Source organism: Paraburkholderia sp. J11-2 (genome assembly GCF_905220185.1).
Lineage (GTDB): Bacteria > Pseudomonadota > Gammaproteobacteria > Burkholderiales > Burkholderiaceae > Paraburkholderia.
This window is the reverse complement of record NZ_CAJMYY010000010.1, coordinates 57,672-173,014: the sequence shown is the minus strand read 5'-3', so window position 1 is coordinate 173,014 and position 115,343 is coordinate 57,672. Positions and strand designations below refer to the sequence as shown.

General features: G+C 64.7%; 98 protein-coding genes and 3 tRNA genes (1 of these 101 only partly in view). 56 read left to right on the top strand and 45 right to left on the bottom strand.

Annotation, left to right across the window (positions count from 1 at the left end; genetic code table 11):
- Positions 1-185: 185 nt before the first annotated feature.
- Together otsB and otsA are read left to right on the top strand one after the other, a co-directional pair.
- Positions 186-938 carry a trehalose-phosphatase gene (otsB, locus tag U5A57_RS16300; RefSeq protein WP_321912505.1) on the top strand — a complete coding sequence of 251 codons (753 nt, stop codon included), beginning with the start codon at positions 186-188 and terminating at the stop codon, positions 936-938.
- Between the two features lie 103 nt (positions 939-1,041).
- A complete protein-coding gene (otsA, locus tag U5A57_RS16295) occupies positions 1,042-2,472 on the top strand; it encodes an alpha,alpha-trehalose-phosphate synthase (UDP-forming) (RefSeq protein WP_321912503.1) in 1,431 nt (476 codons plus the stop codon).
- Positions 2,473-2,589: 117 nt separating this feature from the next.
- Here the strand turns inward: otsA and U5A57_RS16290 are convergent, their stop codons facing one another.
- Positions 2,590-4,422: an ABC transporter ATP-binding protein gene (locus U5A57_RS16290; protein ID WP_321912501.1), complete on the bottom strand. Its 1,833-nt coding sequence runs from the start codon at positions 4,420-4,422 to the stop codon at positions 2,590-2,592.
- A gap of 784 nt (positions 4,423-5,206) precedes the next feature.
- Between U5A57_RS16290 and U5A57_RS16285 the strand changes: the two genes are divergently transcribed.
- From U5A57_RS16285 to U5A57_RS16275, 3 genes are all read left to right on the top strand, one after another.
- On the top strand, positions 5,207-6,271 hold the full coding sequence (locus U5A57_RS16285) for a glycosyltransferase family 4 protein (RefSeq protein WP_321912499.1): 1,065 nt from the start codon (positions 5,207-5,209) through the stop codon (positions 6,269-6,271).
- Positions 6,272-6,507: 236 nt separating this feature from the next.
- Complete coding sequence (locus tag U5A57_RS16280) at positions 6,508-7,476, top strand: hypothetical protein (protein ID WP_321912497.1); 969 nt, start codon at positions 6,508-6,510, stop codon at positions 7,474-7,476.
- A gap of 95 nt (positions 7,477-7,571) precedes the next feature.
- Positions 7,572-8,036, top strand: coding sequence for a DUF2214 family protein (locus U5A57_RS16275; protein WP_321912495.1), 465 nt, complete (start codon positions 7,572-7,574; stop codon positions 8,034-8,036).
- Between the two features lie 84 nt (positions 8,037-8,120).
- On the opposite strand, the gene U5A57_RS16270 is transcribed toward U5A57_RS16275, so the two are convergent.
- The 8 genes from U5A57_RS16270 to U5A57_RS16235 all read right to left on the bottom strand — a co-directional run bounded on the left by U5A57_RS16270 (position 8,121) and on the right by U5A57_RS16235 (position 17,909).
- Positions 8,121-8,945 (bottom strand): SDR family NAD(P)-dependent oxidoreductase, encoded by an 825-nt coding sequence (locus U5A57_RS16270; protein ID WP_321912493.1) that lies wholly within the window; start codon positions 8,943-8,945, stop codon positions 8,121-8,123.
- Between the two features lie 36 nt (positions 8,946-8,981).
- Positions 8,982-9,395: a MaoC family dehydratase gene (locus U5A57_RS16265; protein WP_321912491.1), complete on the bottom strand. Its 414-nt coding sequence runs from the start codon at positions 9,393-9,395 to the stop codon at positions 8,982-8,984.
- Positions 9,396-9,408: 13 nt separating this feature from the next.
- Positions 9,409-9,849 (bottom strand): MaoC family dehydratase N-terminal domain-containing protein, encoded by a 441-nt coding sequence (locus tag U5A57_RS16260; protein ID WP_321912490.1) that lies wholly within the window; start codon positions 9,847-9,849, stop codon positions 9,409-9,411.
- Positions 9,850-9,883: 34 nt separating this feature from the next.
- A complete protein-coding gene (locus U5A57_RS16255) occupies positions 9,884-11,071 on the bottom strand; it encodes a lipid-transfer protein (protein ID WP_321912488.1) in 1,188 nt (395 codons plus the stop codon).
- Positions 11,072-11,100: 29 nt separating this feature from the next.
- Entirely contained in the window at positions 11,101-12,240 is a 1,140-nt protein-coding gene (locus U5A57_RS16250; RefSeq protein ID WP_321912486.1) for an acyl-CoA dehydrogenase family protein, read from the bottom strand.
- Between the two features lie 57 nt (positions 12,241-12,297).
- The gene (locus tag U5A57_RS16245) at positions 12,298-14,178 is read right to left on the bottom strand and encodes a feruloyl-CoA synthase (RefSeq protein WP_321912485.1); all 1,881 of its coding nucleotides are present in this window, start codon (positions 14,176-14,178) and stop codon (positions 12,298-12,300) included.
- 174 nt (positions 14,179-14,352) lie between these two features.
- Positions 14,353-17,154: a LuxR C-terminal-related transcriptional regulator gene (locus U5A57_RS16240; protein ID WP_321912483.1), complete on the bottom strand. Its 2,802-nt coding sequence runs from the start codon at positions 17,152-17,154 to the stop codon at positions 14,353-14,355.
- A 188-nt stretch (positions 17,155-17,342) separates the two neighbouring features.
- On the bottom strand, positions 17,343-17,909 hold the full coding sequence (locus U5A57_RS16235) for a DUF2889 domain-containing protein (protein WP_321912481.1): 567 nt from the start codon (positions 17,907-17,909) through the stop codon (positions 17,343-17,345).
- 342 nt (positions 17,910-18,251) lie between these two features.
- Between U5A57_RS16235 and U5A57_RS16230 the strand changes: the two genes are divergently transcribed.
- Both U5A57_RS16230 and U5A57_RS16225 read left to right on the top strand, forming a co-directional pair.
- Complete coding sequence (locus tag U5A57_RS16230) at positions 18,252-19,367, top strand: porin (protein WP_321912479.1); 1,116 nt, start codon at positions 18,252-18,254, stop codon at positions 19,365-19,367.
- Positions 19,368-19,457: 90 nt separating this feature from the next.
- Entirely contained in the window at positions 19,458-19,820 is a 363-nt protein-coding gene (locus U5A57_RS16225; protein WP_321912477.1) for a BON domain-containing protein, read from the top strand.
- 134 nt (positions 19,821-19,954) lie between these two features.
- Here the strand turns inward: U5A57_RS16225 and U5A57_RS16220 are convergent, their stop codons facing one another.
- The 7 genes from U5A57_RS16220 to U5A57_RS16190 all read right to left on the bottom strand — a co-directional run bounded on the left by U5A57_RS16220 (position 19,955) and on the right by U5A57_RS16190 (position 26,384).
- Entirely contained in the window at positions 19,955-21,385 is a 1,431-nt protein-coding gene (locus U5A57_RS16220) for an aldehyde dehydrogenase family protein (protein WP_321912476.1), read from the bottom strand.
- A 30-nt stretch (positions 21,386-21,415) separates the two neighbouring features.
- Positions 21,416-22,330, bottom strand: a complete 915-nt coding sequence (locus U5A57_RS16215; protein WP_321912474.1) for a TauD/TfdA dioxygenase family protein — start codon at positions 22,328-22,330, stop codon at positions 21,416-21,418.
- 102 nt (positions 22,331-22,432) lie between these two features.
- Positions 22,433-23,743 carry an MFS transporter gene (locus U5A57_RS16210; RefSeq protein ID WP_321912472.1) on the bottom strand — a complete coding sequence of 437 codons (1,311 nt, stop codon included), beginning with the start codon at positions 23,741-23,743 and terminating at the stop codon, positions 22,433-22,435.
- Positions 23,744-24,136: 393 nt separating this feature from the next.
- Positions 24,137-24,211, bottom strand: a tRNA-Val gene (locus tag U5A57_RS16205).
- A 49-nt stretch (positions 24,212-24,260) separates the two neighbouring features.
- Positions 24,261-25,007 (bottom strand): DNA polymerase III subunit epsilon, encoded by a 747-nt coding sequence (gene dnaQ, locus U5A57_RS16200; RefSeq protein ID WP_321912470.1) that lies wholly within the window; start codon positions 25,005-25,007, stop codon positions 24,261-24,263.
- Between the two features lie 55 nt (positions 25,008-25,062).
- Positions 25,063-25,512 carry a ribonuclease HI gene (gene rnhA, locus U5A57_RS16195; protein WP_321912468.1) on the bottom strand — a complete coding sequence of 150 codons (450 nt, stop codon included), beginning with the start codon at positions 25,510-25,512 and terminating at the stop codon, positions 25,063-25,065.
- Entirely contained in the window at positions 25,509-26,384 is an 876-nt protein-coding gene (locus tag U5A57_RS16190; protein ID WP_321912466.1) for a class I SAM-dependent methyltransferase, read from the bottom strand. Before U5A57_RS16190 ends, rnhA begins: the two co-directional genes overlap by 4 nt.
- A gap of 20 nt (positions 26,385-26,404) precedes the next feature.
- Between U5A57_RS16190 and gloB the strand changes: the two genes are divergently transcribed.
- From gloB to U5A57_RS16160, 6 genes are all read left to right on the top strand, one after another.
- Positions 26,405-27,241 (top strand): hydroxyacylglutathione hydrolase, encoded by an 837-nt coding sequence (gene gloB / locus U5A57_RS16185; protein WP_321912464.1) that lies wholly within the window; start codon positions 26,405-26,407, stop codon positions 27,239-27,241.
- Between the two features lie 154 nt (positions 27,242-27,395).
- A complete protein-coding gene (locus U5A57_RS16180; RefSeq protein ID WP_321912462.1) occupies positions 27,396-29,039 on the top strand; it encodes a transglycosylase SLT domain-containing protein in 1,644 nt (547 codons plus the stop codon).
- A gap of 559 nt (positions 29,040-29,598) precedes the next feature.
- On the top strand, positions 29,599-30,735 hold the full coding sequence (gene carA, locus U5A57_RS16175) for a glutamine-hydrolyzing carbamoyl-phosphate synthase small subunit (RefSeq protein WP_321912460.1): 1,137 nt from the start codon (positions 29,599-29,601) through the stop codon (positions 30,733-30,735).
- Positions 30,736-30,884: 149 nt separating this feature from the next.
- The gene (gene carB / locus U5A57_RS16170) at positions 30,885-34,139 is read left to right on the top strand and encodes a carbamoyl-phosphate synthase large subunit (protein WP_321912458.1); all 3,255 of its coding nucleotides are present in this window, start codon (positions 30,885-30,887) and stop codon (positions 34,137-34,139) included.
- Between the two features lie 219 nt (positions 34,140-34,358).
- Positions 34,359-34,835, top strand: coding sequence for a transcription elongation factor GreA (gene greA, locus U5A57_RS16165; RefSeq protein WP_158758216.1), 477 nt, complete (start codon positions 34,359-34,361; stop codon positions 34,833-34,835).
- A gap of 87 nt (positions 34,836-34,922) precedes the next feature.
- Complete coding sequence (locus U5A57_RS16160) at positions 34,923-35,384, top strand: DUF4149 domain-containing protein (RefSeq protein WP_321912644.1); 462 nt, start codon at positions 34,923-34,925, stop codon at positions 35,382-35,384.
- A 56-nt stretch (positions 35,385-35,440) separates the two neighbouring features.
- Here the strand turns inward: U5A57_RS16160 and U5A57_RS16155 are convergent, their stop codons facing one another.
- On the bottom strand, positions 35,441-35,986 hold the full coding sequence (locus U5A57_RS16155; protein ID WP_321912455.1) for a YhbY family RNA-binding protein: 546 nt from the start codon (positions 35,984-35,986) through the stop codon (positions 35,441-35,443).
- Between the two features lie 273 nt (positions 35,987-36,259).
- Between U5A57_RS16155 and U5A57_RS16150 the strand changes: the two genes are divergently transcribed.
- The 11 genes from U5A57_RS16150 (at position 36,260) to phoR (ending at position 48,809) form a co-directional block, all read left to right on the top strand.
- Positions 36,260-36,922 carry an RlmE family RNA methyltransferase gene (locus tag U5A57_RS16150; protein WP_321912454.1) on the top strand — a complete coding sequence of 221 codons (663 nt, stop codon included), beginning with the start codon at positions 36,260-36,262 and terminating at the stop codon, positions 36,920-36,922.
- A 192-nt stretch (positions 36,923-37,114) separates the two neighbouring features.
- Positions 37,115-39,001, top strand: a complete 1,887-nt coding sequence (gene ftsH / locus U5A57_RS16145) for an ATP-dependent zinc metalloprotease FtsH (RefSeq protein ID WP_321912453.1) — start codon at positions 37,115-37,117, stop codon at positions 38,999-39,001.
- A 119-nt stretch (positions 39,002-39,120) separates the two neighbouring features.
- Positions 39,121-40,011, top strand: a complete 891-nt coding sequence (gene folP / locus U5A57_RS16140; RefSeq protein WP_321912643.1) for a dihydropteroate synthase — start codon at positions 39,121-39,123, stop codon at positions 40,009-40,011.
- A 158-nt stretch (positions 40,012-40,169) separates the two neighbouring features.
- The gene (glmM, locus tag U5A57_RS16135) at positions 40,170-41,522 is read left to right on the top strand and encodes a phosphoglucosamine mutase (RefSeq protein WP_321912451.1); all 1,353 of its coding nucleotides are present in this window, start codon (positions 40,170-40,172) and stop codon (positions 41,520-41,522) included.
- A gap of 383 nt (positions 41,523-41,905) precedes the next feature.
- The gene (gene pstS / locus U5A57_RS16130) at positions 41,906-42,937 is read left to right on the top strand and encodes a phosphate ABC transporter substrate-binding protein PstS (protein WP_321912449.1); all 1,032 of its coding nucleotides are present in this window, start codon (positions 41,906-41,908) and stop codon (positions 42,935-42,937) included.
- Between the two features lie 211 nt (positions 42,938-43,148).
- On the top strand, positions 43,149-44,135 hold the full coding sequence (gene pstC, locus U5A57_RS16125; RefSeq protein WP_158758209.1) for a phosphate ABC transporter permease PstC: 987 nt from the start codon (positions 43,149-43,151) through the stop codon (positions 44,133-44,135).
- Positions 44,132-45,028 (top strand): phosphate ABC transporter permease PstA, encoded by an 897-nt coding sequence (gene pstA, locus U5A57_RS16120; protein WP_321912447.1) that lies wholly within the window; start codon positions 44,132-44,134, stop codon positions 45,026-45,028. The genes pstC and pstA overlap by 4 nt, the downstream gene beginning before the upstream one ends.
- 20 nt (positions 45,029-45,048) lie before the next feature.
- A complete protein-coding gene (gene pstB, locus U5A57_RS16115) occupies positions 45,049-45,903 on the top strand; it encodes a phosphate ABC transporter ATP-binding protein PstB (protein WP_415774635.1) in 855 nt (284 codons plus the stop codon).
- A 19-nt stretch (positions 45,904-45,922) separates the two neighbouring features.
- Complete coding sequence (phoU, locus tag U5A57_RS16110) at positions 45,923-46,627, top strand: phosphate signaling complex protein PhoU (protein WP_321912443.1); 705 nt, start codon at positions 45,923-45,925, stop codon at positions 46,625-46,627.
- 34 nt (positions 46,628-46,661) lie between these two features.
- Positions 46,662-47,363, top strand: coding sequence for a phosphate regulon transcriptional regulator PhoB (gene phoB, locus U5A57_RS16105; RefSeq protein WP_042261377.1), 702 nt, complete (start codon positions 46,662-46,664; stop codon positions 47,361-47,363).
- Between the two features lie 132 nt (positions 47,364-47,495).
- The gene (gene phoR / locus U5A57_RS16100; RefSeq protein WP_321912441.1) at positions 47,496-48,809 is read left to right on the top strand and encodes a phosphate regulon sensor histidine kinase PhoR; all 1,314 of its coding nucleotides are present in this window, start codon (positions 47,496-47,498) and stop codon (positions 48,807-48,809) included.
- Between the two features lie 80 nt (positions 48,810-48,889).
- Here the strand turns inward: phoR and ppk1 are convergent, their stop codons facing one another.
- Positions 48,890-50,953 carry a polyphosphate kinase 1 gene (ppk1, locus tag U5A57_RS16095; RefSeq protein ID WP_321912440.1) on the bottom strand — a complete coding sequence of 688 codons (2,064 nt, stop codon included), beginning with the start codon at positions 50,951-50,953 and terminating at the stop codon, positions 48,890-48,892.
- Positions 50,954-51,167: 214 nt separating this feature from the next.
- On the opposite strand from ppk1, the gene ppx reads away from it, so the two are divergent.
- On the top strand, positions 51,168-52,769 hold the full coding sequence (gene ppx / locus U5A57_RS16090; protein WP_415774031.1) for an exopolyphosphatase: 1,602 nt from the start codon (positions 51,168-51,170) through the stop codon (positions 52,767-52,769).
- Between the two features lie 110 nt (positions 52,770-52,879).
- Here ppx and U5A57_RS16085 read toward each other — a convergent pair whose 3' ends face one another.
- Positions 52,880-53,698, bottom strand: coding sequence for a GNAT family N-acetyltransferase (locus tag U5A57_RS16085; RefSeq protein WP_321912437.1), 819 nt, complete (start codon positions 53,696-53,698; stop codon positions 52,880-52,882).
- Positions 53,699-53,934: 236 nt separating this feature from the next.
- On the bottom strand, positions 53,935-54,399 hold the full coding sequence (gene sixA / locus U5A57_RS16080; RefSeq protein ID WP_321912435.1) for a phosphohistidine phosphatase SixA: 465 nt from the start codon (positions 54,397-54,399) through the stop codon (positions 53,935-53,937).
- 182 nt (positions 54,400-54,581) lie between these two features.
- On the opposite strand from sixA, the gene U5A57_RS16075 reads away from it, so the two are divergent.
- The 5 genes from U5A57_RS16075 to U5A57_RS16055 all read left to right on the top strand — a co-directional run bounded on the left by U5A57_RS16075 (position 54,582) and on the right by U5A57_RS16055 (position 62,626).
- Positions 54,582-54,658: transfer RNA gene (locus U5A57_RS16075), tRNA-Pro, on the top strand.
- 163 nt (positions 54,659-54,821) lie between these two features.
- Complete coding sequence (locus tag U5A57_RS16070) at positions 54,822-56,444, top strand: NAD(P)/FAD-dependent oxidoreductase (RefSeq protein WP_321912434.1); 1,623 nt, start codon at positions 54,822-54,824, stop codon at positions 56,442-56,444.
- A 300-nt stretch (positions 56,445-56,744) separates the two neighbouring features.
- Positions 56,745-57,590 (top strand): translesion DNA synthesis-associated protein ImuA, encoded by an 846-nt coding sequence (imuA, locus tag U5A57_RS16065; RefSeq protein ID WP_321912432.1) that lies wholly within the window; start codon positions 56,745-56,747, stop codon positions 57,588-57,590.
- Positions 57,499-59,097: a DNA polymerase Y family protein gene (locus U5A57_RS16060; RefSeq protein ID WP_321912431.1), complete on the top strand. Its 1,599-nt coding sequence runs from the start codon at positions 57,499-57,501 to the stop codon at positions 59,095-59,097. The genes imuA and U5A57_RS16060 overlap by 92 nt, the downstream gene beginning before the upstream one ends.
- A 34-nt stretch (positions 59,098-59,131) precedes the next feature.
- The gene (locus U5A57_RS16055) at positions 59,132-62,626 is read left to right on the top strand and encodes an error-prone DNA polymerase (protein ID WP_321912429.1); all 3,495 of its coding nucleotides are present in this window, start codon (positions 59,132-59,134) and stop codon (positions 62,624-62,626) included.
- A gap of 76 nt (positions 62,627-62,702) precedes the next feature.
- Here the strand turns inward: U5A57_RS16055 and U5A57_RS16050 are convergent, their stop codons facing one another.
- Positions 62,703-63,614, bottom strand: a complete 912-nt coding sequence (locus tag U5A57_RS16050) for an SDR family oxidoreductase (protein ID WP_321912427.1) — start codon at positions 63,612-63,614, stop codon at positions 62,703-62,705.
- An 11-nt stretch (positions 63,615-63,625) separates the two neighbouring features.
- Positions 63,626-63,832, bottom strand: coding sequence for a heavy-metal-associated domain-containing protein (locus U5A57_RS16045; RefSeq protein ID WP_321912425.1), 207 nt, complete (start codon positions 63,830-63,832; stop codon positions 63,626-63,628).
- A 161-nt stretch (positions 63,833-63,993) separates the two neighbouring features.
- On the opposite strand from U5A57_RS16045, the gene cueR reads away from it, so the two are divergent.
- The 3 genes from cueR to U5A57_RS16030 all read left to right on the top strand — a co-directional run bounded on the left by cueR (position 63,994) and on the right by U5A57_RS16030 (position 65,453).
- A complete protein-coding gene (cueR, locus tag U5A57_RS16040; RefSeq protein WP_321912423.1) occupies positions 63,994-64,419 on the top strand; it encodes a Cu(I)-responsive transcriptional regulator in 426 nt (141 codons plus the stop codon).
- Between the two features lie 297 nt (positions 64,420-64,716).
- On the top strand, positions 64,717-64,866 hold the full coding sequence (locus tag U5A57_RS16035; protein ID WP_321912421.1) for a DUF3563 family protein: 150 nt from the start codon (positions 64,717-64,719) through the stop codon (positions 64,864-64,866).
- A gap of 194 nt (positions 64,867-65,060) precedes the next feature.
- Positions 65,061-65,453 carry a hypothetical protein gene (locus tag U5A57_RS16030; protein ID WP_321912420.1) on the top strand — a complete coding sequence of 131 codons (393 nt, stop codon included), beginning with the start codon at positions 65,061-65,063 and terminating at the stop codon, positions 65,451-65,453.
- A 32-nt stretch (positions 65,454-65,485) separates the two neighbouring features.
- On the opposite strand, the gene U5A57_RS16025 is transcribed toward U5A57_RS16030, so the two are convergent.
- Both U5A57_RS16025 and U5A57_RS16020 read right to left on the bottom strand, forming a co-directional pair.
- Complete coding sequence (locus U5A57_RS16025) at positions 65,486-66,331, bottom strand: 23S rRNA (adenine(2030)-N(6))-methyltransferase RlmJ (protein WP_321912419.1); 846 nt, start codon at positions 66,329-66,331, stop codon at positions 65,486-65,488.
- A 252-nt stretch (positions 66,332-66,583) separates the two neighbouring features.
- On the bottom strand, positions 66,584-67,555 hold the full coding sequence (locus tag U5A57_RS16020) for an aldo/keto reductase (RefSeq protein ID WP_321912417.1): 972 nt from the start codon (positions 67,553-67,555) through the stop codon (positions 66,584-66,586).
- A gap of 271 nt (positions 67,556-67,826) precedes the next feature.
- Here U5A57_RS16020 and U5A57_RS16015 point away from each other — a divergent pair, with 271 nt between their 5' ends.
- Positions 67,827-68,630, top strand: coding sequence for a 3-hydroxybutyrate dehydrogenase (locus tag U5A57_RS16015; RefSeq protein ID WP_233882158.1), 804 nt, complete (start codon positions 67,827-67,829; stop codon positions 68,628-68,630).
- A gap of 29 nt (positions 68,631-68,659) precedes the next feature.
- Positions 68,660-69,937 carry a patatin-like phospholipase family protein gene (locus U5A57_RS16010; protein WP_321912414.1) on the top strand — a complete coding sequence of 426 codons (1,278 nt, stop codon included), beginning with the start codon at positions 68,660-68,662 and terminating at the stop codon, positions 69,935-69,937.
- A gap of 100 nt (positions 69,938-70,037) precedes the next feature.
- Here the strand turns inward: U5A57_RS16010 and U5A57_RS16005 are convergent, their stop codons facing one another.
- Complete coding sequence (locus U5A57_RS16005; RefSeq protein WP_321912412.1) at positions 70,038-71,237, bottom strand: amino acid aminotransferase; 1,200 nt, start codon at positions 71,235-71,237, stop codon at positions 70,038-70,040.
- 337 nt (positions 71,238-71,574) lie between these two features.
- Here U5A57_RS16005 and uvrB point away from each other — a divergent pair, with 337 nt between their 5' ends.
- From uvrB to U5A57_RS15975, 6 genes are all read left to right on the top strand, one after another.
- On the top strand, positions 71,575-73,656 hold the full coding sequence (uvrB, locus tag U5A57_RS16000; protein ID WP_321912410.1) for an excinuclease ABC subunit UvrB: 2,082 nt from the start codon (positions 71,575-71,577) through the stop codon (positions 73,654-73,656).
- 295 nt (positions 73,657-73,951) lie between these two features.
- Positions 73,952-74,500: an iron transporter gene (locus U5A57_RS15995; RefSeq protein WP_158758149.1), complete on the top strand. Its 549-nt coding sequence runs from the start codon at positions 73,952-73,954 to the stop codon at positions 74,498-74,500.
- 91 nt (positions 74,501-74,591) lie between these two features.
- The gene (locus tag U5A57_RS15990) at positions 74,592-74,945 is read left to right on the top strand and encodes a cupredoxin domain-containing protein (RefSeq protein ID WP_321912406.1); all 354 of its coding nucleotides are present in this window, start codon (positions 74,592-74,594) and stop codon (positions 74,943-74,945) included.
- Positions 74,946-75,011: 66 nt separating this feature from the next.
- Complete coding sequence (locus U5A57_RS15985) at positions 75,012-75,857, top strand: FTR1 family iron permease (protein ID WP_321912404.1); 846 nt, start codon at positions 75,012-75,014, stop codon at positions 75,855-75,857.
- Positions 75,854-77,281: a 4Fe-4S binding protein gene (locus U5A57_RS15980; protein WP_321912401.1), complete on the top strand. Its 1,428-nt coding sequence runs from the start codon at positions 75,854-75,856 to the stop codon at positions 77,279-77,281. The genes U5A57_RS15985 and U5A57_RS15980 overlap by 4 nt, the downstream gene beginning before the upstream one ends.
- Before the next feature lie 144 nt (positions 77,282-77,425).
- Positions 77,426-77,833 (top strand): GlcG/HbpS family heme-binding protein, encoded by a 408-nt coding sequence (locus U5A57_RS15975; RefSeq protein WP_321912399.1) that lies wholly within the window; start codon positions 77,426-77,428, stop codon positions 77,831-77,833.
- 339 nt (positions 77,834-78,172) lie between these two features.
- Here U5A57_RS15975 and hemP read toward each other — a convergent pair whose 3' ends face one another.
- From hemP to U5A57_RS15955, 4 genes are all read right to left on the bottom strand, one after another.
- Positions 78,173-78,433 carry a hemin uptake protein HemP gene (gene hemP / locus U5A57_RS15970; RefSeq protein ID WP_321912397.1) on the bottom strand — a complete coding sequence of 87 codons (261 nt, stop codon included), beginning with the start codon at positions 78,431-78,433 and terminating at the stop codon, positions 78,173-78,175.
- A 177-nt stretch (positions 78,434-78,610) separates the two neighbouring features.
- A complete protein-coding gene (locus U5A57_RS15965; RefSeq protein ID WP_321912395.1) occupies positions 78,611-79,096 on the bottom strand; it encodes an SRPBCC family protein in 486 nt (161 codons plus the stop codon).
- Between the two features lie 38 nt (positions 79,097-79,134).
- Positions 79,135-79,533, bottom strand: coding sequence for an OsmC family protein (locus tag U5A57_RS15960; RefSeq protein ID WP_321912394.1), 399 nt, complete (start codon positions 79,531-79,533; stop codon positions 79,135-79,137).
- A gap of 136 nt (positions 79,534-79,669) precedes the next feature.
- Entirely contained in the window at positions 79,670-80,551 is an 882-nt protein-coding gene (locus U5A57_RS15955) for a pirin family protein (protein ID WP_321912392.1), read from the bottom strand.
- A 121-nt stretch (positions 80,552-80,672) separates the two neighbouring features.
- Here U5A57_RS15955 and U5A57_RS15950 point away from each other — a divergent pair, with 121 nt between their 5' ends.
- Complete coding sequence (locus tag U5A57_RS15950) at positions 80,673-81,713, top strand: LysR family transcriptional regulator (protein WP_321912390.1); 1,041 nt, start codon at positions 80,673-80,675, stop codon at positions 81,711-81,713.
- Between the two features lie 429 nt (positions 81,714-82,142).
- Here U5A57_RS15950 and U5A57_RS15945 read toward each other — a convergent pair whose 3' ends face one another.
- From U5A57_RS15945 to U5A57_RS15905, 9 genes are all read right to left on the bottom strand, one after another.
- Complete coding sequence (locus U5A57_RS15945; protein ID WP_133183537.1) at positions 82,143-82,562, bottom strand: ExbD/TolR family protein; 420 nt, start codon at positions 82,560-82,562, stop codon at positions 82,143-82,145.
- A gap of 18 nt (positions 82,563-82,580) precedes the next feature.
- Positions 82,581-83,327: a MotA/TolQ/ExbB proton channel family protein gene (locus U5A57_RS15940; RefSeq protein ID WP_321912387.1), complete on the bottom strand. Its 747-nt coding sequence runs from the start codon at positions 83,325-83,327 to the stop codon at positions 82,581-82,583.
- Positions 83,328-83,374: 47 nt separating this feature from the next.
- Positions 83,375-84,106, bottom strand: coding sequence for an energy transducer TonB (locus tag U5A57_RS15935; protein ID WP_321912386.1), 732 nt, complete (start codon positions 84,104-84,106; stop codon positions 83,375-83,377).
- Between the two features lie 288 nt (positions 84,107-84,394).
- Complete coding sequence (locus U5A57_RS15930) at positions 84,395-84,649, bottom strand: bacterioferritin-associated ferredoxin (protein WP_321912384.1); 255 nt, start codon at positions 84,647-84,649, stop codon at positions 84,395-84,397.
- Positions 84,650-85,012: 363 nt separating this feature from the next.
- On the bottom strand, positions 85,013-85,873 hold the full coding sequence (gene murI, locus U5A57_RS15925) for a glutamate racemase (protein ID WP_321912382.1): 861 nt from the start codon (positions 85,871-85,873) through the stop codon (positions 85,013-85,015).
- Positions 85,874-85,944: 71 nt separating this feature from the next.
- Entirely contained in the window at positions 85,945-86,424 is a 480-nt protein-coding gene (gene bfr, locus U5A57_RS15920; RefSeq protein ID WP_233882110.1) for a bacterioferritin, read from the bottom strand.
- A 203-nt stretch (positions 86,425-86,627) separates the two neighbouring features.
- Positions 86,628-88,151 (bottom strand): fumarate hydratase, encoded by a 1,524-nt coding sequence (locus U5A57_RS15915; RefSeq protein ID WP_321912380.1) that lies wholly within the window; start codon positions 88,149-88,151, stop codon positions 86,628-86,630.
- Positions 88,152-88,203: 52 nt separating this feature from the next.
- Positions 88,204-88,848 (bottom strand): TIGR00645 family protein, encoded by a 645-nt coding sequence (locus U5A57_RS15910; protein WP_321912378.1) that lies wholly within the window; start codon positions 88,846-88,848, stop codon positions 88,204-88,206.
- 176 nt (positions 88,849-89,024) lie between these two features.
- Entirely contained in the window at positions 89,025-89,918 is an 894-nt protein-coding gene (locus U5A57_RS15905; RefSeq protein WP_321912376.1) for a DMT family transporter, read from the bottom strand.
- Positions 89,919-90,274: 356 nt separating this feature from the next.
- On the opposite strand from U5A57_RS15905, the gene acs reads away from it, so the two are divergent.
- The 4 genes from acs (at position 90,275) to U5A57_RS15885 (ending at position 95,864) form a co-directional block, all read left to right on the top strand.
- Positions 90,275-92,257, top strand: coding sequence for an acetate--CoA ligase (acs, locus tag U5A57_RS15900; protein WP_321912374.1), 1,983 nt, complete (start codon positions 90,275-90,277; stop codon positions 92,255-92,257).
- A 100-nt stretch (positions 92,258-92,357) separates the two neighbouring features.
- Positions 92,358-92,723 (top strand): DUF4212 domain-containing protein, encoded by a 366-nt coding sequence (locus tag U5A57_RS15895; RefSeq protein WP_321912372.1) that lies wholly within the window; start codon positions 92,358-92,360, stop codon positions 92,721-92,723.
- On the top strand, positions 92,720-94,738 hold the full coding sequence (locus U5A57_RS15890; RefSeq protein WP_321912371.1) for a VC_2705 family sodium/solute symporter: 2,019 nt from the start codon (positions 92,720-92,722) through the stop codon (positions 94,736-94,738). Before U5A57_RS15895 ends, U5A57_RS15890 begins: the two co-directional genes overlap by 4 nt.
- 271 nt (positions 94,739-95,009) lie before the next feature.
- On the top strand, positions 95,010-95,864 hold the full coding sequence (locus U5A57_RS15885; RefSeq protein ID WP_321912369.1) for a potassium channel family protein: 855 nt from the start codon (positions 95,010-95,012) through the stop codon (positions 95,862-95,864).
- A 235-nt stretch (positions 95,865-96,099) separates the two neighbouring features.
- On the opposite strand, the gene U5A57_RS15880 is transcribed toward U5A57_RS15885, so the two are convergent.
- A tRNA-Ser gene (locus U5A57_RS15880) sits at positions 96,100-96,190 on the bottom strand.
- A gap of 220 nt (positions 96,191-96,410) precedes the next feature.
- On the opposite strand from U5A57_RS15880, the gene U5A57_RS15875 reads away from it, so the two are divergent.
- Positions 96,411-97,616, top strand: coding sequence for a porin (locus U5A57_RS15875; protein ID WP_321912368.1), 1,206 nt, complete (start codon positions 96,411-96,413; stop codon positions 97,614-97,616).
- Positions 97,617-97,702: 86 nt separating this feature from the next.
- Positions 97,703-98,374, top strand: a complete 672-nt coding sequence (locus tag U5A57_RS15870) for a nitroreductase (RefSeq protein ID WP_321912366.1) — start codon at positions 97,703-97,705, stop codon at positions 98,372-98,374.
- A gap of 20 nt (positions 98,375-98,394) precedes the next feature.
- On the opposite strand, the gene U5A57_RS15865 is transcribed toward U5A57_RS15870, so the two are convergent.
- Positions 98,395-98,811, bottom strand: coding sequence for an HIT family protein (locus tag U5A57_RS15865; protein ID WP_321912365.1), 417 nt, complete (start codon positions 98,809-98,811; stop codon positions 98,395-98,397).
- Between the two features lie 235 nt (positions 98,812-99,046).
- Between U5A57_RS15865 and cfa the strand changes: the two genes are divergently transcribed.
- The gene (gene cfa / locus U5A57_RS15860; protein WP_321912363.1) at positions 99,047-100,210 is read left to right on the top strand and encodes a cyclopropane fatty acyl phospholipid synthase; all 1,164 of its coding nucleotides are present in this window, start codon (positions 99,047-99,049) and stop codon (positions 100,208-100,210) included.
- A 67-nt stretch (positions 100,211-100,277) separates the two neighbouring features.
- On the opposite strand, the gene crcB is transcribed toward cfa, so the two are convergent.
- The 5 genes from crcB to U5A57_RS15835 all read right to left on the bottom strand — a co-directional run bounded on the left by crcB (position 100,278) and on the right by U5A57_RS15835 (position 106,191).
- Positions 100,278-100,658, bottom strand: coding sequence for a fluoride efflux transporter CrcB (crcB, locus tag U5A57_RS15855; RefSeq protein WP_321912362.1), 381 nt, complete (start codon positions 100,656-100,658; stop codon positions 100,278-100,280).
- Between the two features lie 168 nt (positions 100,659-100,826).
- Positions 100,827-101,573, bottom strand: a complete 747-nt coding sequence (locus tag U5A57_RS15850; RefSeq protein WP_321912360.1) for an SDR family oxidoreductase — start codon at positions 101,571-101,573, stop codon at positions 100,827-100,829.
- A 120-nt stretch (positions 101,574-101,693) separates the two neighbouring features.
- On the bottom strand, positions 101,694-103,172 hold the full coding sequence (styD, locus tag U5A57_RS15845; protein ID WP_415774029.1) for a phenylacetaldehyde dehydrogenase StyD: 1,479 nt from the start codon (positions 103,170-103,172) through the stop codon (positions 101,694-101,696).
- A 48-nt stretch (positions 103,173-103,220) separates the two neighbouring features.
- The gene (locus tag U5A57_RS15840) at positions 103,221-104,201 is read right to left on the bottom strand and encodes a hypothetical protein (protein ID WP_321912358.1); all 981 of its coding nucleotides are present in this window, start codon (positions 104,199-104,201) and stop codon (positions 103,221-103,223) included.
- Between the two features lie 7 nt (positions 104,202-104,208).
- Positions 104,209-106,191: a primary-amine oxidase gene (locus U5A57_RS15835; RefSeq protein ID WP_321912356.1), complete on the bottom strand. Its 1,983-nt coding sequence runs from the start codon at positions 106,189-106,191 to the stop codon at positions 104,209-104,211.
- A gap of 207 nt (positions 106,192-106,398) precedes the next feature.
- Between U5A57_RS15835 and U5A57_RS15830 the strand changes: the two genes are divergently transcribed.
- The 7 genes from U5A57_RS15830 to U5A57_RS15800 form a co-directional block, all read left to right on the top strand.
- The gene (locus U5A57_RS15830) at positions 106,399-107,406 is read left to right on the top strand and encodes an AraC family transcriptional regulator (RefSeq protein WP_321912354.1); all 1,008 of its coding nucleotides are present in this window, start codon (positions 106,399-106,401) and stop codon (positions 107,404-107,406) included.
- A gap of 289 nt (positions 107,407-107,695) precedes the next feature.
- Complete coding sequence (locus U5A57_RS15825; protein WP_321912352.1) at positions 107,696-109,147, top strand: APC family permease; 1,452 nt, start codon at positions 107,696-107,698, stop codon at positions 109,145-109,147.
- Between the two features lie 157 nt (positions 109,148-109,304).
- Entirely contained in the window at positions 109,305-110,516 is a 1,212-nt protein-coding gene (locus U5A57_RS15820) for a porin (protein ID WP_321912350.1), read from the top strand.
- Positions 110,517-110,636: 120 nt separating this feature from the next.
- Complete coding sequence (locus U5A57_RS15815) at positions 110,637-111,380, top strand: (Fe-S)-binding protein (protein WP_321912347.1); 744 nt, start codon at positions 110,637-110,639, stop codon at positions 111,378-111,380.
- Entirely contained in the window at positions 111,377-112,771 is a 1,395-nt protein-coding gene (locus tag U5A57_RS15810; protein WP_321912346.1) for a lactate utilization protein B, read from the top strand. Before U5A57_RS15815 ends, U5A57_RS15810 begins: the two co-directional genes overlap by 4 nt.
- A complete protein-coding gene (locus U5A57_RS15805) occupies positions 112,758-113,345 on the top strand; it encodes a LutC/YkgG family protein (RefSeq protein ID WP_321912344.1) in 588 nt (195 codons plus the stop codon). Before U5A57_RS15810 ends, U5A57_RS15805 begins: the two co-directional genes overlap by 14 nt.
- A gap of 12 nt (positions 113,346-113,357) precedes the next feature.
- Positions 113,358-115,343 carry the 5' portion of a cation:proton antiporter gene (locus tag U5A57_RS15800; protein ID WP_321912343.1) on the top strand. Its footprint extends 264 nt past the window's final position, so only the first 1,986 of its 2,250 coding nucleotides appear in the window; it begins with the start codon at positions 113,358-113,360; the stop codon falls past the right edge of the window.

The window sequence follows — 115,343 nt, the reverse complement described above, 5'->3', positions numbered from 1 at the left end:
GGGGAGTCCAACTTTCGACAAACCGGACCGCAGGCGAGCCGATTCGACTCCGGCCAGGCCCGCGCAGCCGGTCAGCCCCTTACTTTCTCGATAATCGATCCAAGGCGCGGTAAGATTCGCACACTTTCCCTGGGCGCTGCCCGGGGCCATACCCGGCCAGCAGGCCGATGGGTGAAAAGAACGCAATGCAAGTACTTCCGGCAGTCCTGCCGCCTGACCAGACGGCATTTTTCTTCGATTTCGACGGCACGCTCGTCGATCTCGCGCCCACGCCAGACGGCGTGCTCGTGCGTCCCGACATGCTCGCGCTGCTGCATGAGTTACGCCGCACGACGCACGGCGCCGTGGCGATCGTCTCGGGGCGCGGCATCGAGAGCATCGACGGTTTCCTCGGCATGCCCGATCTGCCCGTGGCGGGTTTGCACGGCGCCGAGCGGCGCGACGCCAACGGCGACACGCAGCGTGTCGGCTTCAACGATGAGCGTTTGCTGCGCATGGAGCAGGTGCTCGCGGAGGTGGTGCGCACGCATCCGCGCATGCTGCTCGAGATCAAGGGCGCGTCGCTCGCACTGCACTACCGCAACGTTCCGGAGCACGAGGGCACCGCGCGCGCCGCGACCGAGCGCCTCGCCGCCGATTACGCCGACGCTTACGTGCTGCAACCCGGCAAGATGGTCTACGAGATCAAGCCGAAGGACGTCGACAAGGGCCGCGCGCTGCGCGCGTTTCTCGACGAGCCGCCGTTCGCGGGCCGCCGTCCGGTGTTCGCCGGCGACGATCTGACCGACGAGAAGGGCTTCGCCGTCGTCAACGCATTGGGCGGGCTGTCGATCAAGGTCGGCGGCGGCGACACCATCGCGCAAACACGCATCGATTCGGTCGACGCGTTGATCGGCTGGCTCGCGTCGCTCGTCGCGGCCATGCCGGGCGCCCGGTGAGCGCGCGCATGCCTCGCTTCACTCCCCACGTTGATTGCGTCACGCGCGGCGATGCCTCGCGTGCGCCTTGCTCTACTGATTTCCAGCACGGACCCCGCCCCTCATGAGCCGATTGATCATCGTATCGAACCGCGTCGCGCCGATTTCCGAAGGCGGTCCGGCCGCGGGCGGCCTCGCGGTGGGCGTGTACGACGCGCTCAAGGAAACCGGCGGCATGTGGTTCGGCTGGAGCGGGGACGTGCTCACCTCCGGCCAGCCGCAGATCGCGCTCGAAGAGCGCGGGCCCGTGACCTTTGCCACCATCGGCCTGCTGCGGCGCGACTACGACCAGTACTACCGCGGTTTCTCGAACGCGACGCTCTGGCCCGCGTTCCACTACCGCGCCGATCTCGTCCAGTACGACCGCCACGAGTACGAGGGCTATAGCCGCGTGAACGCGTGGCTCGCGCAGCAACTCGTGCCGCTTCTGCGCGAAGACGACGTGATCTGGGTCCACGACTATCACCTCATTCCGTTCGCCCAGGCGCTGCGCGCGGCGGGCGTGAAGAACCGCATCGGCTTTTTCCTGCACATTCCGTTTCCGGCCTCGCAGGTTCTGCTGGCGGTGCCGCCGCATCGCGAACTGGTTCAGGCGCTCTGCGCGTTCGACCTGCTCGGCTTCCAGACCAGGCCCGATCTGCGCGCGTTTTGCGACTACATCGTGAACGAGGCGGGCGGCACGACCGCGCTGCAGGCGGACGGCCTCACGCGCATCGAGGCGTTCGGGCAGACGCTCTGCGCGGGCGATTACCCGATCGGCGTCTATCCCGACGAAATCGCGGAGCTTGCCAAAGCGGGCGAACGCGGCAAGCCGGTGCGCACGCTCAAGGCCACGCTGCACGGGCGCAAGGTCATCATGAGCGTGGACCGGCTCGACTACTCGAAGGGGCTCGTGGAGCGCTTTCGCGCGTTCGAGCGCCTGCTCGACCACGCGCCGGCGCAGCGCAACAAGGTCTCGTTCGTGCAGATCGCGCCGCCTACGCGCGCCGACCTGCACGCCTATCAGGACATCCGGCTGCGCCTCGAGGCGGAGTCGGGGCGCATCAACGGCCGCTATGCGGAACTCGACTGGACGCCGATCTGGTACATCCATCGCCAGTACGAACGGGCGGTGCTGGCCGCGTTGTTCCGGGCGTCGAACGTCGGCTACGTCACCCCGCTGCGCGACGGCATGAATCTCGTCGCCAAGGAATATGTCTCGGCGCAGGACCCCGAAGATCCGGGCGTGCTCGTGCTCTCGCGCTTCGCCGGCGCGGCGCAGGAGCTTTCGGGCGCCCTGATCGTCAATCCGCTCGATATCGACGGCATGGCCGACGCGCTCAATGCCGCGCTCGCCATGCCGCTTGCCGAGCGGCTTGCGCGCTATCGGGACATGATGGGCCAGTTGCGGGAGAACAATGTCTCGGTCTGGCGCGACCGCTTCATGCGCGATCTCAGCCAGGTCAGCGTGCGGAAAGGAGTCAGCTTGCCGCCGCTCGAGCCCGCGCGGGGCTGAGCACCCACGCCGAGCCCGCCTCGGCGAGAGCGAAAAAAAGCCGCTTCAGGCGATGCACTGAAGCGGCTTTTTTGCGTTTGGCAGCGCACGGCGGCGGCGCGCCCGCCTGCGCGGTGGTCAGGCTACGTGCTTTTCGTCGGTCTTCTTGCCCAGATGCAGGGTGGAATGCTTGCCGTACTGCTTGGCGAGGAGGTCGCGGTAGAGGCCCGGACGGTTGCGCAGCTCTTCGGGGCTGCCGTCGTCGATCACCTTGCCCGCGCTCATCACGATGATGCGGTCGAAGTTGTTGAGCGTGGAGAGGCGGTGGGCGATCGCGATCACGGTGCGGCCGACCATGAGCCGGTCGAGCGCCTGCTGGATGGCCTCTTCGGACGCGCTGTCGAGCGCGGAGGTGGCTTCGTCGAGCAGCAGGATCGGCGAATTCTTGAGAATGGCGCGCGCGATCGCAATGCGTTGGCGCTGGCCGCCCGACAGCTTCACGCCGCGGTCGCCCACGATCGTGTCGTAGCCCTCGGGCATCGCCTCGATGAATTCGGCGCAGCGCGCCTCGCGAGCCGCGGCGAGCACTTCCTCGCGGCTCGCCTCGGGGCGGCCGTAGGCGATGTTCTCGTAGATCGAGCGGTGCAGCAGCGAAATGTCCTGCGGCACGAGCGCAATGGAATGGCGCAGGCTGTCCTGGGTGACGTGCGCGATGTCCTGGCCGTCGACCTTGATGGCGCCGCCCTGGGTGTCGTAGAAGTGCTGCAGCAGCGCGAGCACCGTAGTCTTGCCTGCCCCCGATTTGCCGATCAGGCCGACGCGCTGACCGGCCTCGATGTGCAGGTCGAAATGATCGAGGATCGGCTTGCGGTGCGGATACGCGAACGTCACGCCCTCGAAGTCGACGCGGCCGCCCTGGGCTACGAGCTCCGTGGCGTCGTCGCGGTCGGGCATGCCGTGCGGCTCCAGCAGCGTTTGCACGGCTTCGGCCAGGCGCGCCACGTGTTGGGTCACATCCACGAGCGCCACGGCGAGGTCGCGCGTGCCGTGCAGGATCGTGAAGCCGAGTGAGCTCACCAGCACGATGTCGCCCGACGTCGCCTTGCCCTGATCCCAGAGCCAGAGCGCCCAGCCGAGCAGCCCGGCGGACAGCATGGCCGTGATCACGGCGTGCAGCAGACGCAGCTTTTCGAGGTAGAGCAGGCTCGAGCGACGCGCGTCGAGTTCGGCCTTGACGGTCGAGCCGAAGCGCTTTTGCTCGCGCAACGTCATGCCGAAGGCGCGCACGAGCGCCATGTTGCCGATCACGTCGACGAGCTCGCCGTCCACGGCGGCCGCTTTGGAGGCGAACGTGTGGTGGCGCGACGAGCCGCGCCCGGCCAGCTTGAAGAGGATCACCGAAAGGATGGCCGAGCAGACGAGCAGGCCCGCCGCCATGAGCGGATTGACGGCGATGATCATGACGATCGCGCCGGCCACGGCGATACAGGGCGGCAGCACGTTCCACGCCGTGGTGTTCTCGGCCGTGTAGACGGCGTTCGACGTCGCGGTGATGCGGCTCGCGAGCGTGCCGGGCTGCTTTTCGGCGTAGTAAGTGGGCGAGTGTCCGCTCAGATACTGGAAGAGGTCACGCCGCAGGTCGCCCGTCACGGTGACGAAGGTGTGCGCGGCGAACCAGCCGCCGACCCGCCAGAGCAGGTTGTCGGCGGCGATCAGGCCGACGAGGATGGCGAACGCGGTCCACAGCGGGCCCGGATGATGGCGTCCTGCTCCGAGCACGTCGATCAGATGCTTGATGGCGTATTGCGACGCAAGCGCGCAGCCCACGGCCGCGAACACGCTGGCGAGCACGACGCTGTGGGCGAACGGATGGCGCTTGATGTAGCGGAAAAGGAACGCGAGCGGACGCCGCGCATAGCTCGCGAGCTTTGCGTTGTGGGCGTTACGCTGGGCGGTGGTCAGATGTTCCAATTGATCGGGTGGTCGGTCTGACGGAATTTCGTCCGTGCAAGTTCAAAGGAAGATAGCTGGCGCTGAGGCGACGAACGGCTCAGGGCGCGCGGCAACGAAGGCGGACTTACCGCATTGTAAACACCCCGTGCGCCTGGCGCACCGCCTGTGCCCGGCGGACGCGCATCATATCGCGACACGATAGCGCGGGATACAGATTGGGGACACGTTGTTGCAGCGGAGGTTCAACAGGAATCGTGGACCGTTTTAGTGATAGATGTTTTAGAGATAGAATTACGGATTGCATTCGGAAAACTGCTGTGCGTGCCTGCAACGCGCAGCCAGCCCATGACGAACCTGAAACCTTACGAGTGGGATCGATCGATGCGGATTCGTGCCGCGACAATCCCCCGCAGTTGTTTTCCGCAGCGCAGCACCCAATCTAGAACTCTCTTGGAAAACAATGGGTTGCGGAGTGTTTCCGGTTTGTAACAACGTAAAGACTTTGAAATGATCTAGCCGGTATTGACCCCTGACCGGGATAATGCCGACTCGGACGGCGTAGGGAATTTGACAGCTTTTATGTCAACGGCCGCGAACCCTGCGCGTTTACCGCCTGAACCGCCGCGTGTGCGCTCTCTTGCCGCTTCACAACTGCGTCGGGTCTGTGTCCGGATTTCCGGCGCGGTTAGCGGTACGGAACGCCTGTAAGGCGCGTGGCGACAAGGAAGCCGCAGCCTGCATAGGTCGATTGTCAAATTTGCAGTCTATTGCCCGATTTATTACGAGGAAGGAGTTCACCACTATGCGAATCGCTCAAATCGCTCCGTTGCACGAGGCGGTTCCTCCCAAGCTGTACGGCGGCACGGAACGGGTGGTCTCCTACCTGACCGAAGCGCTGGTCGAACAGGGTCACGATGTCACGCTGTTCGCCAGCGGCGATTCGATCACCTCGGCAAAGCTCGAAGCGTTCTGGCCGCAGGCACTGCGCCTCGACCCCACGATTCGCGATGTGATGGCTCCGCACATGTTGCTGCTCGAAGAAGTTCGCCGCCGCGCGGAAGAATTCGACGTGCTGCACTTCCACATCGACTACTACCCGTTCTCGCTGTTCGCGCGTCAGCCGGTGCCGTTCGTCACGACCATGCACGGCCGTCTGGACCTGCCGGAACTGCAGCCGGTGTTCAACGCGTTCAACGACGTGCCGGTCGTTTCGATCTCGGACAACCAGCGCAATCCGCTGCAGCAAGCCAACTGGCAGCAGACCGTCTACCACGGCCTGCCGGAAGACGTGCTCACGCCGATTCCGAACGTCGAGCCCGGCTACCTCGCATTCCTCGGCCGCGTTTCGCCGGAGAAGGGCCTTGACCGCGCGATCCGCATCGCCGGGCAGGCGGGCATGAAGCTCAAGGTCGCCGCCAAGATCGACAAGGCCGACCGTGCCTACTACGAAGAAGTCATCAAGCCGCTGATGGCGCTGCCGCACGTCGAGTACATCGGCGAAATCGGCGAGCACGAAAAGCGTGAGTTCCTCGGCAATGCCCATGCGCTGGTGTTCCCGATCGACTGGCCGGAGCCCTTCGGCCTCGTCATGATCGAAGCCATGGCCTGCGGCACGCCGGTTATCGCGTTCAAGCGCGGTTCGGTGCCGGAAGTCATCGAGAACGGCGTGTCGGGCTTCGTCGTCGAAGACGAAATCAGCGCAGTCGCCGCGATCAAACGCCTGTCGACGCTGCCGCGCGAGAAGGTGCGCGCCGCGTTCGAGTCGCGCTTCTCGTCGAAGGTGATGGCGCGCAACTACGTGGCCGTGTACGAAGAACTGCTGCGTCAGAAGCATCGCACGGTGCTGCGCGAAGTCAACGCCGGCTAAGCTGCGCACCGAAACCGGACGCGCTGCGGCGCGCCCGGTTTTCCCGCTTTTCCCCAACGCCCTGGTGCCTGTGCACCGGGGCGTTGTCACATTCGCTGCGCCGGCAAGTGAGGCGCACGCTTAATGTCCCTATAATGGCCGTGCCGTAAAATCCGCGGCGCCCACAAAAGCGTGCTTTGCATGGGACCAGAGTTGCGCGCTGAAGCGCGAACTCTGGTCGACAGAGGAGAAGACCCTTGGCCAGAACCCGACCGACGCCCACGGCAACCGTACCCGGTGCCGGGACGCTTTTCGCGCTGCGCGCGATCGGGCTCGTGATCCTGGCGCGCTGGCTGCACTCCATGGCGCAGATGAATTTTCTCGCCGCGCTCGAAGGCATGGCGTCGTCGCCGGCGGCAAGCCTGAATCTCGTCTTCCTGTTTCTGCTGATCGTCCTGCCGGGCGCGAAGGCGCGCGTCGAGCGGCCGTTTCACCCGCTGCCGCAGTGGCTGCGCCAGGCGCTGCGCTTCTTCGGCGTGCTCGGCTTTCTGTTCGCGATCGGCTCGATCGGCGTGTTTGTCTGGACCGCCGGCTGGCGGCGCACCTTCCACGCCGTGGCCGATACGAATGGCTGGCTCGTCGCCGCCCCCGCGCTCTATGCGGCTGTGGTCTGGATCTGCCGGCCGCGCGCGCTTTGGCGAAGCAACTTCGCGGCGCGGCGTTTCGCGATCGGGCGCTTCGCCGTGTCGATCGATCCGGCCACGCGCACGACGGTCGTCTGGCAGGAAAGCCGCAAGGTCGGGCAGTACGATGCGCGTGAACTGTCGGTGCGCTGGCTTTCGGGGACGCCGCAGGGCGGGGTGGTCATGGCGGAGCCTGCGCGCCTGCCTGCACCCGAGCGCGCTCAGGCGGACGATCCCGCGGTCACGGCAGGCATTGCCGAGCCGGTTGCCAGCGCGGATCCTCCCGATGCCGCCGCTACGCTGGCGGGCGTGCCGCCCGCGGCCACGCGAGAACCCGGTGCCCACAATGCGCCGCGTCAGGCATCGGCGTCGTCATCGTCCAAGCTTGCGGGCAAGCCCGCGCGCCGGCCGAAGATCGAATTGCTCTGGCATTCGCCGGCTGCGGCGGGCCATAACCGCCAGACCGTGTTTCGCGTGTCGCTTGCCTCCGAAGGGGACCGCACGGCCTCGCGCGCTCTCGACTCGGCGCTGAAGCAGACCTGACGCACCCGACATGGCGCGGCTATCGACGCCGCGCCCGCGCTTACGCCCGCTTTTCTGCTGCTTGCCGTTCCTGTCGTCCACTCGAAGGAGTCGCAATGCTCATACGCTGGTTGCTCGCCGCCATTCACCTGCTGGCCTTCGGCTTCGCGCTCGCGTCCATCCTGCGGCGTACACGCGGACTGCGCCGTTGTACCTCCACCGAGGACCTGCCGGTGATCTTCAGCGCCGACAACGGCTGGGGCGGCTCGGCCGTCGTGCTGATCGTCACCGGTGCCATGCGCGCGTTCGGCGGCTTCGAGAAGGGCGCCGGGTACTACCTGCACGAACCGCTCTTTCACGTGAAGATGGGCGCGCTCGTGCTGATCCTCCTGCTCGAGATTGCCCCGATGATGGCGCTGCTGCGCTGGCGCCTCGCCGTGCGCCGAGGCGACGTGCCGGATCTGACCGGCGCGCCGAAATATGCCCGCATCGGCGTGTGGCAGACGGTGCTGGTCATCGTCATGGTGTTCGCGGCGGCGGGCATGGCGCGTGGCATTGGCCTCGATACGGGCGCTGAATAGACCACCCGGCGCTTGATCAGGCCCCGAAAAAGAGAAAACCCGCGCGGCGGCGGGTTTCCGGACTGGACAAGTCGTTGCTTCGCTTTACTGAAGATTGCCCGCTACCGCGACCGTCTGGCCGGTGATGTAGTTCGACTCGGGCGAGCAGAACAGATACACGCCGCCCGCCGCTTCTTCGGGCGTACCGCCCCGGCCGAGCGGATTGCGCTGCGCATGCGTCTTGATCAACTCCGGGTTCAGGCCCACGCGGATCTCGCGGCCTTCGATGCTCACCGTCGCGCCCGCTTTCGCGTCGGCGCTCGTCATGCGCGTGTGGATCAGGCCGAATGCCACCGCATTGACATTGACGTTGAAGCGCCCCCATTCGCGCGCGAGTGCGCGCGTCATGCCGATCACCCCGGCCTTCGCGGACGAGTAGTTCATCTGCCCGGCGTTGCCATTGAGCGCGGACGTGGACGAGATGTTCACGATCTTGCGATACACCTCGCGTCCTTCGGCGACGTCGGCCGCGTGCAGCGCCTTCACATGCGGGTACGCGGCGCGCAGGATGCGGAACGGCGCGGTCATGTGGCAATCGAGAATCGCGTACCACTGTTCGTCGGTCATCTTCTGGATCACGTCGTCCCAGGTGTAGCCGGCGTTGTTCACGATGATGTCGATGCCCTTGTACGTGCTCATCGCCGTGTTGATGAAGCGCTCGGCGAAGTCCGGCGCCGTCACGTTGCCCACGCAGGCCACCGCTTCGGCGCCTGCCTTGCGCAGCGCTTCGACCGTTTCGTGCGCCGGATCGGCGTCGAGGTCGTTCACGACAATGCGCGCGCCTTCGCTAGCGAGCTTTTCCACGATTGCACGGCCGATGCCGCGTCCCGAGCCGGTGACGAGCGCCACCTTGCCGTCGAGCTTACCCATGCTGTTGACTCCTTCTATCGATTGATGCGGGTGGGTTCAGAGCGCGACCACGGCGTCACCCACGACGCGCGGTTCGCCATACTGGTTGGCGGTCTGGATTTCGAGGCGCACGCGACGCTCGCCTTCGGCTTCGAACTTCTCGACCACGCGCCCCGTGCACACGATGCGATGGCCGAGGTGCGTGATGCCGACGAAGCGCACGCCGAACTGGCGCAACTGGCGCTGATCGACCCATTGGGTGAGCAGGCGGCCCAGCCAGGCCATCGAGAGCATGCCGTGCGCGAACACGTCGGGCATGCCCGCGCGCCGCGCATAGTCGATGTCGATATGCACTGCGTTGTGGTCGCCCGAGGCCCCTGCGAAGAGCGCGAGCATCTTGCGGTCCACGCTCGGCAGTTCGAGGGGAGGGAGCGTGTCGCCCACCTGGATCGTGTCGTACTGGATGGTCATGCGAGGTCTCCCTTCAGGCGTTGCGTTGCACGATCACGCTGCGCAGATCGGCCACGTGCTCGCCGCGCGGGTTCGTGACGCGCGTCTCGCGCACGACGAACTCCAGCGCGCCGCCTTTCTTGTCGTAGATGTCGGCGATGCGCGACTCGAACAGCAGCACGTCGCCCGCATACGCGAGCCGGTGATACGTGAAAGACTGTTCGCCGTGCAGGATGCGCGGCAGCTCGATGCCGATCTCGTCGCGCCAGGACCCGTCCGGCTGCTCGAATTCGAGCGAGAACAGGAACGTGGGCGGCAGCGGCAGGCCGGGGTGTCCTGCGTCGCGCGCGGCGGACTCGTCGAAGTAGACGGGATTCGATTCGCCAATCGCCTGTGCGAAGAAGCGCAGCCGGCCCGCTTCGGCTACGGCGCGAAACGCGGGCAGCGTCTTGCCGATGTGTTGCTTGTCGATCATGTGGTTGACTCCCAGTCGTCAGCCGTGCTCACGCTCACGCGCGCTTGTAGACCGTGACGACGCACGCGCCGCCGAGACCCACGTTGTGCGCGAGCGCGACCTTCGCGCCTTCGACCTGGCGCTCGCTCGCCGTGCCGCGCAGTTGCTGTGTGAGTTCGTAGCATTGCGCGAGACCCGTTGCACCGAGCGGATGTCCCTTCGAGAGCAGGCCGCCTGACGGATTGACGACCCATTCGCCGCCGTAGGTGTTGTCACCGTTGTTCACAAGCTTTTCGCCTTCGCCTTCCGCGCACAGGCCGAGCGCCTCGTAGGTCAGCAGTTCGTTCTGCGCGAAGCAGTCGTGCAACTCGATCACGTCGATGTCGCGCGGCCCGATGCCGGCTTGCTCGTAGGCGCTTTTCGCAGCCGAGCGCGTCATGTCGAAGCCGACCACGCGGATCATGTCTCGCGCGTCGTACGTGCTCGGGGTGTCGGTGGTGAGCGCCTGGCCGGCGATCACCACGTCGGTGCGTAGGCCGTGCTTCTTCGCGAACGCCTCGGACACGACGAGCGCCGCCGCCGCGCCGCAGGTGGGCGGGCAGGCCATCAGGCGCGTGAGCACGCCTTCCCAGAGCATGGGCGCGGCCATCACGTCTTCGGTCGAAACCACGTTGCGGAACACGGCGAGCGGATTGCGCGCCGCGTGGCGGCTCGCCTTCGCGCGGATCTTCGCGAAGGTCTCGAGCTTCGTGCCGTATTGCTTCATGTGCGACAGACCCGCGCCCGCGAACTGGCGGATGGCGTTGCTCAAACCCTCATGCTGGCCGACCAGCTCGTCGGTGATGTCGATCGCGCGCTCGAGTGCGCTCTTGCGGTCGTTCCAGATCGACTTGAGTGCGCCGGGCTGCATGAACTCGAAGCCAACCGCGAGCGCGCAGTCGACCGCGCCGCTCTGCACGGCCTGGCGCGCGAGATAGAGCGCGGACGAGCCCGTCGCACAGTTGTTGTTCACGTTGATGACTGGAATGCCCGTCATGCCGACCTGATAAAGGGCCTTCTGGCCGCAGGTCGAGTCGCCGTAGACGTAGCCCGCATAGGCTTGCTGCACATCGCTGTAGTCGATGCCCGCGTCGGCGAGCGCCTGGCGGATCGCGGTGGCGCCCATCACGTCGTAGGTGTCGCTCGCGCCGGGCTTCTTGAACGGAATCATGCCGACGCCGGCGATGTATGCGCTTCGTGTCATATCAGTACTCCTGAGTGAGTTGAATTTTTTTAAAGTTTGCGTGAGATGAGGTCGCGCATCACTTCGCTCGTGCCGCCGTAAATGCGCATCACGCGAGCGTCGGCGAATGCGCGGGCCACCGGATATTCGAGCATGTAGCCGTAGCCGCCGTGCAACTGCACCATTTCGTCGAGCGCCTTGCCGAGCGTTTCGGTCGCGAAGAGCTTCACGACAGCGGCTTCCTCCAGCGTGAGGCGGCGTCGCACGTGTTCAGACAGGTAGTGATCGACCATGAGCCGCACCGCGAGCGCCTGGGCCTTGATGTCGGCGAGCTTGAACTTGGTGTTCTGGAAGTCCCATACGGTCTGATTAAATGCCTTGCGGTCCTTGACGTAGTTCAGCGTGTGCTCGAGGCAGGCTTCGAGCTTGGCAGCCGCGTTCACGGCGATAGAGAGGCGCTCCTGCGGCAGTTCCGTCATCAGGTAGGCGAAGCCTTTGCCTTCCTCGCCAAGCCGGTTCGAGACCGGCACGCGCACGTTGTCGAAGAAGAGTTCCGCGGTGTCCTGCGCATGCTGGCCCACCTTTTCGAGCTTGCGGCCACGGCGAAAGCCTTCGCGGTCGGTTTCGACCACGATCAGGCTCACGCCTTTGGAGCCGGCTGCCGGGTCGGTCTTGCAGACCATGATGATGAGGTCCGCATTCAGGCCGTTGCTGATGAAGGTCTTGCTGCCGTTGATCACGTACTCGTCGCCGTCGCGTACGGCGGTCGTGCGCACGGCCTTCAGGTCGCTGCCCGTACCCGGCTCGGTCATGCCGATGGCGAGGATGTATTCGCCCGAGCAGGCCTTCGGCAGCCAGCGCTGCTTTTGCTCCTCGTTGCCGAGCCGTGCAATGTACGGAGCGATGATGTCCGAGTGAACCCCGAAGCCGAGACCGCTCAGCCCGGCCCGGCTGACTTCCTCGTTGAACACGGCCGCATGGCCGAAGTCGCCGCCGCCGCCGCCGTATTCGGTCGGCAGCGTCAGGCATAGCAGGCCTTCGCGGCCGGCCTTGAGCCAGGTCTCGCGATCGACCTTGCCGGCCTTGTCCCATTCGGCTTGCCTCGGCACGCATTCCTTTTCGAGGAAGCGGCGCGCGGTGGTGCGCAGCATCTCGTGGTCGTCGCGAAAAACGTTACGGTTGATTTGCATATCGGAGTCCTGAACGTTAGCAGTTGCTGTTAGGGGTGTGGGAGTGTGAGGGTGAGCTCAACGCGCGCGAGCGACGTGTGCGGCGGGTTCGGCGTGAAAGAGCGCGTCGACGAGGTGGGCCCGACGCGTGCGCGTGACGGCCTGATTGACATAACCCTTGTCGGCGATTTCGTTCGCGTCCATGGAGGGCGGCTCTGCCATCAGCAGCAGCCGTTCGACGTGAACGCTCGCACCTTGCGCGCGCTGGTTGCGCAACTGCTCGCTCAGTGCGGCGACGACGACAGGGTGTTGCGCCAGCGCGGCGGCTTCGAGGCCCGCGAGTTCCGGCGCGAGACGCTGGCACGCCGGAACGTTCGGCCAGGCGAGCGCGGCGACGTAATCGTGATCATGCCCGCAGATCACGGCGTCGGTGAGCAGCGGGGCGCAGCGATCGAGCAGCGCGAGCCGCATCGCGCCCGTGCGCACCCATGTGCCGTTCGTGAGTTTGAAGTCTTCCACGACACGACCGGCGAACAGCATGCCGTCCGATGGGTTTTCGGGATTGGCGAGGCGCACGGCGTCGCCGAGCCGGAAGAAGCCTTCCTCGTCGAAGGCGGCCGCCGTGAGTGCCGGCTGCTTGATGTAACCGCCGAACACGTTCGCGCCGCGCATGCGGATCTCGTAGCGGCCGTCTGCGCTTTCGAGCGGCACGAGCTTCACTTCCGAACCCGGAACCGGTGTGCCGATATTGCTGATCGTGTTGGTGATCCGGCCGCACATCGTCCCCATGCCGCTCGTTTCCGTGCAGGCGAGGCCGGTCGCGAAGGCGATGCGCTGGCCAACGGTCTTTTCGGCCACGCGCTGGATGCGCTCATGGACATCGGTGGGCAGGCTCGCGCCGCCATAGCCGAAGAAGAGAACCTTCGAGAACAGGTTCGCCGCGAGTTCGGGGTCCCGTTCGAGCTCGTTCGCGAGCACGGCCCACGCTGACGGGACGCTCGTGAAAATCGTGGGCGCCACCTCGCGCAGGTTGCGCACCGTCCGCTCGATGAGGCCGGGCACGGGGCGTCCGTCGTCGATATAGTGGGTCGCGCCGAACTGGATCGAGCGGCCCAGGTTGAGCACGCCGCCGAGGCCGTGATGCCACGGCAGCCAGTCGAGGAACACGGGCTCGGTGTCGAGCAGGAAGGCAAGATTGTCGGCGTAGTAGGCGGCTACGGCCTTGAGATTGCCGTAGGTCAGGGCAACGCCTTTGGGCGTGCCGGTCGAGCCGGACGTGAAGAGCACGCGTGCTGTTGCATCCGGCGTGATAGCGGTATGCGCGGCGGCGACCGCGGCACGACGCGACGCGGTCAGTTCGGTCTGCGCGAGCGTCGCCCAGTCGAGCTGGCCTGCGCCGGCGCCTTGCACGGCGACGACCGGCGCGTGGCAGTGCGCGAGCGTGGCGAGTGCACGTTCGAAGGGTGCGGCGTTCTGCACGAACAATGCGGCGGGCGGCACCAGTTCCACTATGGCCTTCAGACGCGCGAAGTCCTGGCTCAGCGTCGCGTAGGCGGGCGAAACCGGTGCGGTGGGAATGCCCACGTATTCGGCGGCGAGCAGCACGACGGCCTGTTCGATCGAATTACCGGAGAGCAGCATGAGCGGGTGCGCCTGATCGAGGCCCAGCTCGAGCAGCGCGGCGCCGACGCACTGCACCTGCTGCCAGAGTTCGCGCCAGCTCAGGCGCCGCCATGCGCCGTCGCTCCCGCGCTCGCAAAATGCGGCGGTCTCGCCGCGCGTGAGCGCCCAGCCCTCGACGAAATCCACGAAGCTCTTTTGCGCAATGGCTGGCGGCGGATTTGCCGGGCGCAGGATCAGGCTGCCGTCGCTGCGCCGCTCGACGAGCGTTCGACGGTGGGGCATGGGTAGAGGCCGGACGGCAACCGCCGGCGCAGTACTGGCCGAGAGCGTACTCATTAAGCCGTGTCTCCTGAACGTTTGCGTGCAACCCTTGGGGTGCGCCACGTTGATTTTTCCGGGAGGGGTTCGGTCGGGCGAAACCCCTTGAAAACAAGCATAGCGGGTGGTGCCGGCAGTCGTACCACCCGTACCGGGTGGCGCATGCGCGCCCGTGCCCGGGCAGGGCGCCCGTCAGGGATCGATGCCCAGATCGCGCACGCGCGCGACCGCTTCATCGCGGCTCGATACGCCTAACTTGCCGTAGATGTTCTTGAGATGCCACTTGACCGTTTCGGGCGAGATGCCGAGCGTGCGGGCGATCTTCTTGTTCGGCAGCGCCTGCGCGAGCAGACTCACGACCTTCGTTTCGCGCTCGCTGAGGGTTTCGGCCCCGTTTGGCGTTGCGTCGCGCTGCAGCGAAGCTTCGTTCGTTGTGCTGGCGAGTGCGGCTGCCGTGACCTGCGCGGCGCGCAACCGGTCGACGTAAAACGCCAGCACGGGATCGGCGCCAGTGTCCGGATTGTCCGTCTCACCCTCTACGCCATGCACAACTTGCGCGGCGAAGGCGACGATTTTGGCGTCCACGTCGAGCACGCTGCGCACGAGGCCGAGCCGGTGGGCGAGGCGCAAGCCGGCGAGCGCGGTTTCTCGGGCTGCTTCCAGACGACCGCGGCGGTGATCCACGAGCGCCGACTGCATGCGCAACTGCACCATGTGGTGCTGCCAGCCGCGCTCGCTGCAATGCGAAATGAGTTCGGGCAGGCGCAAGGCCGCGCCCTCGAAGTCTTCGTGTGCGAGGCACCAGTTGACATGCGAGCGCTCCGCGAGCGCGTGGACGTCGTGCCAGGCATTCGGCCGCGTGGGCCGCAAACGTGCCGCGATCATGTCGAGCCGCGCGAGATCGGTTTCGGCGTCTTCGAACTGGCCGCAATGCAGATGCTGGCGGACCTGCGCGGCGAGGCTGTGCGCGAGGAGCCGCGGCAGGCCGTGCCGGCTTGCGTACTCCTCGAGCCGATCGAGATACGCGAATGCATCGAGCCGGTGGCTCTCCGCCCAATGCGCGGCAGAGAGCACGGTGTGCACACGTAGTACGGAGTCCGGAATGGATACACGCTCGAGCACATCGACGCGATCTTCGAGCAGCCGTCTCGCACCGGCGATGTCGTTGAACTCGTAGAGCGCCTCGCCAAGCAGCGCCGCCGCGAAGCACGCGGCCTCCGCCGTGCTGCTGCCACGTTCGTCGGCCTCCGCGAGGACGTCGCGGCTAATGCGCTCGACCTGCAGGAACTGGCCTTCGAGCGCGTAGCTGAAGCCGACCAGGCAGCGCCCGTTGAGCACGCCCGCGGAAGTGCCCATCAACGGGGAGCCCGCGTGCAGCGGGCGCGGGGTGTCGTGTTGCGCGGCGCGTGCCTCTTCGTATTCGCCGCGCCGCATGTAGAGCCAGGAAAGCAGGTTGCTGCGCGCGCCGATCGACTGGCTCGTGGCGTCGACCGGGGCGGCGAGAATCGCGGGCAGGATGGCCGCCGCACTGTCGGCGTCGTCGCGTTGCACGTCGACGGCCGCGCGCAGCAGCAAGAGACGGTACCGCGCCTGGGTGTTGTCGGCGGGAATCGCGGTGTCGAGGCGCGCGATGCTTGCGGCGCAGGCTTCGAAGTCGCGCGCATACAGTTCGAGCTGCAGACGCCACAGCCGCAGGTCGATGCGCGCCTCGATCTCGGCGTGCGGCAGCAGGTGAATGAGCGAGACGAGCTTGCGCAGATCGCCGGACAGCTGCAGATCGCGCGCCACCGACAAGACGAGTTCGGCAGCAGCGGCCGCTTCGCCGGCCTGCAGCGCATGGCGCACGGCTTCCTCGGGCAAGCCGTGGTCGCGGAACCAGCACCAGGCCGCGTGATGCACCGCGTGCTGCAGGGCCTCGCTTCGCGTGCGCATGCGATCGAGCAGGGTCTCGCGAAAGAGCGGATTGAGCCGGTACCACGTCTCATTGCCGACACGTTCTACCTGCGTGATGAAGAGGTTGTCCGCTTCGAGGCGTGCGAGCAGCGCAAGGACTTCCTCTGGCGGCTGCTCGTCGCCGACGAGCGCGACGCACAGCGACGAGCACAGGCGCGCGCAAACCGAAGTGCGCACGAGCAGCTCGACCTCGGTTGCCGAAAGGCGGGAGAGCACCGCCCGTTCGAAGTAGTCCCCAAAAGCGCTCGCGTCGTGAAGCTGCATGCTCGCGAGGGGCGGGACGACGTCCGCCGAGCGGCGGCGCTTCAGATGCATGGAGAAAAGCTGCAGGCCGGCTACCCAGCCATCGGTCAGCTCGTGCATCTCGCGCGCATCTTTGTCGCTAACTTCGCCAAGCTGCGCCCGCAAATATGTTGCGGATTCGGCGAAGGTAAAGCGCAGGTCGCGCATGTTGAGCTCCAGCACCAGATCCCGATCGCGTAGGCGACCGAGCGACACCGGAAAGCTGCCGCGCGACACCAGCACGATGTGCAGGTTCGACGGCGCGTAATCGATCAGCCACTGGAGGGCGCGATGACTGCGTGGATTGGTGACATGGTCGAGATCGTCGACGACGAGCGCAAGGTCGGCTGTGCGAGCGGCGATGGCGCGCACGAGCGCGATCACGGTGCGCTCGACCGCTTCGTCGTCCACGCCGCGGCCGCCGAGGAGGGCCGCCTCGCGACAAATGGCCGGGTCGACCTGGGCGAGGCTTGCTACGAGACCGTCGACGAAGCTCGCGAGATCGTCGTCTTCCGGCGCGAGCGTGAGCCACGCGAGATTGAAGCCTAGCGGCAGCAGCGCCTCGCGCCAGGCGAGCAGCGTGGTGGTCTTGCCGCAGCCGGCCGGCCCCTGGAGCACGATGCAACGCTTGCGCCGGGCCTCGATGAGCTGGCTGACCACACGCTCGCGTGCGACGACGCGCGTTTTGTTGCGCGGCGCCATCACCCGCGACGGCGCGCCGGTGGCGGCGGATGGGGAGTCGGGCCAGCGTTGCGGCATGTTCGCGTGCGCCTTGCAGTCATGGCGCCGCGACGACTGCGCACGCCCGATGACGAAACGAGTATCGGGCTATTGTAGCGCGCGTGATTGTGCGGGCACGCGAGCGAGCGCGCCGCGCGTGCCGGTCGGCTTTGCGGTAGCGCAATGAGGGTCGGCAGGGGGCGATACCGGCCGCCAGACATCGGCGCTCACCCGCGTGCGCGCAGCAGGCTCGCTGCATGTACGACTTCGCCGTCCGCGCGCCATGCGTGGCATGCGTCGAGCATGGGCAAAAGCGGCTTCCCTTCGCCGCGGGCGGCTGCGGCGAGGCTCGTGTGCGCACCCTCCTGCAGCCCCATGATCGTCTGGAACGCAGTGGTAGCCATCGGGCCGAGCAACTCGGTGAGGTGCGTGCAGCCCAATGCGCCGCCCAGGCGCGCCTTCACTTCCTTCATGAAGCCGCTGCCAATCGCAATGCCGGCCAGCTTTGCGTAGGCCTCGTTGATCTGCGAGCACCAGGGCGTGGGCGCGCTTTCCGTGTGCGCGTGCGCCGCGCGAATCACGAGATGGGCGTCGATCGTGATCGTGAACCGCATGTCGTGGATCGGGCTACCGCGCGGCACGTCCTTGAACAACAGCGCCGAATCGTGGCCCTTCGTGTCCGTCATGCGGGCCTCGATGTCGTAGAGGCCGTCGTCGCGCACGTAGCCGGTGCAGACGATCTGGCGCGTGTGCGCCAACTTTCGCGTCGCGCTTGCGGTTGGATTGTGATGCATGTAATGCCGCTCCAGAATGCGCCGCTGCAACGCCAGGCGCGATAGTGCGATCGTGAGCCGACTGTGGCACGGCGGCACCACCCCGCGCGGGTGGTTGGCGCACGCTGATGTTGCGGCATGCGCAGCAGGGCGCGCCAGTTTCGTGGGCCTGCATCCAGGCCTGTATCTGGGCGTTGCGCATCCGGTTTCATGCGACGGTTGGGGTATTCCCGTCCCCACTCCGTTCGGGTAGTTGTCCCCTCCATCGTCCCTGCAACACTGCGCCGCATGTGCTTCGCTGTGCCAAACGGGTTACACATTCGCCGCGCTGTTGTACGCGGCAATCATAAAGAGGAGACATGCATGCGTTCTATCAGCAAGGGTATTTGCGGGGCGACGCTGGCCGTGGTGGCCGGCAGCGCCGCGGCGCAGTCGAGCGTGACGTTGTATGGCGTGGCAGATGTGTTCATTCAGTATTTGCACAACGGCGCAAAGAATTCGTATTCCGAACGAAGCGGCGGGAACACGGGGTCGATGTTCGGCCTGAAGGGAGTTGAAGATTTAGGCAACGGGCTGAAGGCGGTGTTCGACACCGAAGCCGGCTACAACATCAACAACGGCGGTCTGCTCGCGGATACCAGCGCGATCTTCTACCGTCAGGCCTGGGTTGGCCTCACTCACGAGAACTATGGCTCGCTGACATTTGGGCGCCAGTATCAGCCGACGTTCTGGGTCGTTTATCCGACCGATCCGTTCCGTGGCAACGAAGTACTCTCGCCGCTCTCGGCCGCGGTGCTCGCGGTCGATCGCAATACGCTTGCCAGTCAGTCCGCAACGGGCCGTACGAGCAATTCCATGCTCTACAAGTCGCCGAATCTCGCGGGTGTCCAGTTTTACGGCATGTATGGCTTTACGGCCACCGTCACCCAGCCGGTTCCGCAGACCTCGGGCAACATACTCGACCTGGGGCTTACGTATTCGGGTTACGGACTCTACGCCGGCATCGCTTACCAGTATCAGCATCCCGGCACGGCGACGATCGCGGGGCTGCCCGGACCGCTCAACCTGCTCGGCACAGAACACTACACGGGCGTGCTCAGCTACCGCATCGGCATTGTCAACCTGCAGTTCAACTATGCGTACAACAAGCCGCACGATGCGCCAGCGCATTCGCTCGCGGCGCTGCTCGGCGCGGGCAAATCGTCGAGCGTGATGGAGTTCGGCGCGACGGTTCAGGCGACGTCGGCCGATACGTTCGAGATTGCAGGGTTCGAGCGCAACGTGCGTGGCGCGCACGACAACACGCCCGGCGTGCAGATCGGCGTGGATCACAGTCTCTCGAAGCGCACGGCGTTCTATATGCGCGCGGGCTACATGAAGAACAACGGCACAGCGACGATGAGCTGGCCGGGCGTTTCGGTGACGAGCACGGACACGAAGCAGGTGCTCGCCGTGGTCGGCATGACGCATCGCTTCTGAACAGGCAGTGCCGCGCTTCGCTGCGCCGCGGTTGGCGGCACGCACGGGCGCGGCGCGGCCGCCACCCACCATCAACAAGGAGGGACCAGGATGAATATCATTCGCAACGGCCGGGCGCTTGCCGTGGCCATGCTGCTTGCCGCATCGTTGCAGGCTCACGCGCAAGGCGGCGAGGCGTCGTCTTCCGCGCCCGTTGCCGCCGCGGCTTCCGGCGGCGCAACGCCGGCCTCGGCGAAGGCCGCTGACCGCGCGCTGCGCCGGCGCGTGCTGAACGCGCTCGCGAAAGCAAAGGGGCTGCGCGCGAGCGGCATCACCGTGCGCGCGGCCAATGGCGCAGTGACGCTCGAGGGATGGGTGCCGGAGCAGGCGCAGATCGAGCAGGCCACGCGCGTTGCCCAGAGCGTGGCCGGTGTGACCTCGGTGACCAACACATTGACGCTTTCGACTTTCTAGGGTGTCGATAAGCGGTGTGAGCGCAGAGCGGGACCGGAAAGCCGGTCCCGCTTTTTTTGGGGGAGGAGATGAGGGCGGTGCGCAGCAAGCGCTGCTTTCCGCCTCGTTTGCGAAGCGCAGCGTTTGATGGCGACTTACATCGTCACCGACTTGCACTCGAGAAACTCGGCCAGCCCCTCTGCGCCATATTCGCGGCCGTTCCCCGACGTCTTGTAACCGCCGAACGGCACGCTCACATCGAGCATCGCACCGTTGATGCGCACCGAACCCACACGCAGGCGCGCGGCCACCTTGCGCGCGCGTTGCGGGTCGCTTGTGGCGATGTAGCCAGCGAGCCCATAGACACTGTCGTTCGCAATCCGGATGGCGTCCTCTTCGTCGTCGTAGGGAATGATCGCCAGCACCGGGCCGAAGATCTCCTCGCGTGCGATCGTCATGCCGTTGTGCACGCCGGCGAAGATTGTCGGCCGTGCGTAGAAGCCGCGCGCCAGGCCGGGCGGGCGGCCAAGGCCTCCTGCCGCCACGCGTGCGCCTTCCGCCATGCCGGCTTCTATCATGCGCTGCACCTTGTCGTACTGTGCGCGGTTCGAGATTGGGCCCATGCGCGTTGCCGGGTCTGCCGGATCGCCGACCGGGATCGCGTTGGCGGCTGCCGCCGCGATCGCGACCGCCTCGTCGTAGCGCGTGCGCGGGACCAGCATGCGTGTCGGGGCGATACAGGTCTGCCCGGAATTCGCCATGCACTGCGCAACGCCGCTTGCCACGGCGGACTGCAGATCGGCGTCGTCGAGAATCAGCAGGGCAGACTTGCCGCCCAGTTCCTGCGCGACACGCTTGACGGTAGGCGCCGCGCCGATCGCCACCTCGACGCCCGCGCGGGTCGAGCCCGTGATGGAAACCATGTCCACGTCAGGGTGCGACGCGAGCCGCGCACCGACCGTGCGGCCTTCGCCGAACACCATGTTGAACACACCGCGCGGCGTAGCAGCCTCGTGCATGATCTCGGCGAAGATCATGGCGTCGAGCGGCGCGATTTCCGAGGGCTTGAGCACGACGGTGCAGCCTGCGGCGAGTGCCGGCGCGACCTTGGCCATGATCTGGTTCAGCGGCCAGTTCCAGGGCGTGATGAGCGCGGCGACGCCGATTGCCTCGCGGCACACGTAGCTCTTGCCGTGCGTCGTTTCGAACGCAAAGTCGCGCAGGGTGTCGATCGCCGCGCGTAGCTGGGCGAGGCCGATCGGCGCTTGCAGCGCATTGCACAGCGAGATCGGCGCGCCGATTTCCTGGCGCACGGCATCGGCGATCTCGGGCAGGCGCCGCCGATAGATCGCGGCGACGCGTTCGAGCAGCGCGATACGCGTCTCGCGGCGGGTTTCGGACCATGTTGGAAAGGCGGCGCGCGCCGCGGCGACGGCGCTATTGGCGTCTTGCTGATTGCCCATCGCCAGCGTGCCAATCCGTTCTTCGGTGGCAGGATCGACAATGTCGAACGAGGCGGCGCCCGCACCGTGCTGCGCAGGCTCGACCCATTGTCCGTCGATATAGAAGCGGTTCAGTGTTTTCATCGTCCATTTCCTGATCGCGACGCGATCGGCTCAAACCGGCCGGTCGCCAATTACGGTCGCGCGCATCATGTGGCGCACCGCAGGGTAGTAGTCCTGAATGGCGTAGTGCTGGCACGACCGGTTGTCCCAGAAGGCAATCGTGTTCGCACGCCAATTGAGCCGCACCTGATACTCGGGCACCTGCGCCTGACGAAACAGAAACTGCAGCAGTTCCATTTCGGCGAGCTTGAAGTCGAAGCCCACGCGGTACTGGTCGACGGTCTTATGGCCGTAGTTGGCCAGATGGGTTGTGAATGCCTCGTTGACGTAAAGGATTTTCTCGCCGGTTTCAGGATGCGTGCGCACGACCGGGTGGGTGGCGGGCGGAAAGTGCTTTTTCATCTCCGCGTGCTGGTCTTCGGGAACCGCGATCCCGAACAGCGGCAGAAAATCGTGGACCGCAGTGAGATCGGCAATGCGCGTCTTGATGTCGTCGGGCAGGCCTTCGTAGGCCGCGGCCATGTTGATCCACATCGTGTCACCGCCGACTTCGGGACACTGCACACAGCGCAGCATCGAACCCATCGACGGAATCTCGCGCCACGATACGTCGGAGTGGTAGAGATTCTCGCGCCCGCGTTTCGCGTCGTTGCGCCCGAGAATGACCAGCTCGGGGTGGTCCGGATGATGCGGAAACGTCGGGTGGACTTCCAGTTCGCCGAAGCGCCGGGCAATGGCTACGTGCTGCGCGGGCGTGATGTCCTGGTCGCGGAAGAACAGGACCTTGTACTTGAGGAGCGCGCGGCGCAGGGCGAGGCAGGTTGTGTCGTCGAGCGGATCGCGCAGGTCGATGTCGCCGATTTCTGCGCCGATGGCCGGGGTATGGCGAGTGAGCGTGAATGGCCAGCTTTCTGTTTGCCGGGTAAGAGATTCAGGTTCGTTAGGTATGCTAATGGTTACTTGCATGTCACTCTCCAGTATCGATATGTATTTGTGGTTGTGATTGTGATGCTCGTCGTATTGACGGCTCACGCGCGCCGCATTGCGGCAAACGCGTGACGTGTTCGTTCAGGCGGTGAGCGGTGTGGCGGCTTCGCCAAGCGTGCGCAACGAGCGTTCGGGGTTGAGCCAGCGCAACGCCACGATCGCCGCGAGGATCAGCAGCACGGCCGTTAGTGCGATGGCGATTTCATAAGCACGCGCGCCGGACGCTGCGTAAGCCTGGACGAGCCGGCCGACAACGGCCGGCCCGATCGCCGCGCCGAGGCTCGCGACCGCAGTGTTGATCGCAATGATCGAGCCGCGCTGGGCAAGCGGCACCATTTCGGCGAGCATGGCGGGCGCGAGCGTCAGGCAGAACGTGGGCAGTGCGGCCGCCACGGCATAGCAGAACACCTTTTGCATCGGCGTGAGATCGATCGCTGCCAGCGCGAGGAAGAGCAGTCCGCCCGCGATCGTGACGACGCTCGTAAGCCGTGCGCGGGCCTCGCGCGTGGTCGCGCCGCGCTGGAGCATGCGCTGGGAGAGGGCGCTCAGCCCGATGTTGACTGGCGCAGCGAATGCGATGACCAGCGCGAAGAGACGTCCCGATGCAATGCCGCCGAAGCCGAGTCCCTTTTCGAGGTAGGTGGGCAGCCACGTGATGGTCTGGCCGAGTAGCCAGTAGGCGACGAAGCCGAGCAGGAAGATCGAGAGAACGGAGGCGTCGGTGAGGATCTTGCGGTAGGGCAAGCGGGCGGAGCCGCCAGTGTCTGGCGTTTGCACGGTGGAGCCGGACGGCGTGCGGCGTACGGCGTCCAGGGTGCCTTCGCGGCCAAAGGCCAGCCACAGGACGCACCAGAGCGCGCCAATCGCGGCGAGTACGAGGAAGTTCATGCGCCAGCCCCAGCGCTGGGTGATCGCGGGAATCGCGAGGCCGGCCAGCACCATGCCGACGACCGCGCCCTGGTTGATGACGGCCACGGGCACACTGCGTCTTTGGTCCGGAAACCACTTGAAGAGCGAGTGGACCGAGGTCGGGAACGAAGGGCCCTCCGCCGCGCCGAGAATCACGCGGCAGACCAGCAGCGCGAGCGTGCTGGTGGTGAAGGCCTGAGGAAGTTGCAGGATCGACCAGCTTGCGCCCATGGCGAGCAGGATCCATCGGGTCGCGATGCGATTCGAGAGAAAGCCGACGAGAACCGTCGAGGTCGAGAAGAGCCAGAAGAAACTGCCGGCGACAAAACCGAACTGCGCAGGCGAGAGGTGCATGTCGGCCATGAGCGGGACCGCGACCATGCCGAGAACGATCTTGTCGAGAAAGTTGATCATGGCGAGCACGGTGAGCAGGGCCGTGACGGTCCAGGCGGACTTCGGCTGCCAGGAAGATGAAGTGGACATGGGCGATCTCGTTGTGCCGGCTGGCGCCGGGGTGTTGCGGGCAACGCAAGGACGTGGACCGGCGCGCGCAGGACGGCTTCGCGCCGGGATCGGTGCGGTGGAATCAGGACGGGCGAGCCGTGAATTCGAGATGGAAGAGAGGGGCGGCGACGCGCGGTGCGTTCATGATGTCTCCTTGTCCGTGCGCGGCATCGTAGATCGCGCTTCGGTAGTGCCGGTATCTGGCGTTACCTTAGGAGCATGGCTACCCGGAGCAACCACCCCAGGCGGGTAGGCAAGGGTAATCCTCGGGGGCGAGATCGCATCTTTCTTCGCGCAAAGCAAAAGGCCTCGTTGCTTTCGCAACGAGGCCTTTTATTCTTCGGTGTTTGTCGTTACCAACACCAGGAATTCTGGTGGGTAGTACTGGGATCGAACCAGTGACCCCTGCCGTGTGAAGGCAGTGCTCTACCGCTGAGCTAACCACCCGAAGAGATTGAGATTATGCAGGGCGTTTCCGATCTTGTAAAGCCCTTTTTTAAGCATTTTGCGCATCGGCCGTATTTTCTTCGGCCGGGGCAGGTTCGGTGCGCCACACGGACGTTCCCTTGACCGCCTTGTCGAGCTCGTTGAGCACGGCTTGATGCGCGCTCAGCTCTTCGTCGCTCGCCATGATCACCGGCAGATCGATCGACTCGAGCTGCACGCGCGGCGCGGCGGCCGCACCGGTCGCGGCGTGCTCGCCCAGCATGTCGATGACGAGGCTCTCCTGGCCGCGCGTCATCGCGAGATAGACCTCGGCGAGCAGTTCCGAGTCGAGCAGCGCGCCGTGCAGCGTGCGGTGCGCGTTGCTGATGCCGAAGCGATCGCACAGGGCGTCGAGCGAGTTGCGCTTGCCCGGGAAGATCTGCTTGGCCTGCACGAGCGTGTCGATCACCTCGCCGCAATGCTCCTTGAACCCCGGCTTGCCGAGCAGCGCGAGCTCGGCGTCGAGAAAGCCGATGTCGAACGGCGCGTTGTGGATGATGATGTCCGCCTCGCGCACGAAATCGAGGATCTCGTCCGCGACTTCGGCGAACTTCGGCTTGTCGGAGAGGAACTCGGTCGTGAGGCCGTGCACGGCGAGTGCGCCCGGGTCGCTGTCGCGTTCCGGGTTCACGTAGAAGTGCAGGTTGTTGCCGGTGAGCCGGCGGTTCACCAGCTCGACGCAGCCGATTTCGATGATGCGGTCGCCCGTGCGGGCGTTCAGGCCGGTGGTTTCGGTATCGAGAATGATCTGGCGCATGTCTTGTAAAGCGTGAAAGCGTGGGGCAGCCGCAAGGCGGTTTCGGCAAGCGGTCTCAGAGTTCGGCGAGCGTGGCGACGCCGCGGTTCGCGAGCGCGTCGGCGCGCTCGTTCTCCGGATGGCCGGCGTGACCCTTCACCCAGCGCCATTCCACCTCGTGCTGGGCGACGAGCGCGTCGAGGCGCTTCCAGAGGTCGTCGTTCTTGACCGGCGTCTTGGCGGCCGTCATCCAGTTCTTCTTCTTCCAGCCGTGAATCCACTCGCTGATGCCTTTTTGCACGTACTGCGAGTCGGTGTGCACGATCACCTTGCACGGGCGCTTGAGCGCTTCGAGCGCGGCGATCACGCCCATCAGTTCCATGCGGTTGTTGGTCGTGCCGGCCTCGCCGCCGAACAGTTCTTTTTCCTGCGCGCCGAAACGCAGCAGCGCGCCCCAGCCGCCGGGGCCGGGGTTGCCCTTGCAGGCGCCGTCCGTGAAGATTTCGACGAAGTCGGGTGTGCTCATGAGTCCTTGTTGCGTGTTGGGGAAGGGGTGGTGGCCGCGGGCTTCAGGCTCGCAGCCAGCACCGGCTTCTTGACCTTGCGTGGGCCGACGAGGCGCATGCCGCGCACGCGCTTGATCGCCGTCACCATATAGATAGCGCCGAAAATCGCCCACCAGCGGTCGCCCGCGGCTTCCATGAAGCCGTAGCGGCCGAGCCACTGGTCGGTCGAGAGCGGCGGACGATAGCAGCCGAAGCGCCCGCGTTCAAGCTCGAAGCCAAGCAGCTTGATCCAGTCTTTCAGCCGCGTGAACGCGATCAGGTCCTGGCGCGCCGGCAGGAACGGATGGCCGGTCAGCTTGCCGACCGACTGGCGCGCGCCCCACAGCGAAAGCGAGTTGAAACCGACGATCAGCAATTGCCCTTCGGGCATCAGCACGCGTTCGGCTTCGCGCAGCAGGCGGTGCGGGTCGCTCGTGAATTCGAGCGTGTGCGGCATCACGATGAGGTCGACGCTCTGCGCCTCGAACGGCAGATCGAGATAGTCGCACCACACGGTGCTGCGGCCTGCGGGCGCGTGCAGCAACGGGCTGCGGTCTGGCGTTGCGCCGTTCGCGCCGGGCATGGTCTGCCCGCCGTTCGGGTGCGCATGCGCCGGCGCGCCGGGTACGGAGTAGGGAGCGCTGGCGGCACTGGCGGCGTCGAGCACGAGACCGCGGCACGACATGCGGTTCTCGCGCAGGGCGTCGAGCTGCGGCAGGCCGAGCTGCAGCGCATGGTAGCCGAATATGTTCGAGACCACGCGGTCGAGCTGCTCCTGCTCCCAGCCGAGCACATACCTGCCAGCGGGCGAGGCGGTCCAGGCGGGCCAGTCTATAATCAATCGGTCAGACATGTCGAAGAATACGTCGCCCCATGAAGAGTCCGCTTGAGTACGCGCGTTCGAGCGATGCGTGCGCCTACGAGTACGTACCGGTTCCGGCTTTTGAAGACAATTACATCTGGGTCGTTTCGGACGGCCAGAACGCCGTTGCCGTCGATCCGGGCGACGCCGCTCCGGTTCGCGCGTATCTCGCGCAGCGCGGCTGGCGGCTCGTCGCTATTTTACTCACCCATCACCACAACGACCACGTCGGCGGTGTGGCGGACCTGCTTGCCGACGCCGTCGTCCCTGTATACGGCCCGGCCGGCGAGGCGCTCGGCCCGCTCGACCCGTTCGTCACGCGTGTGAAGGGTGGCGACGCCGTCCGTCTGGATGCCCCAGCGCTCGACTTGAAGGTGATCGACGTGCCGGGCCACACGCGCGGCCACATCGCCTATTTTCAGGCGGCGGATGCCGCCGGCACGCCGCACGTGTTCTGCGGCGACACGCTCTTTGCCTGCGGCTGCGGCCGCCTCTTCGAGGGCACGCCCGCGCAGATGCTCGACTCGCTCGACGCGCTCGCGGCACTGCCCGGCAACACCCACGTGCATTGCGCACACGAATACACGTTGTCAAACATTCGCTTCGCGCTCGCCTGCGATCCCGAAAACGCCGATTTGCGCGAGTGGAGCCGCGAAGCGGCGGCGCTGCGTGAGCGCGGCGTGCCGACGCTGCCAACGACGATCGCGCACGAGCGCGCAGTCAATCCGTTCCTGCGTGCAGGCGATGCGTCGGTGCAGGCCGCGCTCACCGACGCACTGCACGAATCAGTGCCGGACCGGCTGGCTGCTTTCGCCATGATGCGTGAATGGAAGAATCGGTTCCGCTGACCCAACCAGGTTAGGGGGCATGCTCAACCCAATCGTATGGAATCACGCCCAAGCTGCGGATTTCATGGATTTTTTTCAAATAATTCCGATTGACGGAAACGGGCACGTTCCGTACTATCGGCTGCAAATTCCAGCCATGCGGATGTAGATTTTCATGCGATTCATACTCAGTGCGCTGCTGGTCCTCATGCTCGCCGCCTGTGCGAGTGGGGGACCGTCTGCGAGTTCTCTAGCACCAGCCAACGCCCAGGCCAACGCCGACCTCATTCGTAAGACCTCCGCAGCAAGGGAAACCATTAACGTCGATCAAGGTTCCGTCGATCAGCTCACGAGCCCCGACGCCGACCTCTGGGGGCGCATTCGCCGCGGCTTCCAGATGCCCGACCTGCAGAGCGACCTCGTCGACATGAACGCCAACTGGTACGCCCAGCGGCCCGATTACGTCGCGCGCATGACCGAGCGTTCGCAGAAGTACCTCTATCACATCGTCGAAGAGCTCGAGGCGCGTCACATGCCCACCGAGCTCGCGCTGCTGCCGTTCATCGAATCCGCGTATAACCCGCAGGCGCTGTCGGTCGCGAAGGCCGCCGGCATGTGGCAGTTCGTGCCGGGCACGGGCCGCACCTACAACCTCAAGCAGAACATGTGGCAGGACGAGCGCCGCGACGTGCTGGCCTCGACCAGCGCCGCGCTCGACTACCTCTCGCGCCTGCACGACATGTTCGGCGACTGGTATCTCGCGCTTGCCGCTTACAACTGGGGCGAGGGGAACGTGCAGCGCGCCATTGCGCGCAACGAGGCGGCGGGCTTGCCGACCGACTATCAAAGCCTGCGCATGCCCAACGAAACACGTAATTACGTGCCGAAACTGCAGGCGGTCAAGAACATCGTGATGAACCCGCAGCAGTACGGGCTCACGCTGCCGTCCATTCCGAACCATCCGTATTTCGTCACGGTCACGACCTCGCACGACATCGACGTGGACGTCGCCGCCAAGCTCGCGAACATGACGACCGACGAGTTCCGCTCGCTGAACCCGTCGTTCAAGAAGCCCATCATTCTCGGTGCGACCGACCCGCAGATCCTGCTGCCGTTCGACAACGCGAGCGCGTTCGAGCGCAACCTGAAGGCCTATTCCGGCCAGCTTTCCTCCTGGACCGTCTACACGACCGACTCGCGCGCCACGCCGGCCGCGATCGCGCAGAAGATCGGTGTTGACGCCGACACGCTGATGTCGGTGAACAAGATTCCGGCGGGCATGCGCCTGAAGGCGGGTTCGACGCTCGTGGTGCCGCGCACCGACGACGGCGACGACGAGGACATCAGCGCCGACGTGGCGGAAAGCGCCGTGCTGGCCATGGAGCCGGACGTGCCCGACACGCGCAAGATGCTGATCCGCGTGCGCCGCAAGCAGTCGATGGAAACGGTTGCGAGCCGCTATGGCGTGTCGCTCGGGCAGTTGAAGGCGTGGAACAAGACTCACCGCGACTACGTCGCGCCGGGTCAGGTGCTGGTGCTGCACGTGCCGGTCAATAAGGCGATGCCGAGCGAACCGGGGCCGGAACGTCTGGCAGCGAACGTTTCTGGTGGTGCCGTGCAGCGAATTGGCACTCGCGTTGCAGACACCGGGTCGAAGTCGCGATACGATAAGAAGCACGGTCGCGCGCGCACCGAGGTCGTCAAGGTTTCCGAACCTGTCAAGGCCAAGACGGTCAGCGCCGCGCCCAGCAAGGCGTCGAAGGGTGCGGCAAGCCGCGCGAAGGCCGAAACCCACGCGCAGAAGCACCAGACAAAATAGCGGCTGGCGAAGGGTGCTCAAACATGCGTTGCGGGGGCAGCGCATGGTATTTCGCTCCGATCACTTTTCCGTTTTTGTTGTGTTTGACGCCGTCACCCTGCCAGGTGGCGGCGTTTTCATTGGTGGGTGCCAAAAACAGAAGCGGCGCTTGCCGCCACGCGTCCGCCCGCTATAGTGGATAGGGCCGTGCACCGGGCTGCGAGCACGCTCTCCGTCGCCAGCGTCATCCTGGAATTTGAAGGAAAGGTGACTTTCGCGCTATAATTTCAAGGTTTGAGCTTATCAACCCGCACCCTAGCGCCTACCTCTTCCCATCCGTTCATCCGCCGCCCGCGCTTCATCGTCAACTGGCCGGCTGCCGCCCGATCCCGCGTCACAAACGCGCGCTCGTGGCCCGGCGCCACAACGGTCGACCGCTGATGGGGTCGCGTAGCGAGCGAGCCGCGCGCGCATCCTGATCTTCACAGAAAAGGATGCCGACGCCGCAGCCGCTCTCAGGTCGCAAGATCGCAACGTCGGATAACAGGTCGGCACAGGGTGCTCCCCCAAGGAGTCTCCCGTGTTGCCGTCATTCTCTCCCGCTCTGCTCGCGCTCGCCGACGGCACGGTCTTTCGTGGTTACTCGATCGGCGCGCCGGGTCATACGATCGGTGAAGTCGTGTTCAACACGGCCATCACCGGTTATCAGGAAATCCTGACCGACCCGAGCTACGCTCGCCAGATCGTCACCCTCACGTATCCGCATATCGGCAACGTCGGCGTCAACGCCGAAGACGTCGAAGCCACGAAAGTCCATGCCGCCGGTCTGATCATCCGCGACCTGCCCGTGCTCGCCTCGAACTTCCGCATGGAGCGCACGCTCGGCCAGTATCTGAAGGACGAAGGCGTGGTCGCCATCGCCGGCATCGATACGCGCAAGCTCACGCGTATTCTGCGTGACAAGGGCGCGCAGAACGGCGCGATCCTCGCCGGTTCCGACGACGAAGCGAAGGCCATCGAACTCGCGCGCTCGTTCCCGGGCCTCGCGGGCATGGACCTCGCGAAGGTCGTTTCGACGGACAAGTCGTACACGTGGAACACCACGGAATGGCGTCTGGGCGAAGGCTACCGCACGCAGTCGGCGCCGAAGTACAAGGTCGTCGCGTTCGACTACGGCGTGAAGCAGAACATCCTGCGCATGCTGGCCGAACGCGGCTGCGATGTGACGGTGCTGCCGGCGCAGTCGACGGCTGAAGACGCGCTCGCGCTGAACCCGGACGGCGTGTTCCTCTCGAACGGCCCGGGCGACCCGGAACCGTGCGACTACGCGATCAAGGCGGCGCAGGCATTCATCGAACGCGGCATTCCCACGTTCGGTATCTGCCTCGGTCACCAGATCATGGGCCTCGCCGTCGGCGCGAAGACGCTGAAGATGAAGACGGGCCACCACGGCGCGAACCATCCGGTCAAGGATCTGGCCGACGGCCGCGTGGTGATCACGTCGCAGAACCACGGCTTTGCGGTCGACGCCGCCACGCTGCCCGCGAACGCGCGCGTCACGCACGTGTCGCTGTTCGACGGCACGCTGCAAGGCTTCGAGCTGACCGACAAGCCCGCGTTCTGCTTCCAGGGTCACCCGGAAGCGTCGCCGGGCCCGCAGGACATTGGCTATCTGTTCGACCGCTTCACGGCGCTGATGGACAAGGCGAAGGCGTAAGCGTCGCGCTGAAGCCGAAGCGAAAGCGCAGAGCAGGGTGCGCAGCGAGCCGGGTTGAATAACGGCCCACGCGCGTACCCGGGCGGCAGGCAAAGAAAGCAGCAAGCCGCCAGACGTAAAAAGACACAGGAATATTTAGCGAGAGCGTTATGCCCAAGCGGACAGACATCAAGAGCATTCTCATCATCGGCGCGGGTCCGATCATCATCGGCCAGGCGTGCGAGTTCGACTATTCGGGCGCGCAGGCATGCAAGGCGCTGCGTGAAGAAGGCTACAAGGTCATCCTCGTCAACAGCAATCCGGCGACGATCATGACCGACCCGAACACGGCCGATGTCACCTACATCGAGCCGATCACGTGGGAAGTGGTGGAGCGCATCATCGAGAAGGAGCGCCCCGACGCGATCCTGCCGACGATGGGCGGCCAGACCGCGCTGAACTGCGCGCTCGACCTGCACCACCACGGCGTGCTGAAGAAGTACAACGTCGAGCTGATCGGCGCATCGCCGGAAGCCATCGACAAGGCCGAAGACCGCCAGAAGTTCAAGGACGCGATGACCAAGATCGGTCTCGGTTCGGCGAAGTCGGGCGTGGCGCACTCGATGGAAGAGGCGCTCAAGGTGCAGGGCGAAATCTCCGAAGCCACCGGCACGGGCGGCTACCCGGTCGTGATCCGTCCGTCGTTCACGCTCGGCGGCTCGGGCGGCGGCATCGCGTACAACCGCGAAGAATTCGAAGAGATCTGCAAGCGCGGTCTCGATCTGTCGCCTACGCGCGAACTGCTGATCGAAGAATCGCTGCTCGGCTGGAAGGAATACGAGATGGAAGTGGTCCGCGACAAGGCGGATAACTGCATCATCGTCTGCTCGATCGAAAACCTCGACCCGATGGGCATCCACACCGGCGACTCGATCACCGTCGCACCGGCGCAAACGCTCACCGACAAGGAATACCAGATCCTGCGTGACGCCTCGCTGGCTGTGCTGCGCGAAATCGGCGTGGACACGGGCGGTTCGAACGTCCAGTTCTCGATCGACCCGAAAACGGGCCGCATGATCGTGATCGAAATGAACCCGCGCGTGTCGCGTTCGTCGGCACTGGCTTCGAAGGCCACGGGCTTCCCGATCGCCAAGGTCGCCGCGAAGCTGGCCGTCGGCTACACGCTGGACGAGCTCAAGAACGAAATCACGGGCGGTCAGACGCCGGCCTCGTTCGAGCCGACCATCGACTACGTTGTCACGAAGATTCCGCGTTTCGCGTTCGAGAAGTTCCGCGAAGCCGACCCGCGTCTCACCACGCAGATGAAGTCGGTGGGCGAAGTGATGGCCATCGGCCGCACGTTCCAGGAGTCGTTCCAGAAGGCGCTGCGCGGTCTGGAAGTCGGCGTGGACGGTCTGGACGAAAAGACCACGAGCCGCGACGAGATCATCCGCGAGATCGGCGAAGCCGGTCCGGACCGCATCTGGTACGTGGGCGACGCGTTCCGCGTGGGCATGACGCGCGAAGAGATCTTCGAAGAAACCGCGATCGACCCGTGGTTCCTCGCGCAAATCGAAGAAATCATCAAGAAGGAAGCCGCTGTCCGTGGCCGCACGCTCGAGAGCCTTTCGAAGGACGAACTGCGTTACCTCAAGCAGAGCGGTTTCTCGGATCGCCGCCTGGCGAAGCTGCTCGGCGCGAATGCTGCCGACGTGCGCAAGCGTCGTATCGAGCTGAACGTGCGCCCGGTCTACAAGCGCGTGGACACCTGCGCGGCCGAGTTCGCGACGAAGACCGCCTACATGTACTCGACCTATGAGGACGAGTGCGAGGCCAACCCGACGAACAACAAGAAGATCATGGTGCTGGGCGGCGGCCCGAACCGGATCGGCCAGGGTATCGAGTTCGACTACTGCTGCGTGCACGCCGCGCTCGCCATGCGCGAAGACGGCTACGAAACGATCATGGTCAACTGCAACCCGGAAACGGTGTCGACCGATTACGACACGTCCGACCGCCTGTACTTCGAGTCGCTCACGCTCGAAGACGTGCTCGAAATCGTCGACCTGGAAAAGCCGGTTGGCGTGATCGTTCAGTACGGCGGCCAGACGCCGCTGAAGCTCGCGCTCGACCTCGAAGCCAATGGCGTGCCCATCGTCGGCACGTCGCCGGACATGATCGACGCGGCGGAAGACCGCGAACGCTTCCAGAAGCTGCTGCAGGACCTGAACCTGCGCCAGCCGCCGAACCGCACCGCGCGTGCCGAAGACGAAGCGCTGAAGCTCGCCGACGAAATCGGCTACCCGCTCGTCGTGCGTCCGTCGTACGTGCTGGGCGGCCGCGCCATGGAAATCGTCCACGAGCCGCGCGACCTCGAGCGCTACATGCGCGAGGCCGTGAAGGTGTCGAACGACTCGCCGGTGCTGCTCGACCGCTTCCTGAACGATGCGATCGAATGCGACGTGGACTGCATCTCCGACGGCACCGACGTGTTCATCGGCGGCGTGATGGAGCATATCGAACAGGCGGGCGTGCACTCGGGCGACTCGGCTTGCTCGCTGCCGCCGTACTCGCTGTCGAAGGAAACGGTCGACGAACTCAAGCGTCAAACCGCCGCGATGGCCAAGGCGCTGAACGTGGTCGGCCTGATGAACGTGCAGTTCGCGATCCAGCAAGTGCCGCAGGATGACGGTTCGAAGAAGGACATCATCTACGTGCTGGAAGTGAACCCGCGTGCTTCGCGTACCGTGCCGTACGTTTCGAAGGCGACCAGCCTGCCGCTCGCGAAAATCGCGGCGCGCGCAATGGTCGGCCAGAAGCTGGCGGACCAGGGCGTGACGAAGGAAGTCGTGCCGCCTTACTTCAGCGTGAAGGAAGCGGTGTTCCCGTTCATCAAGTTCCCGACCGTCGACCCGGTGCTCGGACCGGAAATGCGTTCCACCGGCGAAGTGATGGGCGTGGGCAAGACGTTCGGCGAAGCGCTCTTCAAGTCGCAGCTCGCGGCGGGTTCGCGCCTGCCGGAGTCGGGCACCGTCTTCATCACCGTGATGGACGCCGACAAGCCCAAGGCCGTGGAAGTCGCGCGCATGCTGCACGAGCTCGGCTACCCGATCGTCGCCACGCGCGGCACGGCTGCCGCAATCGAGGCGGCCGGCGTGCCGGTGAAGGTCGTGAACAAGGTGAAGGACGGCCGTCCGCACATCGTCGACATGATCAAGAACGGCGAGATTTCGCTCGTGTTCACGACCGTCGACGAAACCCGCTCGGCGATCGCCGATTCGCGTTCGATCCGCATGAGCGCGCAGGCCAACAAGGTCACCTACTACACGACGATGTCGGGCGCACGCGCGGCCGTCGAGGGTCTGCGCTACCTGAAGAACCTGGAAGTCTATGATTTACAAGGCCTCCATGCTCGCCTAAACTAAGGCTTCAATTGTCTGTCTAACGCTCAACGAGGCAGGCTAAAAGAGCTGAATGTGCCGCGGTTAAGCGGCGTCCCAACAGGGTTTTCAGGCTGCGCCAGGCTGCGCAGCCGCCCTCGCGGGATGCACTTAACCGCGGAATTTTTTTTATGGCCGCAACGCTCGCGACACGCTGGCGTGGCGCGGCCTTCTTTAGGCCCTTGTGGGCCGTACGAGTTGTTTATGAGCACGATTCCCTTGACCAAGCGCGGTGCAGACCAACTTCGCGGCGAGCTGCAGCGCCTGAAATCCGTCGAGCGTCCGGCGGTCATCAACGCGATCTCCGAAGCGCGCGCCCAAGGCGACCTGTCGGAAAACGCGGAATACGATGCGGCGAAGGAAAAGCAGGGCTTCATCGAAGGCCGCATCGCCGAAATCGAATCGAAGCTGTCGGCCGCACAGATCATCGACCCGTCCACCCTCGAAGCGGACGGCCGCATCGTGTTCGGCTCGACCGTGGATCTCGAAGACCTCGATTCCGGCAAGACGGTGACCTACCAGATCGTCGGCGACGACGAAGCCGACCTCGAGCACGGCCTGATCTCGGTCAGCTCGCCGATCGCGCGCGCACTGATCGGCAAGTCCGAAGGCGACGTCGCCGAAGTGCAGGCCCCGAGCGGCGTGCGCGAGTACGAGGTCATCGAGGTTCGCTACGTCTGAGGGCATATCGACGTGAGTACCGCAAGTCAGGCGGGTTACGCCGCTCCCGTTTCGCTCGTTCCGCATCGGATTTTCGGGCTGCTCGCCATGTTGTGGGTCGGCAGCCAGCTGACCATTGGCTATGCGGTCGCGCCCGTTTTGTTCGCGTCGCTCGAAAGGGTGGTGGCCGGCGAGCTTGCCGCGCAGTTCTTTCGTCTTGAAGGCGTGATCGGCGTGGTGTGCGGCGTGCTGCTGCTCGGCCTGTCGAACGTGCTCGCGCGCCGCGGCGCGCTGGGTTACCGCCGGTTGCGCTGGATTCTGGCGGCGATGCTGCTGTGCGTGCTGATCGGCTATTTCGCGCTGCAGCCGTTTATGAACGCATTGCGCGTTCAGGCCATGAGCGCGGGCATGGATGTGGCCAGCTCGCCCTATGCGAGCCGCTTCGGCTTGCTGCATGGCGTGTCGAGCCTGTTCTATCTCGTGCAGAGCCTGCTTGGTGCGTGGCTCGTCTGGCTGCTGCCTTCGGCGCGCGGCGCGTTGCCGCAGCGCCTCGGAGCTTGCGCGCAGTAAGCGAGTGCCCCAGCCGCTGGCGCCGAAAAAAAGCGCGGCTCGAAGGCCGCGCTTTTTTACTTCGAACCCTGGTGGGCCCGCTTGGAGCTGGTTTGGCGCTTCTTGGCGCGCTTGATGTTGCCGCCTTGCGTGACGCGCTCATTACCCTTGACCGTCACTTTTTGCGACTTCGGCTTGCGCATCGGGTTGTCGCTGGCCTTGACGACCTTGACGACGCGCGGTGCGGCGCCGCGCTTGCCCGCTTCGCGAGCGCTCGGGACGTCGGCCGACGGGCGCGACACGGTGCCGCGGGCGCCAGCGCGCGCGGTCGTAGCCTTCGCCTTGGCTTCCTCGGGCTTGTAGATGACGAGCAGCTTGCCGATGTGCTGGATCGGGGCGGCGCTCAGGCGGTCGCAGATCTCTTCGTAGATCGCGAGGCGCTCTTCGCGTTCGTCACCGAATACGCGCACCTTGATAAGTTGGTGCGCGGCGAGGTGAACCTTGATTTCCTTGAGCACGGCGTCGGTCAGTCCCTCGGCGCCGATGAGTACGACCGGTTTGAGCGCGTGAGCCTGGGAGCGCAGTTCGGAGCGCTGTTCGGCGGAAAGAGTGAGGGCGGGCATGGGATGTGGCAGACTCGACTAAAATGACGGCGCCGCGCAGTTCGCCAGGCATGAATTGACAACCTGGGCAGACGTAGATGCGGTCCGCGAGTAGCGGGCCGCCAGCGGGCAAAGCGCGTCGGAACAACGGAAAACCGTGGGGAACGGCAGGGCGCGGGCAAAAAACGCCGGCGGAGGAAAGAACATCCGGCCAGGCGGGCCGCGACGGCCGCACGAATAAAACGCGTATTATCCGCTAAAAGCGCGGAATCACGCAGCAAGAGTTCATCTTTAATGGCAAAAAATCGCTTCAACCAGTCGTGGCTGCACGACCATATCAACGACCCGTACGTGAAAATGGCGCAGCGGGAGGGCTATCGCGCCCGCGCCGCGTACAAGCTCAAGGAAATCGACGAGCAGGACAAGCTGATCCGCCCCGGCATGGTGATCGTGGACCTCGGCGCCGCGCCCGGCAGCTGGAGCCAGTACGCGCGCAACAAGCTCGCACAAGGCACGAAGCGCGACGACCAACGCGAAGGCGGCATCGACGGCACAATCATCGCGCTCGACCTCCTGCCCATGGAACCCATTTCGGACGTGCAGTTCCTGCAGGGCGACTTCCGCGAGGACGATGTGCTCGCGCAACTGGAAGAATTGGTGGGTGGGCGCCCGGTCGATCTTGTAATTTCGGACATGGCACCCAATCTCTCGGGGGTCGCGTCGGCAGACGCGGCGCGTATCGAACACGTGTGCGATCTCGCGCTCGAGTTTTCGCAGAATCATCTGAAACCCGATGGTGCCCTTTTAGTCAAATGTTTCCACGGCAGCGGCTACAGCCAGATCGTCGAGAAGTTCAAGGATCAGTTCAAGGTTGTGGCGGCGCGCAAGCCGAAGGCTTCGCGCGATAAATCGTCCGAAACGTTTATATTGGGCAAACATCTGAAGCGCCCCCGTTAAACGGGGCATGATTGCCGTGCAAAAGGCGCTAACTGACCGCACAATGGGTGCAAGAGGCGGACAGGACAAGGCGCTCGGGCTATTCCTGCGGTAGCGAAACGTTATGGCAGGGGTCGGTGTACTGGATTAGAATGCTTTGGTGGTGTCGCAAGGCAAATGTAGGCGCCCATCTATGAGTGAAGGAGTGGTGCTTTGAACAACAACATGTTTTCGAAGGCAGCAGTGTGGCTGGTGATAGCACTGGTGCTGTTTACGGTGTTCAAGCAGTTCGACAAGCCCCGTGTCCAGGAAGGCGTCTCGTACTCGCAGTTCATGGACGACGCGAAGGCCGGCAAGGTCAAGAGTGTCGTGGTGCAGGGGCGGAACCTCACGGTCACTCCGGCTGACGGCCAGAAATACCAGATCGTCTCTCCGGGCGATATCTGGATGGTCGGCGACCTGATGAAATACGGCGTGCAGGTGAGCGGCAAGGCCGACGAAGAGCCGAATGCGCTCGTTTCGGCGTTGTACTACCTTGGACCGACGATACTGATCATCGTGTTCTGGTTCTACATGATGAGGCAGATGCAGGGGGGCGGCAAAGGCGGGGCGTTCTCCTTTGGTAAATCGCGCGCCCGCCTGATCGACGAGAACAACAACGCGGTCAACTTCTCCGACGTCGCAGGCTGCGACGAAGCGAAGGAAGAAGTGTCCGAACTCGTCGACTTCCTGCGCGATCCGCAAAAATTCCAGAAGCTCGGTGGGCGTATTCCGCGCGGCGTGCTGCTCGTTGGACCTCCGGGTACGGGTAAGACGCTGCTTGCGCGCGCCATTGCCGGCGAAGCGAAGGTGCCGTTCTTCAGCATCTCGGGTTCGGACTTCGTGGAAATGTTCGTTGGCGTGGGCGCGGCCCGCGTGCGCGACATGTTCGAGCAGGCCAAGAAGCACGCGCCGTGTATCGTGTTCATCGACGAAATCGACGCGGTCGGCCGTCATCGTGGCGCCGGCATGGGCGGCGGCAACGACGAGCGCGAGCAGACGCTGAACCAGATGCTGGTCGAGATGGACGGCTTCGAGGCGAACTCGGGCGTCATCGTGATCGCGGCAACCAACCGTTCCGACGTGCTCGACAAGGCGCTGCTGCGTCCGGGCCGTTTCGACCGCCAGGTGTATGTGGGCCTGCCGGACATTCGGGGCCGCGAGCAGATCATGAAGGTGCACCTGCGCAAGGTGCCGATTGCCAACGACGTGGATGCAGCGGTGATCGCGCGTGGCACGCCGGGCTTTTCGGGTGCTGACCTCGCGAACCTCGTGAACGAAGCTGCGCTCTTCGCCGCGCGCCGCGGCAAGCGCATCGTCGAGATGCAGGACTTCGAAGACGCGAAGGACAAGATCTTCATGGGTCCGGAGCGCAAGTCGGCCGTGATCCGCGAAGAAGCGAAGCGCGCCACGGCGTACCACGAGTCGGGTCACGCGGTCATCGCAAAGCTGCTGCCGAAGGCGGACCCGGTGCACAAGGTCACGATCATTCCGCGCGGCCGTGCGCTGGGCGTGACGTGGCAGTTGCCCGAGCACGACAACGAAACGTATTCGAAGGACTACCTGCTGGATCGTCTGGCCATCCTGTTCGGCGGCCGCGTGGCGGAAGAGCTGTTCATGAACCTGATCAGCACGGGCGCCTCGGACGACTTCAACAAGGCGACGCAAACGGCTCGTGCCATGGTCACGCGCTTCGGCATGACCGACGCGATGGGACCGATGGTCTACGCCGACGACGACAACGACGGCGGCCCGTTCGGCAAGGGCTTCACGCGTGCGATCTCGGAAGCGACGCAGCAGAAGGTCGACGCGGAAATCCGCCGCGTGCTGGACGAGCAGTACAACCTCGCGAAGCGCCTGCTCGACGAGAACCGCGACAAGGTCGAAGCCATGACCGCGGCACTCATGGAGTGGGAAACGATCGACGCCGACCAGATCAACGACATCATGGCCGGCCGTCCGCCGCGCTCGCCGAAGAGCTCGCCGTCGCCGGGCGACGCCTCCTCGGGCGGTAGCACGGGCACCGAGGTCAAACCCGGTAGCGCCACTGCACCGGCGTGATCCTGATCGAGTAAAGTTGCGGGCCGGTGTGATGTTCACATCGGCCCGTTTTGCATTTCTGGCGTGCCTGTGGGCCGCCGCATCTCGTTACACATCTGACGTTTCTTGACGTGCCCAACATCTCCTCGCAAGGTAGTCTCCCACCTGAACCGCTCGCGTGCGGCCGCTTCACGTTGACTTTCGAGCGTCCGCTCGTCATGGGCATCCTCAACGCCACGCGCGACTCGTTTTCCGACGGCGGCCGGTACATCGCTTTTGGCGACGCCGTGCGCCGCGCGGAGCAGATGATGCTCGACGGCGTCGATATCATCGACATTGGCGGTGAGTCGACGCGGCCGGGCGCACCGCCCGTGCCACTCGACGAGGAACTCGAGCGGGTGATTCCGCTGGTGGAAAAGCTCAAGGGCGCGAACGTGCCGCTCTCGATCGACACATACAAGCCCGAAGTCATGCGCGCGGCGCTTGCGGCAGGCGCAGACATGATCAACGACATCTGGGGTTTCCGGATGCCTGGCGCAATCGAAACCGTGCGCGGCAGCGCATGCGGACTGTGTGTGATGCACATGCATGGCGAGCCGCAGACCATGCAGGTGGGCGAGCCCGATTACGTGGACGTCGTGCGTGAGGTTCGTGAGTTTCTCGCCGGGCGTTGTGTCGAACTCGAAGCGGCGGGCGTGGCGAAGGCGCGCATCAGCGTGGATCCGGGCTTTGGTTTCGGCAAGTCGGTGGTGGAGCACAATTACGCACTGCTCGCGCATTTGCCCGAGACGGCGCCTGAGGTCGCGGCAGGTGGCGCGCCGTATCCGATCCTCGCCGGCATGTCGCGCAAGTCGATGCTCGGCGCACTCGTGAACCGGCCTGCGCCCGAACGTGTTGCGGCGAGCGTGGCGGCGGCGGTATGCGCGGCGGAACGCGGTGCGGCGATCATTCGCGTGCATGACGTCGCGCCCACTGTGGACGCGCTCAAGGTCTGGGCGGCGATGCGCGACGCGATGGCGGTCGGCGCATAGTCTGCGCGAGGGTCAGCGAGCGCCCGCGCGAGAACTGCGTGACCGACTGCGCGACCAACTGCGCGATCGACCGGCGACGCTCTTTGCCACGGGATGCACGAACGCATCCGGGCGGCCAAAATACAGGACAAGGCAGCACCAAACCGAGGGATAGAAAGATGGGACGTCGTTATTTCGGAACTGATGGGGTGCGTGGCAAGGTCGGCGAGGCGCCGATCACGCCCGATTTCGTGCTTCGGCTAGGCTACGCGGCGGGCAAGGTGCTCGCTGGGTCGGCGGGGGTATCCGGGCCGCGCCCGTCCGTGCTGATCGGCAAGGACACGCGTATTTCGGGCTATATGCTCGAAGCTTCTCTGGAGGCGGGGCTGTCGGCCGCGGGCATCGACGTGATGCTGGCCGGGCCGATGACCACGCCCGGCATCGCCTATCTCACGCGTGCGCTGCGGCTTGCCGCGGGCGTCGTGATCAGCGCGTCGCACAATCCCTACTACGACAACGGCATCAAGTTCTTCTCCGCCGACGGCAACAAGCTCCCCGACGAGGTGGAGACGCAAATCGAGGAACAGCTCGAGCAGCCGCTCGCGTGCGCCCCGTCAGAGCAACTCGGCCGCGCACGCCGCCTGCACGACGCGGGCGGTCGCTACATCGAGTTCTGCAAGAGCACGTTCCCGCAGGCGTTCAACCTGCGCGGCCTCAAGCTCGTGATCGACTGTGCCAACGGCGCGGGTTATGACATCGCGCCGCACGTGTTCCATGAACTGGGCGCGGACGTGATTCCGATTGGCGTGTCGCCGAACGGTTTCAATATCAACGACGGCGTGGGCGCGACCGCGCCCGACGCGCTCGTGCGCGCCGTGCGCGCGAATCACGCCGACCTCGGCATCGCGCTGGACGGCGACGCCGACCGTCTCCAGGTGGTGGACGCACAAGGCCGCCTCTACAACGGCGACGAACTGCTCTACGTGCTCGTGAAGGACCGCATTGCGACCGATGGCAAGGTGGAAGGGGCGGTCGGCACGCTCATGACCAATCTTGCGATCGAGCAGGCGCTCGAAGGTCTTGGCGTGCAGCTCGTGCGCGCGAACGTGGGCGACCGCTACGTGCTGGAGCAACTGCGCGAGCGCGGCTGGCAGCTCGGCGCCGAAGGCTCGGGTCACATTCTTTCGCTCGACCGCCACACGACCGGCGACGGCATCGTCTCGGCGTTGCTCGTGCTCGCGGCGATGAAACGCAGCGGCAAGACAATCGCGCAACTGCTCGACGGCGTGAAGCTGTTTCCGCAGAAGCTCATCAACGTGCGCATCGCGCATGGCGCCGACTGGAAGGGCAATGCCGAGATCCAGCAGTCGATCGCTTCCGCAGAGGCGGAATTGAAGGGCAAGGGGCGTGTGCTGATCCGCGCTTCGGGCACGGAGCCGGTGCTGCGCGTGATGGTCGAGGCTCGCGAGGAGCGCGACACGGTGCACTACGCCGAGGCGATCGCCAACGTGGTCAAGCGTTCGATCGCGTAATCGTCAGCGACAAGCCGATGAGCGTGATGGCGCAAGCCGCCGTCACGCTCATTTTTTTGCGATTTTTTCGACGTCGAAGCGCAAGCAGGCAAACGTTTAAAACACTCACATAACCGTTTGCAAATCATTTTCGAGGAATTCCTCGAATTTTTTCATCGGACCCCGGGACGCCGTCCGAGCGCCCATCCGGTGGGCGTTTCAGCCGCGGCCACCCATGCCGGCCATCGCGCGAGCGCACCTCACAGACCGCCCAATACGCATATCCACGCGCCTTTCAGCCAGTAATCGTACTGTCACGTTTGCTTCATGAATCGTCACAGTACTGTCACAGAGACCCCCTAAGCTTCGCGGTGTCGTTCATCCGCTCACACACTGGAGGTCTCATGAAATTGATGCAAACCGCGCTCGCTGGCGTTGCTGGCGCGCTCTTCGCGATCGCAGCGCAGGCTGCTGACATCACTGGCGCGGGTAGCACCTTCGCAGCACCGATCTATACGAAATGGGCGGATGCCTATCAAAAGTCGGGCGGCGGCAAGGTGAATTACCAGGGCATTGGTTCGTCGGGTGGCATCAAGCAGATTCAAGCCAAGACCGTTGACTTCGCGGGCTCGGACGCGCCGCTGAAGGACGAAGATCTGGCCAAGGAAGGCCTGTTCCAGTTCCCGACGGTGGTCGGCGGCGTCGTGCCGGCGATCAACGTGCCGGGCGTGAAGGCCGGCGAAATCACGCTGTCGGGCCCGGTGCTCGGCGACATCTACCTCGGCAAGATCAAGAAGTGGAACGATCCGGCCATCGTCGCGCTGAACCCGAAGGTCAAGCTGCCTGACCTCGACATCGCTGTGGTCCGCCGCGCCGACGGTTCGGGCACCAGCTTCATCTGGACGAACTACCTCTCGAAGGTCAACCCCGAGTGGAAGAGCAAGGTCGGCGAAGGCACGACCGTGGCATGGCCGACGGGCACGGGCGGCAAGGGCAACGACGGCGTCGCCGCCTTCGTGCAGCGCCTGCCGGGCGCGATCGGCTACGTCGAGTGGGCGTACGCCAAGCAAAATCACATGGTCTACACTGCCATGAAGAACGAGTCGGGCGCGGTGGTTCAGCCGGATACCGAAACGTTCAAGGCAGCGGCTGCCGGCGCGGACTGGAAGAAGTCGTTCTACCAGATCCTCACGAACGAGCCGGGCAAGGACGCATGGCCGGTTGTCGGCGCGACCTTCGTGCTGCTGCACACGGCACAGGACAAGCCGGACCAGGGCAAGGAAACGCTCAAGTTCTTCGACTGGGCCTTCAAGAACGGCACGCCGGCTGCTGACAGCCTCGACTACATCTCGCTGCCGCCGTCGGTTGTGAGCGAAATCAAGTCGCAGTGGAAGGAGAAGGTCAAGGACGCGAGCGGCAAGCCGGTCGCTGAGTAAGCCAGGCGTCAGGCAAGCGTAAAAAAGGCCGCCGCGTGACGCGCGCGGCCTGTTCGCTTGTGGCTTGCCTGATTCCGCGCTGTCCATGATGTGCCGCCCGCCTTCCGGCTCAGTCGTCAGTATTAACGGCCGGAAGGCGGGCGATCTGCAGTCCTACGGCTGCATCAACGTCGTGAGCCTCGCGCTCGCGGCAACTGGAACCCAGGTCACCATGTCCGACGTCCCGCTCGTGTCGAACCCGCCCGGCAACGCCGCGCAGCAAAAAGCGCCCAGCCCGGCAGGGGACATCATTTTTGGCGGCCTCGCGCGCCTCGCTGCCATCGTCACGCTGTTGCTGCTCGGCGGCATCATCGTGTCGCTGATCGTCGCCTCGTTGCCGACGATCCAGAAGTTCGGTTTCGCATTCCTCTGGACTGCCGACTGGGATCCACCCAGCGAGCAGTTCGGCGCGCTCGTGCCCATCTACGGCACGATCGCCACGTCGCTCATCGCGCTCATCATTGCCGTACCCGTGAGCTTCGGCATCGCGCTCTTTCTCACCGAGCTTTCGCCCGCATGGCTGCGCCGGCCGCTCGGCATCGCCATCGAACTGCTCGCCGCGATCCCGTCGATCGTCTACGGTATGTGGGGTCTGCTCGTGTTCGCGCCGATCTTCGCGCAGTGGTTCGAAAAGCCGCTCGGCACGCTGCTGGGCGGCATGCCGATCGTCGGCGCGCTGTTCCAGGGCGCGCCTATTGGCATCGGCATTCTGTGCGCCGGCGTGATTCTCGCGATCATGATCATTCCGTACATCGCGTCGGTCATGCGCGACGTGTTCGAAGTCACGCCCGTGCTGCTCAAGGAGTCGGCCTACGGCATCGGCTGCACGACCTGGGAAGTGATGTGGAAGATCGTGCTGCCGTTCACCAAGACCGGCGTGATCGGCGGCGTGATGCTCGGCCTTGGCCGCGCGCTTGGCGAGACCATGGCCGTCACGTTCGTGATCGGCAATACGAACCTGCTCGACAACGTGTCGCTCTTTTCGCCGGGCAACAGCATTACCTCGGCGCTTGCCAACGAGTTCGCGGAAGCGAGCCCGGGCCTGCACACGGCCGCGCTGATGGAACTCGGCCTGATCCTCTTCGTGATTACGTTCATCGTGCTGTCGATCTCGAAGCTCATGTTGCTGCGCCTTGAAAAATCGGAGGGTGCGCGATGAGCGAACCGATGATGAAAATTCCGGGTGCGATTTACGGCCCCGAACTGGACCGCATGCGCGACAAGCTGCAGCGCCGCCGCCGCGTGACCAACGCGATCGCGCTCACGCTCTCGCTCGCCGCCATGGGGTTCGGCCTTCTGTGGCTCGTGTGGATTCTCTACACGACGATTTCGCTCGGCATCGGCGGTCTTTCGGTCGAGCTGTTCACGCAGTCCACGCCCCCGCCGAACACCGATGGCGGCGGTCTTCTGAACGCCATCGTCGGCAGCCTGCTGCTCGTTGTGATCGCAACGTTCGTCGGCACGCCGATCGGCATTCTCGCGGGCATCTATCTCGCGGAATACGGCCAGAAGGGCTGGCTCGCTAGCGTCACGCGCTTCATCAACGACATTCTGCTGTCGGCGCCCTCGATCGTCGTGGGCCTGTTCGTCTACGCACTCGTGGTCGCGAAGATGGGGCACTTCAGCGGTTGGGCCGGCGCGATTGCGCTCGCGCTGCTGCAGATCCCGATCGTGATCCGCACGACCGAGAACATGCTCAAGCTTGTGCCGAACGCGCTGCGCGAAGCGGCTTTCGCACTCGGCACGCCGAAGTGGAAGATGGTGCTCTCCATCACGCTGAAGGCGTCGATTGCCGGCATCGTGACGGGCGTGCTGCTCGCCATCGCCCGTATCGCCGGCGAAACCGCGCCGCTGCTCTTCACCGCGCTGTCGAACCAGTTCTTTAGCGCCGACATGAATCAACCGATCGCGAACCTGCCGGTCACGATCTTCAAGTTCGCGATGAGCCCGTTTGCGCAGTGGCAGTCGCTTGCGTGGGCCGGCGTTTTCCTGATCACGCTGGGCGTGCTGGGTCTGAATATCCTCGCGCGCACGGTCTTTTCGAAAAAGTAAGGGCGGAGTTCCCGATGAACATGGCTGAGAGTCACCTCAACACCGCTGCGCACGGCAATGCGCCCTCCGCTGGGTTTGAACCTGCGGATCCCGCCCAGAACGCACGCCTGCCGGCGCTGGGCAAGCCGAAGATCGACGTGAAGGACCTGAACTTCTTCTACGGCAAGTACCACGCGCTGAAGAACATCAACCTGCAGATTCCCGAAGGCAAGGTGACGGCGTTCATCGGCCCGTCGGGCTGCGGCAAGTCCACGCTTCTGCGCACCTTCAACAAGATGTTCGCGCTCTACCCGGAGCAGCGCGCCGAAGGCGAGATCGTGATGGACGGCGAGAACCTGCTCGCGACCAAGCGCGATATTTCGCTGCTGCGCGCACGCATCGGCATGGTGTTCCAGAAGCCGACCCCGTTCCCGATGTCGATTTACGACAACATCGCGTTCGGCGTGAAGATGTTCGAGAAGCTCTCGCGCCCGGAAATGGACGATCGTGTGGAGTGGGCGCTCACCAAGGCCGCGCTCTGGAACGAAGTGAAGGACAAGCTCGGCCAGAGCGGCTACGGCCTCTCGGGCGGCCAGCAGCAGCGCCTGTGTATCGCGCGCGGCATTGCGATCCGCCCCGAAGTGCTGCTGCTCGACGAGCCGTGCTCGGCGCTCGACCCGATTTCCACGGGCCGTATCGAAGAGCTGATCGCGGAACTCAAGAGCGACTACACGGTGGTGATCGTCACCCATAACATGCAGCAGGCCGCGCGCTGCTCGGACTACACTGCATACATGTACCTGGGTGAGCTGATCGAGTTCGGCGACACCGAAAAGATCTTCATCAAGCCGGTCCGCAAGGAAACGGAAGACTACATTACCGGCCGCTTCGGCTGAGCGTTGCAGGGAGCAAATCATGTCCGACAAACACTTGTCCAGCCAGTTCGACGCCGATTTGAACCTCATTTCGTCGAAGGTGCTCGAAATGGGCGGCCTCGTCGAATCGCAGATCATCACGGCCATGCAGGCGCTCAACGAGTTCGACGGCGCCGCCGCCGAGCGCGTGATCGCCGCTGAAGACCGCCTCAACACGATGGAAGTCGAGATTGACGAAGAGTGCAGCAACATCATCGCGCGCCGCCAGCCGGCCGCGCGCGACCTGCGCCTCGTACTCGCCATTTCGAAGACCATCACGAACCTCGAGCGCGCCGGCGACGAAGCCGAAAAGATCGCCAAGCGCACGAAGCGCCTGATGGAAGACGGCGCCTCGCGTACCGTCAACATCGCCGAGATCAAGGTCTCGGGCGAGATGGCCGTGTCGATCCTGCGCCGCGCGCTCGACGCGTTCGCGCGTCTCGACACCGTGGCCGCCGCGCAGATCGTGCGCGACGACAAGGCGATCGACGAGGAATTCCGCGCGTTCGTGCGCAAGCTCGTGAGCTACATGATGGAAGATCCGCGCACGATCTCCGTGGGCCTCGACTATCTGTTCATCGCCAAGGCGATCGAGCGGATCGGCGACCACGCGAAGAACATCGCGGAATTCATCATTTACATCGTGAAGGGCACCGACGTGCGGCACAAGTCGCGCGACGCGCTCGAACGCGAAGCACTCAGCTAATCAACTCCACAGGTAACAAGGTCAAGAGGTGCCGATGCCTAGCAGCATTCTCGTCATCGAAGATGAGCCCGCTATTTCCGAGCTGATTTCGGTGAACCTGCAGCACGCAGGCCACTGTCCGATCCGCGCCTACAACGCGGAGCAGGCGCAGAACCTGATCAGCGACGTGCTGCCCGATCTCATCCTGCTCGACTGGATGTTGCCGGGCAAGTCGGGTGTGAATTTCGCGCGCGATCTGCGCAACAACGAGCGTACGAAGCATATTCCGATCATCATGCTGACCGCGCGTGGCGACGAGCAGGACAAGGTGCTCGGCCTCGAAATCGGCGCTGACGACTACGTGACGAAGCCGTTCTCGCCCAAGGAGCTGATGGCGCGCATCAAGGCGGTGCTGCGCCGCCGCGCGCCGCAGCTCACGGAAGACGTGGTGGCGATCAACGGTCTGAAGCTCGATCCGGCCACGCACCGCGTGGCGGCCGCCGCCGAAGGCTCGGAAATCAAGCTCGACCTCGGCCCGACCGAGTTCCGCCTGCTGCACTTCTTCATGACGCATCCGGAGCGCGTGCACAGCCGCACGCAACTGCTCGACCAGGTGTGGGGCGATCACGTGTTCGTGGAAGAGCGCACCGTGGACGTGCATATCAAGCGTCTGCGCGCCGCGCTCAAGCCGGCAGGGTGCGATGCTATGATCGAAACGGTGCGCGGCAGCGGCTACCGTCTCGCCAAGAGCGCCTAAGCTGGGATAACGGCCGCGCCGCAGGGTGAGTCACCGGGCGGCGCGACCGCTTCACTGCCGCCGGCAATCGAGCGGCGGTAACAAGATGTCGCGTGCCCGCATCCGACCGTATTATTCTTCGATCGCAGGAACATGAACATCATCTGGGCGCGCTCCCTCGTATCGATCGTTTTGCTCGCGCTCATTTGCGCGGGTATTGGCGCGATTTTCGGCGTCAAGATCGCGCTGGGCATCGCCGTGCTGGCGCTGCTCGCGCAAATGCTCTTCAGCACGTTCCACAAGCAGCGTCTCTGGCGCCTGCTCGACGCTCCGGTCTACGGCGAAGTGCCGAGCGCTCCCGGCATCTGGGGCGAAATCTACTACCGTTTGCACAAGCTCGCGAAGCGCTGGCACGCTCAGGTGCGCCAGGTGGAGCAGCAGCACTCGCGTTTCATCCAGGCGATCCAGGCTTCGCCCAACGGCGTCGCCATGCTTGATGACCACGACCAGATCGAGTGGTGCAACGCGATCTCCGAAGTCCACTTCGGGCTCGACGCGAGGCGCGATCTGCGCCAGCACATCACGCATCTCGTACGGCAGCCCGACTTCGTGCGCTACCTCAATTCGCACGACTACAAGGACATGCTGATCATGCGCGGCATGGGCGCGAAGCGTCAGAATGTGATCTCGGTGCAGGTGTTTCCGTACGGCGAGAACCGCAAGCTCGTGCTTTCGCAGGACATCACCGAACTCGAGCGCACCGACGCCATGCGGCGCGACTTCGTGGCCAATGTCTCGCACGAGCTGAAAACGCCGATCACGGTGCTCTCGGGCTTTCTCGAGACGATGCGCGAGCTGCCGCTTGGCGAAGCCGAGCGCAACCGCTACCTGGAGCTGATGGAGCAACAGGCCTCGCGCATGCGCCACATCGTCACCGACCTGCTCGTGCTCGCGAAACTGGAAGGCGAGGGGCGTCAGCCCGGCGACCATATGGTCGACATGCGCGCGGTGCTCGGACACGTGCGCGAGGACGCCGAAAGCCTTTCGGGCGGCCATCACCGCATCACGGCCGATTTCGACGACGGCCTGAGCGTCACCGGTTCCGAAACGGAGATCATGAGCGCGCTGGGCAATCTCGCGACCAATGCGGTGCGCTACACGCCGGACGGCGGCACGGTGCATCTATCCTGGCGCGCGGAGCATGGCAGCGCGGTGTTCTCCGTCACCGACAGCGGCCTGGGCATTCCGGCCGCCGATATTCCGCGCCTGACCGAGCGCTTCTATCGCGTGGATCGCAGCCGCTCGCGCGACACGGGCGGCACGGGCCTGGGCCTCGCGATCGTCAAGCACGTGCTGCAGCGCCACGACGCGGCGCTCGAAGTGAAGAGCGAGGAAGGGCGGGGCAGCACGTTCACGGTGCGCTTCCCGACCGCGCGCACGACGAGAAGGCAGCCGGCGCCGGTCTGAGGATCTGCAGTTGCCATTGAAAAAGCCGCTTCATTCGAAGCGGCTTTTTTGCGTGCAGCGTGAGCGGCGCGATCAGTGCATTACGGACAGAACTTCGCGAGCAAGCTCAACTGCGCATTGCGCACGGCCTTGCCTGCCCGGCGGCGGCGATAGTGGCCGTCGCTTTGCATGAGCCACGCCGACTGATTGTCGCCGAGGAAGGTGGAAAGCCCTTCGGCGATCACGCGGCGCTTGAGCCTGCGGTCGTGGATCGGGAACGCTACTTCGACGCGGCGGAACAGGTTGCGATCCATCCAGTCCGCGCTCGACAAATAGACGTCTTCCTTGCCGCCCGCATAGAAGTAGTAAATGCGATGGTGCTCGAGAAAGCGCCCGACGATCGAGCGCACGGTGATGTTCTCGGAGAGCCCTGGCACGCCCGGCTGCAGCGAGCACACGCCACGGATGATCAGGTCGATCTTCACGCCGGCCTGCGATGCTTCGTACAACTCGTCGATGACGGTCGGCTCGAGCAGCGCGTTCATTTTCGCGACGATACGCGCCTTCTTGCCCGCACGCGCGGCGTCGGCTTCGTTGCGAATCGCCTCGATCATCTTCGGATGCAGCGTGAACGGCGACTGCCACAGATCATGCAGCTGCAGCTCGCCGCCGATGCCCGTGAGCTGCTGGAAGACGTGGTGCACGTCCTCGCACATCTTCGGCTCCGAAGTCATGAGGCCGAAGTCGGTATAGAGGCGCGCCGTGCGCGGATGGTAGTTGCCGGTGCCGAGGTGCACATAGCGGCGCAGCACCATGCGGCCGTTCACGGGCACGCGGCGCACGATCAGCATCATCTTGGCGTGGCACTTGTGGCCCACCACGCCGTACACCACGTGCGCGCCCACGGCTTCGAGCTGCGCGGCCCAGTTGATGTTGGTCTCTTCGTCGAAGCGCGCGAGCAGTTCCACGACCACCGTCACTTCCTTGCCGTTGCGCGCGGCCTGCATGAGCGCGTCCATGAGCGGCGAGTCGGTGCCAGTGCGGTAGATCGTCTGCTTGATCGCGACCACGTTCGGATCGTTGGCGGCCTGCAGCAGCAGTTCCAGCACGGGCTGGAAGCTCTCGTACGGATGATGCAGAAGCACGTCGCCCTGATCGATCACGTCGAACATGTTGCTGTTCGCGGCGATGCGCTGCGGAATGGCGGGCACGTGCGGCACGAACTTGAGGTCGGGGCGATCGACCATCTCGGGCAACTGCATGAGGCGCACGAGATTCACGGGGCCATCGACGTAATAGCAGTCTTTTTCGTCGAGACCGCTTTCGTCGAGCAGGCGCTTCGCGAGATGCGGGGGCGTTTCCGCCGACACTTCGAGCCGCACCGCATTGCCCAGGTGCCGCGCGGGCAGTTCGCCCTGCAGCGCCACGCGCAGGTTGGTGATTTCGTCTTCGTCGACGAAGAGTTCACTGTTGCGCGTGATGCGGAACTGGTTGCAGCTGCGCACGACGAGGCTCGGGAACAGCTCGCCCACGAAGCGCTGCAGCAGCGAGCCGAGCAGCACGAAGCCGTGCTGGAAGCCGGAAAGCTCCTGCGGCATGCGCACGAGGCGCGGCAGCGCGCGCGGCGCCTGCACGATGCCCATGACGGCCTGGCGCCCGAAGGCGTCCTTGCCTTCGAGTTCGACCACGAAGTTCAGGCTCTTGTTGAGCACGCGCGGGAACGGGTGCGCGGGGTCGAGCCCGATGGGCGTGAGAACGGGCAGCAGTTCGTCGAAGAAGTATTTGCGCGCCCAGGCGGTTTGCGCTTCGTTCCAGGCGTCGGTGCCGTGGAAATAGATGCCTTCCTGTTCGAGCGCGGGCAGCACGGTGTCGTGCAGCATGCGGTACTGGCGATGCACGAGACGCTGCGCGCGCTCGACCACGAGGTCGTACACGTGCTGCAGCGACATGCCGTCGGGCGAGAGGACGCCCGGGTTGTCGCGCATCTGCTCCTGAAGCCCGGCCATGCGGACTTCGAAGAATTCGTCGAGGTTGCTGCTGGTGATACAGATGAAGCGCAAGCGCTCCAGCAAAGGAACAGCGGGATCGGACGCCTGTGCGAGCACGCGCTCATTGAATCCCAGAATGCCCAGTTCGCGATTGAGTAGGGGATAGCGGATGGACATCGGCAATGAAAACGGAATGTCAGGGAGTGATTCGAACGGACGCTCGGAAATTCTCACAGTAATATGACTTTATTGTGACATTCGGTGTGTCATAAATTTTACGCCGCATTTTCACGAAATCGACAAGTCGCGTTGCGAACATGCACGCTGGGTAAAAGTACCCATGGTCATGACCAATGCGAGGAGCGACATGGTGAAGTCGGCTACGCTTAAAATGACGCATTTGGACAGTGCGGCGGCGGCGCAGCAAGCCCGCATGGCCGCGCGGTCGTCTCTGTATGCACGCATGGAGCCTGCCCCTTCGATGGTCACCAATCCCCACCTGCTTGCCGCCGTCGACCTCGGTTCGAACAGTTTTCGTCTGATCGTAGGCCGCGTCGAGGAAACCGACGCCGGCAGCCAGATCTACCCGGTGGATGCCCTGCGCGAACCCGTGCGGCTCGCGGCCGGCCTGTCGAAGGACAAGCTGCTCGACCGCGCCTCGCAGGTGCGCGGCTGGGACGCGCTCAAGCGCTTCGGCGAGCGGCTGCGCGACTTCCATCCCGACCAGGTGCGCGCGGTGGCGACCAATACGCTGCGCGTGGCCAAGAACGCGCGCGAGTTCCTCACCGAGGCGGAAGCGGCGCTCGGCTTTCCGATCGAAGTGATCGCGGGCCGCGAAGAAGCGCGTCTCATCTACGCGGGCGCCGCGCACTCGGTGCCGGCGAGCGCCGGCAAGCGCTTCGTGGTGGACATCGGCGGCGGCTCGACCGAGTTCATCATCGGCGCGCACTACACGCCGATCCGCATGGAAAGCCTCTATATCGGCTGCGTGAGCCATAGCCGCCAGTTCTTCCCCTCGGGCAACGTCGACGAGTACACCATGCGCCAGGCCGAACTCGCGGCCACGCGCGAAATCCAGATCATTTCCGCCGACTATCGCAAGACCGGCTGGGACCAGGCGATCGGCTCGTCGGGCACGGCGCGCGCGCTCGCGGAACTCGTCGAGGCGAACGGCTTCAACGATCCCGGCATTACGCACGGCATTTCGCGTGGCGGCCTCGAGCGCCTGAAGCGCGCGCTCATCAAGGCCGAGAACGTGAACCGGCTCAAGCTCGTCGCGCTCAAGCCCGACCGCATTCCCGTGCTGGCGGGCGGTCTCTCGATCATGATCGCGGTGTTCGAGGAACTCGGCATCGACTACGTCGACACCACGGACGGCGCGCTGCGACTGGGCGTGCTCTATGACCTGCTGGGCCGCTCGCAGCACGAGGACATGCGCACGGTCACGGTGGAAGGCTTCATGCGCCGCTACGGCGTGGATCGCGCGCAGGCGGGGCGCATCGGCGAGCTGGCCGTGAAGTTCTACGACCAGTTCGAGGAGCCCGACGAGGAGCGCCGCGAAGAGAACCGCATGTTCCTCACGTGGGCGGCGTCGCTGCACGAAATCGGGCTGTCCATTTCGCACAGCGCGTATCACAAGCACTCGGCCTACATCGCCAGCAACGCGGACATGCCCGGCTTTTCGCGCACCGACCAGGCGCGCCTTGCCGCGCTCGTGCTCGGCCACGTGGGCAAGCTCGGCAAGCTCTCGCAAGCGCGCGATGTGGAGTGGCCGCTGCTGTTCTGCCTGCGTCTGGCCGCACTGCTCACGCGCCGCCGCGCCGACGTCGGCCTGCCGCACATCACGGTGGAGCAGGAGGGCAACGGCTACGAAGTGCTGCTGCCCAATGCGTGGGTCCAGAACAATCCGCTCACCGATTACAACCTCGTTCAGGAAGCGGCGGAATGGGGCAAGATCGGCATTCCGTATCGCGTGGTGTATACGGAGGAGTGAGCGCTGCGCGCTTCGCTGGTAAAAAAAGCCCGGCTCGCCAATGAGCCGGGCTTTTTTTTCGCCCGCTGCTTTCGTCCGCCGTTTTCGCCCGCTGAAGGGCGAATGGGGACTTAGCGCGTGACGGCTTCGCCGAGGAAGTGGCGCGCGTAACGCTCGTTGATCTCCGAAAGGCGGAAGAGCGTGAGGAAGTCGGCGGTGTTGAAGTCAGGGTCCCAGGCGGGCGCACCGCAGATTTTCGCGCCGAGGCGCAGATAGCCCTTGATGAGCGGCGGCGGCACGGCGGGGGCGCCGGTGCGCAGTTCCTCGACGGGCAGCGGCGTGTGCGGGAAGGCGCGATACTCGGGCGCGGTCAGCGCGTTCGCGCCGAGCGCGCAGTACAGGTTCGCCGCGTAGTGGCCGCCGTCGGCCATGGCGACGCTCGCGCAGCCGAGCATCGTCTCGTAGCCGTTGTGCTGCATATAGCCGCCCAGACCGCCCCACAGCGACATGATGACCGAGCCGCTGCGGTAGTCGGGGTGCACGCACGAGCGGCCCACCTCGACCATTTTCGGGCGCAGGTGCGCAAGGCGCGAGACGTCGAATTCGCTTTCGGCATAGAGGCGGCCGATGCGCGCCGCCTGGTGCGGCGGCAGCACGCGGTAAGTGCCGACGACCTTGAGCGTGTCGAGGTCGCGCACGAGCAGGTGGTCGCAGTACGAGTCGAAGGCGTCGACGTCGAGACCGGCCGGGCCGGTCAGGCGTGCGCCCATTTCTTCTGCGAACACGCGGTAGCGCAGACGCTGGGCCTCGCGCAGTTCCTCGTCGGTGCGAGCCCAGGCGACCTGCAGCCGATGCTGCGCGGTGACCGTTTCTTCGGCACGCGGCAAGCGTCGGTTCGACTCGAACAACGTCGAGGCGAATGGCAGGGAGGGCGTCGGCAGATCTCGCATGGGGCGTCCTGGTCGGAAGTAAGAGAACTTTCCCGGCAATTTAGTAATACGCGGTTACGTTTCCATGAAAACGCAATGACGATTCGATGACGTGGTGTAAGGCAGACGGGCGAGGTCGCCGGATGGGCGGGGCGGCGGGCGCGGTTAAACCGCGGTTAAACCGCGGTTGAACTGCGGTTTAACCGCTGAAGGGCCGCCTGCAGGCGGCCCGGTGGAAGGTGGAGGCGGGCGGAGGACTAGACGAGCTCGGGCGTGATGGCCGCGTGCAGGACGGCCTGATCGTCGCCGTTGCGGTCGCGGCTGGCGAGCCAAAGCACGCCGGCTTTCTTCACCGCCCAGCTGCGCGAGTCGGTGCCACCCGAGAGCAGGCGCGCCGCGACCTCGCCGAGCGTGGGCTGATGGCCGACCACCACGACCGTGGACGAGAGGCCCTTGGGCCAGCCCACGGCGGTGAGTACCTGCTCGACGCTCGCATCGGGCGCGAGTTCGCGCACGACGCGATATTGGTCGGTGAGCGCCTCGGCGGTCTGGATGGTGCGCGCGGCGGGGCTGGCGAGGATCACGGCGTCGTCGGGCAGGCGCGCGCGCAGCCACCGCGCGACGTTCTGCGCCTGCTTGCGCCCGCGCGTGGTGAGCTGGCGGGCGAGGTCGCTGGCGGCGATATCTTCGGCTTCGGCGTGGCGCCAGAGGATGAGGTGCATGGCGTCTCCTTTTGTTAGCTCATTGGCTCATTGGGTGCATGTGCGGCGTGTGCTCACATGGTGCACGCCCCGCTGCTAAGCGGCAAGCGCGTGATGCGGATCGCATTTCGTCTCGCTTTTTTCGCTGTGTCGTACGCGGATTTGACGGCACAGGGGCACTACCGCTACAATCTCTGATTCGTCGGAGCGTAGCGCAGCCTGGTAGCGCATCTGATTTGGGATCAGAGGGTCGTAGGTTCGAATCCTATCGCTCCGACCAGCAATACCGAGGGGTTACACGCCATTGGCCTGTAGCCCCTTTTCTTTTTCCTCGCATCGCTTGGCTTGCGTTTCGTCGTACGGCCGCGTTCCATTTGAAAAGCCGCCGAGCTTATAAAATACGGATCGGCCACACTTCCCGTGGCGATCGCACCCTGGCAGCCATGTTACGTTTATCCGAAGTCAAACTCCCCCTCGACCACGCCGAAAGCGATCTTGAAGCCGCGATTCGGGGACGCCTCGCGGAACTTGGCGTAGCGGCAGACGCGCTCGTCCGCTACACCGTCTTCCGCCGTGCGCACGATGCACGCAAGCGCTCGGATATCAAGCTGACCTATATCGTCGACATCGAAGTCAAGGACGAGGCGAAGGTGCTCAAGCGGATCGCCGGCAAGCCGCATTGCAGGGCGACGCCGGACATGACCTACCGCTTTGTCGCGAAGGCGCCGGAGCACTCGACGCGCCCCCGCCCGGTGGTGATCGGCATGGGGCCGTGCGGCCTGTTCGCGGGACTGATCCTCGCGCAGATGGGCTTTCGTCCCATCATCCTCGAACGCGGCAAAGCCGTGCGCGAGCGCACCAAGGACACTTTCGGCCTGTGGCGCAAGTCCGTGCTCAACCCCGAATCGAACGTGCAGTTCGGCGAAGGCGGGGCGGGGACGTTTTCCGACGGCAAGCTCTACAGCCAGATCAAGGACCCGAACCACTACGGCCGCAAGGTGCTCGAGGAGTTCGTCAAGGCCGGTGCGCCGGAAGACATCCTGTATCTGAGCCGGCCGCACATCGGCACGTTCCGGCTCGTGAGCATGGTGGAGAAGATGCGCGCCACCATCCACGAACTGGGCGGCGAAGTGCGCTTCGAAACGCGCGTCGAAGACATCGAGATCGAGCAGGGCAAGGTGCGCGCGCTCAAGCTCTCGAACGGCGAGACGCTGCCGTGCGACCACGTCGTGCTGGCCGTCGGCCACAGCGCGCGCGACACGTTCCAGATGCTGCACGATCGCGGCGTGTTCATGGAAGCGAAGCCGTTTTCGCTGGGTTTTCGCATCGAGCATCCGCAGGGGGTGATCGATCGCAGCCGCTTCGGCAAGTTTGCGGGCCACAAGGAGCTTGGCGCGGCCGACTACAAGGTGGTGCATCACGCGAACAATGGCCGCTCGGTCTATAGCTTCTGCATGTGCCCCGGCGGCACGGTGGTCGCGGCGACTTCCGAACCCGGCCGCGTGGTCACCAACGGCATGAGCCAGTATTCGCGGGCCGAGCGCAACGCGAATGCGGGCATCGTCGTCGGCATCACGCCGGAGGATTATCCTGGCGGCCCGCTTGCGGGCATCGCGTTCCAGCGCAAGTGGGAAGAGCGGGCGTTCGAGCTCGGCGGCGGCAATTACCAGGCGCCGGGGCAACTCGTGGGCGACTTTATCGCCGGGCGGCCGTCGACGTCGCTGGGCTCCGTGGTGCCGTCCTACAAGCCGGGCGTGCATCCGACCGATCTCAGCACCGCGCTGCCCGACTACGTGATCGAAGCCATCCGTGAAGCCCTTCCGCAGATCGACAAGAAGCTCGCAGGCTTCGCGATGCACGATGCGGTGCTCACGGGCGTCGAGACGCGCACGTCGTCGCCGCTGCGGATTCGTCGCAAGGACGATTACCAGAGCGTGAACGTCGAGGGTCTGTATCCGGCCGGCGAAGGCGCCGGGTATGCCGGCGGCATCTACTCGGCGGCCATCGACGGCATCGAGGTGGCGCAAGCCGTGGCGCTCAGTCTGACGTCGGCGCACGGGTCCTGATAGCGAAAAACGACGGGCGGGATGCGCCGGCGCGTCCCGCAGTTCGTCTTCCAGTTCGTCCCTCAGTGTTCCCCCTCAGCGCGCCCTTCAGCGTGCGCGCTACTCGCCTGCCTTAAGCGGCGTTTGCCCCGGACGTAAGCCCCAGCGTCCGGGAGTAATCAATCCCCCATTTCCCGCCTTCCTCCAATCCCATAAAATACTGTATAAATATACAGGTGGAGGCGAACCGGCCTCCTGCTTGCCGATGCCCCATTTCCTGCCGGGCAGGGCGGAGCGTTCCCATCAACCAGGCTACGAACCATGGCAGCAGCCGTCCAGACCACTGCGCAACTCGCCGCGCACTTGCCCCCCCGGCTGCAAAGCCGCGTGTGGCAGGGCGATCAGCTTGCGCACGCCAGCGAGCGCTCGGTGCCGAGCGGCCACGCCACGCTCGACGCCCAGCTTCCCGGCGCCGGCTGGCCCGCAGGCAGCTTGACCGAACTGCTCGTCGAGCAGGGCGGCGTGGGTGAGATGCGGCTCGTCGCTCCAGCGCTGCGCGCGCTCACCGCGCAGGCGGGCCGGCACGTGCTGCTCGTCGCGCCGCCATGGCGCCCGTACGCCTGCGCGCTCAAGGCGTGGGGGCTCGCGCTCGAGCGCGTGATCTGGGTGCGTGCGGCCGAAGACGAGGCCGCCTGGGTGGCCGAGCAGGCGCTCAAGCAGGAAGGCATGGGCGCCGTGCTGCTCTGGCAGACGAAAGCGCGCCCCGACGCCGTGCGCCGTCTGCAGGTCGCCGCCCAGGATTCGCAGGCGCTCGCGTTTCTCGTGCGGCCGCTCGCCGCGCGCAACCAGTCGTCGCCGGCGCCGCTGCGCATGACCTGCTCGCCGGTGCCGCCGCCCGACGACGCGAACCTGAACCGGCGGCAATGGATGCAGCTTGCCGCGCTCTGCGTCGATATCTTCAAGCGCCGCGGGCCGCCGCCCGCCCAGCCACTCGTCATTACATTGCCGCTGCAGGACGCGGTGCTGCCCCAGCCGGACGCAGCCTCCGTCGTCATGCCGTGGCCCGGGGTCAATCATGCTGTGGATCGCCGTCACCTTGCCGTTGTTGCCGCTGGAGGCCGTCAGACCTCTGATGCCGCCGGCGCCGTCAACAGCGCGCCTGCCTGAAAGCGCCGATGCCGATGCCGTCAGCGCGCCGCGCTGCTACGCGCTCGCCGACCACACGCGCATCCTGATCGCCGATCTCGACGCGCTGCGCCTGGGCGTCGAGCCCGGCAACACGCGCTCGCATGCGCTGGCGCTTGCGCCGGGGCTCGTGCTGCTCGAAGCCGATCCGGCGCGCGAGACCCGTGCGTTCGAGGCGCTCGCGCTCGCGTTGCTCGCCTATACGCCCAAGGTGTCGTTCGCGCAGTCGCACACACTGTTGCTCGAAGTCGGCTCGGGTTTGCGTCTTTTCGGCGGCGTGCGCGCGCTGCTCGGGAAGGTTGCGGCGACGGTGGCCAGCTGCGGACACACCGCGCGCATCGCCTGCGCGCCCACGGCGTGGGGCGCGTGGACGCTCGCCCAGGCGCGCGTCACGCGTTCGTCGCGCCGCTGGCACGTGCTCAAGGAAACGACGCTCGCGCGCGTGCTCGATTCGCTGCCGGTCACGCTTGCGCCGTTCGCCGCGCAGCACGACCACGCGCTCACGCAGATCGGCTGCGCGACGCTCGGCGATCTGCGGCGGCTGCCGCGCGAGGGCATCGTGCGGCGTTTCGGCGACGGCGTGCTCGGCTGGCTCGCGCAGGCGCGCGGCGAAGCGCCTGATCCGCGTGTCTGGTTCGCCGCGCCGCCGTCGTTTCACGCGGCGCTCGAATTGCAGGCGCGCGTGGAGAGCGCCGAGGCGCTGCTCTTTGCCGCGCGCCGGCTCGTGATGCAGCTGGCCGGCTGGCTTGCCGCGCAGCACGCGGCGTTGAGCGGCTTCGAATTGCGTCTGGAGCACGAACTGGCTTCGCGGCATGCGCCGCGCACCTCGACGCTCGCGATCGCGTGGGCGTCGCCTTCGCGCGACGCCGAGCATCTGCTGTGGCTGCTGCGCGAGCGCCTGAATCAGACCGAGCTTGCCGCGCCCGTCATTGGACTTGCGCTCGTCGCCTCGCAGGTGAGCGAATACGCGGCACCCACCGACACGCTCTTTCCGATGGCCGAGGCCGCCGAAGCATCGCTCGGGCAGCTCTTCGAGCGCATCGGCGCGCGGCTTGGCGAGCAGAACGTGCTGCAGCTTTTCGTCGAGGACGATCATCGGCCCGAGCTGGCGATGTCGGCGCGGCCTTACCGCGAGAGCGGCGCCAAGCGTGCGCGCAAGCCGCGCAAGGCAGGCAAGCCGCAGCAGGAAGCGGACGCGAGCGCGCCCGTGCAAAGCGCCTTCGACCTGCCCGAGGTGCCGCTGCCGGCCCAGCCGCGTCCGGCGTGGCTGCTCGAAAAGCCGCTCAAGCTCGCGACGCGCGGTGACCGCCCGGTTTATCGACGGCCGCTGAAGACGCTCACACGCACCGAGCGCATCGAGTCCGGCTGGTGGGACGGCGAGGGCGTCGGGCGCGACTACTACGTCGCCGCCGACGACCAGGGCCGCATGTTCTGGCTGTATCGCGAGCGCATTGGCGGCCAGTGGTATCTGCAAGGCCTGTTCGGCTAGCGCTTGTTCGTCGCTCATTCGGGTTTCAGGAATCATGTCGACCAGCGGGACGGGCGCGCCGTCGCCTTCACAGTTGCCAGCGCAATCGCCTGCACAGTTGTCCGCGCAGTTGCCTGACTACGCGGAGCTGCACTGCCTCACCAACTTCACTTTCCTGCACGGCGCGTCGCGCCCGGGTGAGCTGGTCGAGCAGGCGATCCGCCACGGCTACCGTGCGCTCGCGATCACTGACGAATGCTCGTTCGCGGGCGTCGTGCGCGCCTGGAGTGCGCTCAACGAATACGACGAGGCGCGCAAGAAAGCGCATGACGAAGCCGTGCGCGAGGCCCGCGAACGCGGCGGCAACTCCGCCGCCGCGGCCTTGGGCCCGTTCGAACCGTCGCTGCATTTGCTGATCGGCAGCGAGCTGAATCTCGTCGATGAACATGGCGCGCCGTTCTGCACGATCGTTGCGCTCGCAACGAATCGCGAAGGCTACGGCAATCTGTGCGAGCTGATCACGCTCGCGCGCTCGCGTGCGGCGAAGGGCAGCTATCGCGTGCATCCCGCCGATTTCACCGAGCCCGATCCGGACTTCGAGCATCTGAAGCACTTGCGCGACTGCGTGCTGCTGCTCGTGCCGCAGCGCACGGCCACGCTCGCGCAAACGCTGCGCGCCGCGCACTGGCTCGCGGGCTTCGCGGCCGAACGCGCGTGGCTCGCGCTCGAACTCTGGCAAACCGGCGGCGACGACACGCAGATCGAAGTGCTGCGCCACGTCTCGCAGGAGAGCGGCCTGCCGCTCGTCGCGGCGGGCGGCGTGCTGATGCACGCGCGTTCGCGCAAGCCGTTGCAGGACACGTTGAGCGCGATTCGCATCGGCAAGCCGCTGGCTTCCTGCGGGCGCGCGCTGGAGGCGAATGCGGAGCGGCATCTGCGCTCGCGCGTGCGCCTTGGTGCGATTTATCCGCGCGAGGCACTCGACGCGACGCTCGACGTCGCGCGGCGCTGCACGTTTTCGCTTGGCGAGCTGGCCTACGAATATCCCGAGGAACTGGTGCCGCCCGGCGAAACCCCGCAAACGTGGTTGCGCAAGCTCGTGATGAAGGGCGCCCTGGAGCGCTGGCCCGACGGCCTGAACGACAAGCGCCGCAATCAGATCGAACAGGAACTCGAACTCATCGACGAGCTGAAGTACGAGAAGTACTTCCTCACGGTGCACGACATCGTCCGCTTCGCGCGCGAGCAGAAGATCCTGTGCCAGGGGCGCGGTTCGGCGGCCAACTCGGTGGTCTGCTATTGCCTGAAGATCACGGAGATCGACCCCGTGCGCATGAACATGCTCGTGGCGCGCTTTCTCTCTCGTGCGCGCAACGAGCCGCCCGACATCGACGTCGACTTCGAGCATCAGCGCCGCGAAGAAGTCATTCAGTACATCTACCGCAAGTACGGCACGCGCCGCGCCGCGCTGGCCGCGACGCTCATCACCTATCGCTCGCGCAGCGCGCTGCGCGACGTGGGCAAGGCGCTCGGCCTCGACAATGCGCTCGTCGAAAAGCTCTCGGGCGCGCATCAGTGGTGGGACGGCCCCGATTCGATCGCGCGCCATCTGGAGGAGGCGGGCTTTTCACCGGACTCGCACGTCACGCAGCAGCTCATTCGTCTCACGCGCGAGCTGCGTGGATTTCCGCGCCATCTCTCGCAGCACGTGGGCGGTTTCGTGATCGCGCGCGACAAGCTCTCGCGGCTCGTGCCAATCGAAAACGCCGCGATGAAGGACCGCTACGTGATCGAGTGGGACAAGGACGATATCGACGCGCTGCGGCTCTTGAAAGTGGACGTGCTCGCGCTCGGCATGCTCTCGGCGATCCGGCGCTCGCTCGAATTCGTGGCGCTAAGGCGCGGGTTGCCGGAGATGCGCGTGCAGGACATTCCCGCCGAGGACCCGGCGGTGTATCGCATGTGCGCCAAAGCCGATACGGTCGGCGTGTTCCAGATCGAGTCGCGCGCACAGCAAAGCATGCTGCCGCGTTTGCGGCCGCGCACGTATTACGACCTCGTGATTCAGGTGGCGATCGTGCGGCCGGGGCCGATCCAGGGCGACATGGTGCATCCGTACCTCAAGCGCAGGCACGGCGACGAAGCGGTGGCGTACGCGAAGGAGGAATTGCGCCCGGTGCTCGAGCGCACGCTCGGCGTGCCGATCTTTCAGGAGCAGGTGATGCATCTCGCCATGGTCGCCGCCGACTACACCGGCGAGGAGGCCGACAAGCTGCGCCGCGCGATGGCCGCATGGCGGCGCGACGGCGATCTGCGTCCGTATCAGGCGGATCTTACGCAGCGCATGCTCAAGAAAGGTTACTCGCTGGAGTTCGCCGAACGCATCTGCAAGCAGATCGAGGGTTTCGGCGACTACGGCTTTCCGGAAAGCCATGCGGCGAGTTTCGCGCTGCTCGTCTACACGAGTTCGTGGCTCAAGCGTTACGAGCCCGCGGCATTTCTGGCAGGACTTCTGAACAGTCAGCCACTCGGTTTTTATTCGCCTTCGCAGCTCGTGCAGGATGCGAAGCGTCACGGCGTGCAGGTGCGTGCGCCCGATATCGCGTTGAGCGACTGGGCGTCGGTGCTGGAGCGGCGCGGCGCACCGGGGGAGCGGCTCGATGCCGGGGCGCTGCGCGTGCGCCATGCCGAGGTGCTGCGGTATCGCGCGCTGCTGGGCGCGGCTGCGCTGTTGCTGCGCGGCATGCTCAAGCGCGGCGGCCGGCGGCACAGGTTCATGGACGGCACGAAGCGCGTCGTGCGCTCACGCATTGCGCTCGCGCCGCGGCGCTATGGTCGCGACGGCCCGGCCGTGCGCCTCGGCTTCAGTCTCATCAAGGGCTTTTCCGAAGATGCCGCGCGGCGGGTGATGGAGGCGCGCGAGCGCGCCCCGTTCGCCGATGTCGACGACCTCGCGCGCCGCGCGGCGCTCACGCGGCGCGAACTGGAGGCGCTGGCGGCGTCGAACGCGCTCGCGAGCATTGCGGGCCACCGGCGCGAGGCGTGGTGGGCCGTGACGGCGCAGCACGCGGTGCCTGCGCTGTTGCGCGATGCGCCCGTTGCCGAGGCGCCGCTCGCGTTGCCGCGTGCTTCCGAGGGCGCGGAAATCGTCGCCGATTATGCGAGCCTGCGTCTCACGCTCAATCGCCATCCGCTCGAACTGCTGCGCCACGGCCTCACCAAGCAGCGTTTTCGCACGGCGGAGCAACTGGCGCATTGCCGGCACGGCATGCTCGCGCGCGTGTGCGGCATCGTCACGGTGCGGCAGCGGCCGGGCACGGCGAACGGCACGATCTTCGTTTCTCTGGAAGACGAGACCGGCACCGTCAACGTGATCGTGCACGCGGCGCTCGTCGAGTCGCAGCGCAAGGCGCTGCTCGGGTCTTCGCTGCTGGCGGTGGCGGGCGTGGTGCAGCGCGAAGGCGAGGTGGTGCACCTCGTGGCGCACCGGCTGGAGGACCACAGCCGGCTGCTTGGGCGGCTCGCAACGGAGAGCCGGAATTTCCATTGAATGTTCGCGGCGGGTTTCTACGTAGAAACCATGCGCGCAACGGCCTCGTGACGGGCCACTGCGGTGCTCCCCCGCGCTATGCGCCGTCTTTCATGAAAGCGTCGAGCACGGCGCGAATCGCCGCGTCGAACGGCGTGCGGCGGCCCATGCCCAAGGTTTCGAGACGGCTCGAATCGAGATGGCAGTTGCGTGGGCGCGGCGTGGCGTCGGTGGGCGTCGGCTGTGCGAGCAGACGCGCTTCTACGCCCAGTGCCTGCGCGATGCGCTCGGCGATGTCGTACTTCGTCATCGGCTCGTCGCCGGACCATTGCGCGATGCCGCGCACGGGTGCGCCATCCGCGCAGCGCAACAGTAGTTCGCGGATCACGAACGCCACGTCGGGCGTGAAAGTGGGGTAGCGTGTGGCCCACGCGTCCATCGGCGCCGCCTGCGCCCCGGGCTGCGCCGACGCGCGGATAGCCGGCACGAGGCTCGTGACCGCCGATTCATGCCAGCCGACGATCGGCCCGTACAGCAAGGGCAGGCGCAGCACGAGCGCGTTGTCGCTGGTTTCGAGCAGGGCCTGTTCGCCTTCGAGCTTGCTGTGACCGTAGGCGTTGAGCGGATTGGGCGTGTCGTCGATACGGTAGGGCGGCTGCGTGCCGTCGAACACGTAATCGGTGGAGATCGAAAGCACCCACGCGTCGCGCTGGCGCGCCGCCGCGGCGACGCGGCGCACGGCATCGACATTGAGCGCGCGCGCTGCCGCCGGATCGTGCTCGCACACGTCGGGGCGGCGCTCGGCGGCGGCCAGTACGATCGCGTCGGGCGCCTCGCGCTCGACGAATGCCTTCACGGCCTGCGCGTCGCGCACATCGAGCACGGTCTGCTGCGGGCCGCCATGGCGGAACGCGGTCGGCACGACCTGCCAGGGCGTTTCTGCGGCGAGTTCGCGGACGATGGCGCGACCTAGCAGGCCGGACGCGCCGATCACGGCAACCTTGAACATGGCGCGGCCTGTCAGACGCTGGCCGTGCCGACCACGGTGTAGCCGGCTTCGTCGATCGCCGACTTCAGGACTTCGGCGCTCTGGCTCGATTCGACCTTCACGCGACCGGCGGCCAGATCGATCTCGACTTTGGCTTGCGCGTCGTGTTCGTGGATCGCGCGCGTGACGGCGCCTACGCAGTGCTGGCAGCTCATGCCTTCGACGTTGAACTGGATCATCGTGTGTTCCTTTTTCAGAGATTGAGGCTTGCTACTACTCGATATGAGGCCGCCGGCGGATTATGCCAGCCGGGGCCAGTTGACGCGCTGGACCTTCCCATCATGGGAAGGTGTACGATCAAACCATTGATCAACCTTTGACCAGACAGCGGGAGAACGGCGTGAACATCGGCGAAGCGGCGCGCGAATCGGGCGTCACGGCGAAAATGATTCGCTACTACGAAAGTGTCGGGCTGCTTGCGCCCAAAGGGCGTACGGAGTCCGGCTACCGGGTCTATGGTGCGCAGGAGGTGCATTCGCTGCGCTTCATCCGTCAGGCGCGCCGGCTCGGCTTTCTGGTGGACGACATCCGGCGCCTGCTGGCGCTCTGGCACGACCGCTCGCGCGCGAGCGCGGAGGTCAAGTCGATCGCGCTCGAACATGTCGCCGAACTCGACCAGCGCATCGCCGAACTGACCCAGATGCGCGACACGCTCGCCCATCTGGCTTCGCACTGCCAGGGCAACGACCGCCCCGATTGCCCGATCATCGAACGGCTTGCCGACACCGCCGCGACGGACTGCCACGAGCCCGGCCACGCGCACTGAGCGCAGGTGCAACCGCCATGGGCAAATTGCCGCAACCGCACTGACTAGTTGCACTATGTTGGTGCGTTTGCGCGCGATTGCTGACAATCGCCTGCGAAAATGCTGAAAAATGTGTCGATAAAACATGATGTTGCCGATTCGTATCCCACCATCATTCCAAAATGGAATGCACGGTATTCGGGCAATTCACTAGCAAAGTTCGGTGCAACCGTTATAATGCGGGTTATCCCTAATGAGGGTTATCCCTGATGCGAATTCACCGGGGATCGCCGAACCGAATCCTTGGAGCACACCATCATGTTTGCATTCCTTCTTGAAAAGCTGAGCAACTGGTTTGAAACTGCTGAACGTCGTCGCCGCGAAGCGTATCTCGCATCGTCGGCCGATATCGTCCAGCTCGAACAGCGCATTCGTTCGATCGAGTCGAACGGCTACAGCTCGCTGTAAGCCGGCGCTGCAGACCACTGACCGGGTGTCGACCCGGTGAGAGCAGCACAGTTTCAAGCCCCGCATTGGCGGGGCTTTGTCATTTCTGCGCCACCGATGGAGCAGAGTCTGAGCCTTCCCACCGCGGTAAGGTAAAGTCTTTTTTGCGACAAGCCGTCATAGCAATGGTGTCGCTATCTCTCCGGGGGCCATTCATGGTGCAAGACCGCATTTCCCATCGCACATTGGTGTCGCCGCGCCGCGCGCCGCGGCGTTTTTCTGTTGCGCGTGCGGGGCTGATCGCCGTCGTCATGGCGTGCGCCAGCGCCAGCGTGCATGCGGGGCAGCCGCTGATTCTGGATACGCAAAGAGGGATTAGCGACGGTCAACCGGGCATCGTTCTGCAAAACGCGCCGCTCTCGCACGAACCGATGGTGCAGGCGGCGCAGCCGGCGGGTCTTGCGCCGGATTCGTCGCAGCCCTATGTCGTCGCGCCGTATGTGGAAGTGCAGCAGGGCGGCGGTCGGCCGAATCCGCCGCCGCGGCCGCCACGCCCGCCTCATCGCGAAACGCCGCCGCTTCCCCAGCCGTTGCCGGCCGGGCAGTGACGCCTCAAGCGGAGTGAGGCGGTTCGCGCGGCTCAGTCGCCGCGCGACTCGATCTTGAACTGTGCGCCGGCGTCCTGGCCGAGCGTTTTCACGAGCCAGGGCAGCGCCTCTTTCATCGCCGCTTCGAGCGTGTAGGGCGGGTTCAGGATGAACATGCCGCTGCCGTAAAGGCCGAAACCGTCTTCGGGCGGATTGCTCACTGAAAGCGTGAGGTGCAGCCAGTTCTTGTCCTGCAGGCGCTTGAGTTGCTCCGGAAAGCGCTGCGACTCGGGACGCGTGACCTGCGGATACCACACTGCATAGGTGCCGTTCGCGAAGCGCTTGAGGCTTTCCTCGACGCAGGTCAGCGTGCGCGCGTAGTCGCGCTTGTCCTCGAAAGACGGGTCGATCAGCACGAGCGCACGGCGCGGCGGCGGGGGCAGGAGCGCCTTGATGCCGTCGAAGCCGTCGCCTGCGTAGATCATCACGCGGCGCCCCGCGTCGTGGAAGCGGTGGCGCAGCACGTCGATTTCCGTGCTGTGCAATTCGAAGAGCCGCATGCGGTCCTGCTCGCGCATGAGACGCCACGCGAGATAGGGAGAGCCCGGGTAGAAGCGCAAGTCGCCATCGGGGTTCAGCGCCGCCACTTCGTCCACGTACTCGGCGAGCGCCGCAGGCAGGTCGTTGCGGCCCCACAGCTTGCCGATGCCTGTGTCGAACTCGGCGTTCTTCGTGGCGTAGCCTTCGCGCAACGCGTAGGCGCCCGCGCCCGCGTGGGTGTCGATGTACCAGTACGCCTTGTCCTTCTTGCCGAGGTAATGCAGCAGTTGCACGACGACGGCGTGTTTCAGGACATCGGCATGATTGCCGGCGTGGAAGGCGTGACGGTAGCTCAGCATGATGGACGGGACACGAAGTCCGGTGAGAACGGGGAAAACGGCGGCGGCGCGATTGCTGCGCCGCCTGCCTGCGCCATACGCACACCGCTACCGAAGCAGCGGTGCGCGCAGCGAGGCCGCGTATTGTACGTCACCACGAGTGCGCAGCCGCAACGCGAGTCACCCGCAGTACGCCAACCTCCCGGATGCGCTCAGGCGTGCGCCCATCCGACGGCGGCGAGCGCGCCGCGCGTTGCGGGCATGCGCGAGACGTCAGTCGTAAGCGTCGCCGACGATGGCCTCGATCTGCGCCTTGACGTCCGGCGTGATCTTTTCCGCCACGTCGCGCGCCTTCATGTTTTCGCCGATCTGCTCGATACGCGAGGCCCCGGTGATGACTGTGCTCACATGCGGATTCTTCAGGATCCACGCGAGCGCCAGCTGCCCCACCGAGCAGTCGAGCTGTTTCGCGAACTCGGCGAGCTTGCCGACGATCTCGTTCTTGTCAGGGTCGGTAACATTCTTGCGCAGCCAGTCGTAGCCCTGCAGTTCCGCGCGGCTGCCCGACGGCACGCCGCCGCGATATTTGCCGGTGAGCAGGCCCGAGGCGAGCGGGCTCCAGGTGGTGAGGCCGAGGCCAATGTCCTCGTAAAGCCGGCGGTATTCGTCTTCCACGCGCGTGCGGTGGAACAGGTTGTACTGCGGCTGCTCCATGACCGGCTTGTGCAGGTGATGACGCTCCGCAATTTCCCACGCGGCGCGGATTTCGTCGGCGCTCCATTCCGACGTGCCCCAGTAGAGCGCCTTGCCGCGCGTGATCATGTCGCTCATCGCCCAGACGGTTTCCTCGACCGGCGTGTTCGGGTCGGGACGGTGGCAGAACACGAGATCGACATATTCGAGCTGCAGCCGCTTGAGCGAGCCGTCGATCGCGTTCATGAGGTACTTGCGGTTGAGCGTGTGGTACTGGTTGGGCGCTTCGTTCAAGCCCCAGTAGAACTTGGTCGAGACCACGTAGCTCACGCGCGGCCACGCTAGCTCCTTGAGCGCCTGGCCCATGAGCTCTTCCGACTTGCCGCCTGCATAAGCCTCGGCGTTGTCGAAGAAGTTGATGCCCGCGTCGCGCGCCGCCGCGAGCGATTCGCGCGCGAGCCTGGCGTCGACCTGGTTTCCGTAGGTGACCCACGAGCCGATGGACAGTTCGCTTACCTGCAGGCCTGAGCGGCCCAGTCGCCGATAGTTCATTAACGCCTCCTTGTGAGCCGATAAAGCTAGCACGACTTGGCCATTGTTGCTGAACGGCCTTGCGGTGGCTGGCATGCCGCATTGCGCTTTGCACTGCGGCGAAAATCGCTTTTGCTTGTCTTGCTCGATGCTTGGACGAGACGGGTTCATGCACAATAGCCTGGTTGGCCGCGACGCAACATCCGGCCGGATGGCATAAGCCATTCGTCAGGTTTGACGGCGCGCGCTCCGAGGTTTCATCCTGTCCCGTTCACTCACCTGGAGGTGCCCGATGTCGTCTCTCTCACTGAACACGAAACTCGATGGCAAGGTCGCAGTCGTTACCGGCGCGGCCAGCGGCATTGGCAAGCAGATCGCCCTCACGCTCGCGCAGGCAGGCGCTGCGGTCGCCATCGCCGACCTGAACCAGAGCGGCGCGGACGCCGTGGCCGAAGAGATCAAGGGCGCAGGCGGCAAGGCCATCGGCGTCGCCATGGACGTGACCAATGAGGACGCCGTGAACCAGGGCATCGACCGCGTCGCGGCCGAACTCGGCCCGGTCGATATCCTCATCTCGAACGCCGGCATCCAGATCGTGAACCCGATCGAGAACTACGCGTTTTCCGACTGGAAGAAGATGCAGGCCATCCATGTGGACGGCGCATTCCTCACCACCAAGGCGGTGCTCAAGCACATGTACAAGGACGACCGCGGCGGCGTGGTGATCTACATGGGTTCGGTCCACTCGCACGAGGCGTCGCCGCTGAAGTCGGCCTATGTCGCGGCCAAGCACGCGCTGCTCGGCCTCGCGCGCGTACTCGCCAAGGAGGGCGGCAAGCACAATGTGCGCTCGCACGTGGTGTGTCCGGGCTTCGTGCGCACGCCTCTCGTGGAAAAGCAGATTCCGGAGCAGGCCAAGGAACTCGGCATCTCCGAAGAAGAAGTGGTCAAGCGCGTGATGCTCGGCGGCACAGTGGACGGTATTTTCACGACCGTCGAGGACGTCGCGCAAACCGTGCTCTTCCTCTCGGCGTTCCCGAGCGCTGCGTTCACCGGCCAGTCCTTCGTGGTGAGCCACGGCTGGTTCATGCAATAACGCAGGCATCGAGCGCAGGAGGCGCGGCAATGGCGCAACGCAAGAAAGGGCAGGTCCAGTCGAGCGCAGTCGACGACGAAGTCGGCGCGCATGCCAGTGCACAGTCCGGCGCGCATGCCGGCAACGCACCGCATCCGCATGTTTCCCAGTGCGGCCCGCAGGCCAAGGAGTGGGAAACCATCGCGCTCACGCTGCAGGGGGGCGGGGCGCTCGGCGCGTATCAGGCGGGCGTGTACGAAGGGCTCGTCGAGGCCGGCATTGCGCCCAACTGGATCGCGGGCATTTCAATTGGCGCGCTCAATACCGCCATCATCGCGGGCAATGCGCCTGAGCATCGCGTGGCGCGTCTGCGCGAGTTCTGGGAAACGATCTGCCAGCCGGCCTACAGCTTCCCGTTGCCGTCCTTCGTCGAGCACGCGCTCTTCAATGCGAATGCCGCCGTGCGCAAGACGTTCACGGCCATGCAGGCGGCAGGCGCGATCATGGAAGGGCAGAAGGGCTTTTTCGTGCCGCGCTTTCCGCCGCCGCTGCCTCATGGGTCGGGCTCGCCCGAAACGGCCAGCTACTACGACACGAAGCCGCTCAAGGCGACGCTGGAACGTCTGTGCGACTTCGAGCGCATCAACTCGGGCGAAACGCGCGTGTCGGTGGGCGCGGTCAACGTGGGCAGCGGCAACTTCGTCTATTTCGACAACAAGACCACGAAGCTGCGCCCCGAGCATTTCATTGCCTCGGGCGCGCTGCCGCCAGGCTTCGCGGCGGTGGAGATCGACGGCGAGTACTACTGGGACGGCGGCCTGATGTCGAACACGCCGCTCTATGAGGTGATCCAGACCACGCCGCGGCGCGACACGCTCGCGTTCCAGGTCGATCTCTGGAGCGCACGCGGACCGGTGCCCGACAACCTCATCGACGTGCAGGGCCGCGTGAAGGACATTCAGTATTCGAGCCGCACGCGTCTCGTGACCGACATCCTGCAGCGCTCGCAGCGTTACCGCCATGTGCTGCGCGAGGTGCTCGATCGCGTCGCGCCCGAGCATCGCAATGATCCGTGGGTCGCACTGGCGGACGAGCTGTCGTGCTCGAAGAAGTACAACGTAATCCACCTCATCTACCGGCAGAAGGAATACGAGGGGCACTTCAAGGACTACCAGTTCGGCATCTCGACCATGCGCGAACACTGGGCAAGCGGTTTGCAGGACATCCGCGCCTCGCTCGCGCAGCCGGGCTGGCTCGACAAGCCCGATAACGACTCGGGTTTCGTCACGCACGATATCCATCGCGATATGCGTGGCCACGGCGCCTGAGTCATTCGCGCCTTTTGCCACTCGACAAAGAAAAAGGCGTCCGTTCTTTCGAACGGACGCCTTTTTTATCGCATCAGCACGCCGCGTTGCGGCAACGCCTTTACTTCAGCACTTGTGCGACTGCGCTTGCCACGACGTCGAGGTTGCGCGTGTTCAGCGCGGCCACGCAGATGCGGCCCGTGCTCACGGCGTAGATGCCGAACTCTTCGCGCAGGCGGTCGACTTGCGCAGCCGTCAGGCCCGAGTACGAGAACATGCCGCGTTGCACGTTGATGAAGTTGAAGTCGCGGTCCACGCCAGCGGCCGTGAGGCGCTCGACGAGGCCCGTGCGCATCGCGCGGATGCGGTTGCGCATTTCGCCGAGTTCCGCTTCCCACATGGCGCGCAGGTCGGCCGAGCCGAGCACGGCTGCGACCACCGAGCCGCCGTGCGTCGGCGGGTTGGAATAGTTCGTGCGGATCACGCGCTTGAGCTGCGAGAGCACGCGCGCCGATTCTTCCTTGCTGCTCGTGAGGATCGACAGCGCGCCCACACGTTCGCCGTACAGCGAGAACGACTTCGAGAACGACGACGAAACGAACACGTTGAGTTCCGAAGCGGCGAAGAGGCGCACGACTTCGCCGTCTTCCGCGATGCCGTCGCCAAAGCCCTGATACGCGATGTCGAGGAACGGCACGAGGTTGCGCGCCTTCACGACTTCGATGATCTGCTTCCACTGGTCGACCGTGAGGTCCACGCCGGTCGGGTTGTGGCAGCACGCGTGCAGCACGATGACGGTGCCGGCGGCGTAGCCGTTCAGCGCCGTGAGCATGCCTTCGAAGTTCACGCCGTTGGTCTGCGCGTCGTAGTACGGATACGCGATGACTTCAAACCCTGCGCTTTCGAACAGGGCGCGGTGGTTTTCCCAGCTCGGGTCGCTGATCGCGACCTTGGCGTTCGGGTTCACGCGCTTGAGGAAGTCGGCGCCGATCTTAAGCGCCCCCGTGCCGCCCAGCGCCTGCGCCGTCACGACGCGGCCCGCGGCGATCAGCGGCGAATCGTCGCCGAGCAGCAGTTTTTGCACGGCGGCGTCATATGCGCCGAGACCTTCGATCGGCAGATAGCCGCGCGGCAGACCGGCTTCCACACGCGCCTTTTCGGCTTCGCGCACCGCGCGCAGCAGCGGGATCTTGCCTTCTTCGTTGGTGTACACGCCCACACCGAGGTTCACCTTGGTCGCGCGCGCATCGGCGTTATAGGCTTCGTTCAGACCCAGGATCGGGTCGCGGGGGGCGAGTTCGACAGCGGAAAAGAGGGACATGATCGTTCGGCAAAAGTGAAGGAAGATCGGTTGGGCCGCATGCTGCACCGGCCACGGAACTCGCTATTGTAACGAATCCTCAAGCCGGATTTCCGCGGATTTGCCATTCTCCGCGCCGCTTTCAGGGCTATTTCCGGCACGATTGGGCGATTTCTGGCGCGCGCCCGCTTGGGCGTCTGCCTGGGCGTTCGCCGTGGCCGCGACGCGCGGGCCTTGCACTACTGCCGTTGCGCCCCATGTATGGCTGACCCCGCCTCGTCTCGCCCCAGGCTTGCCCATCGGCAAGATTCGGCAAGACGCTAGAATAGTTGTTTGCTCCGCGCACAGGATGCCCCCCATGTCCGACCACACCGTCGCCGACGCGAGCGCGCTCGACGAGTCGAAATTCGTCCAGTACGAAGGCTCGCCGTTCCAGCTCTACCAGCCGTACCCGCCGGCCGGCGACCAGCCGACGGCCATCGAAACGCTCGTGGAAGGCGTGGAGGACGGCCTCTCGTTCCAGACGCTGCTTGGCGTGACGGGCTCGGGCAAGACCTACACGATGGCGAACACCATCGCGCGCCTGGGCCGCCCGGCCATCGTGTTCGCGCCGAACAAGACGCTCGCCGCGCAGCTCTACGCCGAGTTCCGCGAGTTCTTCCCGCGCAATGCCGTCGAGTACTTCGTCTCGTACTACGACTACTACCAGCCGGAAGCCTATGTGCCGCAGCGCGATCTCTTCATCGAGAAGGATTCGTCGATCAACGAGCACATCGAGCAGATGCGGCTTTCGGCCACCAAGAGCCTGATGGAGCGGCGCGACGTGGTGATCGTTGCGACGGTTTCGGCAATCTACGGTATCGGCAATCCGTCCGAGTACCACCAGATGATTCTCACGCTGCGCCACGGCGACCGTCTCGGCCAGCGCGACGTCATCGCGCGCCTGATCGCCATGCAATACACGCGCAACGAGCAGGACTTCCAGCGCGGCACGTTCCGCGTGCGCGGCGACACCATCGACATTTTCCCGGCCGAACACGCCGAAATGGCCGTGCGCGTGGAACTGTTCGACGACGAAGTGGAAACGCTGCAGCTCTTCGATCCGCTCACGGGCCGCGTGCGCCAGAAGATTCCGCGCTTTACCGTCTATCCGTCGTCGCACTATGTGACGCCGCGCGAGACCGTGCTGCGCGCCGTTGAAACCATCAAGTCCGAATTGCGCGAGCGCCTCGAGTTCTTCCATACGGAAGGCAAGCTCGTGGAGGCGCAGCGCCTCGAGCAGCGCACGCGCTTCGATCTGGAAATGCTTCAGGAACTGGGCTTCTGCAAGGGCATCGAGAACTACTCGCGGCACTTTTCGGGCGCGCTGCCCGGCGAGCCGCCGCCCACGCTCGTCGATTACCTGCCGACCGACGCCATGATGTTCCTCGACGAGTCGCACGTGCTGATCGGCCAGTTCAACGGCATGTACAACGGCGACCGCGCGCGCAAGGAAAATCTCGTCGACTACGGCTTCCGGCTGCCTTCTGCGCTCGACAACCGGCCGCTCAAGTTCAACGAGTTCGAGCGCAAGATGCGCCAGGTCGTGTTCGTTTCGGCCACGCCCGCCGACTACGAGAAGAAGGTGACGGGTCAGATCGCGGAACAGGTCGTGCGGCCCACGGGCCTCGTCGACCCGGTGATCGAGGTGCGGCCCGCATCGACGCAGGTCGACGACGTGCTCGGCGAGATCAACGAGCGCGTGGCCGTGGGCGAGCGCGTGCTCGTCACGACGCTCACCAAGCGCATGGCCGAGCAGCTCACCGAGTTTCTCTCGGACCACGGCGTGAAGGTGCGCTATCTGCATAGCGACATCGACACGGTCGAGCGCGTGGAGATCATCCGCGACCTGCGTTTGGGCACTTTCGACGTGCTCGTGGGCATCAACCTGCTGCGCGAAGGCCTCGACATTCCCGAAGTCTCGCTCGTGGCGATTCTCGACGCCGACAAGGAAGGCTTCCTGCGCGCCGAGCGCTCACTCATCCAGACGATCGGGCGTGCCGCGCGTAACGTGAACGGCAAGGCCATTCTCTATGGCGACCGCATTACCGACTCGATGCGCCGAGCGATCGACGAAACCGAGCGCCGCCGCGCCAAGCAGATCCACTTCAACGAAGAGAACGGCATCGTGCCGCGCGGCGTGGTCAAGCGCATCAAGGACATCATCGACGGCGTCTACAACGTCGATGAAGCCCGCGCCGAGCTGCGCGAGGAGCAGGAGCGCGCGAAGTTCGAGGACATGTCCGAGAAGCAGATCGCCAAGGAAATCAAGAAGCTCGAAAAGCAGATGATGGACTACGCGAAGAACCTCGAATTCGAGAAGGCTGCCCAGACGCGCGATCAACTCGCGGTGCTGCGCCAGCGCGTGTTCGGGGCGAACGTGGGCGACCATCCGATCTGAGCATCGGGCCACGAGGCGGGTGGGGCGGCTTTGCGCCGCACCCTGCCTGTTCCATTCGAATGCCTTTCGTCAGATCCCGACGCTGCAACCGGGCCGCTAGCCGCCGTAAGCCCCTGTTAACAAATCGCTGCTAAAACCCTGTCGCGGTTGGGTTTTCCGCGCCTCCGAATTTGTCCCTCATCTGCATCGGTGTTAAACTTCGCCATTATTGAGAATTGTTCGCATTAGCGTTATTACATGGACGCAGCGAACGTAGGTCGGATGTAACCCTCATATATAAAAACCAGGAGTTTCGATGCGGATTCACTCTCTCTTGCGCGGCACTGCCGTCATCGCGGCCGCCACGGCGGCGCTTGCGGCCAACGCGGCGGAATACCCGATCGGCAAGCAGGCAATCCAGGGCGGCATGGAAATTGGCGCGGTCTATCTGCAGCCGATCACGATGGAGCCGGAAGGCATGATGCGCAAGGCCTCGGATTCCGACATTCACCTCGAATCGGACATCCACGCGGTCAAGAACAACCCGACCGGCTTCGCCGAAGGCGACTGGATGCCGTATCTGCAGGTTCACTACGAACTCACCAAGCCGGGTTCGAGCTACGTGCAAAAGGGCGACCTGATGCCGATGGTCGCCAACGACGGCCCGCACTACGGCGACAACGTGAAGCTCGCCGGCCCCGGCAAGTACCACCTCAAGCTGATCGTCGAGGCGCCGATGCAGACGGGCCACATGGCGTTCGGCCGTCACGTCGACAAGGAAACGGGCGTGGGCCCGTGGTTCAAGCCGATCACGCTGGAATACGATTTCCCGTTCGCGGGCATCGGCAAGAAGGGCGGTTACTAAGTCGTAGTTAGTGTCACCAGGCGGTGCGAGCGGCGGCGCGTATCTCGTCCAGCGCCGCCGCATGAATGGCAGCAAGGAGCAGGTAAAACCCATGACTGGAAAGCGGAAGTTTGCGGCGCTCGCGCTCAGCGCGTCTTTTGCGGTGTCGCTCGCGGGCGTGGCCACGATCGCGCACGCCGAAGATCTGCCCACGTTCAAGCTCGAAATGAACGACGGCAAGCTCAACCCGGCGCGCATCGAAGTGCCGGCGGGTAAGCGCATCAAGATCGAGGTGCGCAATACGGGCAAGGGCGCCGCGGAGTTCGAGAGCGTTCAGTTGCGCAAGGAAAAGGTGCTGGCGCCCGGCGCGGATTCCTTCGTTGTGATCGCGCCGCTCGATCCGGGCGAGTACAAGTTCTTCGACGATTTCCACCAGCAGGCGCAGGGCGTGATCGTCGCGAAATAAGCGTCGCGAAATAAGCGTAGCGAAGTAAGGCCGCTGGCGTGTAGCGCCGGTAGCGGGAGGTGTTGAATGGGTCAGGTGATGTTCATCGTGTGGCGGGAGAGCGTCGAAGCGCTGCTCGTCGTCGGGATTCTTTATGCGTGGCTGAAAAACGGCGACGCCGATGCGCGGCGCGGCGTGCCGTACCTGTGGGGCGGCGTGGCGCTCGGCATCGTTGCCGCTGTCGCGCTCGGCGCGGCGCTGGTCGGCTTCACCGAAGTGCTGTCGGGCGACGCGCAGGACTACTTCCAGACCGGCATGGTGCTGGTGGCGTGCGTGCTGATCGTGCAGATGGTGCTGTGGATGAAACGCCACGGCCGCACGCTCAAGCGCGAGATGGAAGAGTCGCTGGAAAAGAGCACGCGCGACGCGAACTGGTGGGGCGTGACGATTCTCGTCGCGCTGGCCATCGCGCGTGAAGGCAGCGAGACGGTGATCTTTCTCTACGGCCTCGGCTTCGGTCAGTCGGGCCATGTGGACGCGAGCCAGTATCTCGCAGTGCTGATCGGCCTCGCGCTGGCGTTCCTCACGTTCTATCTGCTTCAGCTGGGCGGCAAGATCTTCTCGTGGCGGCACTTCTTCCGCATCACCGAGATCATGCTGCTGTTCCTCGGCGCGGGCCTGTTCCAGACCGGCGTAGACAAGCTGATCGACAAGGAAATCCTGCCGACCATCGTCGACCAGGTGTGGAACTCCTCGGCGATCCTCGACGACTCGAGCACCTTCGGCTCGCTCGTCGCGACGCTCACGGGCTACCGCGCGCATCCGGCGCTCATGAACCTGGTCGCCTATGCCGTGTACTGGCTCGTGGTGTGGTTCCTCGTGCGGCGCGCGACCGGCCGCGCGGGCGTGGTTGCGAAGAGGAAGGCAGCATGAGTTGTGCATCCGCTCGCCCGACGCAGCCAAACGGGCGCCCTGGCAAGCTCGCCCAGGCGGGCCAGTGGATGCAACGTCACGGCGCGGCGATCCGCGCCGTGCAGTGGGTCGTCGTTGCCGTCTACGCATTCCTGATTCTCGTGCCGGCGGCAATGCCGCTGCCCGGCGACACGGCGCACCTGTGGAACAACCTCACGCTCGCGGCGCAGTTCGTGTTCTGGGGCATCTGGTGGCCGTTCGTGCTGCTCTCGATGGTGATGTTCGGCCGCGTGTGGTGCGGCGTGCTCTGCCCCGAAGGCGCGCTCACCGAGTTCGCCAGCAAGTTCGGACGCGGCCGCGCGATTCCGCGCTGGATGCGCTGGGGCGGCTGGCCTTTCGTGGCCTTTGGCCTCACCACGATCTACGGTCAGATGGTGAGCGTCTACCAGTACCCCAAGGCGGTGTTGCTCGTGCTGGGCGGCTCGACGCTCGGCGCGATGGTGATCGGTTTTCTGTACGGGCGCGAGAAGCGCGTTTGGTGCAAGTATCTCTGCCCCGTGAACGGGGTTTTTGCGCTTCTCGCGCGTCTCGCGCCGTTTCGCTTCAAGGTCGACGAAGACGCCTGGCGCAACTCCTACACGCACGGCGAGCACGGCGGGCATCGCGTGATTCCCGTGAACTGCGCGCCGCTCGTGCCGCTGCGCAACATGAAGGGCGCCGCGCAGTGCCACATGTGCGGACGCTGCAGCGGCCATCGCGACGCCATTGCGCTCTCGTGGCGCTCGCCCGGGGAAGAAGTGGTCGAGCTGGGCGACAGCCAGGCGAACCCGTGGGACACCGCGCTGATTCTCTACGGCCTGCTCGGTGTGGCGATCGGCGCGTTCCACTGGACGGGCTCGCCGTGGTTTATCGGCATCAAGCAATGGCTCGCCGGCTGGCTCATCGACCGCGACATCACCTGGCCGCTCGACACGAACGCGCCGTGGTTCCTGCTCACGCATTACCCGGAGCAGAACGACGTGTTCTCGTGGCTCGACGGCACGATGATCGTGGGCTATATCGTCGCCACGGCGCTCGTGTATGGCACGGCGCTGCTCGTGATCCTCGCGGGCTCGACGGCCGTGCTCGGGCGTTTCGAGATGCGGCGCCTGCATCACTTCGCGCAGTCGCTGATTCCTCTGGCGGGCGCGGGCGTGTTCCTCGGCCTCTCGGCCACGACGCTCTCGCTTCTGCGCGCCGAGCACGTGCCGCTAGACTGGGCCGCCGAGGTGCGCATTGCGATTCTCGTCATCACGAATCTCTGGAGCGCCTGGCTCGCCTGGCGTGTGACGGGCCGCTACAGCTCGCGGTTCTGGCAGCGCGCGCTGGCGTTCGCGGGCTTCGCGCTCGCGCTCGCCGTGGTGGACAGCGCGTGGTGGCTCATGTTCTGGGGCTGGGTGCGCTGAGCGCGCGTCGACGTTTCTTCGTCTGCTGCTGATATAGCCGACATACGAGGCATCAGCGCGTCGCGGCACAAGTCTGGGTTACTCTGAAGGACCGGGTTGGCGTGGGACACGCCAAACCCGGTTTTTGACTTTTCGGAGAGACGCATGCGAACGCGAGCAGTACTGACCGACGAAGACGTGATCCGGGTAGCCGACGCAGCCGTTGCGCACGCCCGCGCGAATGAATGGATCGTGACGATTGCCATCGTCGATGATGGCGGCCATCTGCTGTATCTACGCCGGCTCGACGCCGCCTCGCCCATTACCGCCGAAATCGCCGTAGCCAAGGCCCGCACCGCCGCGCTAGGGCGCCGCGAGAGCAAGGTGTACGAGGACGTCATCAAGCAGGGCCGCACGGCGTTTCTCAGCGCGCCGCTCACCGGCATGCTGGAAGGCGGCGTGCCCGTCATCGTGAACGGCGATGTCATTGGCGCGGTAGGGGTGTCGGGCGTGAAGTCCGATCAGGATGCGGCTATTGCGCGTGCTGGCATTGTGGCGCTTGGGGTCGAGTAAGCGCATCCATCGCCGCGCGTAGCGGCGCCAGAAAAACAAAAGCCGCGGACTCGTGCCGCGGCTTTTGCTCGGGGTGCATAGCCTCGGGCGGCTCACGCTTCGCGCGCCACTCCGTGCTTTGCATGGGACCGGAGTACGCGCTAAAGCGCCAACTCCGGATCGACACAGCTGTGAGAACAAAAAAATGGCGTGGCTTGCTTCGACGGCTGGCTTGAAGCTTGAAGGATGTCTGCACGAAGGGGTCTAGATCTCGCGTGCAAGCCGTCGTTGCTGGCTAATGCCCCAACGCCTCTCAGAGGAGGCGGTCCCCACAATACCCGGTTGAAACCTCGCGGTTTCCTATTTCGTCAGGATCAGCTTGCCGAGCCGGGTGGCCCGCAGCTGATACGTCTCGCCGTTGTGCATGATGCTCACATGGCTGCGGCCTTGCAGCAGCGCCGCGCTATCCAGCTTGCGCTCGTCGCCTGGCGCGGCGGCCGCCGTTTCGGCGATTTTGCGCGGCTTCGGCTGAGCGACGGCAGGTTTGGGCCGTGCGCTGGTCAGTGCCGAGCTGCCGTTGCGGCGCAAGCTTAGCGTGGAGGTGCGGTTCAGTTCGGTCATGAACGTGACGTCTTTGTCTCGATTCGATGGAATGATTCTAAATGATAATCGTTCACATTTACAACTACGAGATATTCATCGAAATCGAAAACCGATAGCCTGAGCCGAAGCGGACGTTGTGTCATGAATCGGCGTTTGCCATCCCGCACAGGGCGGTTTGACAAACGCCGGGTGCCTTCAGTGCAGCGCGTTCGGCGCGTTGCCGTCGCCTTGCACGAACTGGCGGATGAGCCGCACGGTGTCGATATCCGACTCGCGATAAGCCGACTTCACGATCTCGGAGGTCTGGCGATCGTCCTCGGTGTCGGCGGTCGGCAGCGTCGTGCGGTACTCGAAGCGCAGAAAGAGCTGCAGCGGATCGGGCTGCTCGATCGTCATCGTGAGCGAGCCGCCCACGTACTCGGGCGTTGCCATGATGTCGTAGCGCACGCTCTCGTTGGGTGTGAGCGTGACGCGGTCGCGCACCGTGGCGTGGCCATAGTGCAGCTCGCGCTCCATCGTGCTCTCGGTGCGCGAGAGGATCGTGCAGCTGTCGAGCCCGATCACGAAGAGCTGCGGCTGCTCGGCGCGCAGCACCAGCCCTTCCCACAGCTGCTCGCGCGTCATGGCCTCGACGAGCGGGTTCAGCGGATCGTTGATCTGGATGAGGTGTTCGAAATTCAAGGCGGCGCCTTCCTGTGTTTGTGTCCTTGCGCCGCCGCTCAAGCGACGACGAGGCCCGTGCGGATCGCGATCGTGTTCGTGAGCACCTTGTGGACCGGGCAGGCGTTGGCGATCTGCAGCAGGCGCTCGCGCTGCTCTTCGGTGAGTGCGCCTTCGAGCGCGATCTGGCGGTCGATCCTGGTGCCTTCGCTGCCGGTTTCCATCGTGAGCTTCACGCGTACGCCTTCGAGCGGCCACTCCTTGCGCTGCGCGTACATCTTCAGCGTGATGGAAGTGCAGGCGCCAAGGCTCGAGAGCAAGAGCGAGAAGGGCGACGGTCCGCGGTCGCCGCCGCCGAGCGAGGCGGGTTCGTCCGCGATCCAGGTGTGGGTGCCGTCGTCGAACTGGACCTGATAGTTCGTCGAGCCAATGTGTGCGGTGACTGCGGGTTCGGCCATGCGCTCCTCGCGGGCGGGACGGTTAAAGAGGGACGGGCGCGCGACCTGCGTTGCGCGCTCCGGAAACCTTATTGTGACGGAAAGCGGGCGTGCCTGTGGCGATGCGACAGAACCCGCTGCGGCGCTCGCCCCGGTTTCAGTGAGCGATGCGTCCCATGCGCCCGGCCTGATAGTCGAGCACCGCCTGGCGGATCTCCTGCTCCGTGTTCATCACGAACGGGCCGTAGCGCACGACCGGTTCGTTCAGCGGCACGCCGCCGATCAGCAGCACCTCGAGCGGCGCGCTCGCGTCGGCCGAAGCGGCGATCGTGACGGTGTCGCCGTCGCTCGCGAACGTCACCATCTGCTGGGCATCGATGGCTTGCCCCTGCGGGCCGTACAGACCGGTGCCCGAGAGCCCGTATGCAAACACGCGGTATTCGCTCGGCACCGGCTGCTCCACGCGCGCGCCGGGCGCGAGCGTGAAGTGCTGGTAGAGAATCGGCGTGCGCGTTTCGATTGCGGCCTTTGCACCGAGCGCTTCGCCGGCAATGACCTTCACCGAGACCTTGCCGTCCTTCGAGCGGCCCACCGGAATTTGCTCCGTGGGCAGTTCCTGGTAGCGCGGCGCCATCATTTTGTCGCGCGCGGGCAGGTTCACCCACAGCTGCAGACCATGCATGCGGCCGCCCGTGCGCGTGAATTCGGGGTCGGGCATTTCGCTGTGGATCACGCCTGCGCCGGCCGTCATCCATTGCACGTCGCCGGGGCGCAGCGTGCCCGAGTGGCCCGCCGAGTCCTTATGGCCGAAGCGGCCCTCGACCATGTAAGTGACGGTTTCGAAACCGCGGTGCGGGTGGTCGGGCGCACCCTTGGCCTCGCCGGGCGCGTAATCAACGGGGCCCATCTCGTCGAGCAGCAGGAACGGATCGAAGTCCATCAGCTGGCGGGTCGGGAACGGCCGATGGACGATGAATCCGCCACCCTCGGTGGTGCGAACTGCGGGATAAACGCGTTCGATCGTGCGGGTCGTGGTCATGGATCTCACCTCGAATTGTGGGAATTGCGTTATATGCGAAACAAACCGCTATTATAGGTACCCAATTTGGCCTGTTTTACGGCCTCATCGCAATGGATTGTCCCATCGCTGGAACGACGACATGAAAATCGATTCGCATAACCTCAACGACCTGATGTACTTCTCGCAGGTGATCGAGCATGGCGGCTTTTCCGCTGCCGAACGCGTGCTTGGCATCTCGAAGTCGCGTCTGTCGCGGCGGGTGAGCGAACTCGAGGCCTCGCTCGGCGTGCGCCTGTTGCAGCGCTCCACGCGCAAGCTCGCGCTGACGGAGGCGGGCGAACTCTTCTACGAGCATTGCCGTGCGATGCTCGCCGAAGCGCAGGCCGCGGTGAACGTCGTTCAGTCGCTGCGCTCGTCGCCGCGCGGCACGGTGCGCGTGAGTGTGCCGGTCACGCTTTCGCAGACCATCTTTTCGCAGGTGATTCCGGAATTCATGCATCGCTACCCTGAGGTGCGGGTGGTGATGCGCGTGACGAACCGCGTGATCGACCTGTTCGAAGATTCCGTGGATATCGCGTTGCGCGTGCGCTCCGAGCCGCCGCAGAACGCCAATATCGTGGTGCGGCCGCTGTGGCGCACCGAGCAGATGCTGGTGGGTGCGCCGAGCCTGCTCTCGCAGAACGCGCCGCCGCTCACCCCCGAGGACCTTTCGCGCTTCGAAACGCTCGATACACCCACGGGCGACGGGCGCCACGTGTTCCAGCTCATCGCACCCGATGGCACGCGTCATTCACACGAACACGAGCCGCGCCTCATCACCGCGGATCTCACGACGATCCGTGAGGCCGCCTTGCAAGGCCTTGGCATCGCTGCATTGCCGGAGATGATGTATGGCGCCGCGCTGCGCACGGGCAAGCTCTCGCCCGTGATGCCGGGCTGGACGTTGCCGGTGCCGCAACTCTATGCGGTATTCCTCTCGCGTCAGGGTATGGTTCCCGCCGTGCGCGCCTTCGTCGATTACCTCGTGGAAGTGCTCGATGCCGATAAGAGCTTGCAGCAGGAGTGTCCGCTCAGAAGCGACGTTGCCGCGCTTGCAGCGAAGGCAGAAGGGCAGAGCACACCGAGCGCGCAGGTTGGGCTGCCACGCACAAAGAGCGCCAGCAAGATCGAAACGGCATGAAGCTTTGCGAACGTGCACGCGCGTGCGCTTGTATGAAGCTTGGCTTGCTGCGCAGTGCATTCGTGCATTACGTATAGCGCCATTTGTTTTTAGGCATTCAAGCGTGACCAGCCATCGCTACATTCAATGGCCTAACTCTTGTAGGCGTGAAGCGAGAGGAATATATTGAAGTCCTTCTCGCCAAGCACCGGTCTTGAGCGGGAATTGATGGCCGCTATCATAGTGGGCCTTCAGGGCCGAAAGCGCAGTCCGTGTTGCCCACGGCAGTCGCATGTGCCGGTGTGAACCGATCGATTGTCGGGGAGTCGCCGCCACCGCCCGAATGCGCCGCGTGCGCACGAAAAAAGGCCTTCATCTGACGATGAAGGCCTTTTACTTTGTACCGCTGAATTAAGCGTGCTGCGCGCACCGATGCACGCAGCGAGCCGCTTAGTGATGCGCCGGGTCGGTGACGAAGCCAAGCTTCGTGAGGCCGCCGCTCTGCGCCGCGGACATCACCTGTGCAACGCGTTCGTATTGCACCTTGCGGTCCGCGTTCAAATGCAGTTCCGGCTGCGGCGTGGTTTGCGCCGCGGCCGCGATCTTCTGGTTCAGCGCTGCGTCGTCCACTTGCGTGCCGTCCCACAGCACCGTGCCGTCCGCTTCGATCGAGATATTGATCTGCGCGGGCTTCGTGTCTTCCTTCTGGCTGCTCGCGTGCGGCAGGTCGATCTTCACGGCGTGACGAATCACGGGAATCGTCACCATGAAAACGATCAGGAGAACCAACATGACGTCGACGAGCGGCGTCATGTTGATTTCGTTCATCAGGCCATCGTCGTCGTCGCTGGCAAAGGGGCTCATCGCCATGATGCTTGCCTCCGCTCTTTAATGGCTGCGCGCAGCGACACGCAGGTTGCCCGTGTTGCCTTCCTTCGACTGGCCACGGGCCGTCGAGGAGAGGCGCGCGCCCGTCACGAAGAAGGCATGCAGGCCGTGCGCGAAGCGGTTGAGCTTCGAGACGATTGCCTTGTTGGCGCGGGTGAGGGCGTTGTAGCCCAGCACGGCGGGAATGGCGACGAACAGGCCGAACGCGGTCATGATGAGCGCTTCACCCACGGGGCCGGCCACGGCGTCGATCGAGGTTTGGCCCGTTGCGCCAATCGTAAGCAGTGCGTGATAGATGCCCCACACCGTGCCGAACAGGCCGACGAACGGCGCCGTGCTGCCGATCGAGGCAAGAATGGCGAGGCCGCTTTGCATCTTCGCGACCGACTCGTCCATGGTGTCCTTAAGGCAGCGGGTGACCCAGTCCGACACGTCCATGCGGTCGTGCAGATGCGGCTGCGTCTGGTGATGATGATCGGCGGCTTCCTGGCCCGACAGCGCGAGCGCGAGGAACGGGTTGTCTTCAGGCGAGCCGCTGCCGAGTTTCTTCACGCCGTCGGCGAGATCGTCCGAGTGCCAGAACTGCTGCTCGGCGTTCTTCGTGAGGCGCTTGAGTCGCGCGACGTTCCAGCCCTTCACGACGATCACGCACCACGACAGCACCGACATGATCAACAGCGCGAGCGCGATGCCGCGCGTCACGAAATCCCCTTGCGCCCAGACGTGGGCGATACCGTAGTTCTGCATTGTTAGTCCTCTTTATTCAATTCATGAAAGCGTGTGACTTCAGCCGGTCAATCGTTCAGGCTGAACTCGAAGGGTTGCGTGTAGGCCGCGCGCACGGCTTCGCCGTTTTCCAGGTACGGCTTGCACGAGCTTTGGCGCATCGCGTCGAGCGCGGCGTCGTCGAGGCGGGCGGAGCCGCTCGACTTCTTCAGCTCGATGTTCTCGATCTTGCCGGTGAGGCCCACGACGAAGTGCACGAAGGCCGTGCCCGTTTCGCCGCGCCGGCGCGAGAGCGTCGGATAGTCGGGCTGCACGATGCGGCAGTCGAGGTGCGATACGTTCTTGGGCGCCGAAAGCGCCATGGTCGGCTTGGCGTCGGTGGCCGCGGCGGCTTGCGGTGCGGGCGCGGGCGGCGTGGGAGCCGGCGGCGTTGGCGCGCTAGGCGCGGCCGACTCGATCGCGTGCTGCGAGGGCGCTTCGGCCACGGGCAGCGGAGTCGGCTTGGGCTTGGGCTGCACCTTCGGCTTTTCGCGCGTCACGTGCGGGACCGGCTTGGGCGGTGGCGGCGTGGGCGTGGACTGAATCGCAGCGGGGGCGGCGACCGGCTCGGGCTTGAGCAGTTCGGCCGTCATCGTTTGCGACAGGAGTGCGACGGGCGTCACGGGTTCGCGCTTCATCAGCACGACGCCGATGAGCGCGGCATGCAGCGCGACCACGATCGCGCTCGCCGTGACGACACGGCGATTGACGTGAACAGTGGAAGACGGCAGCGTGCCAGCGGTGGTTTGGAAAGCCTGCATGTTTAGCGTGGCTGCCATGCGGACAGCGGCGCGCAGGCGAACCGGCGCGTCGTGTCGGGCAGCTTTATTTGCGAAAGATCAACAGCGAGATGCACAGCGTCGTTACGAATCCGATCAGCAATTCCATCACGACCTCCTTTGAGGGTCACGAGCGGTAGCTGGCTGGTCGGGAGACGGGCTTGCTGTCGGCGGCGATTTGACATCCGCGGCGCCTGGCACGCGAGGCGCCTTTGGCTAAGCGGGCGGACGGGGCGGGCGCGCATCGGTGGCTGGATGCGCGCCATGGCTTCAGGCAGCCTTGCGCTCGTAAAACGTGAGCGGAACCGCATGAGGGACTACGGCGGGGGCGACCGGATGCGTCACCCCGCAGCGGCTCGCGCAAACACCGCTTTGCGCCATCACGTCACGAACGGATTCTTCGCACTTGCCGCAGCAGGTCGCGACGCCGAGCTCGAACTGCAGCTCGTCGAAAGAATCCATGCCTTCCTCGATGGAGGCGCGGATCGTCCGGTCGGAGACGGATTTGCAAACGCAGACAATCATGATGGACCGCAATAGAGAGAGTTAATGCGAATTATTATCATTATGTTTGCTGGGTTTGGCAAGCGGGTAGACGGATTTTTTGTAACAAAACCGGATGCTTAGCAGGGGTTTTGCTTTGGGTCAGGAAATGACGGACGAGAGAGGGATGGTTGCCAAGGCGCTGAACGGGCCGGCAAGCGGTCAGCCGTGGCGTTAGCCCCGCAGGTTTGGGTAGCGGCGATGGAGCTTGCTAGCGGGCTTCAGGCAGGAGCCAGATGGTACGCGGGCGGTGAGTCAGGCGCGCAGAAACGGGGTTGAAACGACAACACCCTGCGAAACGCGAATCGCAAACTCTGGAATTGCGCCTGGTGTAGCGCCGGCGCGTCAGGCCGCGTTCGCTTCGAGTTCCCGCGTGCGGCGCGAGGGGATGACCACGCGTTCGACATTGGCGTCGAGCCCCAGCAGCGCGGCGGCCAGCTCATGCAAATGCGCGCCGTCGCTCGTCGAGCAGAAGCGGATGTCGTCGGCGCCCGCGCCTGCAGGCTCGCCGCCCGCGCGCAGGCCGTGCTGGTCGAGCACGCGTTCGAGCTGCCGGGCGATGGCGACGCTCGTGTCGACGAGCGTCATGCGTTCGCCGACGATCGAGCGGATCGCGGTGTCGAGAAACGGGTAGTGCGTGCAGCCGAGCACGAGCGTGTCGGCGCCCGCGTCGAGCATGGGCTCGACGTAGGCGCGCAGCAGTGCGAGCAATTCGGCTGAACTAATGTCGCAGCGCTCCACGGCTTCCACGAGGCCATGGCCAGGCTGGCACAGCACGCGCAGGTCGGCGGCGTGACGTTCCACGAGCGCCTGAAAGCGTGCGCTGCGCAGCGTGACCTGGGTGGCGAGCACGCCGGCCACGCGCGATTTCGAAACCAGCGCCGCCGGCTTGATCCCAGGCTCCACCCCGACGAGCGGGACGGAGAGCCGCTCGCGCACGAGCGCGATGGACTGCGCCGTGGCCGTGTTGCAGGCCACTACCAGCGCCTTCGCACCCTGCGCGACTAGCCATTCGCAGATCGCGAGCGTGCGGTCGGCAATGAAGTCGTCGTCGCGCTGGCCATACGGCGCGTAGCGCGAGTCGGCGACGTACACGAGCCGTTCCGCGGGCAGCAGCGCGCGCACGGCGCGAAGCACCGAAAGGCCGCCGAGACCGGAGTCGAAAATGCCGACAGGCGCAGCGCGGGAAGAGGCCGGTAGGTTCACGGAGATGGGCGCAGAAGGGTGGGTGCGCATCCGCAAGGCGGACGGATGCGCGCAAGCCGCGAGGCGTGCGATCAGGATTCTACCGAACCCATGGCCGACTGCTGGTAATTCTGGATGCCGATCTTACCGATGAGGTCGAGTTGCGTTTCGAGCCAGTCGATATGCTCTTCGGTGTCGTCGAGAATCTTCACGAAGATTTCGCGCGAAATGAAATCACGCACCGATTCGCAATACACAATGGCTTCCTTGCAGGTGGACTGCGAAATCTGTTCGAGCTTCAAATCGCACTCGATGATTTCCTTGGTTTCCTCGCCAATCAGCAGCTTGTGCAGGTCTTGCAGGTTCGGCAGACCGTCGAGCATGAAAATACGTTCGATGAGCCAGTCGGCATGCTTCATTTCGCCGATCGATTCGTCATATTCATGCTTGCCGAGTTTCTCGAGGCCCCAGTGCTTGTACATGCGGGCATGCAGAAAATACTGATTGATAGCCGTGAGCTCGTTCTTGAGCTGCGCGTTCAGATATTCGATGACCTTCTTGTCGCCTTGCATAGTCTTTCCTTTCTTTGTGGGGCGGTGGCTGGTTTCCAACAATAAACGCTCAATACACAAAAGCCAAGGCCGAATCTACGTTGAATTGCGGTAAATATCGGCGATTTACTGTGTGCTGAGAATTAATCTCAGTACGCTTTCTCGCGGCGCAAATAAAAACCGGGGCGCGAGGCCCCGGTTTTTAAACAGGCATCAGGCGAGCATCAAACCGTGGCGACCGGAATCTTGCCGATCTTTGCTTGCCATTCGGCGGGGCCGGTCTTGTGGACCGAGGTGCCCGACGAATCGACCGCGACCGTCACCGGCATGTCCTGCACGTCGAACTCGTAGATGGCTTCCATGCCGAGGTCTTCGAACGCGAGGACCTTCGAGCCGCGGATCGCCTTCGAAACGAGGTAAGCCGCGCCGCCCACCGCCATCAGGTAAGCCGCCTTGTGCTTCTGGATCGCCTCGATCGCGACCGGGCCGCGCTCGGCCTTGCCGACCATCGAGATGAGGCCCGTTTGCGAGAGCATCAGTTCGGTGAACTTGTCCATGCGGGTGGCCGTGGTGGGGCCTGCCGGGCCGACCACTTCGTCGCGCACCGGATCGACCGGGCCAACGTAGTAGATCACGCGGTTCTTGAAGTCCACCGGCAGCTTCTCGCCCTTCGCGAGCATGTCGGCGATGCGCTTGTGCGCGGCGTCGCGGCCCGTGAGCATCTTGCCCGAGAGCAAGAGCGTCTGGCCCGGCTTCCACGAAGCGACTTCTTCCGGCGTGAGCGTGTTGAGGTCAACGCGCTTGCTGGTTTCCGTGTTCGGTTCCCAGTTGACCTTCGGCCATGCGTCGAGCGAGGGCGCTTCGAGCTTGGCCGGGCCCGAGCCGTCGAGCACGAAGTGCGCGTGGCGCGTGGCCGCGCAGTTCGGGATCATCGCGACGGGCTTCGAAGCGGCGTGCGTGGGAGCCGCGTGAATCTTCACGTCGAGCACGGTGGCGAGGCCGCCCAGACCCTGCGCGCCGATGCCGAGCGCGTTGACCTTCTCGTGCAGTTCTACGCGCAGTTCTTCGATCCAGTCCTTCGGACCGCGCTTGATGATGTCCTGGATGTCGATGGACTCCATCAGCGATTCCTTGGCCATCAGCATCGCCTTTTCGGCGGTGCCGCCGATGCCGATGCCGAGCATGCCCGGCGGGCACCAGCCCGCGCCCATCGTCGGCACGGTCTTGAGCACCCAGTCCACGATCGAGTCGGACGGGTTGAGCATGACGAACTTCGACTTGTTCTCCGAGCCGCCGCCCTTGGCCGCCACCTGAACGTCGACCTTGTCACCCGGCACGATCTCGTAGTGGATCACGGCCGGCGTGTTGTCCTTCGTGTTCTTGCGGCCGCCTTCGGGCGGGCTCACGATCGAGGCGCGCAGCACGTTGTCCGGGTTCAGGTAACCGCGGCGCACGCCTTCGTTGATCATGTCGGTCACGCCCATCGTGGCGCCGTCCCAACGCACGTCCATGCCGACCTTCACGAAGATCGTGACGATGCCGGTGTCCTGGCAGATCGGGCGGCGGCCTTCGGCGCACATGCGGCTGTTCGTGAGGATCTGCGCGATCGCGTCCTTCGCGGCCGGGCTCTCTTCGAGCTCGTACGCGCGGCCGAGTGCCTCGATGTAGTCCTGCGGATGGTAGTAGCTGATGTATTGCAGCGAATCCGCAATGCTCTGGATGAGGTCTTCCTGTTTGATGACGGTCATGGCTAGCTTCTGTGGGGACGGGTGTTTTGAATTTATGTACAGCGAGCGCGGTTCAGTCTGCGTCGGCGGTTTCGGGAACCGCCTGACGCGCGAGCGCATGCCCGCCTGGCACCGGATGGCGCGCGGCGAGCTCCTGATAGTGTTCGGGGTGCGTATGCGTGGTGATGCGGTCGATCCACGCCATCACGAGCGCGGAAGCGAGGAACGCCACGTGGATGATCACCTGCCACATCACCGTATGCGACGAAGCGGCGTCGGGATTGATGAAGGTCTTGAGCAGGTGGATCGACGAAATGCTAATGAGCGCCATGGCGAGCTTGACCTTCAGCACGCCGGCGTTCACGTGGTCGAGCCATTCGGGCTCGTCGGGATGGCCTTCGAGATTCAGGCGCGAGACGAAGGTCTCGTAGCCGCCCACGATCACCATGATGAGCAGGTTCGAGATCATCACCACGTCGATCAGGCCGAGCACGGCCAGCATGATGCTGGTTTCGTCGAGCGTGGTGGCGTGGCTCACGAGGTGCCAGACCTCCTTGAGGAACAGCACGCAGTACACGGCTTGCGCGACGATCAGACCCAGATAGAGCGGCACCTGCAGCCAGCGGCTCATGAAGATGATGCTGGGCAGCGGACGCATGCGGCGACGGGCTTTACCCGGTGCGGCGGCGGAAGGCGGCTGGGGGCGTGCGGCGGACATGGGCAATCACGGTGGCGAAATCGGGCGGGGCCGCAGGGGCGAGGTCGTCTGGTTGGGGCCAGAAGGCGCGCGCGAGGGGCCGGGCGGGCGCTATTGTACAGCGTCGCAGGAGGGGCCCGCCGGGATTCCGACAGGCCCGCGCCCGCTGCGATGCTTTCAACCTGATTACGCGGCGCTCATGAGACCACGGTCGGCAGACGCTTTGCCTTGAGGCTCGCGAGCCCGATGCCGGCTACCACGCAGGCGAGCGCAATGCCGTGCGCGGGTGTGGGGCGCTCGCCAAGGAACGTGATGCCATAGAGAGCGGCCGCCACGGGCAGCACGGCGGTAAACACGCCCGCGATACTGCCCGGCACGTGGCGAATGCCCATCATCCAGAGACAGAACGAGAACACGCTCGCCGAAAGCCCGTACCAGAGCGCGAGCCACCAGATGCCTGCGGGCACGGCAGAAAAATCGAACGACAGTGCGCCGGGCAGTCCCACGGGCAGCATCAGCAGAAAGCCGAACAAGTGTGTGTATGCGCAGATGTCGAGTGGCGCGAGCGTTTGGGTGAGCCGGCGCGACAGGATCACATAGAGCGATTCGCAGCACACCGCGCCGAGCACCATCAGGTTGCCGACGAACGAGCTTGCGCCGGTATCGCCGCCGCCCACGTGTGCGAGATTGATGACGGCGATGCCGGCAATGGCGAGCGCGATGGAGGCGAGCGCGCGCGCATCGGGGCGCTCGCGCAGGAAGAGCCAGGAGAAGAGGGCGACCACGGCGGGAATCGTGCTCGTGATGACGCCGGCCGCGACCGCGCTCGTGCGATGCACGCCGCCGAGCATCAGCAGCGTAAACCCGAATGTCCCAAAGAGCGCCTGGAGGAACAGATTGACCCATTCGCCGCGCTTCACCTGTTGCATTTTGGAGCGGCGCAGCAGCGGGCCGAGCACCGCGAGGGCGACCACGAAGCGCAGCAACGCAAAGAGTGGAACAGGAATGAAGGCGACGATCGACTTGCCGATGCCGACGTTGCTGCCCACGAGCAGCATCGAGGCAATGAGAAACATGTAATAGCGATTCAAGCTGGAATCCGGGTGCGCAGTTCAGTTAGCATTCTAAATGTCTGCTTACTTGCGTGCCATGGCGCGCGACTTGCAATGCCTGCATGTGCGCGCGTAAGTGGGTGGTAAGTTGCTACGCTTAATCTTGCCGGCATGGGTGGTTTGCGCCGATCGTCTTGCCGCACGTTCGTGCTGCGAGTCGTGCTCAGAAGCGCGCCGCCATGCATGCTGCAATGCCACAATGGCGGCTTGCAGCGCAAGCCAATAGCGCCGCGCGCCCGTATGGGCGGCGGCGCACGGAGACGGCGCGCAGGGGCATTGAAGATGCTCATGCGTGTCCACGAGTTTGACGTTTCATCTTCACCAAGGGGTTGTCGATGTCTGCGATTGAATCGGTTCTTCAGGAACGCCGCGTCTTTGCGCCTTCCGAGCAAACGGTGGCTGGCGCCACGGTGTCCGGCATGGACGCCTACAAGGCGCTGTGCGCCGAAGCCGAACGCGATTACGAAGGCTTCTGGGCGCGCCTCGCGCGTGAAACGCTGACCTGGCAAAAGCCGTTCACGAAGGTGCTCGACGAATCGAAAGCGCCGTTCTACACGTGGTTCGAAGACGGCGAACTCAACGCCTCGTACAACAGCCTCGACCGCCACGTCGAAGCGGGCAATGGCGAGCGCGTCGCGATCGTCTTCGAAGCCGACGACGGCACCGTCACGAACGTCACCTACAAGGACCTGCTCGCGCGCGTCTCGCGCTTCGCCAATGCGCTGAAGAAACGCGGCGTGAAGAAGGGCGACCGCGTGGTCATTTACATGCCGATGTCGGTCGAAGGCGTAGTCGCCATGCAGGCCTGCGCACGTATTGGCGCGACGCACTCGGTGGTGTTCGGCGGCTTCTCGTCGAAGTCGCTCAACGAACGCATGGTCGACGTGGGCGCGGTCGCGCTCATCACCGCCGACGAACAGATGCGCGGCGGCAAGGCGCTGCCGCTGAAGAACATCGCCGACGAAGCGCTCGCCATGGGCGGCTGCGAAGCGGTGCACAGCGTGATCGTGTACCAGCGCACGGGTGGCAAGGTCGCCTGGCGCGAAGGCCGCGACCACTGGATGCACGAAGTCTCGGCGGCCGAGAGCGACACGTGCGCGCCGGTGCCCGTGGGCGCGGAACACCCGCTCTTCATCCTCTACACGTCGGGCTCGACGGGCAAGCCGAAGGGCGTGCAGCACAGCACGGGCGGCTACTTGCTGTGGGCCGCGCAAACCATGAAGTGGACCTTCGACTACAAGCCGAGCGACGTGTTCTGGTGCACGGCCGACATCGGCTGGATCACGGGCCACAGCTACATTGCTTATGGACCGCTCTCGATCGGCGCGACCCAGGTGGTGTTCGAAGGCGTGCCCACGTACCCGAACGCGGGCCGCTTCTGGGACATGATCGCCAAGCACAAGGTCACAGTGTTCTACACGGCGCCCACCGCCATTCGCTCGCTCATCAAGATGTCCGAAGCCGATGCGAAGGTGCACCCGAAGAGCTACGACCTTTCGTCGCTGCGCATTCTCGGCACGGTTGGCGAGCCGATCAATCCCGAAGCGTGGGTGTGGTACTACGAAAACGTGGGCGGCAAGCGCTGCCCGATCGTCGATACGTGGTGGCAGACCGAAACGGGCGGCCATATGATCACGCCGCTGCCGGGCGCGACGCCGCTCGTACCGGGCTCGTGCACGCTGCCGCTGCCAGGCATCATGGCCGCGATCGTCGACGAAACCGGCCAGGACGTGCCGAACGGGCAGGGCGGCATTCTCGTCGTCAAGCGCCCGTGGCCGTCGATGATCCGCAACGTCTGGGGGCAGCCGGAACGCTACAAGTCGGGCTACTTCCCCGAGGAACTGGGCGGCACGCTGTATCTGGCGGGCGACGGCAGCGTGCGCGACAAGGACACCGGCTACTTCACGATCATGGGCCGTATCGACGACGTGCTGAACGTCTCGGGGCACCGCCTTGGCACGATGGAGATCGAGTCGGCGCTGGTGGCGAACCCGCTCGTGGCCGAAGCCGCCGTGGTGGGCCGCCCCGACGACACCACCGGCGAAGCCGTGGTGGCGTTCGTGGTGCTCAAGGCCACGCGTCCGCAAGGCGACGAGGCCGTGAAGCTTGCCAACGATCTGCGCGCCTGGGTGGGCAAGGAAATCGGCCCGATCGCGAAACCGAAGGACATCCGCTTCGGCGAAAACCTGCCGAAGACGCGTTCGGGCAAGATCATGCGCCGCCTGCTGCGCTCGCTCGCGAAGGGCGAGGCGATCACGCAGGACGTTTCCACGCTGGAAAACCCGGCGATTCTCGATCAGCTTGGCGAATCGCTCTAAACGCTGAGGTTCGCGCGGCGCCTTGCCTGGCGCCGCGCGTCGCATTGCTCCCCGCATTGACCCCGATTGCCGGCCATACGCGTTTTTGCTACACAGGCGCATGGCCGCGCCACACACGACACCACAGAACAATCTCAATCCCTTGCCTGAGCCGCCTCCGGTGAGCGAGGCGATGGCGCATGCGCATCGGCGCTACTGGCGCTTCAACGTCGCGCTGATCGCCGTGCTCATGACGATCGGCTTTCTCGTCTCGTTCGTCGCGCCGCTCTTTGCGCGCACGCTCGCCAACGTGCGTTTCGCGGGTTTCAGCCTGCCGTTCTACCTGGGCGCACAGGGCGCGATCCTGCTGTACGTGCTGCTTGTCACGATCTATATCGTGCTGATGCAGCGCGCCGACCGCGTGCTGCAAGCCGCGCGCGAAGCCGACGCCGCCATACGCGAGGCGAGCAGGGCCCAGCAACGATGAAGCTCGCGCACCGGCTAATCCGCTCCTACGCGCTGTACACGCTCGGGTTTCTCGCCTTCGTCTATGTGATGTGGCGCATCGAGCTTTCCACCGGCCCCGGTATGTGGATCGGCTACGTATTCCTGTTCGTGCCGATCGCGGTGTACGCGGTGATCGGGCTGCTTTCGCGCACGTCCGACCTCGTCGAATACTATGTGGCCGGGCGGCGCGTGCCCTCGTTCTTCAACGGCATGGCGACGGCCGCCGACTGGCTTTCCGCCGCGTCGTTCATCGGCCTCGCAGGTTCGCTCTACGCGAGCGGCTACGACGGCCTCGCGTATCTGATGGGCTGGACAGGCGGCTACTGCCTCGTCGCCTTCCTGCTCGCGCCGTATGTGCGCAAGCTCGCGCGCTATACGATTCCCGACTTCCTCGGCACGCGCTTTTCGAGCAACCTCGTGCGCGCGCTCGCCGTGCTCGCGACCATCCTCTGCTCGTTCGTCTACCTCGTCGCGCAGATCCAGGGTGTCGGGCTCATCGCCACGCGCTTCATCGGCGTGGATTTCGCCATCGGCATTTTTTGCGGGCTGGCGGGCATACTCGTGTGCTCGTTTCTCGGCGGCATGCGCGCCGTCACGTGGACCCAGGTCGCGCAATACATCATTCTGATTGCGGCCATCCTGATTCCGGTTTCGCTGATCGCGCATCGCGACGGCCTCGGCTGGCTGCCGCAAGCCGACTACGGCAACGTGATGCGGCGCGTGGAAGCGCTCGAGCGCGACGTGCGCGGCGCGAGTGCCGAGGCTACCGTGCGCGACGCATACCGCAAGGGCGCGGCGCAGTGGCAGACGCGCCTTGACACGCTGCCGCAGTCGTATGTCGCGGAGAAGACGCACCTCGTCGAGTCGCTTGCGGACCTGCGCCGCCACAACGGTCCGCTGCGCGATATCGATTCGCTCGAGCGTCAATTGAACGCGTTCCCGCGAGACGTGGACGCCGCACGCATGATGTGGACGCGCCAACGCGACGACCTGCTCGAGCGCGCCACGCCGCCCGTGCCGATGAACGAGCCGTTCCCCGCCGCCGACGAAGCGGAGCGGCGCATTCATCAACGCAATTTCCTCTCGCTACTCCTCTGCCTGTCGCTTGGCACGGCGAGCCTGCCGCACATCCTCACGCGCTACAACACGACGACTTCGGTGGCCTCGGCGCGGCGCTCGGTGGGCTGGACGCTCTTCTTCGTCGCGCTCTTTTATCTGACCGTGCCCGTGCTCGCGGTGCTGATCAAGTTCGAGATCCTCACGCATCTGGTAGGGCAGCGCTTCGACGATCTGCCGCATTGGGTCATGCAGTGGCGGCGCGTCGAGCCGTATCTCATCGGCATCGCGGATGTGAACGGCGACGGCGTGGTGCGATGGAGCGATATTCAGATGCAGCCCGACATGGTCGTGCTCGCTGCACCGGAAATCGCGGGGCTGCCGTACGTGATGTCGGGGCTCATTGCTTCGGGCGCGCTCGCGGCGGCGCTTTCGACTGCGGACGGCCTGCTGCTCACGATCTCGAACGTGCTTTCGCACGACGTGTACTACCACATGGTCGATCCGGACGCGTCGAGCCAGCGGCGCGTGACGATGTCGAAGATCCTGCTCCTCGGCGTGGCGCTGTTCGCTTCGTATGTGGCGTCGCTCAACGCGGGCAACATTCTTTTTCTGGTGGGGGCGGCGTTTTCACTCGCGGCTTCGAGTCTCTTTCCCGTGCTCGTGCTCGGCGTGTTCTGGAAGCGCACGACTCGGTTGGGGGCGGTGGCCGGCATGGTTGCGGGCTTGACCGTGTGCGTCTATTACATCGTCTCGACGTACCCGTTCTTTACGCAACTTACGGGCTTTGTGGGTGCGCGATGGTTTGGCATCGAGCCGATCAGTTCGGGCGTGTTCGGTGTGCCTGCAGGATTTCTCGTGGCGATTGGCGTGAGTTTGCTCGATCGTAAGCCGGACGCTTATACGCTTGCGTTGGTGGACTATATCCGGCACCCGTGAGGGTAGGGACGTGATTGCGGGTGTGCGTTCGAGCACTTTGCCAATGCGCGGGAGAGGGGATACTGAAGTCCTCTCGTTCCCGCGCCGGTCCTCGAAGCAGTACGCGGGAATTCGGCGTCGGGCCGTGGCCCGACGCTTTTTTCTGTTGGCGACCCGTTTGACCAACTCGCCGCATTCATAAGCGCTTACGACCGCTGACTCGCGGCTTGCCTCGCGTCCCCTGAAGAAATCAGATCGCTTGTCGATAAACCGTGTTTGGCGGGAGTTCTGAATGGTTAAGCAAGCTAAACGCGCTGCAACGGGTCCTTTGAAGGAACTGGGACCCATATCCCACAGTATCGAGCGCACTTTCTACTATATGCACAGGGCGTCCCTGGCTCAGCGGTGGATCGGGACAGAGCGCGTGACGTCGATCAGCGACTTCAAGGAAGGCGAGACGTCAAATGAAAAAAGTGAGGACAGGGAGCAGCGTCTTAAAAAGGTGACGAGCCGAAGCCAGCGAGTCGAGCAGTACATGCTGTGCTGGTTTTGCTTCGAAGTCCTACTCCTTCTGGCCGGCTTGGTAGTCGGGAAATTCGGAGACTCGCATCGGTCCGTTGTGGGCATTGCCAGCGGCTTGTCCGTTTTGTGCTTCATCGCAGTGCCGGCATATCGCGTCTTCGAGATCGTCGAGACGGTGATCAACATCAATTTGTTCGACCCCGTGCGTAATGGCGTAGCCAATCACGTGGCTTCTGTGCCAAGGATGGTCATTCTCGGCATGTGGAACTGGTTCGAAGTCGCGATTTGCTTTGCCATTTTCTATGGGTCATCCTGGGCGCACTTCGTATATGGCAACGCCGAAAGTGCAACCTCGGGGCACGGTTTGTATTTTAGCGTCGTCACGCAACTCACGATTGGTTACGGCGACGTATCGCCGATTCATGCCACGCAATTTGCTGCTGCGCTTCAAGGTTTGATTGGTTTTCTGCTGGGCATGATCATGCTTTCGCGCATCGTTGCCTTCCTGCCAGGCTTTGTCGCCGTTACCCAACCGGCGACCGCGGCGAATGCCGACCCCAAACCTCTCGCGGTAGCGAGTACGGCCACGGCTACGTCAACCGTGGATGTGGTTGAGAAGGCGTAAATCTCGTGGACGCAGCAGGCGAAAGCAGGCCATTGCGGTCTGCCCGCCATTTGCTGTGAGGTCAACGATTCGAGACTTCTGTGTTGCGTTGGCTAGCGGATCGTAAAGGCGACGCTAGCGCGAGCAACGTCGCGATGTCGAGCGACGGGTCAGTTCGATGGGCGAGGGGGCGTAGCCGATGCGGCGGCGGGTAGAAATGAAAAACGGGCCGAAAGGCCCGTATTCATTGGCGTTCTGGCGGAGAGAGGGGGATTCGAACCCCCGATAGGCTATTAACCTATACACGCTTTCCAGGCGTGCGACTTAAACCGCTCATCCATCTCTCCGGCGGGAGGCGAATTATAGCAGAGTCCGCGCGCGGGAGGAAAGCGCTCGCGCAGAAGCTGGCACGATCTGCGCTTTGCAAAGACCGCCGACCCCGCTAAGCAACGCAGAATTCGTTCGTTCCCCGCTTCCCGGGCTTTCCGTAACGTTGCCGCACCGGCCTTGCAGCCGCCTCGCAAGGACCGCGCAGCGACCACCACCACACGCAACGGAACGCCCTGCATGAACAACAAAAACGCCGCCCTCTCACGCCGCCCGCTAACCGCTGCGCTCGCGCTCGCCTTCGCCGCAACTTGCGCGACACTCGCCACCACCGCTCACGCACAAAGCAGCGTCACGCTGTACGGCATTGTCGACGCCGGCATCGCCTACGTGCACAATGCCCAGAGCACGAGCGGCCAGAACCAGTCCACGCTCGTCAAGTTCAGCAGCGGCAATCTCTCGGGCAGCCGCTGGGGCTTGCGCGGCACCGAGGATCTCGGCAATGGCCTCGCCGCCATCTTCCAGCTCGAAAACGGCTTCAACGTGGGCACCGGCGCGCTCGGGCAGGGCAGCCGCGAATTCGGGCGCAAGGCCATCGTCGGTCTCGCCAGCACGACGTGGGGCACGCTCACGCTCGGCCGCCAGTACGATCCGCTCGTCGATCTCGTGCAGCCGCTTACCGCCGACGGTCCATTCGGCGGTGTGTTCGGCACGCCAGGCGACCTCGACAACTACGACAACAGCCTGCGCGTGAGCAACTCGGTCAAGTACGCGAGCCCGCTCATCGCCGGGCTGCAGTTCGAAGCGTTGTATGCCTTCGGCGGCGTAGCCGGCGCCACCGGCAGCGGCCAGACCTACAGCTTCGGCGCCGCATACTCGAACGGCCCGCTCTCGCTCGCGGCCGGCTACTTCTTCGCCAACGGCGGCAGCACGCTCACTTCCGGCGTGCGCACGTGGACGAGCAGTTCGGACAGTCTCTTCAACACGGTCATCAACCAGGGCTTCGCGAGCGCAAGCTCCATCCAGATCGTGCGCGCGGGCGGCAGCTATGCGGTGGGCGCATTGAGCTTCGGGCTGGCCTGGTCGAACACGCAATACGCAAACGATGCGTACTCAACCTTCCACCAAACCGCAAAATTCAACAGCGGCTCGGCGTTCCTGAACTATCAGATCACACCGGCGCTACGTGCGGGCGCGGGCTACAACTACACATCGCTCACCGGCCCCTCGTCGGCGCACTACAACCAGGTGAACCTGGGTAGCGACTACTCGCTTTCCAGACGCACCGATCTCTACGCGCTAGCCGGTTACCAGAAGGCGAGCGGCCACACGCTCAGCACGAATGGCTCCAGCATCGTTGCGCAGGCATCGATCGGCGACTTCGGCGTGAGTTCGGGCGCCGACAATCAGGCGCTCGTCGTGGTGGGGATCCGTCACAAGTTCTGACGCCAGCACGAGCACCTGCGGCAAGCGTCGGCAGCCGCGCGGGGGATCGCCGATAATGCTTCGTCGATCCCCCGAGGAGAACCTGCTTGAAGGTCAGCGAAGCCGTTACCAGCCGCAAGTCCGTGCGTCAGTTTTTGCCCGATCCGGTGGACCCCGCCGTCATTCGCCGCGTGCTCGATACCGCTGCGCGCGCACCCTCTGGCGGCAATCTGCAACCGTGGCACGTTCATGTCGTGGGCGGCGAATCGCTCGCGAAGCTCAAGTCGATCATGGCCGATCGCATTGCGCAGGCGCCTGCGGGCGAGCCGATGGAGTACGACGTGTATCCGCGCGACCTGGGTTCGCCGTATCGCGAGCGTCGTTATCAGGTGGGCGAGGATCTCTACCGAAGCATCGACGTCGCTCGCGAGGACCGGCCGGGCCGGTTGCGTCAGTTTGCGCGCAACTACGCGTTTTTCGACGCGCCGCTCGCGCTCTTTTGCACCGTGGATCGTCAGATGGGGCCGCCGCAATGGGCCGACCTCGGCATGTTCCTGCAGACGGTGATGCTGCTCCTGCGCGAAGCCGGTCTGCATAGTTGCGCGCAGGAATGCTGGGCGCGCTACGCGCAAAGCGTTGGCGAGTTTCTCGCCTTGCCGCGCGAACGCATGGTGTTCTGCGGCATGGCGATCGGTCATGAAGACACGCGCGCGCCTATTAACCAGTGGCGCTCGGCGCGCGCACCGCTCGACGAATTCGTTCAATTCGACGGCATTTAAGCTTTAATAATACATATCGCTTACAGTGCTGCGCGAATGCGCGCGGCGAGCGCTTCGAGCTGCGCCATGTCGGCCATTTCACGCGAGTGCGGGCGCAGTTCTTCGCCCGCGCGGCGCGGAATCAGATGAAAGTGCACGTGCGGTACGGTTTGCCCGGCGGCGGCGCCGTTGAACTGCGCGATCAACAGGCCTTCGGGTGCAAGTACCTTGCGCAGCGCAGCCGCCATCTTTTGCACCGTCGCCATCGCAGCGGCACCGGCTTCCGGCGAAAGATCGTAAATCAATTCAGCGCCTTCTTTCGGCAGCACTAGCAGGTGGCCTTCGGATTGCGGCATGACGTCCATGATCGCAAGCGTCGCGTCGTCCTCGTACACCTTAATGCAGGGCGCTTCGCCGCGCAGGATGCGGGCGAAGATATTTTTGTCGTCATAGGCCATGGTGGGTTTCTCCAGTTCAGGCGCGCTGTTTGCCAGCGTCCGGGCGATGGGTTTTGTCGAGTTTGCGATTATGGCCCGCCCTGTATGGGCTGTGCGTGTTCCTGCACGTTTTTTGAAGTAGGTGCATCATAGAGTTTCTCGCAGCGCGCGCGACGACGAATGTCTTGATTGCAACCTCTTGAATGGCATGGGAGCCAGGTACCAAGGACCCGACTCCAGCCGACATGGAGCACGTATGGCAACGACTGATCTCGAAGCAGCTCATCCCGTTCGTGAGGCCGCCGTATCGGGGGCCTGGCGCTTTATAGCCCAGCTATTGGCGCGCGCAGACGTCAAATTCAACGGCACCCGGCCGTGGGACATGCGCATCCATGACCCGCAGGTGCCCGAGCGCGTGCTGGCGCTAGGCAACCTGGGCCTTGGCGAGGCCTACATGGACGGCCAGTGGGACTGCGAGCAACTCGACGAATTCTTCGCACATGTGTTGCGCGCGCATCTGGATGACCAGATCGATCCCTCCCGTCTCGTCTTCTACGCGCTCAAAGCGCGCCTCATGAACCGCCAGACCGTGCGCCGGGCATGGAAGGTGGGCCAGCAGCACTACGATATCGGCAACGAGTTCTACGAGGCGATGCTCGACAAGCACATGGCCTATACCTGCGGCTACTGGTCGGGCGGCGCGAAGACACTCGATGAGGCGCAGGAGGCGAAGCTCGATCTCATCTGCCGCAAGCTGGGTCTGAAGCCCGGTATGCGCCTGCTCGACATTGGGTGTGGCTGGGGCAGCCTCATGAAATTCGCGGCCGAAAACTATGGCGTGTCGTGCGTGGGCGTGACGATCTCGAAGGAGCAGGCCGCGCTCGGCGCCGAGCGCTGCAAGGATCTGCCCGTCGAATTCCGTTTGCAGGACTACCGGTTGCTCGACGAGAAGTTCGACCGCATCGCGAGCGTGGGCATGTTCGAGCATGTGGGCCCGAAGAACTATCGCACCTATATGGAAGTCGCACAGCGCTGTCTTGCCGACGACGGTCTCTTCGTACTGCACACCATTGGCAAGAACCGCCGCGACACCACGCCCGACCCGTGGGTCGACAAATACATCTTCCCGAACGGCATGCTGCCGACTATCGGCCAGATCGCCGACGCTTCGGGCGGCCTCTTCGTGACCGAGGACCTGCATAACTTCGGCGCCGACTACGATCGCACGCTCATGGCGTGGCATGCGAATTTCGAGGCGGCGTGGCCGCGGTTCAAGGCGCAGATGGGCGAGCGGTTCTACCGCATGTGGCGTTACTACCTGCTGTCGTGCGCCGGGGCATTCCGCGCGCGCGACATCCAGCTGTGGCAGTGGGTGTTTTCGAAGAACGGCTTGCTGGGCGGCTATCAGCGTCCTGCCTGATCTTCCCGTTGCATCACCCAAGCGGCCGCGTTGCGCGAATGGCGAACGCGGCCGTTTTCTTTGGGAATCAGCGAATCAGTGCCGAGACCGTTGCAATGCCAAGGATCGTCATGATGACCGAGGCGCATACGTGTATGGCGATTTCGCCCGCGGCCCAGCCGAAACGTCCGTGCTGCAGATGCGAAACGACTTCTGCTGAGAAGGTCGAGAACGTGGAGAGCCCGCCCATAAGGCCCGTGATCACGAAGAGGCGCCATTCGGCGGAAAGCTGCGGCATGCGTCCGAAGTACGCGACTGCGACGCCGATCACATAGCCCGCGATGACGTTCGACGCGAGCGTGCCGAGCGGCAGCTCAGGGTAGAGGGCATTCAGACGCAGCCCGAGAACCCAGCGCAGCAGCGAACCGAGCGCGCCGCCAATGCCGACGGCGAGGATGGACAGATACATGGTCTGGAGTGGTTGAGGGCGCAATATGCGCCGGCGCGCCATCCCGCCGGCTCTGTTTTTCTACCGCTTTCGAGCACGGAGTGTAGCACCGGCCGAGACCGGCGGTTCCATGCCATGGCGCTTTATCCTCAGACCTGGTTCTGTCTCGAACCATTGCAGGGCGGTGCGTCAGACGATCCCGCCGTTCGCACGCAGCACCTGGCCGTTGACCCAGCCGCCGTCCGGCCCGGCGAGAAACGACACGACACTCGCAATGTCGTCAGGTTGCCCGAGGCGCTGAAGCGGCGGCATGTTCGCGAAATGCTGGACCTGCTCTTCGGTCTTGCCGCTGAGGAACAATTCCGTCGCCACCGGCCCCGGCGCGACCGCGTTCACGCAAATGGAGCGTCCGCGCAATTCACGTGCGAACACGCGCGTGATCGTCTCCACAGCGGCCTTGCTTGCCGTATAGAGCGCGTAGCCGGGCAGGTTCATCGCGAGCACGGAGGTCGAGAAATTGATCACGCGGCCGCCGTCCGCGAGTTTCGTCGCCGCTTCGCGCAGCGTGTTGAGCGTGCCGCGTACGTTGATGTCGAAGGTTTCGTCGTAGAGTGCGTCGGTCGATTCCGCAACGGTGACCGTTTTCATGATGCCTGCGTTATTCACCAGCAACGTGGGCTGGCCCAGCGTTTCTGCTGTGGTTTCGAAGAGCCGCCGCACTTCGTCGGCCTTCGCGATGTTCGCTTGCACAGCGATGGCGCGACCGCCTTGCGCCGCGATTTTCGCGACCAGCGCTTCGGCTTCGGCGCTGCGCGAGGCGTAGTTGATGACGACGGCGTAACCGTCGCGTGCGAGGCGTTCGGCAATGGCGGCGCCTATGCCGCGCGAGGCGCCCGTGACGATGGCGACGCCGCTCGCGTTCGCGGATGCGTTCATGATCGGAACCCTTCTCGTGAGTGATGTGGACGGGCTCGATCATGAATGAAACCGCGGCGGCGATCATTGCTTGCCGCCGGGTTTCATCATTCCATTTCGATTAACAATGCACGGCGGCGCTCAATAGGCGATGCAGACGGATTTCGTCTCCGTGTACGCGTCGATGATCGCGCGGCCATGCTCGCGGCCAATGCCCGAGGCCTTGAAGCCGCCGAAGGGCAGCGCCGGATCGACCATGTTGTGCGTGTTCACCCATACCGTGCCTGCCTGAACGCCATCCACCACACGCAAAGCCTGGTCGAGCTGGTTGGTCCAGACGCTGGCGCCAAGACCGTACTCGGAAGCATTCGCCGCCGCGATGGCTTCCTCGACATCGTCGTACGGCATGGCGACGAGCACCGGCCCGAACACTTCTTCGCGCACGACGGTAAGCGGCTTGTTCGCCGCGTTCGAGATCACGGTGGGCTCGATGAAGTAGCCGGGACGATTGCCATCGCCGCCGCCCGCCACGATGTCGCCGCCTTCGGCGCGTCCCTGCGCGATCATTCCCGCAACCTTGGCGCGATGGCGCGCCGAAACGAGCGGGCCCATCTGCGTGGCCGCGTCGAAGCCCGAGCCGAGTACCGTTGCGCGCGCAACGTGTGCGATGCCATCGACGATCTGCTCGTAACGCGCGCGCGGCAGATACAGGCGCGAGCCAGCCGTACACACCTGGCCGTGATTGAAGAAGATCGCGCCGGCCGCGCCTTCGATCGCCCGCTGCGGATCGCAGTCGTCGAGCACGATCACGGGGCTCTTGCCGCCCAGTTCCAGCGACACGCGTTTGAGGTCGCTTGCGCATTGCTTGCCGATGATGCGCCCCACTTCGGTCGAGCCCGTGAAGGTGACCTTGTCCACCTGCGCATGGCGCACCAGCGCCGCGCCTGCCGTTTCGCCCTGGCCCGTGACGACGTTGAATACGCCCGGCGGAAAGCCGGCTTCGTGTGCAAGTTCGGCGAGACGTATGGCCGTGAGCGGTGTTTCCTCGGCGGGCTTGAGCACCACGGTGCAGCCGCAGGCGAGAGCAGGCGCGATCTTCCAGACCGCCATCAGCAGCGGGAAATTCCACGGCACGATCGCGGCGACCACGCCTGCGGGCACGCGCCGCGTGGAGGCGTTGTAGCGCACGCCGGGCGGGAACGCGAGCGAGAGATCCACGGTGCTGCCCTCGATCTTGGTCGCCCAGCCTGCCATATAGCGCAGCCATTGCACGCTGCCGCCTACTTCGAGCATCTTCGAAAAGCCCAGCAGCTTGCCCTGATTGAGCGTTTCGAGCGCCGCGAGTTCGTCGCCGTGCTGCTCCACGAGATCGGCGAGCTTGAGCAGCAGGCGCTCGCGCGCGGCCGGCGGCATGCTTCGCCACGTATCGGCTTCGAAAGCGCGGCGCGCGGCCGTGACGGCAGCGTCGATGTCGGCGTCGCTCGCGTCGGGCACCTGCGCGATCTCGGCGCCGGTGGCGGGATTGAATACGGCGAACGTGCGGCCGTTGCCGCTTTCGCTAAAACGTCCGTCAACGAACATCTGCGTGCGGATCGTGTGCGTGAAGTCCTGGCGGTCCATACCGTCTCCTGGTTTAGGTAGTAATGCGAATGTATTTGGGTGGTGGTTTCAGCGTAAGTCGATCGTGCTGCCCGCCGCGAGTGCGGCTGAAGCGGAGTAGGGGGTACGCGTGCGGAATCGGCGCGGGGCCGCGAATGCGTATGCGCATGCAAGATTGAGCGCGCCCCCAACGAGAAACAGCACGTAGAACCCTTGTCCAAAGCCCCATGACGTGGTGGCGAGCGCCGCGCCTGCCAGCATGCCGGCATGGTGGGCGAGGCCCGGGCAGCCGGCACCCGATGCGCGGGTCGCTCGCCCGCCGCGCATGAGCGTGGGGAGCGTCAGATAGTCGAGCACGGCGAAAGCGGGCGCAGCGAGCGCGGCCCACGGTGCAAGCGAATCTATCGTGGGCGCGGTGAGCAACGCGCCGCGCAATACGAAGAGCGCTAGCAGCGCGCGCCGGTAATCGACGCGCTCGGCGAGCCAGCCTGCGACGCCCACCACGGCGAGCGAGATCGCGACCTGTGTGACGGAAACCGCAGCGCCGCCGCACAGCGCGAAGAACTGGAAGCGCGCGAGCACACCGCTCGAAAGCCCGGCAAGCAGCGCGGGTGCAACGAGCAGCATGCCGTTGCGCCACGCTGGCGTCGTTGCGTGCCTATGCGTCGAGCTTGCGGCGTTCTCACCTGTACGCCGCAAGTGCAGGCACGCTGCGGCGATCAGGGCGGCGCCGCCCAGTATGAGCGGCGTCTGTGCCCCCGTCGCGCCGGCACGCGCGCCTTCGCCCATTGCCGCCATCGTGAGTGCGAGTGCGCTCGCGACCGGTACGGTGGCGAGCGTAACGAAGCAGCGTGCCAGCACGCCGGGCAGCAGCGCCATCGAAAGCAAGGCAGTTGCGCTTGCGGCGAATGTGGCGAACGATGCGCCGGCCTGCATCGCCGCGCTCATGATGCCTGCGGCAAGCGCGCTTGCGCCGCCTGTGATCGCCGCCCAGAGGCACAAGAGCCGTGCCACGTGCATCACAGCAAGGCGGCGCTCGCGCGGCATCATTGCGTGCTCACTGCTTGCTGTGGCAGCACGATTTCGCTTCGGGCGCAGGTGCGCCGTCCTGCACGCTGTGCGGATCGCGCCCGCCCGGCAGGTCCATCGCCGCATTGCCGTAGAAGAAGTTATTGGGCTTGAGCATGAAGCCCGCATACTCCACCGGCATCACGGGGAAATCCTCGGGCTTGCACACGTGCGTGTGGCCGAAGCTGTGCCACAGCACGATGTCCTCGTTCTCCACGTTGCGGTTCGCCTCGATATAGCGCGGCAGGCCGTCGCCGCCCGCGTGCTGGTTCGGGTAATCGCCGCTCGCGTAGCGCTGCGTCGTGTCGTACGGCGTGACCCACACATGGCGCGTGGCGAAACCGCCGCGCTGGCGCACCTTCGAGTTGGGATCGGCGAGCATGAGCGGCGAGTCGTTGACGATGAGCTTGTAGCCCGGATTCGCGCCCACGCGGTTTTTCACGTTCGGATTCACGACTTTCCAGAAGCGCCCGGTCTGACCGTTGGCGTTGCGCGCCGCTTCCTGCTCGGTCTTGAGCACGCGTTTGGTCGTATCGAACACGTTGCCGTACGGATTCTCCGCGCCCATCGCACGCGGCACGAATTCGTGCTCGGTCACGGAGTTCTTCTCGCCATCCACCATCATGTGCAGGCGCGCGTTGAAGAAGTGCTGATGCGTCGGGCCGCCCAGGTTTTCCGTGACCATGCCGCCCCACGGGTACGTGTCGCCGTCTGCCACCGCCGAAGTCTGGATGATGCCCGTGAGCTTGCATTCGAGCTGGATCGTGCCGTCCTGATAGAAGTACCAGTAAAAGCCGTAGTCGTAGTTGCCCACGGTCGCGAAGAACGAGATGACGAGGCGGCGCGAGCGGCGCATCTCGAACACGCCGGTGCGGAATTCGTAGTGCTTCCAGAGCGTGCCGTAATCTTCTTCGTGCAGGCACACGGCGTTCTTCATGGTGAAGCCGTTGCCGAAATCGTCGGCGGAAGGAATGTCGAAATAGCGGATCGTGCCAAGGCAATCGCAGCCCAGTTCGAGCTGGTTCGCGAGCTTGCCGAGTCCGTATTCACCCGCGTCGAACGCGCTTTTCCAGTAGTGGTTCGTGGTGGGGTCCGAGTAGGGCACGCACATCTCGGTCACGCTCGCGCGGTACACGATCGGGCGCGGCGCGCTCTTGCCGTCGTCCCAGGTGATCTGGTGCAGCACGAGCCCTTCACGCGGCGTGAAGCCCACGCGGAATTTCCAGTTCTGCCAACTAACCTGCCAGCCGTCTATCGTAAAGCTCGGCCCTTCGGGCTGGCTGATGGAGAGCGGCTTGACGGTGGTGCGCGGCTCGCCGAGGCTCGGCGTGTCGTAGTTGTGCTTGGCGCGCGGGATGGGGATGATACGGCCGTCGTCGATCAGCTCGATCACCTTGTGCGCCAGCAGGTCCACCACGGCGACGACGCCTTCGATGGGGTGCGCATAGCCATTGTCGGTCAACGACTCGCGGTAGTAGCTCACGCAGCGCACGAGGCGGCGACCGTTTTCGTTAGGGCGGTCGAAGGCGCCTGCGGAGAACGGATCGACTTGCACACGCTCGAGATCGTCGTCGGTGAGGCCGCGCTTCTTGACGGCCGCGCGCCACGCAGTGTCTTCCTTCACGATGCGCTCCGCATTCATGAAGTCTTCGATCATCACGGGCGGCTGGCCATAGGGCGCGCTTTGCAGTGCGAGCGCCCTGCGCGATTCCACTTTTTTCTCGCGCAGGTCCACGACGAATTCGAGCGTCTGGCTGCGCGTGCGGTCGATCGCGATGACAAAGGCGCGGCGCGAATAGTACTCGCCGGGTTTGTAGGCGAGCACTTCCGCCTTGGGCGGTTCATGCAGTTCGGTAACGGGAAAGCGCCCATATTCATCGAGCTGCTCGGCGGCTTTCACGATGTCACAGGCAAGCTGCATTTCGGCGAGGCTCAATGGGTCGAGCGGATGCGCGTTCGGTTTCATGTTCATAAGCATTTCGTAAGGATGACGTTGGGCGCAACAGGGCAGGGGGCGGTATGAGGAATTCGCATTCGTCTCGTGCCTTGTCGATGGGTCAATCGTAGAAACGCCGTATTTTTTTCGCGCTTGCAAAACGCGCCAAAGGGGCGATAGAGTGCGCCAGAGACGAACGATGGTTCAAGCCGTCGGCGCATACAGGCCCTAATGGAGCGAGACATGAAAAGAGTGCCTGTCAATAGCGGTTTCCCCATGATTCGTGGCGCCGTGATGGGTCCCATCGTGCGTGCGCTCGACGCCGCTGGTGCGGACTGCGATGCATTGCTGGCCGAGTTCGGCTTGAGCCGCCGGCAGCTTTCCAATCCCTATGAAATCGTGGCGCTGGGGCGTTATGTGGGCGCATTCGAACGCGCGGCGCAGGTGCTCGACGAACCGTTTCTCGGTCTGCGCTTAGGCGCCGAATTGCAGCTCACGGAACTGGGGCCAGCTGGCCTCGTGTTCATGTCGTCGCCCACGCTCGGCGCCGCAATCCGTAAGTTCACCGATACGCTTGGCTCGTGGCAGAGCGCAACGGCCGTCGACCTCGTGACCGACAACGCATGGCCGATGTGGAGCTACCGCATTGCACATACGCAGATCTGGCCGCGCCGGCAAGACGCCGAATACAGCGTGTCGGCGATGTGCCACATGATTCGTCAGGTGCGGGGCGCGGCGTGGACGCCGTGTGAGATTCATTTCGAGCACGCGGCGCCCGAGGACCTCAAGCCGTATATGCGGCTCTTCCGCGTGCCGGTGCGCTTCCAGCAGCCGGCAAACGGCGTGGTCGTGCACCCGCACGATCTCGACACGCCGCTCAAAAGCGCCGACGTGCAGATGGCGCGCATGATGGAGCGCCACGCCACCGACCTCATTTCGCGCGACACGATCCCGCATACGCTCGTGGACCAGGTGCGCGATCTCGTGACGCGGCGGCTTGCGCGCGAGAAGCTCGTGGTCGGCGACATCGCGAAGGACCTCGGGCTTTCGGACCGCTCCTTGCAGCGGCATCTCGCCGACGCCGGCACTTCCGTGCGCCAGATCATTCGCGAGGAGCGCGAACGCAGCGTGGCGGTGCTGCGCGAGCAGGAGGGCATGACCAACGCTGCTGTGGCCCGCGCGGTGGGGTATGCCGACGCCACCGTGCTATGGCGCGCAACGCGCAACTGGCAAGCAGTGAAAGCTAAATGATGGCTGTCGGTAAGTATGTGGACTGAATAAAGTACGAATTTCCAGTTCGCGGCATTGATCAGGATGCCGAAGGTAATCTCGACCGCTTCTCGGCGGTTAAGTGAAAACCCGCTCCAGCCCTGGCGCACTTTATCGAGTATTTGGCGCGTTGCGCCAAGTCGGCGAATTTATTAGCTGCCTACCATGCGCTCAATCCGAATCGGGAAATTCGATTCGTCGAGCGCCAGAGGCACGCGGTTCTTCATCGTGTCGTACGGCGAACCCAGAACAGACACCAGCAGAGGCAACGATGAACGAACCGTATTCTCCCGCTCACCTCGTTGGAGACGACGCGGCAGTGGACTCACAACGCAGCCTGCTCGGGCTTTGGCAGATCGTCTTTCTCGTCATTTCCGCAGCGGCGCCGCTCACCGGCATGCTCGGCGCGGTGCCGCCGGCCATCAGCCTTGGCAACGGCGCGGGCATTCCCGGCGCATTCGTGATTGCGGGCGTCGTGCTGCTCGTGTTCAGCGTGGGCTTCGCTTCGATGAGCCGGCACATCGTGCGCGCCGGCGCGTTCTACGCCTACATCACGGCAGGTTTCGGGCGTCCCGTCGGCATGGCCGGCGCGCTCGTCGCGCTGCTCTCGTACACGAGCATCCAGATTGCGCTGTACGGCCTGTTCGGCTTTTTCTGCACAGTGGTGCTTGGGCCATTGATGCATAGTTCGCTGCCGTGGTACGCGTATTCGTTCGCGTGCCTCGTCGTCGTGCAGTTCACCGGCATTCGCGGCATCGACCTGAATAGCCGTCTGCTCGGCGTGCTCATGTGTCTCGAACTCGGCATCCTGCTGCTGCTGAGCCTCGCGATCGTCATTCATCATGGCGGACCGGACGGCCTCACGCTTGCGCCGTTCTCGCCGCGCCACGTATTCAGCGGCCATCTCGGCATTGCGGTGATGTTCGCGCTCGCGTCGTTCATCGGCTTCGAGGCCACGGCGATCTACGGCAAGGAGTGCCGCGACCCGAAGGTCACGGTGCCGCGAGCCACCTATGTTTCCGTCACGCTGATTCTCGTGTTCTTCGCGTTTGTCACGTGGGCCATCGTTTGCGCCTACGGCATCAGCAACGTGACGGACGTGGCGACGAAGCAGCCGGGCGACTTCTGGTTCATCCAGTCGACGCAGTACCTGGGCGGCGCGATGACCACGACGATGAGCTTCCTGCTGCTTTCCAGCATCTTCGCGAGCCTGCTGTCGTTCCACAACACGATCGTGCGTTACATCCACGCACTTTCGGGTGAAGGGATTCTTCCGGCCGTGCTCGATCGTCTGCATCCGAAGTATGGTTCGCCGTATCTCGCGAGCTATCTGCAGACGCTTTCGGTTGCGGTGCCGGTGGGTCTTTTCGTAGTCGCGGGCAGCGATCCGTTCAATATCGTGTTCAGCTGGGGTTCGGCGCTCGGCACCATCGGCATCGTCATGCTGCAGGCGGTCACGAGCTTCTCGGTGGCGGCATTTTTCCGCGCCACGAAAAAGGACACGCGCCTCTGGCACGCGTTCCTCGCGCCTGTGCTCGGCGGCTGCGGTCTGCTCTCCATCGGCATCGTGCTGATCGGCAACCTCGACGCGCTCGCCGGCTCCGATAGCCCTGTCGTGCGCGCGTTCCCCTGGATCGTGCTCGCGGCCGCACTGGTCGGCGTGGCGATTGCGATCATCCTCAAGCGCTCGCGCCCGGACATCTACGCGCGATTCGGTCAATAGCACCGCGGCGCGCTTCGCGCGAAGCGTTCGATTCACGCAGTTTCCTGCGTTTCCCGTAGTTCCAGACAAGAGCGGCGCGCCAGACGCGCCGCGCTCCGGTCGCGCGCGTCCATGCATGCAAGGGCGTGGCCTACCTCCTCTTCGAAAAGACAACGACATGGCAAATACCGTCAAGCGCACGGCGCTGGCGCTGGCTTCCTGCGCCTTCGCGATTGGCGCGCACGCGCAATCTTCAGTCACGCTTTACGGCACGGTGGACGCGGGCCTCGTTTATTCGACCAACCAGCAGACCACGCACGCAGACGGCAGCACGAGCGGCCACGCAAACTGGCAACTGGGCGGCGGCAACCTCGTGCCGTCGCGCTGGGGTCTCACGGGCAGCGAAGAGATCGGTGGCGGCACGAGCGTCAATTTCACACTGGAAAACAGCTTCTTTTCGCAAAACGGTGCACTGCTGCAGGGCGGCACACTCTTCAACCGCAATGCCTGGGTAGGGGTCGCAAACAACCGCTACGGCACGCTCACGCTTGGCCGTCAGTACGATCCGTTTTCCGACGACCTGGGCGCCTACGTGTCGAGCAACAACTGGGCAACGCTCTATGGTTCGCACTTCGGGGACGTGGACAATCTCAACGAAGCGTTCAACTTCAATAACTCGATCAAATATGTGAGCCCGAGTTTCGGCGGCTTCACACTTGGAGGCCTGTTCAGTTTTGGCGGCGTGGCGGGGAATTTCTCGCAAAACCGTGGCTGGTCGCTGGCTGCAAATTACGCCAACGGGCCGCTTTCTCTTTCTGCCGGTTACCTCGAATTGCGCAATCCGCTGCAGGCAGCGCTCGGCGGCGAGAGCGGTTATATCGGTGACTTTAGCTGCAGCAATCCCAATGCATCGTACTGCGAACTACAAAACGCGCAACGCATCAGCATTTTTGGCGCAGGCGGCTCGTACGCGTTCGACAAGATCAGCGTGGCGCTCAGCTATACGCACACGCGTTTGTCGCAGAGTCTCTATTTCGCGGACGCGGCGCGACCACAAGGCGCGGACATCTCGTTCGACATTGCCGAGTTGAACACGACGTGGCAATACTCGCCCGCGCTGCAGTTCGGCTTCGCTTATATCTTCAACGATGCGCATCCGGACGGCGGATCGTCCACGCGGCTGCATCAGATCAACCTCGGCGCGGTGTACAGCCTGTCCAAGCGTACGGCGGTTTATGCCGTGGCGATCGGGCAGAAGTCGTCGGGTGCAGGGCTTGGGATCGACGCCATGAGCGGCGCGACGCAGAACCTGGCGCAGATCCCGAATCTCGTGAATTCGGACACCGACAAGCAGCTCGCCGTGATCGCGGGCATTCGCCACAACTTCTAAGCGAGGAACCGCGGCGCAGCATGATGCGCCGCGGCAACTCCGGGCGCGTGCACGCTTCGCAAGCCGCCCGCGCCGTTCGGCAGTAGAATGTTCGGGTCCGCTTTTCGTGTGAGCCCGCACATGAAAGTTGCCTTGTTTGTCCCTTGCTTCATCGACGCGTTCTACCCCGAGGTGGCCATCGCCACACTGGAATTGCTCGAGCGCTTCGGCTGCGAGGTCGACTATCCGCTAGATCAAACCTGCTGTGGGCAGCCCATGGCCAACAGCGGCGCGCAGGCCGAGGCAGCCGGCGCGGAGCGGGTATTTGCCCGCGCCTTCGCGGGCTACGACTATATCGTCGGGCCTTCGGCGAGCTGCGTGAATCACGTGCGCGACCACTTCACCGCGATCGAGCAGACCGAAGCAGTGCGCAAGGTGCGCGAGAGCACGTATGAACTCGTCGAGTTTCTGCACGACGTGCTGGGCGCGCGCGAATTTCCCTGGGCCGAATTTCCCTGGCGCGTAGGTTTGCACAATAGCTGCAGCGCGCTGCGCCATTTGAAGGAAGCGTCCGTTTCCGAAATCGCAGGCCCGGTGTTCTCGAAGCCGCTCGCGCTGCTCGAACATGTGAAGGGCATCGAGTTCGTGAAGCCGGCGCGCCCCGACGAATGCTGTGGTTTTGGCGGCACGTTCGCCGTAACCGAAGAAGCGGTGTCGGTGCGCATGGGCCAGGACAAGGTGGTCGATCACGTAAGCGCGGGCGCGCAATACATCGTTTCCGCCGACATGTCCTGCCTCATGCACCAGCAGGGCTGCGCCGAACGCATGAGCGCGGACATCCGCTTCATTCATATTGCCCAGGTGCTCAACGGAGCGCGCGAATGAAGCGAGTCGAACATGCAAAGCTCGCCGGCGCGTTTCTCTCGCGGCCCGAGCATGTGGCCTTTCACGACAAACGTCTGTGGGACTTGCGCTCGAAGCGCGACGCGCAGGCTCACGCCATTCCCGAATGGGAAATGCTGCGCACGCTCGCCTCGCAAATCAAGGCGCATACGCTCTCGCATCTTGCCGACTACCTCGACCATTTCACTCGCACGGCGCAGGCCAATGGCGTACAGGTCCACTTTGCGGATACGGCCGAGGAGCACAACGAAATCGTGTATCGCATTCTGAGCGAGCGCGGCATGACCGCGCTCGTGAAGAGCAAGTCCATGCTCACCGACGAGTGCGAGATGCGCCCGTATCTGGAGTCGCGCGGCATCTCGGTGATGGAGACCGACCTGGGCGAGCGCATCCAGCAACTCGACAAGCAGCCGCCCAGCCATATCGTCGTGCCCGCCGTGCACAAGCTGCGCGACGACGTGGCCGAAGTGTTCGGCCGCACCATCGGCACGGACCCGCACAACAACGACATTCACTACCTGGCGGAAAGCCAGCGCATGAATACGCGGCCGTGGTTCGTGCGCGAGAAAACGGCGGGCATGACCGGCTGCAATTTCGCAGTGGCAGAAACGGGGACGGTGGTGGTCTGCACCAATGAGGGCAACGCGGACCTTTCCGCCAACGTGCCGCCGTTGCATATCGTCTCGATGGGCATCGAGAAGCTGATTCCCCGCCTTTCCGATCTCGGCGTATTCGTGCGCATGCTCTCGCGCAGTGCGCTCGGCTCGCCCATCACGCAATACACCTCGCATTTTCGCGCGCCGCGGCCCGGCGCCGAAATGCACTTCGTGCTCGTCGACAACGGCCGTACCGAGCGGCTCGCCATGCCCGAGTTCTGGTACTCGCTCAAGTGCATTCGCTGCGGCGCGTGCATGAATACATGTCCCGTGTACCGGCGCAGCGGCGGTCTCTCGTACGGCAGCACCTATGCGGGGCCGATCGGCGCGATCATCAATCCGACCTTCGATCTCAAGCGCTTCAGCGCATTGCCGTTCGCGTCTACGCTCAACGGCAGCTGCACGAATGTGTGCCCGGTGAAGATCAATATTCACGAGCAGATCTACCAGTGGCGGCAAGTCATCGCGGCGCAGCACGAAGTGCCGTTCGTGAAGCAGGAGGTGCTGAAGATGGCCGGCCGGTTGCTCGGCAGTCCGACGCTTTATCGTGGCGCGATGAAGTCGCTCGAAGGCGCGTTGCGCCGCTTGCCCAATTTCATGCTCTACAACCCGCTCAATATCTGGGGCAAACAGCGCGATCTGCCACACGTGCCGCGCACCACGTTCCATGCGTGGTACCGGAAAAACCGCAAGGGAGGCGGCGATGGCGGATCGTGAGGCATTTCTCGCGCGCGTGCGCGCCGCGCAACCCGCGCACGAACCGTTGCCCGAGGTGCCGTTGTTCGCCGCCCCTCCTGGCGACTTGCGCGAGCGCTTTTGCGCTGCGCTCAAACTGATGGGCGGCAGCGAGACCCAGGTGCAGAGCGCGGCCGAGGTGCGCGCCATGATCCTGCGCCGCTTTGGCAGCGAGGCGCGCATCGCGTCGGCCACGCCGGAGGTGCAGGGCACGCGCGAGATCAGCGCCGCCACGCAGCCGGCGTCGCTCCAGGACGTCGACGTGGGGGTGGTGCGCGCGCGTTTCGGCGTCGCGGAAACGGGTTCGCTGTGGCTGAGCGAGCGCGAGTACGTGGTGAACGCGCTTGGCTATCTCGTGCAGCATCTCGTGGTGCTGCTCGATCCGGCGAAGCTGGTGGCGGGCTTGCAGGACGCGTACCGGCGCGACGATTTTCGCGGCGCGCGCTACGCGGCGCTCGTCACGGGGCCGTCCGCGACGGCCGATATCGAAGGCGTGCTGATCCAGGGGGCGCAAGGCGTGAGGTCGTTGACGGTGGTGTGGCTGCCGGCGCCGTGACGGTTGCACGCCATGGTCATCCACGTCCTTCTCCTGAGCGGCTTTCTGCTGGCGAGCATCGCGCTCGTTCAGGCAGTGAGCCTGCGCTGGTCGATTTCCGAATCGGTCTTGCTGGCGGCGTGGGGTTTCACGCTCGGCGGCATCTATCTCGTGAGCGGCGAGGCCTGGCCCGCGCTCTCTGCCAACTTCGTGATACCTGCGCTCGCGCCGCGGCTGCCGCCCGAGGCGTACTTGTGGATCTTCCTGCCGCCGCTGCTATTCCAGGCCGCGCTCAGCGTGAACGTGCGCGAGATGCTCGGCGACGCGGCGCCCATTTTGCTGCTCGCCGTGGTGGCCGTGTTCGTCGCGACCGGCGTGGTGGGCGGCGCGGTCCGGCTCACGGGTCTCGGTCCGCTCGCCGACGGCCTCCTGCTCGGCGCGATGATCGCGACCACCGACCCCTCCGCCGTGCTGGCCGTGTTCCGCGAAGTGGGCGCGCCGGAGCGGCTCGTGCGCCTCGTGGAAGGCGAGAGCCTGCTCAACGATGCGGCCGCCATTGCCATTGCCGGCGTGCTGATCGCCGCGATCACGGGCGACGCCGCCAATGTGTCGGCCACGGCCGCGCTGCGTGCACTCGGTATCGCGCTTGGCGGCGGCCTGCTGGTCGGGGCGCTGGCCGGGCGCCTGTTCGCGTGGCTCTTGCCGTTGCTGGGCGGGGAGGGCAAGGCCGAGATCTCGCTCAGTTTCGCGCTGCCGTATCCGCTTTATCTTCTCGCCGACCAGATGTTGCACGTCTCGGGCGTGGTGGCTGTGGTCGCGGCCGGGCTCGTCATTAGCGGCCTGGGGAGCACGCGCCTGTCGCCTGTGAACTGGAAACATCTGCAACTGATCTGGGAACAGATCGCGGCCATGGCGGGCGCGGCGATCTTTCTGCTCGCGGCCATGCAAATTCCAGCCACGCTGCGAAACGCGCAGTGGATCGATCTCGTCGCGCTCGCGGTGGTGGTGGTGGCGGCGTTCGTCGCGCGCGTGGTCGTGGTGTTCGGCATGCTTCCGCTCCTGAGCCGCGTGCGGCTCACCGAGCCGGTGAGCGCCGCCTACAAGCTCGTGATTGCCTGGGGCGGGTTGCGCGGTGCGGTGACGCTCGTGCTCGCGCTCGGCCTCGCGCAGGACACGGCGCTGCCCGATTCCACACGCCGTTTCGTCGCGATTCTCGCGACGGGCTTCGTGCTCGTGAGCCTGATCGTGAACGGCACGTCGCTCAAGCTGCTGATCCGCCGGCTGCATCTCGATCTGCTCTCGCCGCAGGAGCAGGCGTTGCAAAGCAAGGCGGTGCAGCTTTCGTCGATTGGCGTATCCGAGCGCGTGCATATGGCGGCGCGCACCTTTCACATTCCCGATGCGATCGCCGACGAGGCCTGTCACACGTTCCGGCAGAGCGTCTATATCGGCGCCACAGGGTACGATATCGAAGCCGCGCTCTCTGACCGCGAGCGTCTCGTCATCGGCCTCGTCACGCTCGCGGCGAAGGAGCGCGACCTGATTCCGCAGTACGGCAGCGGCATCATCACGATCCGCAATCTCGACGCGATGATGCGCAACACCGACGCCATGATCGAAGAGGCGCGCGCGGGCGGGCGCCTCGGCTATCAGCGCGCCGCGGCGAAAATTCTCGCGGATACGGCGGGCATGCGCATCGCGCGCTTGCTCTATCGCTGGCTGCGCTTGCAGCAGCCGTATGTCGACGCACTCGCCGATCGCTTCGAACTCCTGATGTGTCGCCGGGTGGTGCTGCATCAGCTGATCGTATTCAACGACCAAAGCCTCACGCCGCTGCTAGGCGAGCGTCTCGCGGCGCTGCTCAAGACAATCTTGAAGACGCGCATCGAGAAGGCTGAACATGGGCTTGAGGACGTGCGCCAGTGTTTCGGTCACGCGGCCGACGTGCTCGAGCGGCGCATGCTGCTGCTCTACGCGCTGCGCGAAGGGCGCGAGCGCGTGCAGGCCATGTACGAAGAC

Bases quoted from the DNA above. Each gene is read 5' to 3' on its own strand.
- U5A57_RS16180 (WP_321912462.1), top strand. From the start codon at position 27,396: ATGCGATTCATACTCAGTGCGCTGCTGGTCCTCATGCTCGCCGCCTGT.
- U5A57_RS16210 (WP_321912472.1), bottom strand. From the start codon at position 23,743: ATGTCCACTTCATCTTCCTGGCAGCCGAAGTCCGCCTGGACCGTCACG.
- U5A57_RS15935 (WP_321912386.1), bottom strand. From the start codon at position 84,106: ATGCAGGCTTTCCAAACCACCGCTGGCACGCTGCCGTCTTCCACTGTT.
- U5A57_RS15985 (WP_321912404.1), top strand. From the start codon at position 75,012: ATGGGTCAGGTGATGTTCATCGTGTGGCGGGAGAGCGTCGAAGCGCTG.
- phoB (WP_042261377.1), top strand. From the start codon at position 46,662: ATGCCTAGCAGCATTCTCGTCATCGAAGATGAGCCCGCTATTTCCGAG.
- phoU (WP_321912443.1), top strand. From the start codon at position 45,923: ATGTCCGACAAACACTTGTCCAGCCAGTTCGACGCCGATTTGAACCTC.
- bfr (WP_233882110.1), bottom strand. From the start codon at position 86,424: ATGCAAGGCGACAAGAAGGTCATCGAATATCTGAACGCGCAGCTCAAG.
- U5A57_RS15950 (WP_321912390.1), top strand. From the start codon at position 80,673: ATGAAAATCGATTCGCATAACCTCAACGACCTGATGTACTTCTCGCAG.
- U5A57_RS15820 (WP_321912350.1), top strand. From the start codon at position 109,305: ATGGCAAATACCGTCAAGCGCACGGCGCTGGCGCTGGCTTCCTGCGCC.
- U5A57_RS15810 (WP_321912346.1), top strand. From the start codon at position 111,377: ATGAAGCGAGTCGAACATGCAAAGCTCGCCGGCGCGTTTCTCTCGCGG.
- U5A57_RS15930 (WP_321912384.1), bottom strand. From the start codon at position 84,649: ATGATTGTCTGCGTTTGCAAATCCGTCTCCGACCGGACGATCCGCGCC.
- otsA (WP_321912503.1), top strand. From the start codon at position 1,042: ATGAGCCGATTGATCATCGTATCGAACCGCGTCGCGCCGATTTCCGAA.
- U5A57_RS16160 (WP_321912644.1), top strand. From the start codon at position 34,923: ATGTTGTGGGTCGGCAGCCAGCTGACCATTGGCTATGCGGTCGCGCCC.
- U5A57_RS15890 (WP_321912371.1), top strand. From the start codon at position 92,720: ATGAAGCTCGCGCACCGGCTAATCCGCTCCTACGCGCTGTACACGCTC.
- uvrB (WP_321912410.1), top strand. From the start codon at position 71,575: ATGTCCGACCACACCGTCGCCGACGCGAGCGCGCTCGACGAGTCGAAA.
- pstS (WP_321912449.1), top strand. From the start codon at position 41,906: ATGAAATTGATGCAAACCGCGCTCGCTGGCGTTGCTGGCGCGCTCTTC.
- U5A57_RS15945 (WP_133183537.1), bottom strand. From the start codon at position 82,562: ATGGCGATGAGCCCCTTTGCCAGCGACGACGACGATGGCCTGATGAAC.
- ppk1 (WP_321912440.1), bottom strand. From the start codon at position 50,953: ATGTCCATCCGCTATCCCCTACTCAATCGCGAACTGGGCATTCTGGGA.
- U5A57_RS16230 (WP_321912479.1), top strand. From the start codon at position 18,252: ATGCGTTCTATCAGCAAGGGTATTTGCGGGGCGACGCTGGCCGTGGTG.
- U5A57_RS16150 (WP_321912454.1), top strand. From the start codon at position 36,260: ATGGCAAAAAATCGCTTCAACCAGTCGTGGCTGCACGACCATATCAAC.
- U5A57_RS16215 (WP_321912474.1), bottom strand. From the start codon at position 22,330: ATGCAAGTAACCATTAGCATACCTAACGAACCTGAATCTCTTACCCGG.
- U5A57_RS16045 (WP_321912425.1), bottom strand. From the start codon at position 63,832: ATGATCCAGTTCAACGTCGAAGGCATGAGCTGCCAGCACTGCGTAGGC.
- U5A57_RS15895 (WP_321912372.1), top strand. From the start codon at position 92,358: ATGGCCGCGCCACACACGACACCACAGAACAATCTCAATCCCTTGCCT.
- U5A57_RS15955 (WP_321912392.1), bottom strand. From the start codon at position 80,551: ATGACCACGACCCGCACGATCGAACGCGTTTATCCCGCAGTTCGCACC.
- U5A57_RS16235 (WP_321912481.1), bottom strand. From the start codon at position 17,909: ATGCATCACAATCCAACCGCAAGCGCGACGCGAAAGTTGGCGCACACG.
- styD (WP_415774029.1), bottom strand. From the start codon at position 103,172: ATGGACCGCCAGGACTTCACGCACACGATCCGCACGCAGATGTTCGTT.
- pstC (WP_158758209.1), top strand. From the start codon at position 43,149: ATGTCCGACGTCCCGCTCGTGTCGAACCCGCCCGGCAACGCCGCGCAG.
- U5A57_RS16005 (WP_321912412.1), bottom strand. From the start codon at position 71,237: ATGTCCCTCTTTTCCGCTGTCGAACTCGCCCCCCGCGACCCGATCCTG.
- U5A57_RS16060 (WP_321912431.1), top strand. From the start codon at position 57,499: ATGCTGTGGATCGCCGTCACCTTGCCGTTGTTGCCGCTGGAGGCCGTC.
- U5A57_RS16050 (WP_321912427.1), bottom strand. From the start codon at position 63,614: ATGTTCAAGGTTGCCGTGATCGGCGCGTCCGGCCTGCTAGGTCGCGCC.
- greA (WP_158758216.1), top strand. From the start codon at position 34,359: ATGAGCACGATTCCCTTGACCAAGCGCGGTGCAGACCAACTTCGCGGC.
- sixA (WP_321912435.1), bottom strand. From the start codon at position 54,399: ATGCACCTCATCCTCTGGCGCCACGCCGAAGCCGAAGATATCGCCGCC.
- U5A57_RS16245 (WP_321912485.1), bottom strand. From the start codon at position 14,178: ATGAGTACGCTCTCGGCCAGTACTGCGCCGGCGGTTGCCGTCCGGCCT.
- U5A57_RS16035 (WP_321912421.1), top strand. From the start codon at position 64,717: ATGTTTGCATTCCTTCTTGAAAAGCTGAGCAACTGGTTTGAAACTGCT.
- U5A57_RS16010 (WP_321912414.1), top strand. From the start codon at position 68,660: ATGGCGCAACGCAAGAAAGGGCAGGTCCAGTCGAGCGCAGTCGACGAC.
- U5A57_RS15940 (WP_321912387.1), bottom strand. From the start codon at position 83,327: ATGCAGAACTACGGTATCGCCCACGTCTGGGCGCAAGGGGATTTCGTG.
- U5A57_RS16190 (WP_321912466.1), bottom strand. From the start codon at position 26,384: ATGTCTGACCGATTGATTATAGACTGGCCCGCCTGGACCGCCTCGCCC.
- U5A57_RS16250 (WP_321912486.1), bottom strand. From the start codon at position 12,240: ATGCAAATCAACCGTAACGTTTTTCGCGACGACCACGAGATGCTGCGC.
- pstA (WP_321912447.1), top strand. From the start codon at position 44,132: ATGAGCGAACCGATGATGAAAATTCCGGGTGCGATTTACGGCCCCGAA.
- U5A57_RS15915 (WP_321912380.1), bottom strand. From the start codon at position 88,151: ATGACCGTCATCAAACAGGAAGACCTCATCCAGAGCATTGCGGATTCG.
- carB (WP_321912458.1), top strand. From the start codon at position 30,885: ATGCCCAAGCGGACAGACATCAAGAGCATTCTCATCATCGGCGCGGGT.
- U5A57_RS16240 (WP_321912483.1), bottom strand. From the start codon at position 17,154: ATGCCGCAACGCTGGCCCGACTCCCCATCCGCCGCCACCGGCGCGCCG.
- U5A57_RS15850 (WP_321912360.1), bottom strand. From the start codon at position 101,573: ATGAACGCATCCGCGAACGCGAGCGGCGTCGCCATCGTCACGGGCGCC.
- U5A57_RS15875 (WP_321912368.1), top strand. From the start codon at position 96,411: ATGAACAACAAAAACGCCGCCCTCTCACGCCGCCCGCTAACCGCTGCG.
- gloB (WP_321912464.1), top strand. From the start codon at position 26,405: ATGAAGAGTCCGCTTGAGTACGCGCGTTCGAGCGATGCGTGCGCCTAC.
- U5A57_RS16285 (WP_321912499.1), top strand. From the start codon at position 5,207: ATGCGAATCGCTCAAATCGCTCCGTTGCACGAGGCGGTTCCTCCCAAG.
- U5A57_RS15815 (WP_321912347.1), top strand. From the start codon at position 110,637: ATGAAAGTTGCCTTGTTTGTCCCTTGCTTCATCGACGCGTTCTACCCC.
- U5A57_RS15960 (WP_321912394.1), bottom strand. From the start codon at position 79,533: ATGGCCGAACCCGCAGTCACCGCACACATTGGCTCGACGAACTATCAG.
- U5A57_RS16020 (WP_321912417.1), bottom strand. From the start codon at position 67,555: ATGAACTATCGGCGACTGGGCCGCTCAGGCCTGCAGGTAAGCGAACTG.
- U5A57_RS16025 (WP_321912419.1), bottom strand. From the start codon at position 66,331: ATGCTGAGCTACCGTCACGCCTTCCACGCCGGCAATCATGCCGATGTC.
- U5A57_RS15825 (WP_321912352.1), top strand. From the start codon at position 107,696: ATGAACGAACCGTATTCTCCCGCTCACCTCGTTGGAGACGACGCGGCA.
- U5A57_RS16085 (WP_321912437.1), bottom strand. From the start codon at position 53,698: ATGCGAGATCTGCCGACGCCCTCCCTGCCATTCGCCTCGACGTTGTTC.
- U5A57_RS16155 (WP_321912455.1), bottom strand. From the start codon at position 35,986: ATGCCCGCCCTCACTCTTTCCGCCGAACAGCGCTCCGAACTGCGCTCC.
- cfa (WP_321912363.1), top strand. From the start codon at position 99,047: ATGGCAACGACTGATCTCGAAGCAGCTCATCCCGTTCGTGAGGCCGCC.
- U5A57_RS15840 (WP_321912358.1), bottom strand. From the start codon at position 104,201: ATGATGCCGCGCGAGCGCCGCCTTGCTGTGATGCACGTGGCACGGCTC.
- U5A57_RS15830 (WP_321912354.1), top strand. From the start codon at position 106,399: ATGAAAAGAGTGCCTGTCAATAGCGGTTTCCCCATGATTCGTGGCGCC.
- U5A57_RS15980 (WP_321912401.1), top strand. From the start codon at position 75,854: ATGAGTTGTGCATCCGCTCGCCCGACGCAGCCAAACGGGCGCCCTGGC.
- U5A57_RS16225 (WP_321912477.1), top strand. From the start codon at position 19,458: ATGAATATCATTCGCAACGGCCGGGCGCTTGCCGTGGCCATGCTGCTT.
- U5A57_RS15995 (WP_158758149.1), top strand. From the start codon at position 73,952: ATGCGGATTCACTCTCTCTTGCGCGGCACTGCCGTCATCGCGGCCGCC.
- U5A57_RS16220 (WP_321912476.1), bottom strand. From the start codon at position 21,385: ATGAAAACACTGAACCGCTTCTATATCGACGGACAATGGGTCGAGCCT.
- U5A57_RS16055 (WP_321912429.1), top strand. From the start codon at position 59,132: ATGTCGACCAGCGGGACGGGCGCGCCGTCGCCTTCACAGTTGCCAGCG.
- crcB (WP_321912362.1), bottom strand. From the start codon at position 100,658: ATGTATCTGTCCATCCTCGCCGTCGGCATTGGCGGCGCGCTCGGTTCG.
- U5A57_RS16030 (WP_321912420.1), top strand. From the start codon at position 65,061: ATGGTGCAAGACCGCATTTCCCATCGCACATTGGTGTCGCCGCGCCGC.
- acs (WP_321912374.1), top strand. From the start codon at position 90,275: ATGTCTGCGATTGAATCGGTTCTTCAGGAACGCCGCGTCTTTGCGCCT.
- U5A57_RS16015 (WP_233882158.1), top strand. From the start codon at position 67,827: ATGTCGTCTCTCTCACTGAACACGAAACTCGATGGCAAGGTCGCAGTC.
- imuA (WP_321912432.1), top strand. From the start codon at position 56,745: ATGGCAGCAGCCGTCCAGACCACTGCGCAACTCGCCGCGCACTTGCCC.
- U5A57_RS15835 (WP_321912356.1), bottom strand. From the start codon at position 106,191: ATGAACATGAAACCGAACGCGCATCCGCTCGACCCATTGAGCCTCGCC.
- ppx (WP_415774031.1), top strand. From the start codon at position 51,168: ATGACGCATTTGGACAGTGCGGCGGCGGCGCAGCAAGCCCGCATGGCC.
- U5A57_RS15805 (WP_321912344.1), top strand. From the start codon at position 112,758: ATGGCGGATCGTGAGGCATTTCTCGCGCGCGTGCGCGCCGCGCAACCC.
- rnhA (WP_321912468.1), bottom strand. From the start codon at position 25,512: ATGAGCACACCCGACTTCGTCGAAATCTTCACGGACGGCGCCTGCAAG.
- dnaQ (WP_321912470.1), bottom strand. From the start codon at position 25,007: ATGCGCCAGATCATTCTCGATACCGAAACCACCGGCCTGAACGCCCGC.
- pstB (WP_415774635.1), top strand. From the start codon at position 45,049: ATGGCTGAGAGTCACCTCAACACCGCTGCGCACGGCAATGCGCCCTCC.
- otsB (WP_321912505.1), top strand. From the start codon at position 186: ATGCAAGTACTTCCGGCAGTCCTGCCGCCTGACCAGACGGCATTTTTC.
- hemP (WP_321912397.1), bottom strand. From the start codon at position 78,433: ATGACCGAACTGAACCGCACCTCCACGCTAAGCTTGCGCCGCAACGGC.
- U5A57_RS16260 (WP_321912490.1), bottom strand. From the start codon at position 9,849: ATGATCGACAAGCAACACATCGGCAAGACGCTGCCCGCGTTTCGCGCC.
- U5A57_RS16270 (WP_321912493.1), bottom strand. From the start codon at position 8,945: ATGGGTAAGCTCGACGGCAAGGTGGCGCTCGTCACCGGCTCGGGACGC.
- U5A57_RS16070 (WP_321912434.1), top strand. From the start codon at position 54,822: ATGTTACGTTTATCCGAAGTCAAACTCCCCCTCGACCACGCCGAAAGC.
- U5A57_RS15885 (WP_321912369.1), top strand. From the start codon at position 95,010: ATGGTTAAGCAAGCTAAACGCGCTGCAACGGGTCCTTTGAAGGAACTG.
- U5A57_RS15910 (WP_321912378.1), bottom strand. From the start codon at position 88,848: ATGTCCGCCGCACGCCCCCAGCCGCCTTCCGCCGCCGCACCGGGTAAA.
- U5A57_RS15975 (WP_321912399.1), top strand. From the start codon at position 77,426: ATGCGAACGCGAGCAGTACTGACCGACGAAGACGTGATCCGGGTAGCC.
- U5A57_RS16265 (WP_321912491.1), bottom strand. From the start codon at position 9,395: ATGACCATCCAGTACGACACGATCCAGGTGGGCGACACGCTCCCTCCC.
- phoR (WP_321912441.1), top strand. From the start codon at position 47,496: ATGAACATCATCTGGGCGCGCTCCCTCGTATCGATCGTTTTGCTCGCG.
- U5A57_RS15990 (WP_321912406.1), top strand. From the start codon at position 74,592: ATGACTGGAAAGCGGAAGTTTGCGGCGCTCGCGCTCAGCGCGTCTTTT.
- glmM (WP_321912451.1), top strand. From the start codon at position 40,170: ATGGGACGTCGTTATTTCGGAACTGATGGGGTGCGTGGCAAGGTCGGC.
- U5A57_RS16255 (WP_321912488.1), bottom strand. From the start codon at position 11,071: ATGACACGAAGCGCATACATCGCCGGCGTCGGCATGATTCCGTTCAAG.
- U5A57_RS15865 (WP_321912365.1), bottom strand. From the start codon at position 98,811: ATGGCCTATGACGACAAAAATATCTTCGCCCGCATCCTGCGCGGCGAA.
- U5A57_RS16275 (WP_321912495.1), top strand. From the start codon at position 7,572: ATGCTCATACGCTGGTTGCTCGCCGCCATTCACCTGCTGGCCTTCGGC.